Below are 100898 nucleotides of genomic sequence, written 5' to 3'. Positions count from 1 at the left end.
CTCATAACCCGAAGGTCGCAGGTTCAAATCCTGTCCCCGCAACCAAAATGGTCCGGTAGTTCAGTTGGTTAGAATGCCTGCCTGTCACGCAGGAGGTCGCGGGTTCGAGTCCCGTCCGGACCGCCATGATCTTTTAAAAGACAACGAAACGCGATGTTTCGTTTTTTTTGTGTCTAAAATTTGAGTATGTGAAGTTGAATCCGTGCACTTGGATAAACGAATGGAGTGCGCTAAACTGTTAATAATGATACAAGAACGAAAAACGTTAATTAATTGCGAAATATAGGTGATTAAAATGAATGGTTTTGACATCAGTTCTGAATCTGCTCAAGCTACACAAGCTCTTTCTGAAAAACTTGCCAGGTTGCTGAAGGGCGGCGAGGTGCTGACCCTTGAGGGGGATTTAGGTGCGGGGAAAACGACCTTTACGAAAGGTCTTGCCAAGGGCCTTGGTATTCAAAAAATCGTGAACAGCCCTACATTTACCATCATGAAAGAATACCACGGCGGACGGCTATCGCTTTATCATATGGATGTTTACCGTTTAGATGAAGAAAGCGAAGCATTAGGATTCGAAGAGTACTTTGAAGGGAATGGAGTAACAGTTGTCGAATGGGCTCATTTAATTCAGGACCAGCTGCCAATGGAAAGGCTTGAGATTGCCCTTTTCCGCAGCGGAGACGAAGCAAGATTGCTTCGCTTCCAGCCGCATGGTTCTAAATACATTGATTTATGCAGGGAGCTTTTTGAGAATGAATAAAGTATTAGCGATTGATACGTCCAATGATACGCTTGGTCTCGCCCTGCTCACGAACGGAAACGTGACAGGAGAATTTATTACGCATTTAAAAAAGAATCACTCTGTCCGAGCCATGCCCGCGGTCGAACAGCTTCTGAAGGATTGCGGCATCAAGCCCTCCGACTTGGACAGCATCGTGGCCGCAGTGGGTCCCGGCTCTTACACAGGAGTCAGAATCGGTGTAACCATTGCCAAAACTTTGGCCTGGTCCTTATCGATTCCTCTTTATACTGTTTCAAGCCTGGAGTGCCTCGCAGCCGGCGGCCGTTATTTTGACGGACTGATTTGTCCGCTGTTTGATGCAAGAAGAGGCAGGGTGTATACCGGACTATACACCTGGAACGATGGGGTCCTGCTCAGCAGTGCTGATGATCAGAACGTGCTTCTGGCGGATTGGCTTGAAGGGCTGAAAGAGACAAATAAAAAAGTGCTATTCATAGGGCACGATGTTCACATGCATTGGGAAATGATTGAGGAGAAGCTGGGCAGTCTTGCTGTTAGAGCCGATCTGGTTCAAAACAGTCCTAGGCCTTCAGAGCTTGCAAGAATCGGTCTTCAAAAGGAGCAAACCTCTGTGCACACCGCTGTGCCAAACTATACGAGGCTCGCCGAAGCAGAATCTAAGTGGCTTGAAGAGCAAAAATAAGTTGGTGGAGAACGTGGGGAAAAGCGAGTTGAAAATCAGGGCCATGAGGGTCGAGGATATCGATTCTGTATATGAAATTGAAACGAAGTCCTTTGCAACGCCCTGGAATAAAGAGTCCTTTTATAATGAAGTGGCCCATAACCTGTTTGCCACCTACCTTGTCGCTGAGCATGATCATAAGGTAATCGGCTATTGCGGAATCTGGCTCATTGTAGATGAGGCCCAAATCACCAATATCGCCATCCTTCCGGAGTATAGAGGAAACGGGTTTGGAGAAACTTTGCTTAAAAAGGCGATGAAAGAAGCAAAAAAGAGGGGAGCCCGCCAGCTCTCGCTTGAAGTAAGGCTGTCCAACTACCCAGCCCAGGAGCTGTATAAAAAGCTTGGGTTTAGGCCAGGCGGGATCAGGAAGCAGTATTATACAGATAATTTAGAAGATGCATTAGTGATGTGGGTGATGTTAAATGGAGTGTAAGGATCGGTATATTCTGGCCATTGAAACGAGCTGTGATGAAACAGCAGCGGCCATTATTAAAAATGGAACGGAAATTGTGTCCAATGTAGTCGCCTCTCAAATCGAATCGCATAAGCGTTTTGGCGGAGTTGTACCTGAGATTGCGTCCAGGCACCATGTAGAGCAAATTACGCTGGTTCTTGAAGAAGCGATGCAGCAGGCTAAGCTTGAGTTTAAGGATTTGACCGCGATTGCGGTAACAGAAGGACCTGGTTTAGTAGGAGCCCTGCTGATTGGGGTTAATGCAGCGAAGGCTCTCGCTTTTGCCCGCCAAATCCCCTTGGTCGGCGTTCACCATATCGCAGGCCATATTTACGCCAACCAGCTCATTTCCGAGCTGAAATTCCCATTGCTTGCGCTGGTTGTATCCGGGGGACATACCGAGCTTGTCTATATGAAAGAGCACGGCTCATTTGAAGTAATTGGCGAGACACTGGATGATGCAGCGGGGGAAGCCTATGACAAAGTTGCCCGGACTTTGCAGCTGCCATACCCGGGGGGGCCTCACATTGACCGGCTTGCCCAGGAAGGAGAACCGGTCATTGACCTGCCGCGTGCATGGCTTGAGGAAGGCTCCTATCATTTCAGCTTCAGCGGGCTTAAGTCTGCTGTCATTAATACGCTTCATAATGCCAGGCAAAAAGGCCAGATCATTGAAGCGAGAGATCTTGCGGCAAGCTTCCAGCAGAGCGTCATCGATGTTCTGGTGGAAAAAACCTTCCGCGCGGCTATCGAGTATGGAATCGGGCAGGTGGTGCTTGCAGGAGGAGTAGCTGCAAATAAAGGGCTGCGACAGGCATTGTCAGTCCGTTTTGAGGAGCGGTCAGACATAGAGCTTGTGATTCCTCCATTATCCTTATGTACAGATAATGCCGCGATGATTGGCGCTGCAGGGGATATGCTCTATCAAAAAGGAGTTCGAGGCCATATGGGTATGAATGCTAATCCGGGGCTGGAACTATAGAACGACAGAATCTTTGCTGTGTATAAATGGCGAAGGTTCTTTTTTTTACAGGTTATCAACAGGTTTATCCACAAACCTGTTGATAGAATTCCAAACCTTGCAAAATAAGGGGATATGGACTGTGGAAAATGTGGATAAAATGAAGGTTATTTGTGGATAGTGTGGATAATAGAGCTGGGAGCTTGAAAAATAAGTGCTGAAGCTGTGGATAAAAAAAGAACAGCTTGAACGCTGTCCTTTTTCCTTCTATTCCTGAAGCTGTTCCCACTCGTCCATCAAGTTGGCAACCGAAAGCCGGTATTCTTCATTTTGCCGGTTGATTTCCTGCAGCTTTTCGTGATCCTGATAATAATCGGGATCGGCGAGCAGCTGCTCGTTTACTTCGATTTTTTCCTCAAAGCTGAAAATCGCGGATTCAATTTCTTCAATTCTTCTTGAACGCTGCCGTTCAAGCTTTTTTAATTCTTTTTCCTGCTGGTACGAAAGCTTCGTTTCCTTTTGTTCCTTTGCTGGGGACAGCGCAGTTTTTTCCTGCTGTTCCAGAGCTGCGAGCTCCTCCTGTTCCTGTTTCTTGGAAAGGTAATAATCGTAATCACCGAGGAACAATTCCAGCCCATCCCGGGAGAGCTCACACACCTTTGTAGCTATGCGGTTGATGAAATACCGGTCATGTGAGACGAACAAAATGGTGCCGGGGTAATCCACAAGGGCATTTTCCAGCACTTCTTTGCTGTCCAGATCCAAATGATTTGTCGGCTCATCCAGGATAAGCAAATTGGCTTTTTCCATCATCAGTTTTGCAAGGGCAAGCCGTGCTTTTTCTCCCCCGCTTAAAGCAGACACCGGTTTAAGAACGTCGTCCCCGCTGAAGAGGAAGTTTCCGAGAACAGTCCGGATTTCTTTTTCAGGCTTTAGCGGATATTCATCCCAAAGCTCATTCAGGACCCGTTTATTCGAGGTCAGCTCGGCCTGCTCCTGGTCATAATAGCTGATTTTTAAACTGGAGCCGTAACGGATGTCGCCTTCCATCGCCTTTAGCTTGCCGACGATTGTTTTAAGCAGGGTGGATTTGCCGATCCCGTTCGGTCCGACAAGGGCTAAGCTGTCGCCGCGGTCTGCTGCGAATGTGATATTGGAGATAGCAGGTGCTTTGCCGTCATAGGAGACGGTCAGCCCATCCACTTTAAGGACATCGTTCCCGCTCTGCTTATCAATATCAAACCGGAATACGGCAGATTTTTCGTCGCCTTGGGGCCTGTCCATCATATCCATCTTTTCCAGCTGCTTGCGGCGGCTTTGAGCCCGTTTTGTTGTTGAAGCTCTTGCCAGGTTCCGCTGAACAAATTCCCTCAATTTTGCGGCTTCGTCCTGCTGTTTTTCATAGGCTTTCATATCCCGTTCATAGTTCTCGGCCTTTTGCTGAAGGTAGGCTGAGTAATTTCCGTGAAATTTGGCTGATTGATGCCTTGAAATTTCGTATACCTGATTGACAACCTTGTCCAGGAAGTACCGGTCATGCGAGACGATCAGCACGGCTCCCTTATAGCCCTGCAAGTATTGCTCAAGCCATGAGAGGGTAGCGATATCCAGATGGTTGGTCGGCTCATCGAGAATCAGCAGATCCGGACTCGTCAGAAGAAGCTTCCCGAGCGCGAGACGGGTCTTCTGGCCGCCGCTTAAAGTGGAGATGGAGATGGATTGGTCAAAATCCCCAAAACCGAGACCATGGAGAATGGATCGGATATCCGCTTCGTATTGGTAGCCGCCCTGTTCCTTAAAGTCGGTTTGAAGGCGGTCATATTCCTTCATTGTCTGGCCGAACTGGGGACTTGCGGGATCAATCTCTGCCATATCGGCTTCCATGCTGCGCATTTTCTTTTCCATCTTTTGAAATTCGCTGAACACTGTCAGCATTTCATCCCATATCGAACGGGAGGACTCAAGTCCTGTATTCTGGGCTAGATAGCCGATGGTCAGATCCTTCGGCTTAATCAGCTCCCCGGAATCATACGAAAGCTGGCCGGAAATGATTTTCAGGAGCGTCGATTTGCCTGCTCCGTTTCTTCCGACAAGCGCTATCCGGTCCCGTGTCTGAACTTCAAGCTTAATATTGGATAATATCGGTTCAGCTCCAAAAGATTTTGTGAGCTGCTGAACTTGCAGTAGAATCATACTTTTCACCTCATATATACTCCTTTCAGTGTAGCTCAACTGCCGAATGCGGGCAACCTTGCCGTCTCTTTTATGGCAAATTCCTGGTATCCGCCAAAAGACAATTTTAGAAAAATAGTGTATAGTTTGGGTAGGATGCCATCTATACCTTCTTCTTCGCATTTATGCAGGAAATGAAATTGGAAGCGCTAACGTAAAAATAGAAGATATAACTATATAATAAGAGGCGAATGCCTGAAGATTTGCATCAAGGAATGTGAGGGAACCAGACATGAACATTGACCAATCCAAAATACCGCAGGCAACCGCGAAACGTCTGCCGCTTTATTACCGTTTCTTAAAAAACCTTCATTCTTCCGGAAAGCAGAGAGTGTCATCAGCAGAATTGAGCGACGCTGTAAAGGTGGATTCCGCCACGATCCGCAGGGATTTCTCCTACTTCGGGGCTCTTGGAAAAAAAGGCTATGGATACAACGTGGACTATTTGCTTTCCTTTTTTCGGAAAACGCTGGATCAGGATGAGCTGACGAAGGTCATTTTGATTGGGGTCGGGAACCTCGGAACGGCATTTTTGCACTATAATTTTTCAAAAAACAACAACACAGAGATCTTCGCGGCTTTTGACGTGGATGAAGAGAAAATTGGGACTCAGGTCGGAGAAGTGCCGATCTTCCATCTGGATGATCTGGAGGAGCGTCTTCCTGAAGGAGCACCGGTAGCAATTCTTACCGTTCCAGCACCGGCTGCGCAGTCGATCACAGACAGGCTGATTTCAATAGGGGTCAAAGGGATTCTAAATTTTACACCAGCAAGACTGAACGTGCCGGACAATATTCGGATTCATCATATCGATTTGGCAGTGGAGCTGCAATCTCTTGTTTACTTCTTAAAGCATTATCCAAGCGAGACATCTGTGTAAAAGGATGGATGGTCCCATGAACGAACGGGAAATGACGGTTTATGAGCACATAGAAGAGCTCCGGAAACGGATCATCTTCTTAGTCATCTTCTTTATCATCGCGCTGGCCGCCGGCTTTTTTCTGGCTAAGCCCCTCATTTTATTTCTGCAGCAGACAGAAGAGGCGAAGAACCTGACCTTGAACGCGTTCAGGATTTCAGACCCGCTGCTGCTTTATATGAAATTTGCCTTTATTATTGCGTTTGTTCTCATCTCCCCGCTGATTTTGTTTCAGCTTTGGTCGTTTATCAGCCCTGGCTTATATGAAAGAGAGCGAAATGCGACATTAAGCTACATCCCGCTTAGCGTCCTCTTATTTTTAGCGGGACTGGCATTTTCCTATTTCGTTCTATTTCCGTTTGTCATCCGGTTTATGACTGAATTGTCGGCCGATATGGGCATCAATCAGGTCATCGGCATCAATGAGTACTTTCAATTCCTGCTGGAGCTGACCTTGCCTTTCGGACTGCTCTTCCAGCTGCCTGTCGTCATTATGTTCCTGACAAGGCTTGGCATCGTCACCCCGCTGTTTTTAAGGAAAGTCCGTAAATACGCGTACTTCCTTTTGCTTGTGGTCGCCGGGTTCATTACACCGCCTGAGATCCTGTCACAAATGATCGTGCTGCTGCCGCTTGTTCTTTTATATGAAATCAGCATCATCGTTTCACAGAGAGCGTATCGGAAGTCGCAGCTCATCCAGATGGAGGAAGAGGCGAAGGAACAGCTTTCGGAATAAAAAAATAACCTATCCGGACGGGATAGGTTATTTCCTTTGGATCTCTCTTTTCAGCTTACTGCCAAACAGAAACATCCGGATAGCTACCGCGAAATCAAAGGTCGCAATGATCATGAGGATCACGGTAGAAAAGGAATACAATCCGTTTGACGCACTATTAATCGCAAGGTACGTAAACAGAATGCCCATGGCTAAATAAAAGAGGGCAAGAGCCCAGGGACGTGCTTTCATAAGAAGGTTCCTCCAATAATGCTTTGCAATTGCTCTGCTTCCTTCAGCATTCTTTCAATATCATCACTATATACATACTGAATGATGACCACAAGTGTGTTCATAAATACGTGGGCGATAATCGGAACGATAATCCGCTTTGTCTTAACGTACAAAAACGCAAAGGTCAGACCCATTGCCGTATAAAGCAGAATGTGGGCAGGATCCTGGTGGACCACTGCAAAGATGACAGAGCTGATGACAGCTGCAAGGATAAAGTTGGTCCGTTTGTAAATGGTTCCGAAAATGATTTTTCGGAAAATGATTTCCTCGAGAATCGGCCCTGCAATGGAGACGACAAATACCATAAGGGGTGTCAGTCTCACAATCTCCATGATCTGCTGCGTATTCTCTGATCCCGGCTTAATGCCGAGCAGCTGGGATTCAATATTTGCTGCGATAACCTGGGCGAGAAACGCCAGAAAAATTCCTCCGACAGCCCAGGCTGCGGACGAAGAAGCAGAAGCGGGAGTTCCCCTTAAGTCCGTTTCTCCTTTATCCTTTCTCAAAAGGAAAAGAACAATGGCAAGACCGGCGGCAAAGCTGATGATGTTCCAGTAGCCGATCACCTGGTTCCGTTCAACGCCCAGGCTTAAGAGAAGCGGGGCACCGGCGAAAATGGAAAACTGCATAACGACATATGTAAGCAAAATGTACCAGTAATGTTTCTTCACGTCTAAGCTCCTTTAGGATCCGCACTTGCTTATAGCCTATTCCTGAGTGCGGCTAATGATACGCTAATAACAATTGTACCATATCCAGCTTCCCATCACTCCTGACAGGCCTGGCTGAGTGCGTTTTCAATTGTTGAATTTCGTCGAACAAAAATTAAATGGTTTTCACTTGAAATTCGGAAAAAGTTTATATAATATAGACTTGTGTGTTAGCACTCAACATAAACGAGTGCTAATAAATTAAATTTACATATGAAAATGAGGAGGGTGTTTCACTTGTTAAAGCCACTAGGTGATCGTGTAATTATTGAATTGGTTGAATCTGAGGAAAAAACAGCAAGCGGCATCGTATTGCCTGATTCTGCGAAGGAAAAACCGCAAGAAGGAAAAGTTGTAGCTGCTGGTACAGGACGCACGCTGGACAATGGCGAGAAGGTTGCTCTTGAAGTAGCTGCGGGCGATCGCATCATCTTCTCAAAGTATGCTGGAACTGAAGTTAAATATGAAGGTACAGAATACCTGATCCTTCGTGAAAGCGACATTTTAGCGGTTATCGGCTAATCGGCCCAACCGTATAACAAAAAATAAAACGATAAACAATTCCAAGGAGGTATTTTTCATGGCTAAAGAAATTAAATTCAGCGAAGAAGCTCGCCGTTCCATGCTTCGCGGTGTGGACGCGCTTGCGAATGCCGTAAAAGTAACATTGGGACCAAAAGGACGCAACGTCGTTCTTGAAAAGAAATTCGGTTCTCCGCTTATCACAAACGATGGTGTGACAATCGCGAAAGAAATCGAGCTTGAAGATGCTTTCGAAAACATGGGAGCAAAGCTTGTTGCTGAAGTAGCAAGCAAAACAAACGACGTAGCAGGTGACGGTACAACTACGGCAACGGTTCTTGCACAGGCAATGATCCGCGAAGGCCTGAAAAACGTAACAGCCGGCGCAAACCCTATGGGCGTCCGCAAAGGAATCGAAAAAGCAGTAAAATCTGCAATTCTTGAGCTTCAAGCGATTTCCAAGCCAATCGAAGGCAAAGAGTCCATCGCTCAAGTAGCATCCATCTCTTCTGCTGACGAAGAAGTTGGACAACTAATTGCTGAAGCAATGGAGCGCGTTGGAAACGACGGCGTTATCACAATCGAAGAATCCAAAGGGTTCACGACTGAGCTTGAAGTGGTAGAAGGTATGCAATTCGACCGCGGCTACGCTTCACCATACATGGTAACTGATTCAGATAAGATGGAAGCGGTTCTTGAGAATCCTTACATCCTGATCACAGATAAAAAGATCACAAACATCCAGGAAATCCTTCCTGTTCTTGAGCAAGTGGTTCAGCAAGGCAAATCTCTATTGCTTGTGGCAGAGGATGTTGAAGGGGAAGCACTTGCAACACTTGTTGTGAACAAGCTTCGCGGAACATTCAATGCAGTAGCGGTTAAAGCGCCTGGCTTCGGTGACCGCCGTAAAGCAATGCTTGAAGACCTTGCCATCCTGACTGGCGGAGAAGTGATCACAGAAGATCTTGGTCTTGACCTTAAATCTGCGAACATCACTCAGCTTGGACGCGCATCCAAAGTTGTCGTTACGAAAGAAAACACAACTGTGGTTGAAGGAGCAGGCGAAACAGACAAAATCGCAGGCCGTGTAAACCAAATCCGTGCTCAATTAGAAGAAACAACTTCTGAGTTCGACAAAGAAAAGCTTCAAGAGCGTCTTGCTAAACTTGCTGGCGGCGTAGCCGTGATCAAAGTTGGTGCCGCTACTGAAACAGAACTAAAAGAGCGCAAACTCCGCATCGAAGACGCCCTGAACTCTACGCGCGCAGCAGTAGAAGAAGGAATCGTATCCGGCGGTGGTACGGCCCTTGTGAACGTATACAACAAAGTAGCTTCTCTTGAAGCAGAAGGCGATGCAGCAACAGGAATCAACATCGTGCTTCGCGCTCTGGAAGAACCAGTACGCCAAATCGCTCACAACGCAGGCCTTGAAGGATCCGTCATCGTTGAGCGCCTGAAAAACGAAGAAATCGGAGTTGGATTTAACGCTGCAACAGGCCAATGGGTAAACATGGTCGAAGCAGGAATCGTTGACCCGACAAAAGTAACACGTTCCGCACTTCAAAACGCTGCATCTGTCGCAGCAATGTTCCTCACTACTGAAGCAGTAGTAGCCGACATGCCAGAAGAAGGCGGCGGCGCCGGCATGCCTGACATGGGCGGCATGGGCGGAATGGGTGGAATGGGCGGCATGATGTAATATCGCCCCCAAACCCTTGATATAAGTGGGTTTCTAAGTGAGATGAGAGTGGTTTGCTAACATTATGCTAACATTGAGGATATTAACGGAGGCTTCTCATGAGTTCGCTGAACTTTTGGGAAGCTTCTTTTTTCATTTCTTGGGTTACGTGGAGGTAAACATTTTTCGTTATCTGATCATCAGTATGACCAAGACGGTCCATGATTTGTTCAAGTGACACACGCGCTTCGGCGAGCAGTGATGTATGGGTGTGTCTTAAACTGTGCGGGGTTAAATCTTCATTCAAACCTGCGATTCTAAGCAGCCTTTTCATTCGGTCTCGAACGTTCTTTAGCACGATGGGATAACCGTAGTGCCGCCCAGTTTTGGCAAAAATAAAATCATGGTTATAGTAAGCATTTCCTAACCGCTCGATTACTTCGTCTTGAATTTTTATATGCTCCTTCAGTACCACGATGACATCTTCATCCACAATGATTTTCCTTCGTGATTTCCTTGTCTTTGGAGTGACTAGCTGAAAGTTAAGCGCATTGTAGCTTGGATTGTAATAGGTCTTTGTTATGCTGATGGTGTGGTTTACAAAATCAACATCTTTCCACTTGAGCGCCACCAATTCTCCCACTCGTATACCTGTGTACGAAAGAATCAGGAACACCAAGTAATCATGTTCCAATCCATGTTCCTTGGCTGTTTTCAAAAATAGGGCGAGTTCCTCTTTCTCAAGATATTTCGGAAGTTCTTCTTCTTCCAATTGTTCAATGGTTTTTTTGTCCTTTTTGAGATAGGCGAATTCCGTGGGATTCCTTTTAATGAGTTCGCACTCCAACGCTTTACGCAATATCATCCTCCCACAGCGATGAATTCCTTCTCTTGTGCTATCCGCAAGTCCTTTGTCTTTTAAATCATTTAAGCAGTCTTGATATCGTTTAGGAGTAATATCCTTCAGCTTTAACTGACCAAAGTACGGAAGCAACTTTCCAATCTCGTGAAGACGTACTCGAATAGTTCCGGGCTTTACATCTTTTGATTCGCTGTAAATTGGCAGCCATTCCTTCGCAAAATCAGCAAAAGTCTGACAGGATTCCTCGATGTAGGACCCTTGTTCGAGTTCGTGAATCATAGCGGCTGCAGCTACTTCTGCCTCCTTCTTGGTGGGGAAACCACTTTTGGTTTTTTGCTTACGTTTGCCGGTTACGGGATCTATTCCGATATCAACGACAAAAGCCCGCTTGGAACCACATGAGCAGTTTTTCTTCTTGCAGGTACAGCCTCGTTTGTAGAAATGTCCTTTCATTTCATTGAATAACCTCGCTTTCTTAAAAAATTTATTACAAATACACATTATGTCCGATAAGAAAGTGATTAATCCCTTATAGGGTTTAACAGATTGAAGTTACAAAATTTTTATTAATATAGAAGGACCATTCATTCTTTTAAATGAAATTGTATGATTGTGGGAATTATTACTATATAATAGTAAGAGAGTTTGCTTTATATAGAATAATGAGAAAAGAATCGAGGTTCATATATGGCAAGAAGTAATTTATTAAAAGATACGGTAAGTGGTCAATTTGATCTAGAAAATATTTTATTGCGCTTGAAAGTTATATTAAGTGATCTTGAGGATAGAGATATTTTAGGATGGATTGAAGGAGAACTAAGAGGTTACAGTGAGGAAGACATAGTTCCTGATTATAGAATAATTACAGGTCGAGCAATGGGAACCTATATCGTTAATGGGACAGCTAAATATTCAAATGCCTTAGTGCCTTTACATTTTACAGCAATGAATGAAGATATGATTAAAGAAATGCATATAACAAAGGTTAGAGATGGTATATCAATTATTGAAAAGAATCTTAAATCAAATAACAGGGATAGATTAGGTAGACAGGTTCCTACTGAACTATGTCATGCAATTTCTAGTTACGAACTTCAGATTGTAGGGATGGATATAATGTTTGCTGCAAATGATTTTGAAGCTATTTTATCCAATGTTAAAGATAAAATTGTAGATATTGTTATGGTGTTAGAAAAGAACTTTGGTACCAATGCTATCGATGAAATGGACATTTCTGAACAAGTGGTAGATGAACCAGAAAAAAGAAACAAAGCAATTACATATATACATCAAGTGGTTTATAATGACACTTCTACCTCTGTAGAAATAGGTGATAGGAATAAATTTAGAGACACTAAATTAGGAAGATTTTGGAGCAAAAATAAATGAAAATAAAAATTGGAAATAACAATAAATTTAAAAATTCTGTTATAGGAAGTCAAACTTTACACCAAGAGTCTAATAAAAAAACTTTTGGAGAAAGACACCCTATATTAATTTCAGTGATTATTACGTTTGTTTTTGGATTCTTATTTTTGTTTTCATTCTGGGATTCTATTGTTAAATATATAGAAACCATCTTTAAATGAAACGTTCTCCCTTTAAAGGAGTCACAAGAGGTAGATTATTAGAGTTCTATGTACTTTGAAAGCAACCACTGCTTTCAAGTTTTTTTATTTTCTATGACTACGCAACAAATTGCTAAATTGGTCACAGGCATTTCTTCTTCTATGCTTTGTTACATGAAGATAAATCCTTTTAGTTGTTGAATCTTTTTTTTTGGCCTAGCCGGTCCATAATCTCATCTATACTCACATCTGCCTGAGCAAGAAGAGAAGTATGAGTATGGCGTAAGGAATGGGGAGTAAGTTTGGCATTTAACCCACTCAGCTTCATTAACCTAGCCATTCTATTTTGGAACAAATTTTATCAAGACAGGATAGCCGGGATGACGGTTAAAATTTGTGAAAACGAATCCCTTATTGTAATAACCGTCTCCTAAACGTAAAATCATCTTTTCTTGTTCTTCTTTATGGTTCTCAAGCAATTCAATGAGTGCAGGGTCGACAGTAATGACACGCTTTGATTTTTTTGATTTTGGCCGAACTAAAGTGTAATTTACTGTACTGCTTTTCGGATTGTAATACGTTTTGTTAATACTTATGGTAAGCTTTTCAAAATCAATATTACTCCATTTGAGGACAACTAATTCTCCTACTCGTATACCTGTATAAGCTAATACATTGAAGATTACTTCATCCATGAATAGCCCTTTTTCTCCTGCACTATCTAGGAAACGTAGAAGTTCTTCCACTTCGAAAAACTTTGGAAGATCTTGAAGGTCTTCTTCGTCTTCGTTAATGATGTTGTCATCCTCCTTTAGAATATAAGCATTTGCGGTCGGATTATCATTTAGCAGCTTTTTCTTAACTGCTTTCCCGAAAAGGAGTCTCCCAGTGGTATGAATACTTTTAATTGTGCCTCTTGCAAAGCCTTGCTCTTTTAAATTATCCAATACAGCCTGATACATTTCTTCAGTGATTTTTTTTAGTTTGATTCCATTGAAGAATGATAGAAATTTATCAATGCTGTATTTTCTAATTCGGATAGTACCGGGTTTTGGAGCGGTAACTTTAATGTATTCCGCAAGCCATACATCAACGTACTCCTTGAAAAGCATATCAGTTTCGATATGAAATTTACCTTGTTTGATTTTCTCAATTAATACTGCTGCCGCGGCTTCTGCTTCATCTCTGGTGTCGAAGTTATCTCTCCAAATCTGCTTTCTTTTCCCTAGTTTTAGATATTTTCCTACATCAATAACAAAGGTCCACTTATTATCACAAGTGCATTCTTCACCACAAGTATGTCCTGCCATCTGCATCGATGAATAGGTGCTGAGGTGTACGATTTTTTAATAGCTCCTCATACTGTTATAAAAGAAAAAAACGCGAAACCTTAAAAGGTTTCCGATTTAGAAATGAAACAAGATATTACATAAAAGATCAATTATTGGCACTTATTAGAAGAGGGTACAGTTTTATCAAACAAGTGAGCGATACATATTTCCTCTTCAACCTTAAATACCCTAATATCTTTCCGCTCTACATCAGTGAAAATTTCTTCAATAATTTTCTTTGCTTCATCAATTGTATTGGCATAGTGAACTTCATAAGAGAAAGGTTGATTATAGGTAACAATATATTTCATACTGTATTACCCTTTGTTTGGTGTTATATCCATAGATACATAAGCGAGAAATAATGAAATAATAATGCACCTAATGTTGCTCCAATTACCAAATTTATAACACTAGAAAGCCAATTTTTTTGGATATTTAAGTGACCGTTAGCTCAAAAGATTTTATCACCATTTTATATCCAAATAAAAGCAATGGTCTAAATATAATTTAGTTCATACCTTATTTCTTCCTTAGATAAATAGTTAGCTTTATAATGTGAAAGTTGTAATTCGTACAGACTATCAACTAATCTATCTGACTTGTCATTTAAATAATTTTTATAAACTTTTTTTAACCTACTAGAAAATTTAAGTTTATACTTCTCTTTAAATACTATAGCTCGTAGTAAATTTAATTCAACTTGAGGATTTTCTTCAAGAGTTATGTCTAATTTACAATCCCTTACAGAAGTTCTAAAATCTTCATCATAAACCCAAGCCTTATTAAAATTGTATACAATACCATCAATATTTAAATATACAGACTTTGCTAAGTTTTCCTCACTAGGGGATAGATTAGTATATTTAAAAGCCCATGTATTTTCTAGATCCCATATATCAAACTCCACGTTTGATATATTAATCTTATATCCACCAAACCTATTCTTCTTATAACTATACTTTTTAATTATTGAATCAAAAAGATGTCTATTTTTAAAATTTATGGCTATGTCAAAATCTCTAGGCATTGGTGGGTTCTCTTGAAAAAAACATATATCTCTTATTGAACCTCCAAAAAACAGAAGGTCTCCTACATTTGTCAGCTCTTCAATAAAGCTTAGTGTATTTGGGTTTTTTCCAAGAAGAAAAATGAGTTGATTTCTAATTTTTTTCTCATGTCTACTCATCTTAATCGCCTTTCGTTAAATTTATGGCAGCTTTACTCCCAATAACTCTTGATGGAGATTAACAGCATAGCCATCCGTCATACCCGAGATAAAATCTGTTACCAACATTAATCTATGATACAAATTTAGATCTTTAAATGCAATGGATGGTTTACCCTCATCATCAATCTTTTGAATATGCTTAAAATTTTTTGAAATAAGGTGTATTAATTTTTCATTTTTAGTTTTTGATTTTTCTACTGATTTTACGTCAGTTACAGCATTTACAAAAAGGGTTAACAAATCCGTTATTACTCTATCTCCCACTAACTCTAAAGTTAAAACTTCTTTGTTAGAGAAAACCTCCCTTCTTGCGAGTTTTTTTAAGCACTCTGCTAAATCCATTGCTTTTGAGACATAAATTAACTCACCATTAAAGTTACCTTTCATTATTTCGTCATAATTTTCTTTAAATGCCTCAACAACTTCCATAAACATTATTCCCTGAACACTTACTTTAAAATTCTGTACATCTATTAAATTCTTATCCGGAACTTGATTGTTTCGTGCATCTTCTCTATAAGACTCGAGCTTTTCAAAAAGTTTAGGATATTTCTCGTTAAAAATAGCTTTTATTTCTTGATATTCTAATTCCCAATCAAGTACACCTTTTTTTACAGCATCTTCAATATCTGCAGTTAAATATGCCATATCATCAGCAGCTTCAACTAAGAATGTAGCTGGATGTCTACATCCATCAATTCCAACATTTTCTTTTATCTTTAAAAACAGATCTTTTTCAGACTGAAAGTAACCGAATTTTTTCTTTTCCTTTGCTTTTGCATCATTGGAAGCCCAAGGATATTTCATTAGAGTAGCTAATGTAGCATATGTAAAGTTAGCTCCATACTGATCGTTTAGAAATTGTAATCTAGATAAAATTCTTATCGCTTGAGCATTACCTTCGAATAATGAGAAATCACATTCTTGTTGTTCTGTTAACTTACCAAATTGAACTTCTGCTGTTCTATACTCAGGTTTATTAAACCAATTTTTAAACCAATTTCTTATTATATCTTCTCCGTAATGTCCGAACGGGGGATTTCCTAAATCATGAACAAGACAAGAAACTTCAACAAGAGATGCTAATTGTTTAACTTCCATAAATTCAGTAAACACTTTCTTTTCTCTAAGTAGCCATTCTCCTATACTCCATGCCAATGAACGACCTAGAGAAGCAACTTCTAATGAATGTGTCAATCTTGTTCTTGTAAAATCATTTCTCTGTAAAGGAAACACTTGAGCTTTATCTTGCAATCTTCTTAATGAAGAAGAATATATAATACGTTCGTAATCCTTATCAAATTCATTTCTATGTGGCAAATTATCCGTCGTGGTCCTTCTTTGTCTTTCTGAACATAACAACATATCCCAACTTAGCATATCCTCTGAACCCCTTGTTTGTTTTTTGTATAATATACTTCGACATATTTTTTGAAATTCCTTTATTAGTAAGAAAAGAAGGGCTACTCAAAATAAAATTTTTGAGAGAAATTACCTCGCCTACAAAATTAATCATACAAACTTAGTTAGTCATGATAGAGATAAAGTTCTGTCAACCAGTATATAGGGGACAATTATCGTCAGATTAGTTCTTTAATCACCAATGCTGAAAAACCAATACACCGTTTAGAAATAATTGTTTTTTATTACTCATTTTTGTTCCATTCCTAATAATTTATCCGTTAGGAATAACGAAAAAGGCAGTACTATTCTCTAGTAATGCCTCGGCCAATTAAGTTTCTAATCTTTAGTTATTTATACTTCATTTTTTAGCAACAACTCATAAATAAAAATCGAACTTCTCAAGTTTATCTTTAACCTCTTGATCATCATGCTTTAGTCGATGAGCATATTTAAAGTATCCCCTAGCTTTTTCATACTCTCTTTTTTGCTCATAAGCCAGACCCAACTTTTTAACTACTACCCAAACTCCCGGTGTTTCTTGATTTATATCCTCTAAAATTTTAATTGCCTTATCTTCCTGATTACAAAGACCATAGCATATTGCTAAACGGTAGCGATAATCTATAGATATAGGTTGCTGTTGTGCTAATTGTTGATAGATTTTCAGAGCTTCTTCAAATTTTTTAATTGAGAATAAGATTCTTGCCTTTAATTCTTTCAACGAGACAATAAAGTTCCCTCTTCTGGTCTCTTCAACGGCATTTACATTAATACTATCTATAGTTTTTAACGCTTCAAAACGACGTTCTGTTTTAAAGTAAACGAAGGATAACTGAAGAAGCAAGTCGGGATATACGTGATTATTTGCAATCTCCGTTTGAAGAATCTTTTCTGCAAGCTTATATTTCCCTAACTTACAATTAGTTATTGCTAATTCTAGAGCATCCCTTTTTTCAACAAGGGTGGCTTTTGGTACATACTTTTCTTGTGTTTCATGCTTGAGGTGCTTTTCTACGGCCGTTTAAAATCGTTCCTTAGCTCGGTGACTGTCTGATAACGTTCTTCTGGATTACGTGCTAAAGCTTTAAGGGTTACTTTCTCTATATTTTCATGTATGGATTTATTTAATTCTCTTGGACGTTGAAATGGCTTATTATGAATAACATCTAGAAAAGTATTATGTGGTGTTTGCCCTGTAAGGAATTGATATAGAACAGCTCCCAGTGAATAGATATCCGAGTTTAAATATCTTTCTTTTGAATTAGCTACTTCTGGTGCTATATATGCATAAGTTCCTGCACCATCAATTGTCTTAACAAAAATGTCTTCAACCAAACGACTTGTCCCAAAATCTGTAATCTTCACTTGCTCATCTTTAATTAATATGTTATCCGGTTTAATATCACCATGAGCTATCTTCAAGTTGTGCATGAATTCTAAGCCATATAAGATTCTCTCGAATATTTCATACACTGTTTGGAAAGTACGAAGAGTGGATATGCCAGTGCTTGTTAACTCATGGGATAAGGGATGGCCCTCGAAATATTCCATTTCAATAATGAAATATCCATCAATACGGCCCATATCATATATTTGAATAAGATTAGGATGAGAAAGACCCTTTAGCTTCAACCCCTCTGCTAATACCTTATCTCCCTTTTCTTGACTAGCTGCTGCTAAATTTGAAACGGATGAAAGTGGTGTTCTGCTGGTTGTAATATAGGGAAATACGCATGGTTTCTCCGTTATGGACGAGTGCAGAAGAATGCCGGTCTAAATAGGTGCAAGACCTGATTGATTGCTTTTGTAGTTAGTTTTATGTACGATTGAAAAAAATTAGCTACACGATGGAGGAAAAAATAATGAGCAAGCAATTAATGCAGTCAACAAATAGTGAAGCCGGTGGCTTAGAACTGAGCAGCGACAGTCCATCTGCCGGAAATCCAAATCATTGTATCCAGCCAATTTTATTAAGTAAGGCTATAGATTGCTTATGTTAGCAGCTGCGCTGACTTTACTTCTCGGCATCATCGTGATTCTCGCTATCATAGCTGCAAATGGTTATTTTGTCGCCCAAGAGTTTGCTTATATGTCTGTCGACCGTGCCAGGTTAAGCGCACTGGCCGATCAAGGCGATCGTGCAGCTAAACGGGCATTGGCGGTCACACAGCGGACATCATTTATGCTTTCTGGATCTCAGCTGGGTATCACGGTTACAGGACTGCTTGTTGGGTATGTTGCCGAGCCTCTTGTTGGAAAGAGTTTAGGCGTGCTGCTTGATGGAGCTGGAGTGCCTGCTGCGGTCAGTATCTCGGTTGGCACTGTGCTCGCTTTGGCGGTGTCGACAGTTGTGCAGATGATCTTTGGTGAGTTGTATCCTAAAAACCTCGCGATTGCCAATCCTGAACCGTTGGCCCGCAATCTTGCCCATTCAACGAATATTTACCTTATGGTTTTCGGATGGTTAATTAAGATTTTCGATCAGGCAGCCAATAAATTTCTAAAGCTTTTAAGAATCGAGCCAGTTCATGACATCGATAGCAGTGCCAACGCTCGTGACCTTGAGCACATTGTGGCCGATTCCCGTGAAAGCGGGGATTTGCCAAAGGACCTGTCCCTTGTACTGGATCGAATCCTGGACTTTCCGCAGCGCAACGCCGAGCACGCAATGACACCCCGTTCCCGCACAGAGTCTGTTGGTCCGGACATGACCATCGGGAAGATTAGATCCTTGATGGCTAAGGAACATACCCGTTATCCAGTTATTAATTCCGAGGATGAACCAATTGGCGTTGTAGATCTTTGCGATTTATTGGCTTCATCTTCGGCTCAAGATGAACCTGTCACTGCGATTATGAAACATCCGCTTGTAGTCCCGACTTTAATGTCACTCCCGGAGGCACTTAAAGCTATGAAGCAATCAAATAACGATCTTGCTTGTGTCATAGATGAGTATGGGGGGTTCACAGGAGTATTGACAGTGGAAGACTTGGCTGAAGAAGTGGTGGGTGAAATTTCAGATGAGCACGACAGTGACTCACCTGCGGTCGTCGAACCGCAAGGGGAAGCTTCATGGCAGATGAGTGGGGATGTTCACATCGATGAGGCCGAACGCGAAATCGGTTATCATCTGCCGCGAGGCGATTATGAAACAATCGCTGGAATGCTCATTGCACAGTGCGGGCATCTTCCGGCTGTCGATGAAACAATCACGGTTGAGCTGCCACATGACCCGGGTGATCTCGTTCAAGAGGAACCCGTTCGCCGTTACTTAGCAGCACGGATCATCGAAGTTGACAGATGGGTGCCGACCTTGGTCAACCTCACAATAGATGATTCAGAAATGGATAGTGATCCTGAATTGAAGCAGGTAAGGAGGGGGAATAATGACTAACCCCTTAGTGATAATACCAGTGACAATAATCATCATTCTCATAAGTGCATTCTTCGTCATCATGGAATTTGCGTTCCTTGGTGCCCGGCGCCATCGACTAGAGGAGGCAGCGGTTAACAGCCGCGGCGCCCGTGCTGCTTTAAAATCAGTGAATGAACTTACTATCATGCTGGCAGGTGCGCAGTTAGGGATTACAGTATGTACGTTTGCCCTTGGAGCAGTGACTAAACCGGCGGTGGATGCCTGGTTTTCAGCGGGTTTCGCTGAAACAGGGCTGCCATCCTGGCTGACGGATGGAACGTCTTTCTTCCTATCCTTGCTGGTTGTAACGTTTCTGCATCTGGTAATTGGTGAAATGGCGCCAAAATCCTGGGCGATCTCCCACCCTGAGGCCTCGGCCATTCTGGTTGGCTCCCCTGCCCGGATGTTTATCTGGCTGTTCCGCCCGCTGCTATTATGGGTAAATAGGATAGCGAATCGTCTAGTGAAGGCATCGGGCGTGGAACCTGTCGATTCCGCTGCGGTTGGCGGGCAGGATATTGAAACCATTCGCCACCTCGTGGATCACTCAGCTAATGTAGGCGCATTGGACGCGTCCATCCGCAAGCCCATTTCAGGCGCGCTTGATTTGGAAACCTTACGTGTAGCTGACTTGCTTCCGAAAAAAACATCTGCAACAGCGGTGGAATCAGATGCCACAGCACAGGATGTCCAGAAAGCCACTGAACGTACAGGTCATAAACGCATCCTTATTATGGCAGAGGATGAAGGTCCCCCTAAAGTCCTTCATGTTCGCGATACGCTGCTTGAGCCAGCGGACCGGCCGGCAAAAGAACTGGCACGCCCTTCGTTCGTTCTGCAGCCGGATACACTTTTATATGAAGCTCTTACAAACATGCGGCGGTCCAGCGAACAGCTGGCTGTGGTTATGGATGGTCCTAAGTTCATCGGTGTCATCACGATGAATGACGTCTTTCACATTGTGCTCCCGCGCACGAATGATTAAACAAAAATCTTGAACGTTAGTAAAAGCACGGGGACGGTCCTCGTGCTTCCAAAGCAGCAGAAGAACCCTGCTCATGCTTATAAGGCGGTCGTAATAAAAGAAAACAAAGCAATGGTTCCCTAACCCTTTCATGATAGGGTTTGAGAACATCGTTTATTAAATTGAAAAGCCTTTCAAGAGTTTATGAACTCTTGAAAGGCTTCTCTTTTGTGGTTTTCTGCGGAATCGGTTTTTCATCTAATTATTTCCTTTTTCTATATATAAGCGGACTGGTCTTTTAAAGTAGATGTTCAAATTAATGAAGTGGCAATTGATAACAGTACAAAAGTTATGTGAGTAGCCATATGCGCAACCATTGCAGCCTCCAGCCCCTTTTTCCAATATAGCCACCCATAGATGATCCCGACCAACCCATTTAAAAAAATCATTCGGGCAAATATAAGGGGTGTCATGTCTGCAGCTGAGGCCGTTGCTCCATAATGAGCTAATCCAAAAAGCAGAGCAGAAATGAAGATACCCATCCATACAATAATTGATGAGGGTTGATTTTTGCTCCGTTGAAAGATTTTCCAAAGGCTAAAGACGAGTAAAGTCATGACCCCCCAGCGAAGCATAAGTTCTTCAGCAATCCCTCCGTACAACAATCGTGTAGCGAGGTCAAATACTCCTAAAGAAGCTTCCGCATTTGATAAGTGCAGGGCTTCTGGAAGAAAAGGCTGTAGTATGGTGTCTACCGTTATTATGAGGACGCCGCCCATCACCCCTAAAAGAGCGGAAATCTTAAAGATACCTCTTACTCGTTGGAACAACGGCTTGCCATATCGATCTTTTTCATAGATAAAAGAATGGAATCCCGTTTTTTCAGCTAAAAAATGACCAATGAGAAGGCCGGCGATAATAAGCAGCAGAGGGTTAAGGAGAGTCAGGAGTGCCATTGTTTCAACTGGAAGTTCTAAGGGAACTCCGAGCTCCTCCAGCTGCCGGGGAAGAAGTTTTATCTGCATGGGCAGCAGGGAAAGGACTGCCAGTACACCAACTAATAGAAAAATGATAAAAGAGCGCCATGGGTTTCTGAATTCTTGCATGTGTTCACCTCATCTTGTAGAGTACAATCCTAACTGGCAAGCTTTTCTTTACAACATAAGAAGTATAGGGATACCAGCTGCTGTTGCAATAATTCCGATTACTAACAGCCATGCTGCCGGCCTCGCAAAATTAACTGTCCAGCCGATCCCAAAGCGTTTTTCCAAAAATAATGCTTGATCATTTGGATTATAGTAAATTTGACCAAGTTTCCAATGGATATCATCATCTCGATTAATGGAATCTGCTGATGGTCTTCCTCCACCCGTTTGAATGCGGCTTCCCCCTTGTCCTGTCGAAAATGACAGGGCAATCGCGGCTGACATAATGATCCCGCTGAATACTAAACTCACTATGGTAACCAAATGTTGATTTGCCGGCTGGAAATAGCTCCATTGGATAAATGAAAACATCATCGTTAAGAGGGTTGACGTAAAGAGGAGAAAGAGTGACCATCTTCTTCGGAACAAGGTAACCTGTTTATAAGATTTTTCTGGATCCTCTGCATTCAACTGCTGCTTTGCTTTTGCAATAATCGTGTTGATAAAGATGAACAGCAGGATGAGATACGACTGAATGATTGGTAGGATAAAGACAGTGCGATAGCTTTTCTCAACCGACTGGGTCACTTCTCCCGCAAAATTTACTTTCATCGGCAGGACATTTGGCAGCCGGTCATAAAACAGCGCAGTAAGCAAAGCAGTCACCAGCGTGATCACGAATGGAATGGCATACCAGGCGTTTGAGTAAATAAGCTGCTGTTCACGAAAATCTGTGCGCACTAGAACCTTCTGTGTCCTGTCATGCGTCCAATTGGACTCTTTTTTTATTCGCTTCATTTCGTTATGAAATTTCAAATAGACGCCAAATGAAATAATGATTAGAAGCAAAGTGAAGGCGGCAAATGTTATACTTAAGGATTCTTCATTTGCAGTCAGCATGGATCCAGTCCAAATGAATCCCCCAACTGAAATAACAGTGACAAAAAGCATAGAACGGACATACCGTTTCCTGATCATTTGTATGGACTCCATATCATAAACCATCTCAGGAATCGACACCCCGAAACTTTCCGTCTTCCGTGTTAAATGGGGAATACACGTTAAGATAAGCGCAATAGGCAACAAAACAACTGATAAAACAACACTGAGTGTATTGAGAGTCATTTTTTATCCTCCTCACTTTGAAATTCATCCAGTACTTCTTGATACAAGGCTGCAATGGACTCGTGTGATAGGTCCTTACACAGGCTCTCCGCTATTATTGGGCGCAGCGTTTGTTTTAGCGTTTCCTTATATTCGCTGTCTGCTTTCGGTACTCCCTCAGGATGAATCACAACACCCTTTTGCCTGTGAATCTGAATATACCCTTCCTGTTTCAACTGCTGGTACGCCTTATTCACTGTGTGTAAGTTGACCCCAATGTCTGAGGCTAAGGAGCGGACAGACGGCAGCGGATCATTAGGACGCAGCTCGTCTTTAGCAATGCCAATAATGATTTGTTTCACAATTTGTAAATAAATGGCGTCATTTGATTCGAAATTAAGTGAAAAGAGCAATTGAGACACCTTCTCTCTGTTCTATCTGTTATACACATAGTATAACAGATAGAACAGAGAGTCAACGCTTTTACTTGTGCACGGGCATTTTAAACCAACCCGGTACAAAGGGATAAAACCCGCAAGTACTGCTAATATGCCGGGATGGTTTTGAATTTCTTTATCAGCCGCCCTATAACTCTCCTTAGCAAAAAAAATCCAAATCCTTTCACGGCTGGAAGAGATACAGGAATCAAAAAGGTTTTAATCGTACGATTGAGGCTGGAAATCGTATACTTCAGCTTCATTAATATATATTTGAGCAGTATTGGTACAGTTCAGCGGATTTTTACGACTTTTCCTTATTCTCCTTTTACTATAGATACAAGGAAGCCAACTTTAAGGTTTTCGTGTAAGATTATTTTTAAGGAATAAGAAGGGAAATGGTAAAATGAGTTCGATTTCAATGAAGGATCGCATCCACACACTGGATATGATCAGAGGATTTGCGTTGTTTGGAATCTTAATAGCAAACATGATTTTTTTTAAGACCCCTGCTTTTAATAGTATGACCAGTTTAGTAGAAGGGGAGAGTCTGCCGGAGGGCGGTTTGAACAGTGTCCTGACCATTCTTACTGCGGTGCTTGTTGACGGTAAATTTTATCCGATGTTTTCGATGTTATTTGGACTGGGCTTTTATATTTTTTACACCCGCTTAATGCAGCGAAATCTGCCGGCAACAAAAATGTTTATGCGGCGTCTTGTATTTTTACTGTTTCTTGGAATTCTTCACCTTGTGTTTATATGGTCGGGAGATGTTCTTCATACCTATGCCATTACAGGGTTCTTGCTGCCGCTCTTTATTCACCGTTCGCCTAAGGTCATAAAAATCTGGGGAGTTGCCTTATTTATTGCTGGCAGTCTGCTTTTTACCCTTTTACTGATCGGCAGCGGCTGGGGTACGGAATATATGATTTCGGAAGGATTTGAAACCGTTGAATCCCTTAAGGCAGAAGAACTCGCAGGAGCATCTGTGATGGCAGCAGGCAGTTACGGAGAAATACTTGAGTATCGATTTTCTAACGAGGTTCTGTTTGTTTTCTTCCAGGTTTTTTTACTGGTCCCGACGATTTTGCCGCTGTTTTTAATCGGTCTTTATTTCGGTAAAACCGGGATGTTTACGGATATCGAGGGCAATATCAAGAGATGGAAGAAGATTTTTTGGCTCGGGCTTGGCATTGGGGCACCGCTCGTCGGTCTTTCTGAAGCAGTGAAATATAATTTATTTGACTGGCCGCTGTACGTAACTACTCCTGTAGCGGAAGGCTTAAATATGCTCGGCGGACCGCTTCTGATGCTGTTCTATGTGGCATTTATTGTTCTAGCGACTCGTAAAGCTTCTATTGAAAAGATGCTCATGCCTTTTGCATCAGTCGGCCGTATGGCGCTGACCAATTATTTCATGCAATCCATTATTGCGGTGATCATTTTTAACGGCTATGGCTTCGGACTTTTTGGCCGCGTATCAAAAACGCAGGGAGTCGGAATCGCCATTGTGATCTACACCGTGCAGGTTGTACTCAGCTACTCCATTCTTAAAAAGTTCAATCAAGGTCCGCTTGAATTTGTCTGGAGAAAGTGGACATATGGAGGGACTGAAAAGAAATCAAAAGCAGCTTGAAAGGAAAGACCCGGCATGATTTTCCGGGTTTTTTTAATAAATAAAGGTATTTATAATAGTTTCCTCTCTGTAAAATGATTTTCAATCTGCTTGTATTTACCACTGCTTAGTGGGGCGGACAATGATCTCGTTCACACCAACCGAAACCTCTTGGAATTTCATGTTTTTTAAGAATAGAAATAATGAATATTTTTTGTGGAGGAAAGGAATCATGAATTATTCCTAATGAAAATTATTCGTATGCTGATTACCTAACATGGATGAAGGAGAAAGGTTCGAGTTAGTTGATGGGAAATGTTTAATATGTCTCCTGCTCCTTCACGCCGGCATCAGCAGAATCTGCGGGAGCTCTTAACAGCTTTTTCTATTTTCCTGCGGGTAAAGAATTGAATTATTTTTCGCGCCATTCGATGTGCGCTTACTAGTAGAAAACAAAAGGGACGATGAGCTAATAAACGTTGTTCAGCCTGATTTATCGATTGTTTGTGATAGTGAAAAGTTCAATGACAAGGGGTGCAATAGAGCACTTGATATGGTTATCGAAATCCTCTCACCAGCTTCGATTAAGATGTATCGTTAGAAGAAATTACAGCTATATTAAAAAGCGGGAGTAAAAGAGTACTGGCTGCTTGATCCGGTTAACGAATCTGTAGAAATATATGCTTTAATTAGCGGGGAGTACGAATTTCCAGGAGTCCACACTTAATATTTACATAATGTAACAAAAGTGGTAATTTTATATTGAGACCCCTATTCTGGTTTCTTTAACAGAAGGTTCCTAATTGGAATGTGGCTAATTAACGGGGATGTACATATCCTTTAAAAGTTTTTTGTGTACTTTGGTCTTTTTTAAAGATGATAATGTAAATGAGTTAGGGGTCTCAATTACGCTAATTATGGAAGTGAACATTGTGAATGAAAAAATGATTGAAAATTTATCTAATAAAGTATGGATAACTCGAAAATGCAGAATCAATTCGTCTGAGAGACTTATTGTGACAAATCTATTAACTCAAATTTTAATAAACTATTTTACTTTAGTGATCTTAAGTATTTCAATATGGACATTGTTTTCTAGTAATGAAAGTGATTACTTTTCTTTTATAACAATAATTGCATCTTTATTTTTATTTGCAGGAACAATTGGGGTTAATTCATTGAATTATAAAGAACGAATTTCAAACTTGAAAACTTGTTACATAGAATTAGACGAATTATTAGGTGACTTGGAAATTCTGAAAAATGATTTATTAATTTTAGAAAAAGAAAATGCTAGAACTAGATTTGATAATATAAGAACTAACTACAAAAAAATTCTTGATGATGTTGAAAATCATAGCGCGTATGATTATCTTAAATTTCAGGTTAATACCAAAGAGTACAGACATTGGACTCATTTTGTGAAATATTATCTATTTAATATAGGTTATATTTTACTAATATTGTCTTTGGTTTTAATACCATTAATACCCTTTATTGGGGTAGTAACAAAATGAGTGCTTTTAAGATATTTAATCAATTATATAAACTAAAAAATATTAAGGCTTATTATGAAGAGAAAAATAAACTAAAGCCGTCTACAGGAATTGATGGTGTAAACGACGCATCCTTTGAAAAAAATATAGATATGTATTCTGCTATCATACATAGAAAAGTGAATAATAATACATATAGTTTTATCCCCTATAAGGAAAAGTTAATAAATAAAGGAAAAGGCAAATATCCAAGAATAATTTCAGTCCCCACGCTAAGAGATAAATTAACAATGTCCATTCTTCATTCTTTGTTATCAGAAGTTTACAGTCAAGAAATTAAGAATGAAATTGTACAAACAGTTATTTATAATATTAAATCATCATTAAATAATTCAAATTATAATTACTTTATTAAAATAGATATAGAGAAATTTTATGATAATATTTCGCATGAATTATTAATTAAAAAACTTAGAAAAAGAATCAGAAAAAAAGAAATAATTAATCTTGTTACCAAAGCTATCAAAACACCCACTATTAGTTCGAACACAAAAAAACCTTACGATCAGAATTATCTTGGTGTTCCACAAGGTTTGTCAATATCTAACATTTTAGCTAATATATATATGAATCAATTAGATTATGAATACTCAAATCAAAAAAAATGTGGTTATTTTAGGTATGTGGATGACATTTTAATTATTTGTAATGTTAAAGACAAAGAAGAAATAGAGAAGCAATTAAAATCCGAGATACAAGAATTACAATTAAGTATTAATACTGATAAAAATGTTTACGGTTATTTAACTGATGAATTTTCTTTTTTGGGTTATAGATTTAACAATAAAAAAATAGGTGTGAGGAAAGAGAATATTTATAAGCTAGAGAAATCCTTAATCGAAGTATTTACAAAATATAAATACTCCGACTTCACAAGATCTAGTGAGTTTGTCTGGAGCTTAAACTTAAAAATAACAGGCGGAATAATAGACGGTAAAAAGTATGGGTGGGTTTTTTTCTATTCTCAAATTGACGATATAGAAGTTTTGTATAAATTAGACAGATTTATAGAAAAACAATTTAAAAGGTTTAATATAAATCATATTAGCCCCAAAACAATTAAGAAGTTTGTAAAGACTTATCATGAAATAATTTACAAAAGATCATCAAGTAAATACATACCGAATTTTGATGAATATACAATTAATCAAAAGAAAGAGTTTTTGATTAATGTAGTAAATATAAAAAACATAAGTAAATTAGATGATGAAGCGATTGAAAAAAAATTTAAGGGTTATGTCTTTAAAACAATAAAAAAACTAGACAAGGATATACAACATATATCGTAAATTATATAGAATGCGTTCTTTCACTTATGAGAACGTTTTTTTGTTACCTGTAAAGGTCTCGGGCTGCCGTATCACAATGAACGAAGGGGCTCATGTTTGGTTCTTTTTTGAAAAGGCAATTAGTTCTTCGCTTGCTCGGGCTGATGCTATGGAACTATTTTGCTGTTCTCTATGACATTTTCAATGGATTTGCCAATTAAAAACTTGCATCGTCTTGTCCTGAAAGGCATTGATGATGAATATGCAGGTGTGTATAGAGATCAGCAGGTTTTTATTTCTGGTGCTCAACATATCCCCCCAGCACCTTTTCTCATAAAAGGGGAGATGGAGCAGCTGATGAGCTGGTACGAACAAGCACAAAAAGAAAGCTTGCATCCGATTGCCCGAGGAGCCATGCTGCATGCCCTCTTTGTTGGAATTCACCCGTTTATCGATGGAAATGGCAGGACATCAAGGCTGCTGTTAAATCTGGAACTGATGAAGGATGGCTTTCCTCCAATTGTAATCAAGATGGAAAATCGCTTGGCTTATTATGAAGCATTGGATAAAGCGCATACGAAGAAAGCATATGGTGATTTTGTTGAGTTGGTAGCTATTGAAGCGGAAGACTCGCTGAATCTTTATTTGAGTGCAATAAACAAATAAGCTCAACGAAGGAAAAGGGAAGTCCGATTAAGAATACGGACTTCCCTTTTTCCTAGAAAAAAGATTTTTCCTCCTTGTAAAATGGAACAGTCCTCAGTCGTACTCCGCTTGGAAAAATATCAAAAAAGAGCACTTTTCCCCTTAATAATCTTAAACCATCTTTGTAGAGAATCCCTTAAACTAAGGCTATAAATTAAGCATCATGAATCTTCTTCCTTACTCAATCTGTAAAGCTGAATTCCAACTTTACGTTCGCAGCTCACGTAAAAGATTTAACCGCATGATGATAAAGTTTTCTAAAATGGATGGTGAAAATATGGAAAAATATATTAGTTATTTAAAAGAAAACTTCTTAACCCCGGAGCAGTATATCCTAAGCAAGTTTGAGGAGCATGAGGTGATATTGTTAGGGGAAGACCATGCTGTAAAAAATACCCTTGATCTGGCAATTTCCCTTATTCCTCAATTATATCAGTCGGGCGTGTATACCTTTGGGATGGAGTTTGGGGCCAGCGAAGATCAGGCTGACTTAGACAGGCTGATTACCAGTGAAGAATATGATGAGACGGAAGCAAGACGCTTGTTGTTTAACTACAACGTTAGATGGGCTTATAAAGAATACGCTGACATCTATAAAGCTGCTTGGAAATTGAACAAGTCCCTGCCAAAGGGCGAAAGAAAATTTAGAATTTTAAACCTCAGCTATATGTATAACTGGGAAGGTTATTCTGGTATGAGAACCCCCACAAGCCTAAAGAAGGTCTTTCATAAAGGAAATATCCTGGCCTTCAGGGCAAACCTTGTTGAAAGAGAAATACTGTCCAAAGGGGAAAAGCTTTTAGTACTAACTGGGACACCACACGCCTACACAAAATTCAAATTTCCCGTCGTTGACAGTAATGCAGACGAGTTCTACTCTCTCCAGGGAGGCGGGTTCGGGAACAGATTACATGAAAAATTCGGTTCAAAGATATTTAATGTGCTCATCCATCAGCCTGCTATACATATTAACACGTTGCTTCCTCATGCCACAAAGGGAATAAAAACGATTGAAACGGTTATGGAGAGATTAGACTATCAACCCGTTGGCTTTGACTTAATGAACACGGTTATGGGCGAAATTCCCGATGATGGTTACAACTCTATTCCCTATGAAAATTTCACCCTCAAGGAAGTTTCCGATGGCTACATCTTTACAAAGCCATTAAGAAAACAGCAGGGCTGCACTGTAGATTATGAATACTTAAAGGGTAAAAACTTCGAGGACGTCCAAAATCATTGGCCGGATAAAGATTGGACTCCTATTCCTGAAAATGAGAAGGAGTACTGGAAGGAAATTGAGGGGTATGTGGATTTAAGGGAGAGGTACTGAGTAAGTACCTTAAAACCGTTAAGGAAATCGTGGAAAAAATAGCCGGCAAACATTCAGTGATGACGGCAAGGCGGAAATACGAACTAGCTGCTGCGTCTAGTAAAGTCACCTAATAGAACCTGAAAACGCGAAACCTTTGAGATTTCGCGTTTTTTACTATTGCAACAAAGCCTTCCTACAATAACTCATTGCCCTTTTTTAGCCGCAAATTCAACGCCCGGGGAATAATAGCTGAATTCTTTTCTTTGATTTTAAGGATTTGCCCTTCATAAATCTTGTCAGAAAGTAAACCGTTCATTTTCATCATTTCTAATAGGGGAATGTTATGCTTAATCGAAATTCCCAATAAGGTTTCACCCGGCATTACCCGATGAATACTGGAGGTTTCATAGTGAATCCACCTTCCGCCTTCTGGTGATTTTGGCGCGGCCTTCAGAATCCCCCTGCTTGTTGCATGCAGCAGCATTTCCTCCGCCCGCTGCTGGTACGAATTTAGTTTGACGGCGTTTCGGCCGTTTGCCCGGACTAGTTCCCTTCCTATCGGGTTCGCTAAATAGGATTCAACCTTTTGAATGGTTTCCATGGGGGAGGCTGAAACGATCAAGTCCTGTTCAGGTATAAATTTTCCCCTTACTGCAGGTGTATCATTGGTTAGCAGCACTCCTCCTGAACCAAGAATTTCATAGGTGCGCTGGGTAAGCTGATCTTCGCAGTTTTGCAGACCGATGACGATTTTTGCCGAGCTGTAGATTTTATGGGCATCCCGGTAATCCACATATCCATGAATCCATTCATCTGGAATCTTCTTTCCTACATAGTTCTCCATCTGCTCCCAGTCTTTTCCCCAGAAGTCAATGCGGATCCCTCTTTGCAGTAAAGGCGCAATCAGCGTCTGCAGGGAAGAAGCACGGTATCCGTTCGGCTCATTTTTAATGAACTTCGGATAGGCGTTTGCCACCACTGCAATGTCACTGCTGTATTCTGATAGAGGCGGAATCTGGTGATGGATGCTGTCATGGTAGCCAAAATCCAGGTGAGCCGCCTTTATCCCTTGCGCTTCATAGGTGCTTATTAAAGAAGGAGTAACCGTGAAAACAAGATCAGGCTTCATTCTGCTGATCAGCGGCAGGGTAAAATTCTTCGTATGAGGAGGATCCTCCGTTTCCCAATAGACAAGCGGGATATTCGCCTTCTTCACAGCACTTCGAATCCATAGCTGCTTTGCCGCCTAGTGGTCCTCTGTCCAGCCCTTCAATACAATAAGATCAGGTTTCACCTCTTCGATCATCGGTGAAATCCTTTCATTTCAATACTAATAGGCCCTGATATGATAGCCGTATGACCTGTGTCCCTGAATCCGTTCGGCAGGCCATAAATCCACATCGGGTGACTTTCAAGAAAGAGTATCTTTAAGTCTTGTCCCTCCATTCTAACGGTACCTACTATTCTTATGTACATGCAGGAGGGACTAGCACGGCTTGAAAGTATTTTTAGACTGTCTAGTTTCTCGCACTGCACACAGTATGCGGACAAATTGGAAGCACAGGGACGGTTCTCTTGTAACTACGACTGCCTCACACTAAGTACCGTAATCGTAACCAAAATAACCGCCATCCCAACAACCTGAACAGCTGCCAGCTGATCCCCTAGAAGCAGGACACCAAATAAAGAAGCGGTCACCGGTTCGACCATAGCGACCATCGAGGCGGTTGATGCCTCGGTTGATCGAATGCCGATTACGTACAATATGAATGAGATGCCGGCACCTACGAGTCCTAATAGCAGCAGCCATCCGATATCACTTGATGTCAGCGCGGCTGCTGCTTCTTTTTTATCCATGAATAGAAAAAGGATGAGACAAAGAGAAAAAAACGCGATGGGTAACGTTGTCTGCGGCTTGCCGATCGAAGAGGCATTTTTAAAACCGAAAATAAACAACGCATAGGAAAGGCCGGCAGCGAGTCCCGTTGCGGCTCCCAGAAAACTGACTGAAAGTGCTTCGGTGTTGTACGCCCCTGTAAGCAGGATGATCCCTGCGAGTACACCAGCAATACACCCCCATTTAAACCAAGTCGATCGTTCGATCCGTAATAAAAAGGAGATGACCAGAACGAAAACGGGTGCGGTGTACATTAATGTAGCGGCGACAGCAACGCTTGAAGCCTGGATGCTTAGAAAATAAAAAGCAAAGTTACCGGCCACACCGATACCGGCGAGCACCGACCATAAGTATAAGCGGGCAGAGGTCCCCCGGTTTTGTTTAAAGCGGAAGATCATCCACACGAAAAAGCATAGAAACCCAACAGCTCCCCGGTAAAAGGATATGACAATCGGGTCCCAGCCCTTGTTCATTAAGATATCTGCAATTCCTCCGCTTATGCCCCAGCATATAGCCGCCAGCATGACGAAACCTACTTCTGCGAATTTCATGGTGAGCCCCCTATAGATAAATCATTTCTGTAAACCGTATTTCCTTTATTTCCACATTTCTAATCATCGGGGCCTCTCACTGCCGGGTGTACTAAAGCACCGATCAGGGAAAGGAAAAAGTAAAGCAACTGATGAGGAGGAAACCGTAGTGTCAATCGATACATCAGAAAACGAAAAAACCCTTAAAAAGATTAAAGAACTGATCAAGGATGAGTAGGTAGCGATGCTGACGACCATTTCCCCGGAAGGCAGGCTGATGTCGCGGCCGATGCAGACGCAGGAAGTGAGGATGGAGCAGGAAGAGATTTGGTTTATCACCAAAAAAGTTACAGAGAAATACAGAGATATTCAAAACAATCCTGCTGTGAACCTCGCCTACGCAGGCAGTTCCTACGTCTCGATCAGCGGAACGGCTGAATGTGTCCAGGACGAAGAGAAGAAGAAGGAATACTTGAATTTTGTGGTGGAAAAAGTACTGAACACGTCTGCTGAAGACGAAGATGTCGTACTGATTAAAGTGACACCTGAAATCGCTGAATACTGGGAGTCCGGCTTCAACTTTAAAACCGTGAAGGAATTCGTGAAAAAGATGGCCAGTAAGAACTCGATGGAAGACGGGAATAAATTGAAGGATACGGTTACTTTTGGCGGGAATATGAAATAGCTGCTTCAAAATCATAGTAAAAAACGCGAAACCTTCGAGATTCGCGTTTTTTGCTATGTATTCATTTTTGCTTCTGTTTCGAACGGAATTACTTTTTAATAATAGAAAAATAGTATAATTTCAATCATGAATATACACTTTCAAAAGCTAAGTTTTTAGGGATAGAGGGGTAAAATGAAGAGATTACAAAACGCCGAAGATATTTCCCGGTTAAAGGATGCATTCCATAAAGTATTTATTAAATCAGACCCATTTGGTGATCCATTTCAAGAAACTCTTACCGAAAAAGTGCTGATCTTCCCAACTGACGGGTACTATCTGGCCAAAAATCAGTTTGCTGCCCTTATGAAAACAATTAAATCCTTTGGAGAGGGAACATTTTTCGGCTCTGAGTCGGAAGGTGATTGTTTTATTCTCTCGCACGACTTTAACTCCGAGCTGGCACCGCAGCATTGGGTGATCGAGAGTCATATTGACTACGAAGACTATCAATCCATTCCTTTTGTGGTCGAGAATTCTCTTTATTCTATACACGGAGAATGGGGATTACAGGTATCTCATGAAGATCACGCAATCCTTGCCGGGAATTCAGAATTCATTTCCAGATTTAAAGAAGCCTATCCGGAATGGGCAAAGGATAAAGAAAGATTCATTCACCACTGGGCTGAAGTAAACAAAAATGTTTGTGCAGATATAAGATGGATTGATGATTTCAAAAAACAATTATAGGCACCGTCCCTAATACTGTATCCACATCTTCATAGAAAAACTGCCATGTTTAAATGAAGGCACTGGAAAAGTGATAAAGACAGAAACTAAGGAAAACGTTCCTTCTTTTTTAATTTGGCTCTATAAACTGAGGATATTGCCAGTATAAAGTTGAAATCCGTCCAGTTTCTAAAAAAATGATCAGCAATATGCGGCTTGTTTTTTCCCATACAACGGCAAATCACTCTTCAAGCTGCCATTATCCGAATCATTCCTGATTGAAGAGAAACAGACTGGTTCTCTTACCGCCATTCACTACATGCAAATCTTCGGGATTCCATTCTTGCACATTGACTATACAAACAGCAGGAAGAATGGATAAAGAGAGTGATCGGCGTTTTCAAGGCCCCTTTACCTCTAAGTAAACAGGCTGGTGTTTTCCGCAGATTGTAACGACTTAATCACGATCACGGCTTCTGAAATTCATAAGGAATCTTCCGGCAATTATTACAAAAGCTACCACTAAAACTGGATAATATGGAACGGGCATAGATAGTCTATTAAGGATGAAAATCAATAAAAGACCAAGCATAAGGTTGATCAGGTGTACAGTTAACCGTGATTCAATGTGATCAGAAGTGAAACCTGCAAGGAAAACAAAAATCAGAAAAAGAGAAGAAAACCATACCCAGTCCTTAAATGGCAAGAAGGTAATAAAGAGAAGGCAAACGATCAGTCCGATCACGAGAGAATGCTTTGTTTTCAGAGTTAGACCTCCCTTAAAATGAGCTGTCTGGTGTAATCTGTATTGGGAAATATACCCTTTTTAAATGGCTTATAATCCAGATGAAAAAGAAAGGTAAAGGGCTCCTTTCATAGAAGTATAGATAGAGAAACATGGAGAGGGAGAGGATAAAAGTGGATGGATTAAAAAACCAATATGACTGGATCCGCAGGACAAGAGAAGTGTTGTTTACATACTGCGAATCGCTGGCGCCCTCTGATTATGTGAAAGAGCTTGAGAGCTTTGGCGGAGATTCTATCCGGAATCTGCATGCTCATGTAGCCGATTGCTACCGCACATGGCTTGGGATTATGACACTTGGAAAGCCGATTCCCCACGTTCAGCTGGAATCGGTTCAAACCGTTCAGGACATGCGGAAGATTTTTAAGGAAACAGATGAGGTGGTCTATGATTTTTTGGATGAGTTCAAAGGAAAATGGGATCAAGCCATTCATGTGGACTTTTCGGATGACAACAGCGCCAAGACGACCCCGCTTTGGCTGGTTACCCATACGATGACCCATGAGTTCCATCATAAAGGACAGATTGTGAAGATCGGCAGGCAGCTTGGATATGTGCCGCCTGATACGGATCTTCTTGATCCCAGGAGTGAAGGGGAAAACTTGTGAGTGCAGAGGGAAATGCTCTGTCCTGAAAGTCAGTATGAATGACTATCTGGCAGAATTCTTTCCTTGTTATTTCAAGAAAAAGGCCCCCATCATAAGTTCGTATAGGAGGCCTTTTTCATCTGACTTTTTCTTAACACTGAGCACGGCAGCTTCCCTCCTGGTATATTGTAGCAGGCACCGGGGAGCGCCAGGTTGGAGCGGGATTGGCGGCTTATTTTTATTATCAATCGCTTTGTACACGTCAACTTTATATTCTATTTACCGGGTTTTTGTACGGTTAATACGGTCACTCAGAATATAAAGAATGATCCATACACCCATGAGAAAAAAAGAAAAAGGGAGCATCCAGGATACGGTGCTTTTTTCAAATAAAAAATAGAATATGGCAGCTCCAACCATTCCAAGCAACAAATAGACGAACCAGAATGTGGTTTTGTTCATTCATATCCTCCATTCTTTGCAGCAGTAGTTATATTTATCATAACCTAGGAATTAACAATATGTGAGTCCAAAGTGAAAATATCGAATAGAAAAGGACGTGCATATGCAGGGGAAAAGCAGCTAAATCTTACCTGTTTGGTGAAAAATACACAAGAAAGCCGCACAGGCAAAATGGCAGCCTGCACGGCTTTTTGTGTTTAGAACACCAGGGATGAGACATAGAGTGCTTTATTTAGTTAAATGTTGACTTGGCTGTTAGCGGGTTCCGGATAATTTTCTGTCTGGCTCTTAACAACATACGAACGGGCCAGCATATCGTGAAGCGCTCTTTTACGATCCGTAAACCCGGCCATAATAAACCCGATATATAGGATGATTGCACTGATGATTTGACCGACGTAGCGCAAAATTGCCGCCCCGGGAGTTAACCGGCCTCCATTTTCGTTTACTATTTTTAATCCGAGCAATTTCTTCCCAATCGTCCCCTGCCATTTGGTAGTAGGCATGAAAATGACATAAAGAGCCAATAAACTTCCGATAACTACCCGAATTGCCGTATTGATTACCGGGTCTCCTCCAATTAGAAGGAAGCTGGGAACTCCAAAAATAATCGCTAAGATTAAGACATCAATCATGTATGCTCCAAACCTAATCCAAAACCCTGCATATTTAGTAGAATTATTCATGTTTGAACTCCTTTTTCTTTATTAATTTGAATGGTGCCCATACTAGAACCACTATTTCAGCCGGTACCCTTCCTATATCACAAACGAACGCATGACCATTACCCCCACTTTCTTCCCTAATTTGTAATTACTGGTTTTTATTACCCCTTAGGTAATGGAGGTAAACGGGCCTTTAGGAGGGTTGATGCTGTAACCTCGGGGAAAAGTGTGCACGGACGTTCTTTTTGTTAGCTGCCCCCGGGAATCTTAATTTTCCCTGCCTTATGAATCTCCTCTGTCCCAGCCTCCAGTGCTGTCTTGTAATAGGAGCATTTATGTTCAATAACTTCCATAGTTTTCCGTAAATCTTCCATTTGGGCTTCCACCGTCGCTTTTCGTTCGAGGAACATGTCATATCGCTGCTGCAGGGTGGCATCCCCCTCCGAACACCAATCTATGAAATGTTTAATTTCTTTAATAGGCATCCCGGTCAATTTAAGGCATTCAATCACTTTTAGCGCGCTGATATCAGATTCTTTAAACACTCGTGTCCCGCTTGCTGTCCGTTCTACAAAAGGGATTAAGCCTTCCTTGTCGTAATATCGCAATGTATATACCGTTAGATGTAATTCTTTTGCTGCTTCGCTGATCGAATAGGTTTTCATTCGTAATCTTCCCTTCTATGTAAATCTAGACTTGGAGTTAACTCTATGTTAAGAATGGTATCACGTTAGCGGCCACAATTACAGGTTGATAGAAGCTCATCACTTGACCTAGAGTTAACTGGAAGGATTAACATGATTCTGAAAGAGAAAAAACAGGTATAGTGATTCTGTACCACGCTTTCTCTGGACATACGAATCTATTCATACTGGAGGTTTTTCTATGGTAACTGCTAAAGCAAGAGCTGTTGACGGTCCGGACAAATCCTTTCGAGAAGCTGAAATAACACGGCGCGATTTAGATTCAAAAGATGTATTAATCGAAATTAAATTTGCGGGAATCTGCCATTCTGACATCCATACTGCTCATGGGGAATGGGGCGAGGTGAACTACCCGCTTGTTCCTGGACATGAGATTGCAGGAATTGTCACAGATGTAGGTTCTGAAGTTACAAAGTATAAGGTTGGTGACCGGGTGGGGGTCGGATGTATGGTGGACTCTTGCGGTGTATGTGAGAACTGCCATAAAGGTGATGAACAATACTGCCTGAAGGGAAACATTCCTACATATGCCGGTGTTGACCGATACGGGGAGCCGACTCAGGGTGGCTATTCTACACATATAGTGGTTGTTGAAGACTTTGTCTTACGCATTCCGGATAATATTGAACTGGATGCAGCAGCACCGCTTCTTTGTGCAGGAATTACTACATTCTCTCCACTGCATCATTGGAAAGCCGGCCCAGGCAAAAAAGTAGCGGTCGTTGGTCTTGGCGGTCTTGGCCACATGGCTGTTAAGATTGCGCATGCTATGGGCGCAGAAGTTACCGTACTTTCTCAATCCTTAAAGAAAAAAGAAGATGGAATGCGGTTCGGTGCTGCGGATTACCATGCTACCAGCGATCCGGAGACTTTTGAAAAGCTTGCCGGTACGTTTGACCTAATCATTAATACGGTAAGTGCCAAGCTTAACTTAGATGCCTATCTTTCTCTTCTCGCTCTTGACGGCAGTCTAGTAAACGTCGGTGCACCAGCAGAACCGCTGTCTTTAAATGTGTTTTCTCTTATTGCACACCGCCGTTCTTTTGCCGGTTCATTGATAGGCGGGATTCGTGAGACCCAGGAAATGCTGAATTTCTGTGCAGAGCATAACATTGCTCCTGAAATCGAAATCATCTCTGCCGATCAAATTGACGAAGCATACAAACGAGTTATGGCATCAGATGTGAAATATCGGTTTGTGATCGATATTAGCACAATGTGAGCTGGGTAATAGCACAGCTGATCTGATTATAGGAAGGGTGTCCAATACATGGGCACCCTTTTTGGGGTTTTATACGCAAGTTCTTAAACTTATTCGCTTCCAGACAGTAATCATGTAAAACCATCATTTCATCATTCAAATCTATCATGATCCTCTTTTCTGTTTTTTTGAAAATACCCCATATTATTTACCGCTTTTTACCTCCCCGTAACCTTTTTATAAACGCTCTGTAATAAGTCCTTATTACTCCCTTTAAATTGAGACCGTAGAATCATGGGTGAACATATCTTGAAGGAGGAATTGCCTTGGACAAGAATGATGAGCTGCACCAAACAGATAACGAGTATGATCAATCACGCAGAACGTTCCTGAAGTATTTTTTGGCAGGATCTGCGGTTATGGCATTAGAGACGTCCGGAATCTCCCGTTTGACGTCTATGGTTTCCCGTGCCCAAGCAGCAACAGCTATCGAGCCATATGCTGCAGCGCAAACGATTGGAAAGGGATTCCCGCAGTCTGTGGCATCTGGAGATCCTACGCCGACTGGTGCAATGCTTTGGACCAGGGTTGATTCTTCTATGGAGACTGGTTTAACGAACAAAGAATTCTCAAGCGAAGTAATTTATTGGCTTGAAAATAAAGATTCAAACGATGCTTCTTTAGAAGATGGCATTAATCAAGGTAAATTCATTATGTTTGAAATCAGCAAAAAGGCAGATTTCTCTGAAGTGGAATTGAGAGGCTTCTCTCCAATCTGGAAGGACCATGACCATGTGGTTCGTGTGGACCTGGATGGCAGGCTTGCTTCTCAAGCGACGTACTACTACCGGTTTATTACAAAAAGCGGACTTGTCAGTAAGACAGGCCGTTTCAAAACGCTGCCTCTAGAGGGGGCAGATGTTCAGTCTGCAACGATCGGGTATGTGTCGTGTCAGGATTACACAAACGGGTATTTTAACGCTTTAGGCTATATGGCAGATGAAGAGATGGACTTTTTCCTGCATCTTGGAGACTACATTTATGAGTCGGTCGGTGACGCTGCCTATCAGGGGAATCTCGATGACCGCCAAATCAAACTCCCGAGCGGGCAAAGTAAGGCGTTTACGATTGAGGACTATCGTAAGCTATATCAGACGTACCGTTCGGACAAGGACCTGCAAAAGCTGCACGAACACCATGCGATGGTTGGGATTTGGGATGACCATGAGTTTGCCAACGACACGTATTACCCGGCAGTCGCACCAGATGATAATCCGGAGTCAGATCCTGCCCGCCGCCTTGTCGCAAACCAGGTTTGGTTTGAGTACATTCCGGCGCGTGTCCCTTACAATCCTAATGGAACGTTTGAGGATTCCGTGAAAATTTACCGTTCTTTTGCGGTAGGAAATCTTGCTTCCATCATTATGACGGATGAACGGCTTTACAGAAGTTCACACCCTTGCGGCCAAGGTACGCTGGACCGTTACTTAGCGGGCGGGTGTGAGGATATTAACCTTTCCAGTCGAACGATGCTCGGGAAAACACAAAAAGACTGGTTCTTAAATGAACTGAAAAATGCCAAAGGAACATGGAAAATCTGGGGCAATGAAGTGCAAGTAACACAATTAAAGGTGCTGGGGAGATATTTAAATCTTGATGCTTGGGATGGCTATGCTTATGAAAGACAGCAGATTGCGAGAACGGTACTGGACAATGGAATTAAAAACTTCCTCGCGCTGACTGGCGATTTCCACACGTTTGAAGTGTCGTATATGCAAAATGAGTATAAGCGTTTCGGGGAAAAGTTCGGGGTGGAGCTGATGGTAGGTTCCGTCACATCGAGTAATTTAAGGGAATCACTCCGCAACTCCCTGAATTTGTTTCCTGATGTGTCCAGTCCGATCCCGATGCCCGCAGCTGAAGAGCTGGTTAAGATTTTGAAGGGGAAATTCAATGCAGGAACAACCTTTACGGCAGAGCTGCTGTTTAAAGAGCTTCAGAATATCGTCAAACTGGAAAATCCATGGATTGAATTGTTCGATAGTACGGCACATGGATATGCTGTACTGCAGCTTAGCAAGGCAAAAGCAACATGGACAGCCTATTCGGTTGATAATATTGAAAAACCGGAAGCGGCCAAAAAGCTGCTGTGGCAGTGTGAAGTGCCTAATGGTGAAGTGAAAATAAACGTTTTGGAAGGAAGCTTATTTTAAAAATCAGGAGGGTATAATCATGCTGCAAAATATCGGAGTTCCAGGGCTGATCTTAATTGTAATCATTGCACTAATTGTTTTCGGACCTTCAAAACTGCCGGAAATCGGCCGGTCCTTTGGTGTAACATTGCGTGAATTCAAGAAAGGTACAAAAGAAATGCTGTCGGAAGAGGAGCCGAAGAAAGCAAATAAAGAAGAGACTGCTGCTGTGAAAAGGGATTCGTAACAGCAGACCAGAGAGGGACTTGGCTGGTTGTCCGGCCGGTCTCTCTTTTCTAAGATGGGGGTATGAACATGATTCAACAGGAATTTATTCAAAGCCATTTAGCAGAATTGCGGCAGCGGATTGTAACCTTGGCTGTGGTCTATGCAGTTCTATTGATAGCCGCTTTCTTAAATGTGAAGCATATTTACCGCTGGGTCCTAAATGACGCTGAGCTTGAGCTCACAGTGCTTGGGCCTTCAGACATCCTATGGATCTATTTTACGCTTGCGAGTATTTGTGCGTTTGCCTGTATCATCCCGTTGCTGACGTACCAGGTGTGGGCATTTGTAAAGCCAGCGCTGAAAACAGAGGAACGCACAGCCGCCTTGCTGTTCATTCCATTGTTATTCTTTTTATTTTTGAGCGGAGTTGCATTTGGCTACTTTTTAGTTTTTCCGATGGTATTCGAGTTTATCGTCTCGCTGTCCGATGGGATGTTTGCAACAATGTTCACAGCCGAAAAGTACTTTCGTTTTTTATTTCAGATCATCTTTCCTCTTGGATTGCTTTTTGAATTGCCAGCTGTCGTATTATTTTTAACGGAAATCCGGATGTTAACTCCTGACTTTATGAAAAAGCACCGGAAATACGTCTATTTTGGACTCGCAGTCCTGTCGGCCGTCATTACGCCGCCCGATTTCGTATCCCAGGTGTTCGTACTCATTCCGATGTTCCTGCTTTACGAAATCAGCATTGGGCTCTGTGCATGGCGCTCGAAAAAAAAGGCAGGGAATTCTTTATCCCATAACCTGTGACGGAGATAGATGCTCCTCGCTACCTGGCACCCCCGCATCCCAGTAAAAGTAAGCTGTAAAAATAAAAAGGTGAAAGAAGGAGGCTTCTCATGAGTTGATTAGACTTGAGGGGAGCCTTTTTTCTATATACCTTTTGACTTGAAGTTCGAAAAATAGTTTAAAAAACGATTGACACATTAGCTACTCGGTAATACTATATACAGTAGTAAGCATTACTTATTAGCGGGAGGGTCTGGATATAGAAAACTTAACGGAAATGCTGAAGGGATCGCTGGAGGGCTGTGTGCTGGAAATCATCAGCCGCCATGAAACCTACGGCTACGAGATTACCCGGCGATTGAACGAGCTTGGATTTACTGAAGTGGTGGAGGGGACGGTTTATACCATCCTTGTCCGATTGGAAAAGAAAAAGCTGGTGAACATTGAAAAAAAACCTTCCGAAATGGGGCCGCCGCGTAAATTCTATACGCTGAATGAAGCTGGATTTAAGGAGCTTAAATCGTTCTGGGAAAAGTGGGATTTTGTATCATCCAAAATCAATGTTTTAAAGACGGTCTAGCTATATAGGCTGGTCCGTTAAAAAAGGAGGAATATAACATGTGGGAAATGTTCAGGAAAATGATTGGTGATAAAAAAGAGTACAAAATGATGATGGAACGGGTTGAAGCCCTGCCTGATGATTATCAGTATGTATTTAAAAAAATTCAAGGCTACATGTGGAATTTCTCAGCAGGAAACGGAATGGATATGCTGCACATGCAGTATGAACTAATCGAGCTGTTCGAAGCCAGTGCAGCGGAAGGAAGGAAAGTGCTGGAAATTACCGGTCCTGATGTGGCTTCCTTTGCTGACGAATTAGTTGGCAACGCTAAAACCTATGTCGACAAATACCGTCAGGATCTGAATGAAAGCATCATGGAGCGATTGGGAAAAAAGTAAATATAATCCAGTATTCCGGCCGGCTGGCCGATCATTTTTTGACTGGTAGTAAGTAATACTGATTACTGATGGGAAGTGGGGGATCTCTTGAAATTAAGAGAACCCTCTTCCTGCTTCTATAACATCGTATTAGTAAATATGCCATATTTCAACATGAATTGATAAGTTGTGTGTTCATAATCTTGACAAACTTATTGTGCAAACCTGTCTCCTCCTCTATAATGAAAAGAAGAAATTTTCAGATAAAAGGAGTGAGGATTTTGGCGGAGTTTGTTTCAGGTCTGAATGGTATACTGTGGAGCACACCGGTTATATACATATTGCTTGGCGTAGGTCTTTTATTCTCCATTTTAACCCGGTTTCTGCAGGTGCGGCACATAAAAGAAATGGTGAAGCTCATGTTTCAGGGCAAGAGCTCGGAGGCCGGGGTTTCTTCATTTCAGGCACTATCCATTGCACTTTCCGGCCGGGTCGGAACAGGGAACATTGCAGGGGTCGCGACGGCGATTGCGTTTGGAGGTCCCGGGGCAATCTTTTGGATGTGGGCCATTGCTTTTATCGGAGCCTCCAGCGCATTTATTGAATCAACACTTGCCCAGATTTACAAGGAGAAGCATGAGGGACAATACCGGGGAGGCCCGGCCTTTTACATAGAAAAAGGGATTGGCTGGAAATGGTTTGCTGTTCTGTTTGCCGTTGCAGCCATCATCGCGATGGCCGTTTTGATGCCGGGGGTTCAAGCCAACTCGATTGCATTAGGAATGGAAAATGCTTTTAAAATTCCTCCGGCTGTTACCGGGTTAGCGGTTGTGCTTTTCTTAGGCATTATTATTTTTGGAGGGACAAAGAGGATTGCCCGAACCGCCCAGCTGATTGTTCCTTTTATGGCGCTTGGGTACATTCTGTTGTCAGTTGTGATTATTCTGATGAACATTACCGAACTGCCGGGTGTAATCAGCCTGATTTTCAGAAGTGCCTTTGGTGTGGATTCAGCGTTCGGAGGACTGATTGGAATGGCTATTGCCTGGGGAGTAAAGCGGGGAATCTACTCGAATGAAGCAGGACAGGGTACGGGACCGCATCCAGCAGCAGCAGCGGAAGTATCCCATCCCGCTAAACAGGGACTGGTCCAGGCATTCTCGGTGTACATAGATACGCTGTTCGTCTGCTCGGCTACTGCCTTCATGATCTTGTTTACAGGCATGTATAATACACAGGCGGAAGACGAATCGTTTATTGTGAACAATTTAGAAGGAGTAGAAGCGGGACCAGGCTATACGCAGGCTGCTATCGACAGTGTTCTCCCAGGTTTTGGAGCCGGATTTGTCGCCATCGCTCTTTTCTTTTTCGCCTTCACGACGATCATGGCCTACTACTATATTGCGGAAACAAATGTTACCTATTTATTCCCGAAAAACAGCTACTGGATTTCAATCCTTTTAAAAGTCGTGATTATGGGGGCTTCCTTCTACGGTTCGGTTAGAACGGCAGAACTGGCCTGGGCGCTTGGAGATGCAGGACTCGGAATTATGGTCTGGCTCAATGTTATCGCTATTCTGATTCTGGCGAAGCCTGCCCTCATCGCTCTCAAGGATTATGAACGGCAAAAGAAGCAGGGGCTTGATCCGGTATTTGATCCAAAGACGCTCGGCATCAAGAATGCGGACTACTGGGAAACGGAGCGCAAGCTGGATGGCGATAAAGTGTAAAGATTGATCTGCCTATAGTTCAAATAGGGGTTGCTTGTAAAATCAGTTTTTGCTGATTTTATGGCAGCCTTTTTGCTGCCGGCAAAATATCTCGAATTCAAAACAAATAGTTGACAGAAAGACAGAGGTATAATATCTTTAATTCGAGATATTAAAAATGAAGATATTCAGGAGGAAGCAAAATGGATATTGCACTGCTAATTTTACGTCTTGTTATAGGATTAACTTTTCTGGGATACGGGAGTCAAAAGCTTCTTGGATGGTTTGGAGGATATGGTTTGAATGGAACCGGACAATGGATGGAGTCTCTTGGGTTAAAACCTGGAAAGCTTGCAGCTTTTGGAGCGGGTGCTTCTGAAATGCTTGGAGGCCTGCTGCTTGTATTGGGATTATGGATGGGTCTGGGAGCGGCGCTGATTATTTTAACAATGATCGTTGCCATCGCAGCCGTCCACGGAAAAAACGGGTATTGGAATGGAAAGGGAGGCTTTGAATACAATCTGCTGATCATTGCAGCTGTTCTTGTTCTTGCTTTCGCTGGACCTGGATCCATATCTTTATAAAAGGGTCAAACATGAATTTTAGACGATCTAATGTCTCGAATTCGAGATATTTTGTAAATGGAGAAAAAAGGTTACTCAAGGATTAGGATGTTTAGTTCGTATCTGCGGAAATGGTAGAATGGAGCCTAAAGGGCAGGCTGCTGTCAGCCGGCAAGAGGGAATTAGGCATCGATCGGTGAGATTTTTTCCACAGACTGGCCAAACCAATTGATTTGGGGAAAGTGAGTGAAAAGAGTGCTGAAAACAGCAGGGATCCATCATATTACGGCCATGGTTAACGATGCGCAAAGAACGATTGATTTTTATGCAGGGATTCTTGGATTAAGGCTTGTAAAAAAGACCATTAACTTTGACCGGCCCGAAGTGTATCACCTTTATTTCGGGGATGCTCACGGTCAGCCCGGCACGGTGATCACGTTTTTCCCGTGGCCTAAGCAGCTAAAAGGGCGAATTGGGCAGGGGCAGGCGGGGGTAACCAGTTATGCTGTTCCAGAGGGCTCGCTTCCATTTTGGAAGAATCGGCTGCAAATATTCGGGATCGAATTTGCCTCCGCTTCCCGTTTTGGTGAAACGTATTTGCAGTTCAGCGATCCTGACGGACTCCAGCTTGAACTGACGGAACGCAAAGAAGGCACGAACCATACCTGGAGCTTTGGCGGAATAGATGCTGCACATGCAATTAAAGGGTTCGGAGGCGTTACGTTAATCTCGGCAAAGCCTGATAGAACCGCCGACGTATTGGAGAATGTATTGGGTTTAGCCTGTATCGGTGATGAAGAGGGCTTCCTGCGCTTTAAATCTTCGGCACAGCTCGGCAACACCGTTGATATTAAGTTGACACCATCCGTCCGAGGACTAATGGGGGCTGGAACCATCCACCATATTGCATGGAGAGCCAAGGATGATGAAGAGCATGCGCGGTGGAAAGAGTGGATCCTGGAAAAGGGATACAACCCGACGGAAATCAAGGATCGCAACTATTTCAAAGCGCTCTATTTCCATGAAGGCGGAGGCATCCTATTTGAAATAGCAACAGACACGCCGGGATTTACCGCCGATGAACCGGTGGCTGAACTGGGCCAAAGCCTGATGCTGCCTGAGTGGCTGGAGCAAAAGCGCGAAGAATTAGAACAAACCCTGCCTAAGGCAGAGGCCAGAATTTTAAAGGAGGATTTGCGATGAAACATGTATTCAATCAGGGCCATAATCCTGAAAAACCAGTACTTCTGCTGCTTCATGGTACAGGCGGAAATGAACTGGACCTGCTGCCCCTTGCAGAAAAAATAGATGATGGCGCTTCTGTATTGAGTGTGCGGGGCAATGTATTGGAAAATGGAATGCCAAGATTCTTTCGAAGACTGGCAGAAGGGGTATTTGATGAGGAAGATCTTATTTTCCGTACAAACGAATTGAACACGTTTCTGGATGAAGCAGCAGTGAAATATGAGTTTGACCGGAACAGCATCGTCGCTGTCGGGTATTCAAACGGAGCGAACATAGCAGCGAGCCTGATGTTTCACTTTCAGCATGCGTTAAAAGGCGCGATCCTTCACCATCCGATGGTTCCAAGAAGGGGGATTGAACTCCCTGATTTATCAGGGAAATCCGTGTTTATCGGTGCGGGGACAAATGATCCGATCTGCTCATCAGCGGAATCCACTGAACTGTACTCCTTATTGGAAAAAGCTCATGCAAATGTAACACTTCATTGGGAGAAGAACGGTCACCAGTTAACCATGCAGGAAGCGGATGCTGCAGCAGATTGGTATAAAAAATTTGTCCTTAAACCGGAGTGAAATCAGACAAGGGAATGCCTTCAAAGCGTCCCCTTGTCTTTGATTTTAAGCATGAGCGGACAGTCAATCTGTTTGCTTCCCGTGTTATTCAGGTAGTTTCCGGGCTGTGACCGCGAGTCTGTTCCAGGAGTTAATCGTCACAATCTTCCTGATGATTTCGCGCATTTGCTTTCATCAAAATCCTGTGCAGCATCCTCACAAACATTGTCGGGAACATGCGATTCAGCAACGAGGGTGACCGATTCCGCCAATGCAAGAACGGCTCTTTCTTCAGGCGTAAAATAAGGAGCTTCACGCCAAGCATTCAAAGCATAAATCCGCTGCCCGGGTTCTCCTGACTGACGTGCCTCCTTCATATGCATTTTCAGGCAGAAGGCGCAGCTGTTAATCTGGGAAGTCCGGATTTTAATGAGTTCCTTGAGCGTGCCATCAGCTAAATAGTTCTCAAAATGCCTCAGCCAAATACTCTGATCTTTATCAGCTGCTGGAGGCTATGATGTGCTTCGCTGTTTCAATTGCAGGTGCAGCGCCATTTGGAGCCAGCCCCATAGAGTAGGCAACGGTTATTCCTTCATGTAATATGAACAGCTTTTCACCGGTTTGTATTGCATTTGTTAGCCCTAGTTCGTCAAGATATCGGATAAAGAGCTGTTTCAGCTGTTTTTTCTTTTCTATGATGTATGTTCTTCCAGGGTGAGACGGTTCGGTCAATTCAGCCAATGCGTTGACAAAGGCGCATCCCCGTTGACTATTCTTTGCAAGCCAGCTTTCCAGAGCCTCAAATATCATCATTATTTTCTGCACCGGTTCATGATCCGGTATCCGGTTCAAATAACTGTTTAAATGGTGCGTCCATAGGTCATCCCGTTTCTTTAAATACGCAACGATCAGCTGTTCCTTTGATCCAAAGCGATCATATAAGGTTTTTTTCGTTACCCCGGCCTCGCTGGCAATCGTTTCGACACCAACCGCATGGATTCCCCGCCCATAAAATAGGGCAGAAGCGGTTTCTAGAATTCTTTGAGCAGCAGGGGTCATTTTCACGGATTCATCCATTTTTTCACCACGCTTTCCTGCCTCTTATAAGAGGACCTTATTCTTTTCGAATAATCCAGACACCTATTAAACATATTATCATTCCTGCTAGTGTAAAGCTGCCGATCTTGTCTCCAAACATAAAGAAAGCCCAGAGCATGGTGAATGGAGGAGTCAAATACAGCAGACTGCTTACCCGTGTGACACTGCCTAATTTGAGATTGAGCCAGTAAAATCCATAGCCTCCAATAGTCGACAGAATGGCAAGCCATGCTGCGGCCATCCAGAAATCCGGATTAACAGGAGGAGCTGTATGACCGGTTGCTGCAGCAAGAATCGTGAAAAGGAAAGCGCTAATCAAGGTTTGAATTGGAAGGGCATCCATAATAGAAACGGCATCCTTCGTTTTTTTCTCATATAGTGTTGCACAAACGAGGCTGATAACTGCCATAAACGATAAAGCATAGCCCCACAGTGGAACACCAGCCGCTGATCCCAGATCCCCCAGCACAACGAGCAGTACACCTGAAATCCCCAGCAGCAGTCCAAACCACTGCCTGATCGTTGCAGATTCCTTTAAAACCGGGCCCGCAAGTGCGGCAGCCGCAATCGGCTGAAGGGTCGTGATTAAATTGGAAGTGCCTGCGGAAACTCCACTTTCAATCGATAGAAATACACAGAGTAAGTATCCCCCTTGGGCAAAGAGTCCGATCATCGCTTGGGAAAACAAAGTTTTGGCAGAAATTTTTTTCCGCTGTTTCCAAAGCCACCAGCCTCCTAATATGATGGCTGCCGCTATAAATCTCCACATCAGTAAGGTGAAGGTGTTTGCCTCTGCTGTACCCAGCCGCGCTCCAATAAAACCTGAACTCCACATAACAACAAATCCAGCCGCTGCAAAAAGTTTAGTCTGCTGTTTGGTGATCAACTTTATCGCCTCCTCTAAACTAAACCGATTGGTATAGTATAAGGTTATATAACCATACCGGTCAGTATACTGTCAAAGAAAAGAAACTGCAGGGAAATTCCAGCACGGATAAAAGACAATTTTATAAGTATGCCAGGTAGTACTGAATTTCACTTTTCGTCAGTCGTTTTCCCACCTGATAATTGGAGCAGAAGGCGATAGACTCCGAGCTAAGAGCAGCGGGATTAATACCTCGCAGACGCAAAGAGGCTAAGAGGCTTACCGCCCGCCTTTGGATAAGCGAACTCCGGCTGACTGCAATCAACAGCCAAATTTAACACAAAAAATAAATGCCTCCAACGCATTACCTGCAAAAATATTACTTTTTAGTACCTATGCTACTTTAAAGTGCGTACTGTTTCCTTTTGTAGAAACCATGCATAATGACTCATGTACCCGGTAATGAGTACATCAGGGAATGCATGATAGAGGAAATGAAAGGTACCTTCGTTTCCGCATTTACATCCAAGGAGGAATGAACAGTATGAGTACAAACTCAACCGCTATAGATCAGCCCAAAACAAAAGGAGGCACGCCGGCCCTGCTGGCTCTCGCAATTAGTGCCTTCGGTATTGGAACGACAGAGTTCGTTCCAGTAGGATTATTATCAACGATTGCCGATGACCTTTCTATTTCCATTACACTTGCAGGTTTGCTGATTTCAGGATATGCATTGGGAGTTGCTTTCGGGGCTCCCGTTCTCACGGCTTTAACAAGTAAAATGAGCCGAAAAACGCTGCTAATGTCTCTAATGGTCGTGTTTATTATCGGAAACTCTGTAGCAGCCATCTCAACAAGCTTTGGATTATTGCTTGTCGCCAGGTTTATTACAGCCTTTTCACATGGTATTTTCTTCTCGATCGGTTCAACGATTGCAGCCGATTTAGTGCCGGCTCATAAACGGGCCAGTGCGATTGCCTTTATGTTTACAGGACTGACCGTTGCTACTGTCACCGGGGTGCCGCTCGGAACCTTTATCGGACAGGCATTCGGATGGAGAGCAACCTTCTGGGGAGTAGCTTTGCTCGGTGTCATTGGAATCATTGCAAGTGCTATTCTCGTACCGAAAAACCTTAAGGAAGCACCGCCTTCCAAGTTCAGTGAACAAGTTAAAATCCTGGCCAATGGCCGCCTGCTTCTTGCATTTGCGATCACAGCGCTTGGTTATGGCGGAACGTTTGTAGCCTTTACCTATTTAACTCCGCTGCTTGAAGATGTAACTGGATTCAGCTCAAGCTGGGTAAGTATCATTCTTCTCGTATACGGAGTAGCCGTAGCCATTGGGAATGTGGCCGGCGGTAAGTTCTCAAATAAAAATCCGTTAAAAGCTTTATTCTGGATGTTTGTCCTGCAAGCCATTATTCTAGTGGCCTTAACATTTGCCGCTCCATTTAAAGTAGCGGGACTTATTGCGATCTTCCTCATGGGGTTATTCGCTTTCATGAATGTACCTGGCCTGCAGATTCTGGTTGTAGACCTTGCTGAGAAATATGTGCCTTCCGCAGTCAACGTGGCCTCAGCCTTGAATATTGCGGCATTCAATGTCGGAATTGCGATTGGTTCATTTGTCGGAGGTGTGATTGTGGATGGCATCGGTTTAATCCATACCCCATGGATTGGGGCAGTTATGGTAGCAGGTGCCGTTCTGCTGACTGCTTGGCTTCGAGGGATTGAACGCAAGTCAGAATCAGCATAAGGGAGATTCTGCTGCCGGGTTCAGCTATGGAAGGAATGAGCAAGAAAGCAAACTATTCTCACAGAGGCGGCACTAGTTGCCGTCTCTTTTCTAAAGAAGAAAGGGAGGGGAAAAGATGAATTCATTCTCACAGCATCATGCATATAACCGGACTTACAAAGAGGGAGAATTGACTCTTGGTCTTCATATCCCTTTAGAGAATTATCAGTTTGACACACCTTCAATGGAGAAACAGGTGGAATTGGCACAGCTTGCTGAACAACTCGGCTTCACAAGCTTATGGTTCCGTGATGTCCTGCTTGAAGATCCTAACTTTGGAGATCCAGCTGTTGGTCAAATCTACGACATGATGATCTACCTGGCGTATTTGGCAGGAAAAACAAAGGAGATCGGACTTGGCACGGCTGCCACTGTCTTGCCGCTCCGTCATCCGCTTCGCGTTGCAAAAGAAATCGCAACGATTGATCAATTGTTCCCGGGAAGATTATTCCTCGGGATATCATCAGGAGACCGCCGTGCGGATTTTGCTGCGCTTGGTGTTTCACATCCTGATCGTGGAGAAGCATTTGTTGAAGCGTATCACGATCTGCAGGAAGTGCTCTATCAAGACTATCCAATCATTCACTCCAAGCGGGGAAATATAAGAGGGGCAAATCTTGTTCCGAAACCGGCTGTCCGCATACCGGCATTGATCACTGGCTTTGCCCAGCAGGAAATGAAGTGGTTTGCCGAGCATGGAGATGGCTGGATGTATTATCCACGCAGTCCCCATGATCAGGAAGTGACGGTCAAGCGCTGGAGAAGTCTGGTGGAAGAATACCATCCTGGGGCTTTCAAGCCTTTCAGCCAGCCGATGCATCTCGATCTTGCGGAGGACCCGAATGAGATTCCAAGGCCAATCCGGCTCGGTTACAGGATTGGAAGAAACTATCTGATTGAACTGCTGAATAGTTATAAAGAGGCAGGCGTTAATCATCTATTCTTTGCCCTGTTCGACAGTCAAAGGCCTGCAGAAGAAGTCATTCAGGAGCTGGGGGAAGAAGTGGTTCCGCACTTCCCTTCCATTCAATAGCAATAATAAATAGGAAAGATGACTCCAGGACTATACCCGGGGTCATTTTTCGTTTGACAAGGAATAGGAATGGACGCTGAAATTATTTAAGGCTGGACAGTACAGCAGAAAAGAAGCAGGCAGGAACCTTGAGAGGATACAGTCGCAGATAAAAAGGGTATAGACTTATGTAGCTAAGGTTAGGAGGGAACAATCATGAGGAAAAAATCACCAATCAATTACGCTTTTTCAGCTCTTCTGCTGACAGGCAGCGCGATATGGGCAGCCGCATCCTATAAGAAAAAAAGGAAACAGCTAGAGAAAGAGCTTGAAAACCCAAACAGAAAGCTCCATCAAATCGAAAGTGCAGATGCCTCCAAAGAGCAGGAAGAAAAGGAACTAACTCAGCTTGATTCTGTGCAGAGATCGGAATGGGTCGCCAATGGATTCCCGCAAACACATCAGGAAATGAGAGAATTGGAAGAGGAAGAGAAGAAATAAAGCACGATTGGGTTAACAGAGTATAAATATCGCATGAAACAGGGCACCCATCCGTACACAGGGAACGTTTGGAAACCCTGTTTTTTTTTTTTTTTGATATTTTTCCGCAGTACATTCCAAGCTTGAAGGAACCATGTACAAAGGGAATGAAAGCTGTTCCCTTAAACCATAACTCTCATGGAGTGAAGAGGTGACAGTACATGTCATACAAAAAAGCCTGCTGATCAGCAGGCCGCTTGGCCAAAACAGCCCCTATTTCCGCACAGGCATCTGGATAGGATGGATTTCTTCATACTCCCTTTGCTTTGTTTCAGGGTGGAATGGATCAAGCTCATCAGAACGATGAAAATCCGATTGATTTTGCTTTCCGACGGACCTGTATTTAATATGAAATTCCTCTTCGTATTCCTCATGTGCGGATGAAGACTGCTTCATTCCGGCTATCCATGTCTCAAACTTGTAAGTTCCTCTATCTACGATGACACTCAAATCTTCAAGTGACTGGGTCAGTTCATTTAAGCAATCCAAACCGTTTCTTAACAGAATGCCTCTCTCTTTCGCTTTGTCAATCGAGTGCTCCAGCCTGTATTTTCCGTGGTGGTAGGAAAATTCAATATAACAGCTGTTGCGGTCCCAGTTGAAATTGAAATCTTCAATTTTCAAATGCTTAATGACCTTCACAAGTCTGACTTCGCAAATATCCTGCTCTTTGTGTGGCATCCCTTTAAATAGAACGTTCTTGAATAGACGATTCCTGAACATGCCATCAACCTTCCTTCGTTTTTTGTGCCTGATTTAGAATGGGTATAGTACCATTTCTACAAAAGGGGCTCATTCCCTGCATAAAAGGATTATGCTTTTACAAAAACCCTTAATGTCTTATCCAGCTCCAAATTTTGTGAGGGCTTTCACATCATGGCATGGAGTGAAGAGCGGTTTGGAAAATACATTCCGGCTGGATAGCCGGCCTCTTCCAGGAAAGGATATAGACATAGAAAAAAGCAAAAGGGGCCCATCCATTGAATAAAATCATCCTGATTCTACTAGCCGTTCTGCTTGCCCTCACCGCAGCAGGCATCAGCTCATCAGCTTCCAAAAAATTAACGGCACCGTCAGCTTCTTTGAAAGCAGGTAGCGATGGTCAGCCGCAGATCGTTCATTTGAATACAGCCGCCCGGGATCCAAAGATTTTTTTCACCCTGGACGGGAAAGATCCCACCACACACAGCCGTCAAATTATAAGAGGGATTCCACTCAATCAAAGCACAACCATAAGGACTTTGTCTTCCAGCAGCAGCGGTTCGATAGGTCAGGTCTCAGAATTCACTCATACAGTTGAAACGAGAAAATCCATTGCGCGAAAGTTCCTGTCTTTCACCGATCACTCCATTCCTTACCGACTGTTTATCCCCGAGGATTACACCCCTGAAAAAAGGTATCCCCTTGTTTTGTTTTTGCACGGAAGAGGTGACAGGGGATCAGATAATACGAGACAGCTTTTAGGCAGTGATGGAGCGGCAGTTTGGGCTTCCTTCGATGTGCAGCGTAAGCATCCCTGCTTTGTGCTGGCTCCGCAGGCACGAAGATCCTATGACGGAGGATTTTCAGTAACACGAGACAGGCACAATCGCCTTAATCCAAGCACGGCCTTTCAAGAATCGAAGGATGGAAGAGCTGCTTATGAGATTGTAATGAAGACAATACATTCATACAGCATAGACCGGACTCGGATTTATGCAACAGGCCTTTCCCAAGGTGGCTTCGGCACGTTCACAATAAATGCTGAGCATCCTGAATTATTCGCAGCAATGATTCCAATTTCCGGAGGGGGAGATCCGGGAACAGCAGCCATCATTAAGGATAAACCGATGTGGATTTTCCATGCGGCTGATGACCAAACCATTCCGGTTTCGTATTCAAGAAATATGGTTCATGCTTTAAAAAAAGCAGGGGCTCATCCAATTTATACGGAATATCCGCCCAGCATGAAAATCGGACATGGAGCATGGGTGCCGGCCTATAAAAATCATGAAGTAATTGAGTGGCTGTTTCAGCAGAGAATGAGGAAATAGGATCAAAAAATAGGACTCCTGCCAGGAAAGGATATAGAACGGAAACTTTTTCAATCCTTAATCGTATAGAAGAGGAGAGAAAAGGAGGAGAGGCCGAAATGCATGAAGTAACCATTGAACAGAAAAACAGCAATCTCGTTCTTAAGTGGCAGCTAAGCAAAATCGAAATTCCTCTGGCAGCGATTACTGAAATGACGAGCGACGATACGTATGGCGGAGCAGAGCGCACGGCGGTGAGAGTTGGCTTTCCTTCCGCCACGGCAGACCGGATTTTAATAAAAACCAGTGGTCAAAGCTATCTTATTTACTCAAATGCCGGATCTGTAATTGAGAATAAAATCAGAAGGATGCTGTGAATCGCTTCATTGGGAACAGAGGTGGCTTGGACCGGTTGGAAGCTGCTTCCTTGCTGGAAACGGATAAATGGCTCTGTTACAGGGGAAACGATTGAAACGTGATAAATAGACCGATGAATGAATAAGAGCTGAAGCTAAGCGGAAAGAAATATCCGCAAAGCTTCAGCTCCATTTTTTTTATTTTTGTTCCCAGTACACTAAGAACGGATAAGGGTTAACAGCTTTGTAGTTCTTGTCGTAAACACCGAGGTGCAAATGGGGTGCAAACATACCGGTTGTGCCGGTTTTGCCGTACCCGCTGTCGCCGACTGTACCGATGTATTGCCCGCGCTTGACAGTTTGTCCCACTTTAAGACCGGAAGCGTATTTGTCCATATGCGCATAATAGATACGGTATCCTTCATGATTGCGGATGGTCAGTCTCCAGCCGCCAAGTTCGTTCCAGCCGTATCGCTCAACGACACCATCTGTTATGGAGTAGAGAGGTGTTCCTTTTTTAGCCATAATGTCTGTACCTTCATGGGTTCTTGTTCCGCCGTACGCTCTGGAATTTCCCCATGAATCCGGGTAAGGCTGATACGTTCCCGGTTTCAGCGGGAAGATTCCGTCCGCAAGAACGGCTGGTGCAGGCAATTCGCCCTCTGTCATTTTCAGGATTTGACCGATGCGCAGAGTATCACTTTTTAAGTTGTTGATTCTTTTAATTTCCTGAACGGATGTCTTGTATTTGCTTGCAATGGCAGAGAGGGTATTTCCTGGCTGAACTGTATACGTAACGGCTGTTTTAACAGGTGCTGACGGTTTGCTCGTTTGAACAATCGTTCCGCCGGATGGAATCGTTAACGTTTGCCCAACATAAATAGTAGTTGTTTTCAGCTTGTTTGCTTCCATAATCTGGTTAGAGGAAACGCCGTATCTTTTCCCGATGACGTAAAGGCTGTCTCCTGATTTCACCGTATATTTATAGGAAGTAGGAGCTGGTTTTGGTGTGGTCGTACCTGAGTTAGAATTAGAACCTGATGAAGGCTTCTTTACAACCAAAGAGTCACCGATATAGATGATATTGCTCTTTAAGCTGTTCCATTGTTTGATCTCATTTACGGATACTTTATAAATGCCGGCAATCTTTGACAGACTGTCACCTGATTTCACCGTATGTTTAACGGTTGTGGATGAAGCCGGTTTTGTGGCAGTCGCAGGTTTAGTTGTTGATGTTCCGGTTTTGGATGATCCTGAGCCCGGGTTTTTTACATAGAGTGAGGTTCCTATATAAATGGTATTGCTCTTAAGCTTGTTCCATTGCTTAATATCATTGATGGAAACCTTGTATATATTGGCGATTTTGGAAAGACTGTCACCTGATTTTACCGTGTGCTTACTTGCAGAAGATGCTGCAGAACCCTTGGAAGCAGGTTTAGATGAAGCCGAAACAGTTTTGCCGGAGGAAGGACTTTTCACGTAAAGCGATTTACCGGCGTAAATCATATCGCTTTTCAAGTTATTCCATTGCTTTAATTGAGTGACGGATACTTTGTACTTGCTGGCGATCTTTGAGAGGCTGTCTCCAGATCTTACAGTATACTTGTCAGAGGAAGAAGGGGCAGATGATGGCGAAACGGACTTTGATCTGGAAGCAGGACTGCTTACAGTTAGAGATTTTCCCACATAAATAAGATCGCTTTTTAGCTTGTTCCATTCTTTTAACTGGCTGACAGAGACATTGTACACGTTGGCAATTTTCGACAGGCTGTCACCAGACTTGATTTTATACGTCTGGGACGCAGCTTCAGCATCATGGGCGGCGTATACGCTTAGGAAGCCGGCTAAAGCTACTCCTGTGAATAGGCTTTTTTTCATGGTGGAAAAATTCCCTCCTAGTATAATCTTACTTTATAACTGCTACTATAGTAACATTTCATTGGATTATATGGAACATATTAAAAATACCTAGCATTAAATAGGTATTTAGACTCTTAAAATAAGAAATATAGAAATTAATAGGGTGAATAACCCGATTTTTACGTTTTATTGTAAAATTTATGTAAATAAAGTTTCGGTACTAAGACAATTTTTAAAATGGCGGTATAAAGCTTTTACAACCAAGATAAGTAACTGTAATGTGCTTTATTCTTCCGACAATTTTTTCACCGAAAAAAAACAAACTTCGGGGACATTCCCGAAGTTTTGCATTAGGTTCTATTCTAAAAACTCTTTAAGGGCTGACTGATTTTCTTCCAGATCCAATCTCAAAACCGCGCCTGCTCCCGGAAGCTTTTGCGGTTCGTAAGCTCCTTCAGCTGGGATTCTTAACGTTTGAATCTCTTCATCGCGATTCCCCATATAAGAGGCTGCAAGGGAGAGAACCGTAGTATCCTCGAGATTTGTGTTAATGTATGGCTGGATGGTGCCAATCAGCTGTGGGGCTTTTGTCACGCCATTTAGACTGAATAGCTCCCGGGACACTGTTCCGAGGATTTCCTGCTGCCGTCCGACCCGCCCGAAATCACTTTGCGCATCCTGCCGGAAACGGACATACCCGAGGACTTCCTTTCCATCAAGCTTCTGCAGGCCGGGTTCAAGCGTGACACCTATTTTTTTGGACATCCGTTTTTCAACATTGACCTCTAGACCGTTTGGGAAGGCTTTATCAATAATCTGGGAAAACCCGTTAAAGTCAACAAGGGCGTAATATTGAACATCCACGCCGAAATTTTCTTTTATGGTTCTGCGAAGCAATTCTGCTCCCCCGATTGAATAGGCAGAGTTGATTTTTCCTTTGCCATGGTCCGGAATATCCACATAGGAATCTCTCATAATTGAGACGAGCTTGGCCGTATTGGCGTCAGTGTTATATTGGCCAATCATAATGGTATCGGTCCGCGATTTTGCTTCTCCACGGGAATCAATTCCGAGAAGAAGAACATTCACGGTTCCTTCCGCTCCCTTGACCCCATTAAACTCGACATTTTCTTTGTGGATGCTTGTGGCTTTCATTGATTCATCTAACGCTAATTTATACTGGATAAAAAAATAGAGGGCAAAGCTAACAAGAAGGAGGAGGAGGACGGTTAGAAAAACCCGGAACTTTCTAATTTTCCGTTTCTTTTTCTTGCCCCGGTTCATGCGGCTTGTTTCAATCATTTGAATTTCCTTTCATTACTTGGCATGTGCATATTATATCAGAAATTGTAAAAACGAGAGCGGAATTTAGCGGAAAATGAAAAAGCCGCCGGGCGCAACCCGGCGGCTATGATGCTATTTAAGACCTGACTGGGATTTGTTGGACAATCCGTTTTCATCAAATGAGAGAGTAGCGTAGCTGTATTTATCCCCGCCGTCACTCTGATACATATAGCTTGCAGAGTAGTAGTCTCCGCCAAGGGTGGTTTCTCTTTCAAGTGTTCCTGAGCCCCCGATGATTTTGTTAACTTCTTCAAGGGTCATGCCGTTCTTAATTTGATCGTATTCGTCTTTTGTCATTTTTCCATTAGCCTTTGGATCGATCAGTCCGTATTGAGATTTTGAAACGAGCTTTTCTTCCTGGAAACGAAGGTCTACAAATATGCTTCCGTTATCCGTATCTGTTTCCCAGCTGTAGCTCTCAGAATGGAATTCCGAACCTTTATCTCCTGATTCAGACTCCAATACTCCTTCGGCTCCGATGATTTCTTCAGCTTCCTTATACGAAATGCCGAACTTTAGTTTATTGAACTCTTCCATACTGACCTCTCCTGCAGGAGCAGGTGCAGCTTCGCTTTCCTCTTCAGCCGGTTCTTCGGCAGGCTCTTCAGCTGCTTCTGTATCCTCATCTTCCATCTCATCTATAAAGCCGTTTTCAGAACCTTCATTGGAGCTGTCTTCATCCGCTGACTCTTCATCCGTCCAGCTCTCATCTTCCTCCGAACTCGCGGATGCTAAATTAGAGGAAAGAGGCTCATTTTCAATAAATACTGATGCTGCTGCAACTGTTACAAGGACGACTGCTATGGAAATCCACTGCATAAGAACCCATTTCTTTTTCACTGCCTTCTCCCCTTATCAATAATAGAGTAATCCATTTCCCATAATCCCTTCCCTTTTTTAGGTCGTTTTTAACATAAAATTACAAAATAATTGAAAAAATGTTTACTGGCTAATAGCTGCGTCGATTTATGCAGGACAGAAGGTGTCAGTTAAGTTGAAGTGGATCCGCGCCTTTTGGCATTTTTGAACGTTTTTCGGCCGGACGGAATCATGCTGCAAGCTATTTGCTCCTTTAATTAGCCGGGCAGCCCCGTTTTGGAGCCAATTTTTAGCTGCTTTGCAAAGGATCAGCCGGGATATGAGCTGAAATCCAGTTTTATTGTCCGTACTCGGTCACTTATTGTCCGTATCCGCGGATTTATTGTCCGAAATCGAATTATATTGTCCGTACTTTTAATATAAAGACTTTTCGACAAAAAATGCGGAGCGAATCCTGCAGGGGTAATGCCAGAAGGCTCCACAGCTGTCGAGTACCTTCCTCCTAAAATTCGTTTCTGTGCAAGAAAAAAAAGGCCGGAGCTATGCTCCAGCCCCAATTGAATCAGGGTAACCTGATGGGGATTCTGCTGGTCCCCTGGAGACAGCCGTCCCGGCAAGCGGGCTGAATCCTGCCCCCGGACAGGTCCTCAGTTAAAATGCTTGATCTCCATGTTTTCAAAAACAGACGTGCCGCCCTCAGAGTAAAGCGTGATTCCCTGATCTTTTTTTTCAGGGAAGACGAGACTTGAGTGAACCGTCCGGCCATCCTCAAAAAAAACTTCGATGCTTGTGCGGTCCACGAGAATTTTGACATGGACTTTTTTCTTTCCGGCGTCAAAAGGAGCCTTGCTCTCAAGGGATTTTTTGCTCTTGTCGGGCTGTCTTGAAAAGCTTCTGTTGACATAGGAGTGTCCTTCTTCCGGCAGAAGTCCTGCATCAATGTGGCGAGTGCCGTCATCGGATTCACGCAGGCGAAGTCCGATGTTTTTAGCATCGGTCCAGCTGATATCTGCATCTAGCTGGTAGGCTTCTCCTTTTAGATCAAGGGTTGTTGAACCATTTACCTCTAACTTGCCGATGGAGTCCGCTGATTTTGCTGTTTGCTCCAGCGCTTTAACCGGCTGGGAAATTAGGGTGTAGCCCTGATCCTGTTGTTTTTTCAGTTTGATTTCTCTTACAATGGAATCCGTGCCGTTAAAATTCTCTTCCATTGTTGGTGTGTTATGGGGGTAATCCCAATTGTTCATCCACGCAAGAGCATAGCGCTTGTCTAAAGAGCTGCTGTCATCTTCAAATGTAACGCCGCCATACCAGTCAAACCCGTAATCGAGCCACTGAGGTTCCTTTGAATCCGAAATAAAGGTTTTTCCGTCGTAGGTACCCGTCCAATAGGCATAGGTGTTTGGTTTGCCGGATGCTTTTCCATTGGCGCTTGCACCGAGTATCCATTTAACTGTGCCGTCTTCTGCACGCATTTGATAAAGGTCCGGACATTCGATGAGACCGATGTTTTCAGTTTTAAAATCTCCTGTAAACGTCCATTCCTTCAGGTTATTGGATTCGTAAAAGCCGATTTTGTCTCCTTCAGCCATGGTCATCATCCATTTTTTATTCTTTTCGTCCCATATGATTTTCGGATCACGGAAAACCTCCGTTCCGGGATTAGATAAAACAGGCTTTTCACTGAACGAGGTGAAGGTTTTCCCACGGTCTGTGCTGTACCATAAATACTGCTCCTGTTTTCCGCCATCAGCAGAAGGCTGGGTTACGACAGCGATTATGGCGCCTTTTCCGAAGCCTGCCGTATTGTTTTTGTCCTCAACCGCAGAGCCTGACCAAATATCTCCGTTCTTGTTCGTGAACTTTGGGATGGCTGTGCCTTCATCTTTCCAGCTGACTAAATCCTTAGAAGTAGCAAGACGCCACTCCGTTCCGCCGCCATCTGGATAATTGCCGTTATACAGATAATAGTAATGATATTTTCCGTCAATATAAATTGGCTTTTGGGGATCGTTTTTCCATTTATCCGGTGTGCTGAAATGGAACACCGGCCGGAAGGATGAAGAAGGTTGGGGGGACTCTTTTTTCTTCGTTTGCTCTTTTGGAGATTGGAAAAAACCCAGAAAAAGTACAAGAATAATCAATAGGGCAAGGGCTGAACACCATACGATCCATTTCCAGTTCATAGGAATACTCCTTTCGGTTTTGACCTTTCATGAATAAAAGAAAATGGTGAGTGGAAGCTCACCATTTTCTCTGTTTAGGATGCTGAATTATCTGCGCTTTTTAGTCGGGATTTCAAGCTGTCCTTGTTCAAGGATGCTGTCTTTTACTACAGAAGTTCTTTTTCCTTTGATTTTAAGCAGGAAGCTTGGTGCAAAGGAAGACTTTTGTTCTTCAAAGAATCCGCGGTTTGTAATGTAGCTTGTTACAACAAATTTATCTCCGGATTTTTGAGGCACAACATAGTGTGCGTAGTTGAATGTTTTATCATTCGGGTCCAGGTCATGGTGAAGAACAATTCCAGTGCGGTTAAGCGGCTTGAACTTTCCATCAAGAGAGTTAGCAACATAACCAAGCATGAAGATGTCTTCGTTATCAATGCCGTCGATTGTCATTTTAGCACCGCGTGTATCAGTGAACAGGTACCATTTGCCTTTATGCTTGAAGATATTCGGACGCTCGATTTCATCGGTTACGGTGTTAGAAGTAAGCAATGGTTTTTTTACTTTTTTGAATGTAAAGTCGTCATTGATTTCAATGATTCCCATTGCCCCGTTTGCAAGCTCTGCTTTTTGCTTTTGATTGCTTTTCATCAGTCTTTCTTTTTCTGCTTTGAAGAAGGATTTGCTGCCGCCGTAGTATGCACGGTTAAATAGTGATTCTTCTCCTTGGTATCCTGTTTCAGTTCCGGTATTCGCTTCAAATACAAGATATTTTTTGCCTTTTTCTTCAATGTAATGAGGATCTCTTAGAGTGTGGTTGTCTCCAGTAGAGAATCCGCCTTGATCCACAAATTGTTTAACGGTTTGATATTGTTCTCCGTCGCCGTCAAAGATGGATTTATGGTCGGATACGCCAGCAACCGTTAATTCAGTATTATAGGAATGGTTAAGGTTTACTTGAGCAGTCGTGAGAGTCTGTTTTCCAAGCTCGCGATCTGAACGGTTTGTATAGAACAGGCGGACATCGCCTTCTTCAGTCATGACAGCAGATCCGGACCAATCCTGATCCTTGTTTTTAAGGTGAGGATCGTCAGGGTTTACTACATCATTTTCAAATACTTTACCAGCGTTCTTCCAGCTTTCAATGGATTCTTCCCCTTTTTTCTTATAGAAAAGGTAGATGGAAGTATCATTGGCATCTGCAGGATCTCCAGCAAGACCGAATACGAGGTCATAGCCCTTGTAATTTGCAACCGTTCCGTCTGGGTTCATAAGAGGCCAAGTATCCCACACATCAAGAAGAATCGGGTTGCCGTTTTTGTCAAAGCCTTTTGCAGATTCGATGTTTTTAAGTTTAGATGCATCAAATGCAGGAACGGTGTAACGGTCTTTATTTCTTTCGAGTTGAGCAGGAATCCGTTTCATGTCGTAGCGGGTGATCTCACCTTGACCGTATGTTTCCTTATGGTTCTTATACTCCTGTGCAAAAGCCTGAGTGCCTCCGCCTAATAGTAGAGCAGAAGTAAGAGTCAATGCAGTGGTGCGTTTAAGAATGGTTTGGATGTTCATACTCGTCCTCGTTTCTGAAATTTTTTTTCTTCTGTTAGATGCTGAGCTAAAACTATGAAAGATGATGGCTGCTGTCATTGACCAAGTTTCTGTCAGCAGTTAGTAGTTGCAGAACCGGTTCCGCATGCATCTACAGAATACGTGCAGAAAATAATTCCGTCAAACTGGACGAAAGTACTTGGGGAAGCTGATTTGCATGAGACCCATACTTAGTCCTATAACTATTGGGTTAGGTAACGTAAAGGTGATTCAAGTGGTTGAAAGGGCTTCATATTTATTCTGTATTCGCTTTCCCGATAACAAAGGGTAGAAAGGTATGTAGAACCGGTTCCATACTGAGTGCGGTTTCACAGCCTGGTATTCGTGAGTTTATCTCTGTATTCAGCTCTAAGTGAGACTTTAGATGCGGAAATGTTCCTTATTTTCAGCCTATTTATCAGGGTAAAAGCAAGAATGTTTTACTCTTTTACAGGCGTGTTACATTTGTGGATTCTATGTTAAAGAATGTGGTGCAAAAGAACGGATTATATAAATATCATAATTTCACATAAAAAGTTACATCGATACCTGAAACCGCTGAAGTAAGTAGAAGATTCAGAAAACATTTGACGCACCATATTGCCCGTTGTATGCTTAAATCACAAATATGACGTTTTATTGAAGTTCGAAAATAATACGTCATAAAATAATGAAAGCGGTTTCTTTGAGGGGGAGTATCTTTGATTTTACACAAAGCGGAGACGCTGGACAGGGAGACATTGGAAGCGGAGCAGCTGCAGGGGTTAAAAAAAACGGTCAGCTTAGCTTATGAGAAGAGCCCATTTTATAAAGAGGCCTTTCAGAATATTGGGTTTTCCCCAGATCAAATTCATAATTTGGCGGATATCCGCTTGCTGCCCTTTACGGAGAAGAAGCATTTGCGCGAGCATTACCCGTTCGGATTATTTGCAGCAGGCCGGGAAGAGCTTGTCCGGATTCATGCTTCATCGGGCACGTCCGGAAAACCGACAATCGTCGGTTACACCAAGCAGGATGTCGAAAATTGGGCCGAGCTTACAGCGAGAGCCATTGCGATTGGCGGAGGGACACCGGCTGGCATTTTGCATAATGCATATGGCTATGGTCTGTTTACAGGCGGTTTAGGCCTGCATGCCGGTGGAGAAAGGCTTGGGATGGCTGTTGTTCCTGTGTCCATTGGGAATACAGACCGGCAAATTACTCTCATTGAAGATTTGCAGCCCGAGGTGATTTGCTGCACCCCTTCCTACGCATTAAATATTGCTGAGCGCATGCTGGAAACCGGCAAAAATCCACGGGGAACTTCATTGAAGTTCGGGATATTCGGTGCAGAGCCATGGTCTGAAGAAATGAGAAAGGTGCTCGAGGACCGCCTGGGAATAAAAGCATGTGATATATACGGCCTGAGTGAAGTAATGGGACCGGGGGTAGCGATGGAATGCCATGAAGCGCAGGATGGCCTCCATATTGCAGAGGATCACTTTTATGCGGAGGTTATTGACCCGGATACATTAGAGCCGGTTCCAGATGGAGAGTCCGGGGAGCTTGTTTTCACGAGTTTGAGGAAAGAAGCAATTCCCATGATCCGCTACAGGACCGGAGATGTTGCTTCTCTTACTAAAAAACCGTGCAAATGCGGCAGAACAACGATGAGGATGTCCAGAATTAAAGGGCGGATAGATGACATGCTGATTATCAGAGGGGTAAATGTCTTTCCATCTGAAATTGAGCATCATCTAATTGCCGTGCCTGAAATCGGCCCCCATTACCAGCTTCATTTAGGCAGACGGGGACCGCTTGATGAAGTAACGCTTCATGTGGAAGTGAGCGAAGAGGTTTATGCAGATATTACGATGGATATGGAGCATGAGCGCATGATTGAACTAAGAACACGAATCCAGCATCTGTTGAAATCGTCCTGCCTGGTCTCTGTCAATGTACAGGTGAAGGCGCCTAAATCGATTCCGAGATCGGAAGGGAAAGCGGTAAGAATTGTGGATGCCCGCCTTAAGGCAAGTGAAGCGGAAGGTATTTCTTGAATATAGTATGATGTTAATATATAATAACGTTATAAAATCGTTATATAAAATGAAAGGGGTATTGCAGTGAGCGTGACTTCCTCGTTTTATCAGCGGACCGAGAAGGAAAAATACGAGCGGTTCATGGAAAGAATTGAAGCAGGCGAGAAAATTGAAGCGGATGACTGGATGCCGGATGATTACAGAATGACGCTGATCAAACTGATTTCTATGCATGGGATCAGCGAAATAATGGGAGCGCTTCCGGAGAAAGAATGGGTCCCGAAAGCTCCTTCTCTAAGAAGAAAGCTTGGAATTATGGCGAAGGTTCAGGATGAAATGGGACACGGCCAGATGCTTTTAAGGGTGACGGAGGATCTGATGGCTCCGCTCGGGAAAACGAGAGAAGACATTATGGAGGATCTTTTCACGGGAGATTTGAAGTTTCATAACGTTTTTCATATGGAGGCACCGACCTGGGCAGATGCGGGAGTAATCGGATGGCTTGTGGATGGAGCGGCGATTATTTCACAGACAAATATGCTCGGAGCCTCGTATGGGCCTTATGCGAAAGCTTTGCAGAGAATTTGTGCCGAAGAGGTTTTTCACGCGCAGCACGGCGAATCAATCATTTTAGCGATGACAGAGGGTACAGAGGATCAGAAAGCAATGATTCAGGATTCTTTAAACAGGTGGTGGGAAGCACTGCTTATGTTCTTCGGACCTGCCAGTGCAAAAACGACCGGTTCCTCTAAACAGGATACGACCATTAAATATAAGATCAGGACAAAAACGAATGAGCAGCTTCGCCAGGACTTTTTTTCAAAATACATTCCCCGGGTCCTTTCAATCGGCTTGAAGCTTCCAGACGAAACGATGCATTTTGATGAGGAAAAGCAGCTTTGGATATATAAACAGCCGGATTGGAATGAATTTAAAAACATTATTAAAAACAATGGGCCGAAGTCCAAAGACCGTCTTCGTCTCCGCAAGCTAGCTTACGAGAATAATAGATGGGTGCTGGACGCACTGAACATGAAAAGCCAGAACGCTGGGTAGCAAGGGGTGGAGCAGATGACGGAAAAATCAAAGGGAAGCACGGAATTTTTTGAGGTTTTTGAGGTGTTCAGCAAACGGACTGCATCTGCAGCCATGCAGTATCAGTTTAGCCTGCTCGCTCCAAACCATGAACTTGCCATTGTCATGGCACAGGAGAACTTCATGCGTCGCGAGCCGGTCACTGATATTTGGGTTGTAAAGCGGACGGATATCCGAAAGATGACCGAGGAAGAAAGGGAGTCTTTGGCCCGCCTGGACAATAAGGATTACCGGACAACGAAAGGGTACGGGTATTTAAAGAAAAAGTGGCGTGAATATGAACAAAACATGCTGGATGAAAAGGAAATTTTGTCGTGGGGTGAGAAGAGCAAATGAAGAATGTGAGAGAAGCGGCAGAAGCCATCCAAAATGAAGCTTATTTCAAAGCGCTGTCTGATCTTCTTTTTCAGCTTGCAGACGACGACTTTATCGTGTCATACAGGGGCTCGGAATGGCTCGGTCTTGCTCCGCATATTGAAGAGGATATCGCTTTTTCCTCCATCAGCCAGGATACGATGGGGCATGCAGCCATCTACTATCAGCTGCTGGAGCAGCTCGGAGCCGGGGAGGCTGATGAACTTGCCCACGGAAGGCCGGCTGAAAACCGGAAGAACGCCATCATTCTGGAGGAAGTCAACGGGCCGGGCACGTACCTTGAGGAACCCCGCTATGACTGGGCATTCGCTGTTGTCAGAAATTATTTTTACGATCTCTATAAAAAAATCAAATTAGAGTCCTTGAAAAATTCCTCCTATGAACCTCTTGCCCACGCAGCTGTAAAAATCAACATGGAGCAGTACTACCATCTCCTGCATTGGGAAACTTGGTTCAGGCAGCTGACCCTTTCAGGCGGGGACGCAAGAAGCAGGATGGAAGCGGCGATTGAGAAAGTATGGCTGGATTTTGAAGGGGTTTTAACATTGGGTGCCAATGGAGCGGCAATGTCCAGTTATGGCTTGATTGAAGGAGAGGACTTGCTGAAACAGCGCTTCTATTCCAAGGTAAAGCTTATATTTGAACAGGTGCAGCTTCCTGAGCCGAAGCCTTGCAGCATGAAGTCCGGAAACGGACGCCATGGAGAGCATACAGAGGACTTGGAAAAAGCGCTCGATGTATTATCCGAGGTTTACAGAAGTGATCCTAAAGCCGTATGGTAATCGGATTTCTGGAGGAATCACAGTGAATCAGCACATTACTGAAAAAATCACCAAGGTACTGGAAAATGTGAAGGATCCCGAGATATCTTCTGTCAGTGTGATGGACCTTGGCATGATCGAATCCATTCAATTCGAGGAGGGCAGAGCAGCAATCAAGGCGCTGCCGACCTTTATGGGCTGTCCGGCCCTCGAGATTATTCAAAAGAATATTGTGAGCGCTGTTATGGAGATCGAAGAGATTAATTCTGTCAGCGTGGATTTTATTTACGATCCGCCCTGGACCTCTGACCGGATTACGGCAGACGGACGGGAAAGACTAAAGGAATTCGGCATTGCCCCGCCCCCTGTTTTTTATGAAGAAACAGGGATGTGGAAGGTGAATTGCCCATATTGCGGTTCAGGTTATACAACCTTGGAAAATATATTCGGTCCGACAGCCTGCCGAAGCATTTTGTATTGCAAGTCCTGCAAAAATCCGTTTGAAGCCATGAAGCCAATCTCTACTTTAATGTAGAAAAAAAGGAGAAGATGAACATGTTCAAAATGGTCGCCCTATTTAAAAAGCCAGAGGATCCGCAAAGCTTTGACGAGTATTACTTCGGTACACACATTCCGCTTACCCGGAAAATTCCTGGTCTTCAGGATGTGAAAATCACTAAGATTACCGGCTCGCCGATGGGGGAGAGCGAGTACTACCTTATGTGTGAAATGTTTTATGAGAACAAGCAAGCCTTTAAAGAAGCATCGAAAACCGAAGAATCCAAAGCCTCTGGAAAGGATGTAATGAAATTTGCCGGAAGCCTCGTAACCTTCTTTTTCGGTGAAGAGCATAATGGATAATTTCATGATGATCGAGACCGGGGTGCAGGGGAAAATCGGTCTCATTACACTGAACCGGCCCAAGGTTCTAAACGCGCTAAACAGGCAAATGATCCATGAAATCGTTCAGGCGCTTGAAGAATTTGACCGCCGCGATGATGTCAGGGTAACGGTTCTCTCAGGAAAAGGCCGGGCGTTTGCGGCTGGAGCAGATATAGAAGAAATGGCAGATGAAGATGCCATCCATATGGAATGGATGAATCAATTCGCCGATTGGGACAGAATCAGCATGATCAAAAAACCGGTCATTGGCGCTGTACACGGTTTCGCCCTTGGCGGGGGATTTGAGCTGGCTCTTGCCTGTGATCTGCTTTTTGCAGCAGATCAGGCTCAATTCGGTTTTCCGGAAGTGAATCTCGGAGTGATGCCGGGAGCGGGGGGAACACAGAGACTGACCAAACTGATCGGAAAAACAAAAGCACTCGAATATATATGGACAGGGGAGACGATGACAGCTTCCAAGGCAGAGAAGCTCGGAATCGTCAGCCGCTTGGTTGCCCCGGAGCTATTAATAGAAGAAACGATGAGGTTTGCAGCCAGCCTTGCAGAAAAAGCACCGCTTTCCATTCGTTTCAGCAAGGAAGCGGTGTATAAGGCATTGGATTATTCCGTTTACGAAGGAATGCAATATGAACGGAAAAACTTCAGTCTGCTGTTTTCCTCAGAGGATCAGAAGGAAGGCATGCGCGCATTTAAGGAAAAACGCCTTCCTTTATTTAAAGGAAAGTAGGGGGTCGCATGTACGAAACGATTAAGCTGGAGCAAAAAAACGGCACGGCCTGGCTGACGCTGAACCGTCCGGATAAGCTGAATGCGTTTACTGGACAAATGAACAAAGAGATCGTCCAGGCACTAAAAGCTGCGTCCTCGAACGAGGAAATACGCTGCCTGGTTATAACAGGTGAAGGCAGGGCATTCAGTTCCGGAGAGGATTTAGGAAGCATAGGGGAGGAGACCGATCACGGAGAAATTGTCCGAACCCGCTATAACCCAATGGTGAAGGCGCTGGCTGCCTTTCCAAAGCCGGTAATTGCTGCCGTCAACGGGGTAGCGGCGGGGGCTGGATTCAGCCTTGCTCTTGCCTGTGATTTCCGCATCGCCTCCGAGAAAGCGAGCTTTATCCAATCCTTTATCCACGTCGGTCTTGTTCCGGATTCCGGGAATCATTTCTACCTTCCCCGGATTATCGGAACCGCGAAGGCACTGGAACTGGCCTTGTTAGGTGAAAAAATTGACAGCCGGCAGGCGAAAGAACTTGGACTCGTTACCCTCATTGTGGAACCGGACCTGCTTGAACAGGAAACGGCGGCATTTGCAGATCGTCTTGCTGCGATGCCGACTGCCGCAATCGGGCTCATTAAAAGGGCTATTCACGGAAGCTTTAACGCGACTCTTGATGAAATGCTTGAAAAAGAGGCGCAGTATCAAAGGATCGCCGGTCTGTCAGAGGACCACCGCGAAGGGACAGCCGCTTTTTTAGAAAAACGGAAACCGCAGTTTTCAGGAAAATAAAAAAGAAGGAGTGTTTGGGATGAGTACAGTAAAAGACAAGAAATTTGAGGCTTCACCGACAATCCGCGAAATGTATCAGCTTGTGATCAATGGGGAGCGGACAGACAGCCACTCAAATGAAACGTTTACTACATACAATCCGGCAACCGGTGATGCGGTAGCGGTTGTGGCAAAAGCCTCGATGGAAGATGCAGACCGGGCTGTAAAAGCGGCGAGGGCAGCTTTTGATGCCGGTAAATGGAAGCGTACACCGATCGGTAAACGCTCCCGTGTCCTGAACAAAATCGCGTCTATTATGAGATCCCGCTTTAATGAGCTGGTGGAGCTTGAGATTCTCGATACAGGAAAATCTCTTTCGGCAGCTCAGGGACAGGTCATGCAGGCCATTGAGGATTTTGAGTTTTATGCAGGAGCGATTGTCGGTCACCGGGGAGAAGTGAACAATGTGCCCGGCCAATTCTTTAACTACACCCAAAAGGAACCGGTAGGTGTCTGCGCGCAAATCATCCCTTGGAACTATCCGCTCATGATGGCTGCCTGGAAAGTAGCGCCTGCAATCGCGGCCGGCTGCTCTGTCGTTTTAAAACCGGCAAGCCTGACCCCGCTGACGGCTATCGTTCTGACTGAAATCTGCCACGAAGCCGGTATTCCTCCGGGAGTTGTCAATGTGGTTCCAGGCTCAGGTTCAACAATTGGAAATTATTTGGTGGAACACCCTGAAGTGGATAAGGTGGCGTTCACCGGCTCCACACCGATAGGAAAAGATATTATGGCGAAAGCGAGTCAAACGCTGAAGCGTGTCACTCTCGAGCTCGGCGGAAAATCCCCGAATATCGTATTTGCCGATGCCGACATTGAGGCAGCAGTTGCAGGTTCCCTATACGGCATTTTCTACAACACCGGCCAATCCTGTGAGGCACGGTCCCGCCTTTATGTAGAAGAAAGCATTTACGATGAGTTTATGGAGAAATTCATTGAGAAGGCCCACAAACTGAAGCTTGGCAATCCATTTAATGAAGAAACCCACATTGGAGCTGTGATCAGCAAGGATCAGCTTGAAACGATCGACAGCTACGTGCAGTCAGCCATTTCGGATGGTGCAGAGGTTGTGGCTGGCGGCAAACCGGCAGAGGTGGAAGGGTTCGAAGGCGGCTATTGGTATGAGCCGACCATTATCACGAACGTTACCCATGACATGAAAGCCGTCCAGGAGGAAATTTTCGGACCGGTTGTGGCCGTCATGAAGTTTAACGGCGAAAAAGAAGCGCTTGCTCTGGCCAATGACACCATTTTCGGACTTGGCTCCGCCATCTGGACAACCAATCAGGCCCGTGCGACACGTGTGGCCAACGAAATCAAAGCGGGGGTCGTCATGGTTAACAGCCCGATTTCCGCGTTCCCCGGCACACCGTTCGGGGGCTATAAGCAATCTGGGTTTGGCCGTGAGCTGTGTGTAGAAACTCTGGATCTTTATACAGAAACAAAGAGTGTTCTGTCCTACTTCGGCACCCGTCCGCTGAATTTCTTTAACGTGTAAAACCTTGAGCGAGCGTATTCCCCAGCGGAAGCCGCTCGCATTTTTTCTATAGGGGAAAAGGGGGAAGAAAAATGATCAAACATATCATGGTTGCCGGATCGGGCGTAATGGGAAGAGGGATCGCCTACGTGGCTGCAGCCGGAGGTTTCCGGGTTACGCTGGCTGATGTAAAAGAAGAAGCGCTCTTAAGCGCCAGGAACGAAATTGATGCTATTTTTCAAAAAGCAGTCGGTAGAGAGATTATGTTAAAGGATCAGGCCGAGCATGCGAAAGATAAGCTGGACTATTCTTCAAGCCTTGAAGAAGCATCAAAACAGGCAGACCTGATTATTGAGGCGGTTCCGGAAAAAAGGGAAATCAAGCAGGCGGTCTTTGAACTGTTTGATGCACATGCACCTGCCGGATGCCTTTTTGCCACGAATACGTCCACAATGAGTCCGACAGAAATCGGCTCCTTTACAAACAGACCGGCGCAGGTCATTGCCATGCATTTCTTCAATCCGGTACATAAAATGCCGCTCATTGAAATCATCCGCGGTCTGGAAACAAGCGATGAAACAGCAGAAGCCATTCAGCAGGTTTCCAGGCAGATGAAAAAAGAGACGGTTGTCATCAATGAGTTCCCAGGCTTTGTCACGAGCAGAATCAGCGCCCTTGTCGGGAATGAGGCGTTCTACATGCTTCAGGAGGGAGTAGGATCAGCAGAGGAAATCGATAAAGCGATCCGCCTCGGGCTGAATTATCCAATGGGTCCGTTTGAACTCGGGGACCTGGTAGGACTGGATACAAGACTTAACAATTTAACCTATCTCCATCAGACGCTTGGGGAAAAATACAGACCCGCACCGCTGCTCGTACAATATGTCAAGGCAGGCAGGCTTGGCCGCAAGTCGGGAAAGGGTGTTTACACGTATACAAATGAAGGGAAGGGTGATTGAATCGTGCGTGAAGCGGTAATCGTCGATGCTCTCAGAACACCTGTCGGCCGCTACAAAGGAGCCCTGAAATCCGTTCGCCCGGATGACTTGGGAGCGATCGTCCTGAAAGGGCTGCTGGAGCGGAATAAGGGCCTGGCTCAAATTGAAGAGGTCGTTTTCGGCTGCGCGAACCAGGCCGGAGAGGATAATAGAAACGTTGCACGCATGTCGGCCCTGCTTGCCGGCCTGCCTGTGGAAACAGGCGGTACGACCATTAACCGCCTGTGCGGCTCGGGCCTCGATGCAGTCAATTATGCTGCCAGAGCGATCATGGCAGGAGAAGGGGACATCTACATATCAGGGGGAACAGAAAGTATGACACGGGCCCCTTTTGTCATGGGAAAACCCGAATCCGATTATCCGAGAGGAACGATCGACCTGCTCGACACAACCATCGGCTGGCGCTTTATTAATGAAAGACTGCAGGAAAAATTCGGGACGGATTCCATGCCGGAAACAGCAGAAAATGTTGCAAGGCAGTTTGGCATTGCAAGAGAAGAGCAGGACCGGTTTGCCTATCACAGCCAGATGAAGGCAGCAGCAGCAATGGAAGCCGGAAAATTTGCAGAAGAAATCATTCCAGTCTCCATCCGCGACAGAAAAGGGAAGGAATTTATTGTAGGCCGGGATGAGCATCCGCGGCCTGAAACGACGAGGGAAAAACTAGCTTCTTTGCGGCCGCTGTTCTCAGGGGGAACGGTCACAGCCGGGAATGCGTCCGGAGTGAATGACGGAGCGGCGGCTCTATTGATCATGAGCCTTGAAAAAGCAAACGAGCTTGGACTAAAACCCCTCGCAAAATATAAGGTTTCTGCCGTTGCAGGACTGGAGCCTTCCATCATGGGAATGGGACCCGTGCATGCCTCCCAAAAAGCTCTCACCCGTGCCGGACTCTCGGCAGCTGACCTTGGGCTGATCGAATTGAACGAGGCCTTTGCCTCTCAATCTATCGCCTGCATTAACGAGCTGGGACTCGATCCCGAAAAGGTAAATGTTAACGGAGGGGCTATTGCATTTGGCCATCCTCTTGGAGCAAGCGGCGCCAGAATCCTGACGACTTTGATTTATGAAATGAAACGCAGACAGGTCCGGTTCGGTCTCGCCACGATGTGCGTCGGGGTAGGTCAGGGCATTGCGACCATTGTAGAAAATATAGAATAAGAGAGAAGGATGGCTATGGAAAATGTACTTGTGAAAAAGAAAGAGGGCCTGGCTTACGTTACATTGAACCGGCCGGAATCCCTGAACTGCTTCAATTTTGACATGCTGATGGAATTAGGGGAATTAACGGAAAAGCTCCGCCATGACAAGGAGACACGTGTCGTCATTTTCACAGGAGCGGGAGAGAAGGCCTTCAGTTCCGGAGCCGACTTAAAGGAAAGAAAAACACTCAGCGAGGAAGATGTGCGCAGAAATGTTCACAAAATCAGGACTGTTTTCCATGAAATCTCCAAGCTTCCGCAAGTAACGATCGCAGCTGTAAACGGCTATGCCTTTGGCGGAGGGTTTGAGCTTATGCTTGCCTGTGATTTCCGTCTGGCTGCAGACCATGCCCGGATGGGACTCACTGAGACGAGCTGGGCGATTATTCCCGGTGCCGGGGGAACCCAGAGGCTGCCACGGCTTATCGGGGAAGCGAAAGCAAAGGAACTGATTCTAACCGCCAGAAAACTGGATGCCGCTTCAGCATTTAACTTCGGCATTTTAACGGGAATCACTTCCTCAGACAGGCTCATGCAGGAGTGTGAAGACCTGGCAAGGGAAATTCTGAGCAATGGACCGGTAGCCGTAGAGCAGGCCAAATATGCCATCAGCTGCGGGATGGAAACAGACCTTGCTACGGGACTTGAAATTGAAGCGAAAGCCTACGAACTTACCATCCCGACGTATGACAGAAGAGAAGCGCTCAACGCCTTTTCCGAAAAACGCCCTCCGCAATTTACAGGAAAATAGGCGAAAAAAGTTGACAGAAGGGAACCATTCATTGTCAAATGGAGGATAATAGAGCGCTTAACTTTTCATAGAGAGTAGTGAAGGCAATGAACAGCACCATCAACACGAGATCCATGATCTTTACCCTATACGGGGATTACATCCGCCATTACGGCAACGAAATTTGGATCGGCAGCCTGATCCGCTTGCTGAAGGAGTTCGGCCACAACGAACAATCCGTCAGGGCCGCTATCTCCAGAATGAACAAACAGGGATGGGTAACCTCAAAAAAAATCGGCAACAAAAGCCATTATTTCCTGACAGAACGCGGAGCCGTACGCATGGAAGAAGCCGCCAAGCGGATCTTCAAGCTAAGTCCCGACAAATGGGACGGCAAGTGGCGGCTATTCATCTATTCCATTCCCGAAGAAAAGCGGGCCATCCGCGATGAGCTTCGCAAAGAACTCGTCTGGAGCGGCTTCGGGACGATGGCTAACAGCTGCTGGGTTTCGCCGAACGAATTGACCAAAGAAGTATACGCCCTCATGGATAAATACGAAATCCGTCCGTACGTGCACTTCTTCGCAGCCCAATACGACGGCCCCCACGAAAACAAAAAACTCGTAGAAGAATGCTGGGACCTAAACGAAATTAACCAGCGCTACGAAGAGTTTATTGGCGGCTACAGCCAAAAGTACATCATCGATAAAAACAAAATTCAAAAAGGGGAAATGACCGACGCCGAATGCTTCGTTGAGCGCACAAAGCTCGTACACGAATACCGGAAGTTCCTCTTCAGCGACCCCGGTCTGCCCGAAGAGCTGCTCCCGGAAAAATGGCTCGGCAGCCACGCCGCCTCCCTCTTCAGCAGCTACTACCGCGAACTTGCGGAACCGGCCAGCCGCTTCTTTGAAGAGGTATTCAAAGAAGGAAACGAACTAACGAACAAAGACTCTGAATACGATATTTATCAGCATCCGCTACTGGTGGAGGAGAAATAACCATGGCTGCTGGACCGGGGTTGGGCCGGTGCTGGGCCGGGGCATGTCCCCACATGCTTCACCGCAGCGGGGGACGGAGACCGGCGAGTGCAGCCTCATATACCCCAAGGGATTCGGGAAGCGGTGCCGGAGCTTTAGTATGGTAGAGAAGCAGGGGCCAGGCACCGTGCCTGTCCCCACATGCTTCACCGCAGCGGGGGACGGAGACCGGCGATTGCAGCCTCATATACCCCAAGGGATTCGGCAAACGGTGCCGGAGCTTTAGTATGCTAGAGAAGCAGGGGCCAGGCACCCCGTACCGGAGCTCGGCAGATGATTCCTGGAGTGGTGCCTGAGCTTTGTTTGGTCTGCTGGTACAGGCCGGGCCAAACCCTCTCCTCCCCATTATGTAAACGCTTACACAAAGGAAGGGAGCTTTTAGTTTGAACCGTTTATGCAGCATTCTCAATATTGAAGTGCCCATCCTTCAAGGGGGGATGGGGAACATTAGCAATGCCAAGCTTACGGCTGCCATTTCGGAGGCCGGGGCGCTTGGTACGATTGGTGCCGGGACGCGCACACCTGATGAGGTGGAGAGGATTATACTGGAGACGAAGGAAAGGACTGCCAGACCATTTGCTGTCAATGTGGCGCTTTCGGTTTCTACCCACGCGAAAGAGCTGGCTGAAATAATCGTAAAGCATGAGGTAAAAGCTGTTTCGTTATCAGCAGGAAATCCTGCCCCCTTTATCCCTTACTTTCAAGAGCATGGAGTAAAGGTGCTGGCTGTGACCGCTTCTGTCAGGCAGGCGGAAAAAGCCCAAGCAGGTGGGGCGGACATTATCGTTGGTGAAGGGTTTGAGGCAGCCGGGCTGAATTCTCCGCTGGAGACCACAACACTTGCGCTCATCCCTCAGCTTGTGGATGCGGTTCAAATTCCTGTAGCTGCAGCCGGAGGCATTGCGGATGGGCGGGGGCTTGCTGCCATGCTTGTGCTTGGTGCAGAAGGAGTTCAGATGGGGACAAGGTTTATTGCAACGAAAGAAGCCCCTTTTTCTCCGCTGTATAAGCAGCGCCTTTTAGAAGCGGATGATCATGGGACCATGGTGATCGGCCGTTCAGTGGGAAGAGTGAGAAGAGTCCTGAGAAATCCTTATGCCGGACGTGTGCTTGATAACGAAAGTAAGGGCATGTCACTTGAAGAATATAGCCGCCAAACCGATGAAGAGTTTCATATTGCCGGTGCAATTGATGGAAACGAGAATGCAGGTTATTGGAACAGCGGCCAGATAACAGGATTGATTCGGGAAATTCCTTCTGTAAAAGAAGTCATAAACGAGATGAAAACAGACTTTGATAAAGCGGCCGCCAGACTGAAAGAAATAAATTTTTAAATATTCTAAATATTTATTGACGTGCCAATTTCCTGATGATACCATTACGTTGAAATAACGCACTTGATATTTTCGACATACTTTTTGTAAGAGTTTTACAGTTCTTATATCAAAAGGGGGATTTTTGCTGATGAAAAAGGCGAAGGTATGGCTTGGAATGGCTGTAGCAGCAGGTCTGATTTTGAGCGGATGCGGAAATAAACAGAATGCTTCCGGCGGAGAAGGCGGCAGCGGGGAAGAAGCAGGAAAAACGTATAAAATCGGAGTCACCCAAATTGTGGAGCATGCCTCCCTTGACGATGCTTTTAAAGGATTTAAAAAAGCGCTGGAGGACAAAGGGATAAAAGCGGAATTTGATGTAAAGAACGCGCAGGGGGATTCAAGCACAAATACGACCATTGCCACGACCCTCGTGAGCCAAAAGCCTGATCTGATCTTCGCTAACTCTACCCCAAGCTCACAGGCAGCGCTGAGCGCAACAAAGGACATTCCGATTTTATTCAGCTCAGTGACCGATCCTGTTGGAGCGGAGCTGGTTGATTCATTAGAGAAACCCGGAGGAAATGTAACTGGCACTATCGATGCTCATCCTGATGCAATTCTAAACACGATGAAGTTTATTAAAGAAGAGCTTGGAGGGGAAAAAGTCGGCATGCTCTACAATGCGGGAGAGCAGAATTCCGTGTCCCAGGTGGAATCGGTGAAGAAAGTAATGGAAGAACTGGAACTCGAGCCGGTAACAGCTTCCGTCTCAACCAGTGCTGACGTCAAGCAGGCGGCTGAGTCCATGGCGGGAAAAGTGGATGCGTTTTACATCGTTACTGATAACACCGTCATTTCCGCTGTTGAATCTGTCGTTTCAGTAGCAAATGATAAGAAAATCCCGCTGCTTACCGCTGATTTGGACTCGCTGAACCGGGGTGCCTTTGCGGCTTACGGATTTAAATATTACGACATTGGCTACCAGGCAGGCGAAATGGCTGCGCAAGTACTGACTGGAGAGAAGAAGGCAGGGGACATTCCGGTGGAAGTGCCAGGAGATCTTAAGCTGATGATTAACAAACAGGCAGCTGAAGCAATGGGCATTGAAATCAAGCCGGAGTGGGATGAGCAGGCTGAATACACTGAATAACAGTTAGGGGCGATTCGCAATGTTTTCTGCATTATTCGGTTCTGTTGAATTGGGCATCATTTATGCCATCATGGCGCTTGGCGTCTATTTATCCTTCAGGGTGCTTGATTTTCCTGACCTGACCGTTGATGGGAGCTTCGTTACTGGAGCTTCCGTGGCGGCGGCAATGATCGTGCTCGGCTTTAATCCTTTAGCGGCGACTGCAGCAGCTGCAGCAGCAGGCTTTGCAGCGGGGTCGATAACAGGGGTCTTGAATACAAAGGGGAGGATCAACCCGCTGCTTTCAGGAATATTGATGATGATTGCTTTGTACTCCATCAATCTGCGCATCATGGGAACGACTTCAGAAACGTCGATTGGCGTTCCGAATATTCCTCTCCTAAATTCTGAAACCATCTTTACATGGGTATCTGATTTTTCAAAGAATCTTGGGATTGATGCTCCTTTAAATGGAATGCTCTCGGCTATTGGATTAGGCAGCAGCCTTCCGTCTGGCTGGGGCATCCTGATCTTTATGCTGCTCGTGACCTTTGCGATTAAGGGGCTGACGGACCTCTTTCTTAAGACCGAGACCGGGCTTGCCATCCGCGCTACCGGTGATAACCGGCGGATGATCCGCAGTTTTTCCGCCAACACAGATTCCCTGATAATTTTGGGTCTGGGGCTATCCAATGCGTTAGTTGCCTCATCCGGTGCATTGGTGGCACAATATGCCAAGTTCTCGGATATCGGAATGGGAATCGGGATGATCATAATCGGACTTGCTTCTGTCATTATTGGAGAAGCGATATTCGGCACGAAAACCATTGCCAGAACGACGCTTGCTGTCATCGGCGGGGCTGTTATCTACAGGATTGTCATTAGTCTTTCTCTGCAGGTTGAATGGCTGGATACCGGAGATTTAAAGCTGATCACCGCAGTGATTGTTATTTTCGCATTGATTGTTCCGATGATTCTCGAGCGGTACAGGCAGAAAAAGCGAAAAGAGAAGCGCTACCAGGAGCGGATGCGGGAGCTTCACGGTGTAAATGGAGAGGGGGAGGCCATTGCTGCATCTAAAGCAGATTAACAAGATTTTCAATGAAGGCACGCCGGATGAAAAAATTGCTTTGGACCGAATCAACCTTTCTTTAAAACAAGGGGATTTCGTGACCATTATCGGGAGCAACGGAGCTGGCAAATCAACGATGATGAATGTGATATCCGGCGTTCTTTCTCCGGATGTCGGGATCGTGGAAGTGGACGGGAAGGACGTTACAATGCTGCCTGAATACAAACGGTCAAAGCTGATCGGCAGGGTGTTTCAAGATCCCATGGCGGGAACCGCTCCTTCGATGACGATAGAGGAAAATCTGGCAATGGCCTACTCGCGGAATAAAAAACGCGGGTTTAAAGCAGCCGTAACAAAAAAACGGCATGATTTTTTTAAGGAATCCCTCGCATCCATTCATCTGGGGCTTGAAAACCGGATGAACGCAAAGGTGGGGATGCTTTCCGGAGGCGAAAGACAGGCGCTTTCCCTGCTTATGGCGACGTTCACCGAGCCGTCCATTCTGCTTCTGGACGAGCATACTGCCGCCCTCGATCCTTCCAGAGCCGAGCTGATCACCAATCTCACGAGAGAAATTGTAAGCAAATTTGGTTTAACAACCCTCATGGTGACCCATAATATGCAGCAGGCCCTTGATTTAGGAAACCGGCTGATTATGATGGATAAAGGACAGATCATTTTGTCTGTTGATGAAGAAAAGAAAAAAGAGCTCACCATTGAAAAGCTGATGAGCGAATTTCAGCGGATACGAGGCGAACAGATGGCGAGCGACCGCGCCCTGCTGAATGCTTAATAAACATCGCCAAGCAAGAAGGAAGGAAGTCTCCCGGTCCTCGGGTTCAGCAGACTTCTTTCTTTTTTTGACTCCCTAACGATGAATTGCCCAGTGCATGGCCCGGATTGCATCAGAAGCATGCATCCCCCAATGGATTTCAAACATGAACTTCCAATTCCAAAGGGCAGCCTGGTGGAATCCTTTTTCATAAAGAAAAATCCCGCTCTTTACATCTTTGTAAATATCCAAAATGTCATCTGATAGCGCCACCTGTACAGGTTCATCCCTTTCGTATGGATCAAACACCTCCCAATATTCGCCCCCGAGCTGAAAGTCTATTGAAGGAATCTCATAATCAAGCTCACCTTCCTTATTCGCATGCTCAGCAATTTCCGTTTCGGGAAGAGACAAAGCCTTTGCATACAGATCAATTAAAACACTCAACAGGTCTTTCATTTTCGCCCGCTCTTCTTCCTGATTTGAACCGTATTGCTCTGCAGTCCGGCAAAACCTGGACGCTGAATGAAAAAACTCGAAAGCATGATCCTTCATAGTCACCCTCCGCTTCAAAATATATGTAGAGGAATTCGGTACAGCACGATCAAATTCCTTTTTTGCCGGCCGCAGGTGGAGAGGCTAAACTTGTACGCTAGGTTTTGCGACAAGGTTTTGCGGCGGGGACATAGGGAGCTGTTTTGGTTGTTGTGGCTGTAGAGGTTGTGGTGGTGGCAGTGGTGGCAGTGGCAGTGGCAGTGGCTGCACCGGTTGCGCTTATTTCACTGACTGTCGCAACCCTTCCTCCGTCCCCCGTTACGGTAAAGCATCGGGGGCCAGAGGCAGAAATCTCCTCTTCCATCTCCACCAACGCTTTTAAGGAGCAGGGGACAGAGGAAAACTAGTAGACATAATTGGGGTCGGAGGATGCCTCCGCCCCCTCTTATTGGATTATTCGGGGTCGGAGCTCCAACCTTTCAATCCCTTGTGCAGCAAAGTGTCACCGTAATGGTGCCGGAGGTTTAGTGCTTTAGCACAGCGGGGGTCAGAGGCAAGAGCAGTCCAGCTTCCTTAGAGCTGGGGTACGGGTGGTGATTCCGGAAGGTTAGTGCTTTAGCACAGCGGGGGTCAGAGGCAAGAGCAGTCCAGCTTCCTTAGAGCTGGGGTACGGGTGGTGATTCCGGAAGGTTAGTGCATTAGCACAGCGGGGGTCGGAGGCAAGAGCAGTCCAGCTTCCTTAGAGCTGGGAGACGGGTGGTGATTCCGGAAGGTTAGCGCTTTAGCACAGCGGGGGTCGGAGGCAAGAGCAGTCCAGCTTCCTTAGAGCTGGGAGACGGGTGGTGATTCCGAAAGGTTAGTGCTTTAGCACAGCAGTGGTCGGAGGCAAGAGCAGTCCAGCTTCCTTAGAGCTGGGGGACGGGTGGTGATTCCGGAGATTTAGCGCTTTAGCACAGCGGGGGTCGGAGGCAAGAGCAGTCCAGCTTCCTTAGAGCTGGGAGACGGGTGGTGCCGGAGGTTTAGTGCTTTATTAAAGTAAGAGCCCGCTCCCAGCAGATGAACCCTCTTTCACTCTGTAAAATTTAACAGAAATAGCTAAGTGTGTATTGAAAAAAATATAACGTAATGATAAGATTGCGTTAAATAAACGTTATTAAACATAATTGTAACATTATGTCGAAATTGGTCTGCAAAGGCGGAGATGGGATGAAAATAGGGATGGAGATTGGCTGTCAGGCTGATTGTGAAGTGACAGTAACACCGGATTTATTTGCTCAATTTGAAGGGAAGGTTGTTCATCCCGTCTATTCTACTGTTTCAATGGTGCACAGTATGGAATGGGCTTCGCGGAAGATCATTCTTCCTTTTTTAGAAGAGGAAGAAGAAGGAATGGGGGCTTCGGTTAAGGTTAAGCATATCGCTCCGGCTGGGGAAGGCGCCGTTGTTAAGACAACCGCAACGCTCGTGAAGGTGGAGAAAAATCTCATATATACAGAGGTAGAAGCCTTTAGCGATAACCGGCTGGTCGGAAAGGGAGAGGTTGTGCAGATCATTTTGCCGAAGGGTGAAATACGGTCAAAAATAGAACAGGTTCAAACGGGAGGGAATTTATGAAAGCGGTTACTTTTCTTGAAGAACGGGGGTCCGCAGAGATGGATGTATTTTCTGAAATCAGCGGTCATGAACAAGTGGTTTTCTGCAATGACCCTCATACCGGCCTTAAAGCAATTATTGCGATACATAATACAACTCTTGGTCCGGCGCTCGGCGGCTGCCGAATGCGTCCATATGCAACGGTAAATGAAGCACTGAATGATGTACTGAGGCTTTCGAAAGGCATGACTTATAAGTGCGCTGCCGCTGATGTTGATTTTGGAGGGGGAAAATCCGTTATTATCGGCGATCCGCTGGGAGAAAAATCACCAGAGCTGTTCAGGGCTTTCGGCCAGTTTGTAGAATCGCTTAAAGGACGTTTTTACACCGGGACGGATATGGGGACCACTCCTGAGGATTTTGTTCACGCCTCTAAGGAGACACAATGCATTGTCGGCATTCCGGAGGAGTATGGCGGAAGCGGGGATTCATCGATTCCTACCGCTCTGGGAGTAATTTATGGGATTAAGGCAACGAATAAAGCGGTCTGGGGAGACGATGCTCTTCAAGGAAGAACCTATGCGATTCAGGGCCTTGGAAAAGTAGGGTTTAAGGTGGCGGAACGTCTGCTTGAGGAAGGGGCTGACTTGTTTGTTTCAGATATCAATGAGGCAGCTTGTGAGCTTCTTGTTCAAAAAGCGAAGGATCTTCCCGGTTCTGTTAAATCTGTAAGGGGAGAGGACATTTACGGAGTGAGTGCTGACGTTTTTGTCCCATGCGCTCTGGGCGGAATCATTAATGACTGGACCATTGAAGAGCTGAAAGTGAAAGCGGTTGCGGGTTCGGCTAACAATCAGCTGGAGCGGGAAGAGCACGGTCAGGACCTATGGAGAAGAGGCATCCTGTATGCACCTGACTACATCGTGAATGCAGGAGGACTCATTCAAGTGGCAGACGAGCTGTATGAGCCGAATAAGCAGCGGGTGCTTACGAAAACAAAAGCGATTTACACTTCGCTGTTAGAGGTTTACAAGCATTCTGAGGACCGGGGAATTTGTACGGCAGAAGCAGCCGATCTGTTCTGCGAGCAGCGAATTGAAGCGAGAAAGCACCGCAGCAGCTTCTTTACAGCAGACCGGAAGCCGAAATGGAACATAAAGCGATAACGCGGGAGGGATAGGAATGGAGAACGGGTTTGCAATGATTCAAATCATGGATGAAAACGGTAATCTCGTAAACGGGGAATTTCAATCAGTGATCTCTGAATCTCTTACAAAAGAAATGTATGAAAAAATGATTCTCGTCCGCACGTTTGACCGAAAAGCGATTTCACTTCAAAGGCAGGGGCGGCTTGGAACGTATGCTCCTTTTGAAGGTCAGGAAGCGGCTCAGGTAGGAAGCGCTTCAGCGTTGAATGAGCGCGACTGGCTTTTCCCGACGTACCGGGATCATGCAGCGACGATTACCTTTGGGCATTCCCTTCCGCACGTGCTGCTGTATTGGAATGGTAGGAGTGAGGGCTGTCTGGTTCCCGGCGGCAAACGAATTTTTCCTCCCGCAGTGCCGATCGCAACACAGCTTCCGCATGCTGCCGGGGCGGCACTCGCTGAAAAGCGCAGGGGAACAGACCATGCAGCCATCGTTTATTTTGGTGATGGGGCAACGTCAGAGGGAGATTTCCATGAAGGGCTCAATTTTGCAAGCGTATTCAAATCTCCTGTCGTCTTTTTTAACCAAAATAATCACTTTGCCATCTCGGTTCCGATAGAAAAGCAGATGAATTCGGAAACGATTGCCCAGAAATCTGTAGCTTATGGCATACCGGGCTACAGGATCGACGGGAATGATGTATTTGCTGTTTATTTTTATACAAAGCAAGCGCTGGACCGGGCAAGAAAAGGGGATGGGCCGACCTTGCTGGAGGCGGTTACATGGAGATATGGCGCCCATACGACAGCCGATGACCCGAAGAAATACCGAAATCAGGAAGAGAGTCTGAATAAAAAGAGAACGATTGACCCCCTTCTCAGGCTTGAGCGGTTTATGAAAAATGAAGGCATTTGGGAAGAAGACTGGGCGGCTGACGTTCAAAAGAACGCCGAGGAGAAGATAGAAGAAGCAGTGGCTGAAATGGAAGCCTTCCCTCCTCCTGATGTTAAGGACTTGTTCGATCATGTTTTTGAAGAGAAAACGTGGACCATTAAAGAGCAGGAAGAAGACTACATGAACCATATAAGAGGTGCTGGCCGATGAGTATGGAAATGAAGGTGAAAACCAATAAGCTGACGATGGTTCAAGCTGTAACCGATGCGCTCAGAACGATGCTGCGGAAAAATGAGGAGGTCGTCCTTCTCGGAGAAGACATCGGAAGCAACGGAGGCGTTTTCCGCGCAACCGAGGGGCTTATCGAAGAATTCGGCGAGGACCGGGTAATGGACACTCCATTAAGCGAAGCGGGGCTGATGGGTGCCGCGATTGGAATGGCAGTTAACGGAATGAAGCCGGTGGCGGAAATTCAGTTTCTTGGTTTTATTTACCCTGCATACGAACAGATTGCGACCCATGCGACCCGGATCCGGATGAGGACGCTGGGTAAGTACACAGTCCCGCTTGTCATCAGAGCACCGTATGGAGCCGGGATCCGTGCTCCGGAAATTCACTCTGACAGTGCGGAAGCGCTTTTTACCCATATGCCGGGAATAAAAGTGGTTTGTCCCTCAACCCCTTACGATGCAAAAGGGCTTCTCATTTCAAGCATTAAAGATCCGGATCCTGTTCTGTTCCTGGAGCCGCTGAGATTATACCGTGCGGGTAAGGGCGAGGTGCCGGATGAGGAGTATCAGGTTGAAATCGGCAAGGCGGCTGTCAGAAAGCAGGGAAGCGACGTAACCCTCCTGTCCTGGGGAGCGATGGCGCTGCAAACGCTGAAGGCTGCCGAGGAGCTGGAAAAATCAGGTGTCAGCTGCGAGGTCATTGATTTGCGGACCTTGTATCCTCTCGATAAAGAAACGATTGCCGCTTCGGTTCAGAAGACAGGGAGAGCGGTTATTGTACAGGAAGCGCATGCAACAGGCGGTGCGGCGAACGATGTCATGGCTGTGATTAACGATACCTCCTTCCTTTACCTGCGGGCCCCGATTGCCCGGGTGAGCGGCTTCGATGTGCCCGTTCCGTTTTTTGCGCTGGAAGAGCATTATTTGCCGGGCCCGGATCGGATTATGAAGGCAGTGGAGAAAACGGTTCAATTTTAATGGAAGCGGGTGAAACGATGCTGGAAGTGAAACTGCATGATATTGGAGAAGGGATGACCGAAGGGGACATTCTTCACTATTTCGTTAAGCAGGGGGAAAAGGTTGAACGGGATCAGCCCCTTATTGAAGTCCAAACGGATAAGATGACAGCGGAGCTCCCCTCGCCGGGAGCGGGAGTTGTCAAAGAAATACTGATTGATCCGGGATCCACAGTGACCGTAGGGACTACACTCTTAATCATTGAGTCAGAGGATACAGGCGCTGTTTTTGCAGAAAAAAGCAGTTCAGCGCGAGTGCTTGCAACTCCGTATACGAGAAAGCTTGCAAGGGAACGCCGGATTGATATTGAACAGATTAAGGGATCCGGTCCTGCCGGAAGAGTAACCGATGAGGATGTACTGGGAACAGCCCGAAAACCGGAGCCGGAAGCGGAAGTGGGGATCCAATCGGGGGCGGATATGCCGGAGCCCCATCCGATTCAGCAGGTTTCAGATGCTGCAGAACGGTTGACGATTCCCTTTAAAGGAAGAAGAAGGCAAATTGCAAAGAAAATGGTGCACTCTTTAAAAACCATTCCGCATGTAACCCATTTTGAGGAAGTGGACATGACGGAGCTGCTTCTTTTCAGAAAAGAACTGAAGGAAGCCGGCCGCCCGTTATCGGCAGCAGCATTTTTCATAAAGGCTGCGGCAATCGTTTTGAAAGACTTCCCGGTCTTTAATGCGAAGCTGGATGAAGAAAATGAAGTGATTGTGGTAGAGCCGGAGTACAATATCGGATTGGCTGCAGATTCACCTGAAGGGCTGATTGTGCCGGTTATAAAGCAGGTAGAATCCAAATCGATCATTCAGGTGAATAGGGAAATGAAGGAGTTAAATGAAAAGGCAAGGGAGAACCGCCTGAGCCGCCATGAGCTTACAGGAGGAACCTTTACGATCAGCAATGTCGGACCGCTCGGAAGCATGGGTGCAACGCCGGTCATTAACCATCCGGAGACAGGTCTGATGGCGCTGCATGCAACGAAGGAGAAGCCAGTCGTACGCAATGGCGAAATTGTGATTGGCTGGATGATGAACATTTCCATGTCTTTTGACCACAGAGTTGCAGACGGTGCCACCGCTGTAGCATTTACAAACCGTTTCAAAGAATTAATTGAACATCCTAAAATGCTGATTGTGGAGCTGGTTTAATGGTAGTAGGAGAACTTGCGCAGGAGAGAGACGTTCTGATCATTGGAGGTGGACCGGGGGGGTATACGGCTGCAATCAGGGCCGCCCAGCTCGGCAGGGAAGTGACCTTAATTGAAAAAGCGGAGCTTGGCGGAATCTGTCTTAACCAAGGGTGTATCCCGTCAAAAGTACTCGCTCATGTATCTTCACAATACCGGGAGCTTTCAAATCTTGACCGGTTTGGAATCGGCATTTCAGAGCCATCCTTTGATCTGCCGCAGACGATGGAGTTTAAACGTTCCATAACAGCTGACTTAAGAAAAGGCGTTGAGGCGCTGTGCCGTCAAAATAAAATAGAGCTTGTAGAAGGAAAGGCCTCGTTTTTATCCGCTGACCGGATTGGTGTGGAAAATGGAGATGATTTTCAGGTATTCTCCTTCCGCTCAGCGGTTATCGCAGCTGGAAGCTCCCCTGCCCGTCACCGGGCTGCCGGACCGGATCATGCGCAGATACTTGATTCAAGGTCGCTCTATACGCTGGAAACGCTGCCGGAGCACTTGATTATATACGGAAACGATTATATAGCCATCGAAGCGGCTTTCAGCTACAGGTCGCTGGGCTGTGAAGTCACCCTTCTGCACGAGAAGGAGTTCGCAGGCCTGGATGCCTCCATAGAAAAAGAGCTTACAAGAGTGATGAAAAAAGCCAAAATCAAACGGCTCAAAAATAGGCTCCTTGTCCAGGCTGAAAACCGAAACGGAAAACTGGGCGCAGCCTTTAAATCCGAAGACGGAGCTATACAGGAAATAGAAGGCACACACCTTTATATGCAGACTGAAATGCAGGGGAATTCCAAGGAGCTTGGCCTGGACCGCCTTGGTATGGATATAGATGCAGACGGTTTTATTAAGGTGGACCATGAATGCCGTACATCTGTAGAGGGAATCTGGGCGGTTGGCGATATTACCGGCGGAGACCAGCTGGCTGTCAAAGCCATCACCCAGGCAAAAGCGGCCGCCTCTTCCATCGCAGGTCTACCGGCTGAGTGGAATGCCGGATTCATGCCGCGGGTAATCCGAAGCCAGCCGCCTGTCGCCTGCAGCGGCATGACGGAAGAGGAAGCGAAAGCGGCCGGATATCGTGTCCAAACGGGGATTTTTCCGTTCGCAGGAAATGGGTTCGCTGCGATCAGCGGGCAAAAGGACGGCATTGTAAAAGTAATAGCGGATGCAGATCATGAAGTAATTCTGGGCATTCATCTGATGGGAAGCGGAGCGTCAGAACTGATCAGCACCGGAATGACCGCCTTGGAAATGGCGGGGAGAATAGAAGATTTAACGTTCCCGCTATATCCCCACCCAAGTTTGAACGAAGGGCTGCTGGAAGCAGTGGAGGATGTTTTGGGTCATGCAATTCACAAAGCTCCCTCCAAAGTACCTGTCAGACAAAACTAACTTCAGCTTGTAAGACGGACGATGCGAACGCGCGTCCGTCTTTTTGATGGCAAAAAATCCCCGCTCATGCGAAAATAGGAGATAGATTAAAAGAGCACAATGAAGGGATGAGCAGGTGTGATTGTCATTTTGGCAGAAAAGCCGGATCAGGGAAAGTTGCTCGCTTCTCCTTTTCCATCCGTTAAAAGAGAGGGCTATATTGAGATTCAGCCCTGCAGCCAGTTTCCGCATGGGGCAAAGGTTACGTGGGCGATCGGCCATTTAGTAGAGCTGAAGAACCCTGATGAGTATGACCCGTCATGGAAAAAGTGGTCGCTCGCCAGCCTGCCGATCATTCCGGAGCGGTTTGAATACAAGGTAACTAAGGACAAAGCAAAGCAGTTCAGAGTGGTGAAATCCCTGCTGAAGGAAGCCTCTCAAATCATTATCGGGACGGATGCAGCCAGAGAGGGAGAAAATATTGCCCGTTTGCTGATTATGATGGCAGGAGCCTCCCGCAAGCCGACAAAGAGGCTTTGGCTTTCATCCTATACGGATCATGCGGTCCGGAAGGGATTTGCAGCTCTTAAAGAAGGAAAAGAAAGCGAACCGCTATTCTATGAAGCCCAGGCGAGGCAAATAGGCGACTGGCTCGTTGGGATTAATGCAAGCAGACTCTATACGCTGCTCCTCCAGCAAAAAGGGATCAGAGAGAATTTCAGTGTCGGACGTGTTCAGACTCCAGTTCTAAAATTAATCTATGACCGTCAAAAGGAAATTGAACAGTTCAAACCTGAGCCATTCTTTGAGCTGGAGGGTGAATTTACGGTGAAGAATGGAAAATACAATGGGAAAATTCAAAAGAAATTTAAAACAGAAGAGGAAATGCGCAGGGCGGTAAGTCCGGAGATAACCTCTGAAACAAATCAATATGATGCTAAGGTTAAAGACAGAAAGGTTCAGGAAAAACGGCTGAAGCCTCCGCAGCTGCATAGTCTTTCCACCCTTCAGTCCAATTTGAACAGAAGGACGAAAATGAGCCCGACGACTGTGCTGAAAACAGTGCAAAAGCTTTATGAGAAAGGGTATGTTTCTTATCCGAGGACGGACAGCCAGTATATTACAGAAGAGGAATTTACTTATTTAAAATCCAACATTAAAGGCTATCAAACTACCTTTTCCATCGACTTTACTCCTAAATCCCTTTATCCTTCCAAACGATTTGTAGATGCCGGGAAAGTAAAGGATCACTATGCGATTGTCCCGACAGAAAAACTGGTGACCCCCGCAAAGTTTGCGTCTTTTTCCCCGCAGGAAAAAACCGTTTATGAGGAAATCGTCAAAACTGCCTTAAAGATGTTTATGGAAGACCATGTATATGATGAGACCGTCATTACAACATCGATTGGAAAAAACGATTTTTTATCTAAAGGAAGAACGGTTAAGGTGACTGGCTGGAAGGCTCTGGAGGGAAAAGGGGAGAAGAAAGAAGGGGAGCAGCCTCTGCCGGAGGTAACGGCAGGGGAAGCAGCCCGGGCTGTACTAAACGTAAAAGAAGGCATGACCCAGCCGCCGAAACCTTATACGCTTGGCCAGCTTATCACGTTAATGAAAACGGCAGGAAAATATATTGAGGACAAAGAAATGAAGGATGCGTTAAATGCGGCCGAGGGTCTCGGAACGGAGGCAACAAGAGCGGGCATCATTGACACCCTGCTTCTGAGAGAGTTTATAGAAGTGAATAAAAACAGTGTGTCTGTCACTCAAAAAGGCAGCATTCTCTGCGAAGCAGTGGATGGAACCCTTCTTTCCAAACCGGAGATGACGGCCAAGTGGGAAACCTTCCTAAAAGGAATCGGGACGGGAGAGAAATCAAAAGATGTGTTCATCGAAAATGCCGGCAAGCTTTGCTTTGCGCTTATGGAGCAGGCAAAGACGGATGTAGGACGGGTGAATACAGAAGGCCTGGCCGCAGCTGTACAGCATGAAGGGGCAATCTGCCTTTGTCCTGTCTGTAAAGAAGGGAACATTCTTGACCGGAAATCGTATTACGGCTGCTCCGGCTACATGAAGGGCTGCAAGCAGTCTTTTCAAAAGAAAATTCTCAATAAAACAATCAGTCCGGCCCAGATTAAGCTGCTGTGCGAAAAAGGGAAGACCAGGAAAATTAAGGGCTTCAAAGGAAAGAAAACGTTTGATGCTTATCTCGTTCTAAAGAACGGGAAGATTGAATTTTCTTTCAGCTAGTTCTGCTCTTATTAAGGGGGGACGGACGATGCTCCGGCACGTCCGTCTTTCTATTGGTAAAAAGGTCCGTAACGTGCGAAAATATAAAAGAATATAAAACTGCTGTTAATAGACGGAATATTTTGAGATAATAACAGGACTAAAGAACGGATAATATGGTTGTAATTCCCACTGCCCGCATAGAGTTTTTTAGACAAATTTTGCAGGGTTTTGCAAGTAAGCTTCGAATATAGTAGCTAGTTAAGCCGCATCTCTTATTAGGAGGAAAATATGGATTATTTGGAGACAATTCACCCTCAGCTTGGAAGAGTCGTAGAAAACATTGAAAAAGTGATGGCAGGGAAGCGGGAAGCGGCTGTTTTATGTTTGACGGCCCTGTTGGCAAAAGGCCATGTGCTTCTTGAGGACGTGCCTGGGGTCGGAAAAACGATGATGGTCCGATCTCTGGCAAAGTCTGTTGGAGCGGATTTTAAACGCATTCAGTTTACGCCGGATTTACTGCCTTCAGATGTAACGGGCATCTCTATATATAATCCTCAAAAGATGGAATTTGAATACCGCCCCGGTCCGATTATGGGCAACATTGTTCTTGCGGACGAAATCAACCGCACCTCGCCAAAAACGCAATCTTCGCTGCTGGAAGGAATGGAGGAAGGGAACGTTACGATTGACGGGGAAACGATGCCCCTTGGAAGACCTTTCTTCGTTCTGGCTACCCAGAATCCGATTGAGTATGAAGGGACCTATCCGCTCCCGGAGGCGCAGCTGGACCGTTTCCTGTTCAAAATTAAAATGGGCTATCCTACTCAGGCGGAGGAACTGCTTGTCTTGAACCGGGCTGACGGAGATGTGCCAATTTCCACGATTGAGCCGGTGATTTCAAGAGAGGAGCTCTTAAGCCTTCAGGATGAGATGGAAAGCGTGTATATTGATGAGACTGTGAAGCGCTACATTATCGATTTAGTGACGAAAACCCGCAAGCATCCATCCGTCTATCTCGGTGCAAGCCCGAGGGGATCAGTAGCCCTCATGAAAGCGTCCAAGGCATTTGCGTTCCTCTCCGGACGTGACTACGTTATTCCGGATGATGTTCAGTATCTGGCTCCGTTTGCGCTTCCGCACCGTATGATCTTAAAGTCGGAAGCCCGCTATGATGGGCACACGGCTGCTGACCTTGTAGAGGAAATCATCAGCCGGACACCTGTGCCTGTGAAGAGGTCCATGACCCCTTGATGGAGATGCTGAGAAATCTAAAGTTGATCTGGAAATTAATCCTTTTGCTTTTATTAACGGCTTTAGCCTTCTGCTATGCAATGTTCCAAGGAGGATTCGTCAGCTGGTTTCTCTTTTTTTCATTCCTTCCGTTCGCTGTTTACTCCATCCTGCTGGCAATCTATCCGCTGCAAACGTTTGAGGCATCAAGAGAGATCAGTCAGGATCAGTTTTCAGCCGGCGATGTTCTCAAAGCGAGAGTGACACTGCAAAGATCCTTTCCATTTCCATTTATCTATTTAATTGCAGAAGAATGCCTGCCTCCCGGACTTAAGCAGACTCAGGATGACATTCCGGCGAGAAAATGGTTCTATCTGGGCTTAAGCCGGAAAGCTGTATTCTCTTACACCGTGCAGTCGATGAAGCGGGGGGAGCATGAGTTTTCCCAGATCCGGATTAAAACCGGGGACCTTCTCGGTCTGTTTGAGAAAGAAGCCAGAATTGAGACGAAAGAGACGATTATCGTGTATCCTTCCACGTTCTCTATGTCCTACAAGCATTCGAGGCCGCAGTACGAGCAGGGGGCAAGCGCCGTTACCCAGCGCTACATGAAAGATACTTCCATGGCATCGGGAATACGTGACTATCAGCCTGGCGACCGGATGGCATGGATTGACTGGAAAGCGACAGCGAAGAGAGATTCGTTTATGACGAAAGAATTTGAACAGACGCGCACCCATGATGCGGTGATTATCATGGACCAGCAGGATTCAGAAGCATTTGAGGCGATGATAACCTTCACTGCTTCACTTTCCAAAGCGATTATTAAAGAAGGGTCTCCTCTTGGTTTTATTCTGCTTGGCTCTACTTTGGACACTACGGCCGCATTGCCTGGGGGAAGGCAGCTTCAGACTATTTTCAGTAAGCTTGCACGGGTGAAGCCCGAGCCCAGCCAAAGCGCTTTTTCTTTATGGGAGGAGAGGATGGCGAGCCGCGGAGGCTACAGTTCGTCCAATTTGTTCATTGTATCCGTGCTTTCTCTTGAACTTGTCAGGAAGCTTGAGTACCGGGCCGGATATAGTGACTTAAAGCTCTATTTTGTCCGCAAGGACCGCGATCGCCCGACTCAAGAGGAAGAGGTATTGCTCGACCGCCTGAACAAGAGAGGGATTGTTTCTGAATTCGTATCAGAGGGGAGCTTTACCCGGACTTTAAAAGAGGTGAAAATCCTGTGAAAATTTTTGATGCTCCAAAAGGGGATTTCCTATCCAATGCGGCAGCTCTTCTTTATTATGTGTTTGCTTTCTTTTTGCTTTGGGAATGGCTTGCTCCGCTGAATGTCTACACAGATACCGCTTCCACCGGAATTTTTGTCTCGTTTATCGCACTTAACTTCATTTTGACTTACTTGCGAGTAAACTGGCTGATCTCCTTGGTGCTCCAGCTTGTTTTCGTCTTCATTGCACTGGGGCGTCTCTTTTACGAAGGGCAGCCGATGCTGGAGGGATTCCGCAGCTTCGCAGAGGAGTTTGTTTACAACATCAGCCTTATTCCGGCATCCTCTTGGATGGAAATGACTTCAGCATTCAGGACGTTTTTATTTTTTGTTCTGCTCTCCCTTCTTGTTTACCTGCTGCATTACTGGATCATTGTCCAAAAACGCATCCTATTCTTTTTTGTAATGACGCTTGTGTATGTCACCATCCTGGATACGTTTACAGAGTATGATGCCGCTCTCCCGGTTATCCGCATCGTCATTGCAGGGTTTTTCCTGCTCGGCATGCTCAATTTTGACCGGCTCACGGGGGTGGAAAAACTTAAGGTAAAAAGGTATACCCGTCTGAAGTGGACAGTCACACTTCTCGTGTTTGTGGCAGCATCGATTTTCGCCGGAGTGGCGGCTCCGAAAGCAGCGCCGCAATGGGAGGATCCGGTGCCGTTTCTGACAGCTTATGGACCGCTTGAAGGGCTGAACGGTTCAGGAATGAAGAAAATCGGCTATGGCACGAATGATCAGAGCCTTGGCGGAGCTTTTGTGCAGGATGATACACCGGTTTTTACTGCTGAAGCTATGAAGCGCCATTATTGGAGAGTCGAAACGAAGGATGTTTATACCGGGAAAGGCTGGGAGACTTCCCAGCAGGAAAATGAGCTGGAAATGACAGAGAAAAATGATATTGGCATCAGCTGGTACGAGGACGGGACGGAAACAGAATTTCTTTCGGCTGCAGTGAAAATCGAAGGGGATTACAAATACAATCATGTCATCTATCCGCTTGGATTCAGCGAATACTTTTCCGAAGAAGCTGAAGGCCTTCTTATTAATATGAACAATGAACGAATCACGCCTTCCGGAATTCCCCAAGGGGAAAAAGTAACTGAGTATGAAATGAATTATGAGTATCCGAGCTATGACATTGATTCTCTCTCCTCAATCAAAGGAACGGAAGAGGTCTCTCCGGACATGCTTGCAAGGTATACGCAGCTGCCTGAGATTCCTGACCGGGTCCGTGAGTTATCCAGAAGTCTGACCGAAGATTATGACAATCTGTATGATAAGACAAAAGCCATTGAAGAATACCTGACCGGTCCTGATTTCACATATAATACTCAGGATGTCGGAGTGCCGGGTGAGAATCAGGACTATGTCGACCAGTTTTTATTTGAAACGATGCAGGGATACTGCGATAACTTTTCAACCTCTATGACCGTTCTTCTGAGAGCCTCCGGCATACCTGCCAGATGGGTAAAGGGATATACGGAAGGGGAATACCAAAACACCAGCTCGGAAACCTCAGCAAGAACGTATCAAGTAACCAACAACAACGCCCATTCATGGGTTGAGGTATACTTTCCGGGTGCTGGATGGGTCACCTTTGAGCCGACACAGGGCTTTACGAACCCATACAGCTTTACAAGGAACACTGAAACGGAAACTCCGGAAGAGCCTGCTCCTGAGACGCCGGAAGAGCAGCCCGAGCAGCCGGAAAGACCGGATCAGCAGCCTGAACAAGAGGAAGCAGCCTCTTCCAAACAAACGTTTAATTGGAATTTCTCTATCGGCAGTCCGGGCTTTTACACAGTAGTCGCCCTAACCCTTTTTATTGCTGCCGTGATTTATTTTACGAGAAGAAAATGGATGATGCTTCTCGTCCTGGCAAAGTATAAAAACCGCAGGGACGAGGAGGCCTTTTTCTCCGCCTACCCAGCTTTATTGAAGCAGCTTCACCGCATCGGCTATGAGCGGAAGGAAGGCCAGACCTTAAGGGAATTTGCAAAAACGGTAGATTATACCTTCAGCTCACGGGATATGCTTCACCTTACAAACAGCTATGAGAAAGCCTTGTACAAAAGAGATGATGCAAAGGCTGAGTGGAACAAAGTGGCGGAATTATGGGAAAATTTAATAAAAAGAACATCATCTTGACCATACGGGGTCTGATTGTTAGAATGGTGAAAATTAAACGAATAGTTCCTTCATATATCCTCGATAATATGGTTCGAGAGTCTCTACCGGATTACCTTAAATGATCTGACTATGAAGGCAGGATACAGAGCAAGCAAAGCTGGAATTCTGCCTTCTTATATTTTTATATGAAGGCTGTTCCGGCTTTTTTATTTTCCGCAATCTATTCAACTATTTGAAAGAAGAGGTGCCGCAATGACAAAGTCCATCCAGGATCAGGAAATGATTTTAGTATTGGATTTCGGAAGCCAGTACAACCAGCTTATCACAAGAAGAATCCGTGAAATTGGAGTATATAGCGAGCTTCATCCTCATACGCTGACAGCAGATATGATCAAGAAGATTAATCCGAAAGGAATCATTCTTTCCGGAGGCCCGAACAGTGTATACGGAGAGAACGCATTCCGATGTGATGAGCGTATTTTTGATCTCGGCATCCCGGTACTTGGAATCTGCTACGGAATGCAGCTGATGACTCACTACCTTGGCGGGCGTGTGGAAGCGGCCGGTCATAGAGAATATGGAAAAGCAAACATTAAGGTTCAGGAAAACTCGCTCCTTTTTGACCGTCTTCCGGAAGAACAGCCGGTATGGATGAGCCATGGCGATCTTGTAGCTGAAATTCCGCCGGGCTTCAAAGTGGATGCCATCAGTGCTTCCTGCCCATATGCTGCCATGAGCGACGAGGACCGCAGGCTTTATGGTGTGCAATTCCATCCGGAGGTGCGCCACTCCCAGTTCGGGAATGACCTGCTGAAGAATTTTGTTCATAACATTTGCCAATGCCATGACGAATGGACAATGGAAAATTTCATTGAAATTGAGCTTCAGAAAATCCGGGAGTCCGTTGGAGACAAAAAAGTACTGTGTGCCCTTAGCGGAGGAGTTGACTCTTCTGTTGTTGCCGTTCTGATCCATAAAGCGATCGGCGATCAGCTTACCTGTATATTTGTAGACCATGGACTGCTGCGCAAAGATGAAGCAGAAGGGGTCATGAAAACCTTCAGCGAAGGGTTTAATATGAACGTCATTAAAGTGGATGCGAAGGAGCGCTTCATGGCAAAGCTTCAAGGTGTATCCGATCCTGAGAAAAAACGTAAGATTATCGGAAACGAATTTATCTATGTTTTTGACGATGAAGCGACGAAGCTTGAAGGGATTGAATTCCTGGCCCAAGGTACGCTTTATACCGATATTATCGAAAGCGGAACTGCGACGGCTCAGACAATTAAATCTCATCATAACGTTGGCGGGCTTCCAGAGGATATGCAGTTCAAGCTGATCGAGCCGCTCAATACTCTGTTTAAAGATGAAGTCCGCGCTCTAGGATCTGAAATGGGCATTCCCGATGAAATCGTATGGCGTCAGCCGTTCCCGGGACCAGGTCTTGGAATCCGTGTATTAGGAGAAATTACAGAGGAAAAGCTGGAAATTGTCCGCGAGTCCGACGCGATTCTCCGTGAAGAAGTGGCGAAAGCAGACTTAGAGCGTGAAATCTGGCAATACTTCACGGTGCTGCCGGATATCCGCAGTGTCGGCGTAATGGGAGATGCGAGAACGTATGACTATACAATCGGGATCCGTGCCGTAACATCCATTGACGGCATGACGTCCGACTGGGCAAGGGTTCCTTGGGATGTCCTGGAAGTCATCTCGACCAGAATCGTCAACGAAGTCAGCCATGTAAACCGGGTCGTATATGATATTACGAGCAAGCCGCCGGCAACAATTGAGTGGGAATAACAGGAACACGAATGAAAACGAACATTTTTTATTAAATGTTCGTTTTTTGTATTGATTCTTTAGGGATGACCTGCTAGAATGTTCATATAAGTAAATAGGAAATACGTCGTATAATATTGGGGATATGGCCCGAAAGTTTCTACCAAGCTACCTTAAATGGCTTGACTACGGCGATAGGACGGATGCGTAGTTTGCGCATTCCTTGTATCGTAAACGGTCAGGCGCTCTCTGTTTTTTTTCAGAGGCGCTTTTTATTTGGACTTATACCTCTATTAACCTCCCGATCTATACGGCGCGTTTCATATCTAGGAGGAGACATAAGATGAAAAAATACTTTCAGTTCGAAGAGCTCGGAACGAATTACAGGAAAGAGACCATTGGCGGACTTACCACCTTCCTTTCGATGGCCTACATCCTGTTTGTTAATCCAATGACTCTTTCTCTCAGCACAGTTCCAGATCTTCCTGACAGCATGAGAATGGATCAGGGAGCTGTATTCACCGCCACCGCACTGGCAGCAGCCGTTGGTACCCTGCTAATGGGACTGCTCGCCCGTTATCCGGTAGCCCTGGCGCCGGGAATGGGATTAAACGCCTTTTTTGCCTTTACAGTTGTTTTGACGATGGGGATCCCCTGGCAGACTGCTTTATCCGGTGTATTGGTCTCCGGTATCTTTTTTACCCTTTTAACCCTGTCAGGTCTCCGGGAAAAAATTATTAACTCGATTCCTTCAGAGCTGAAATTTGCGGTTGGAGCAGGAATTGGATTGTTCATCACATTTGTCGGCTTTCAAAATGCCGGAATCATTGTGAACAACGATGCGGTTCTTGTAGGTCTTGGCGATTTAAAGAACGGCTCTACCCTGCTTGCCGTTTTCGGTGTCATTATTACAGTCATTATGCTCGTAAAAAAAATCAACGGCGGAATATTCTTCGGAATGCTGATTACCGCAGCAGTCGGGATGGCAACAGGCCAAATTCCCTTGCCGGAGCAGATTATAGGGGCGGTCCCGAGTCTGGAGCCTACATTTGGCGCGGCAATCACTCACTTTGATCAAATATTTACACTTGAAATGCTTGTCGTAATCCTTACCTTTTTGTTTGTGGACTTCTTTGATACTGCAGGTACACTTGTAGCGGTGTCCAATCAGGCAGGCCTGACTAAGGACAATAAACTGCCCCGGGCAGGGAAAGCATTATTAGCAGACTCCGGAGCAACCGTGGTTGGAGCAATCCTAGGTACATCAACGACCACTTCGTACATCGAGTCGTCTGCCGGAGTAGCAGCGGGTGCCAGAACCGGATTTGCCTCCGTTGTAACAGCCGTGCTATTCCTGCTCGCGCTATTCTTCTCACCGCTGCTCGGTGTCATTACGGCCGCTGTTACAGCCCCGGCCTTGATCATTGTGGGTGTGCTGATGGTCTCTTCCCTGGGTAAAATCAACTGGGAGCGTTTTGAAATTGCCGTTCCTGCATTTTTGACCATTATTGCCATGCCTCTCAGCTACAGCATCGCAACGGGGATCGCCATGGGCTTTGTTTTTTATCCGATTACCATGATTATGAGCGGTAAGAGAAAAGAAATTCACCCGGTTATGTATGGACTGTTTGTCATCTTCGTCCTTTACTTCATCTTCCTGTCCAGTAAGGGATAATAGAAAAAACCAGAGCCGAGGCTCTGGTTTTTATTTTCTAATCGTAAGGTCTTCTTTATTGAGCGGGACTTTAAGTTCCAATTCCTCCACAACTATAGGGGGAGCGGAGGCCTGGAAGACAAGCTTTTCACTGTAGACTGTTTTAAACTTGGCAATATGAGAACGGCTGTCATCTGCTGATTGGTAATTGTAATCTTCTAAATAACCATCAGCGTTCGGATTCCCTTTATCGTACACATTGAAGAAATACTTTCTCGTTTTAGGGTCATTTCCTTTAACTGTGTAATGAACCCATACTTCGTTCCCTTTGTCTTCAAGCTTCGTAACGGTGATTCCGCCCTCTTTGTTCTGTGGCAGGTAAAGGGGAAGGGATGCGGTTATTTCTTTCTCCGCAGGCATACTGCCGTCCCGCAGATAGCGCTTTGATTGAATAACTAAGTAGTCAGGGATCTCCTTGAGCGGCTTGTATGATTGAATGTTGTGGGACAGCACCTTTCCATCCTTGCGTTCATAATCGGTATGGCCGTAATGATTTCGGATTTCTAATTCATTGCCTGTATCATCATAGACCTTATAACTAACTTGTTCTTCTCTGTTGTGCTTCCCGGTAAATTCTTCTGCTCTAGTGCGGATCTGGATGCCGGTAGGGGAAAATACCGCCTCTTCAATGAATAATTCCGCTTCTTTTTTAACGGATGCCGTCGGGCTGTAGCGGTATTCGGTCCCTTGTTTTTCGACTGGGAAAGTAAAATGCCATTTTCCTTTTATTTGTTCTTTAGATGCTGCAGGGTCCAAAGAATAGAGTGAATGGATGTTGATATCAAGCTTGAATTCTTCAGGCAGCTCCTTTTTTAACTCGATAACCTCCATTCGCAGGTTCTCAGGTGCATCTTCCGGCAAACCGTTCATATGGCCTGATACAAATTCATGTCTTAGCCGTTCTCCATCTGCTGCAAATTCCATGACTGTGTTGAGTGATTTGTATTTGTCCTTGTCATAATCCATCTCGTAAAAGATGGTGATGCGAGGTCCTTCATAAAAGACTTCTTTAATGGTGATTTTTACCCCTTTATCCTCTGCTGTCTGATTGATTATCTGCTGTTCATTCTCCTTTATAGCCGTCTTCAGCTCTTGATCACCATATTGGGAGGTGAGAGTGCCTGAAGAAGGTGGGGGAGATGATAAAATCTGCTCTTTAATCGGTGTCTGGACAAAAACCAGCGTTGCCAATGCGGCAACAGCCACTGGAGTCAGCACATACACCAATCCCTTTTTAAACCGCATGGAAGGTTCTTTAGCAGGTTCCTCATCGAGGCGTATTTTCTCAAACACCTTATTTCGGTCATGGCTGGTGAACTTCAGCTGCTCTTTTTCTTGATTAGAAAGAAAATCTCCCATTTTATATGGGTCACTCATAACGTAAAACCTCCTTTTGCAGCAAAGGACTCAATTTACTCTTCGCCCGCCGAAGCCTCGTCCGGACTGAGGCTTCCGGTATTTTCAGCACTTCTGCTATTTCTTTCGAGTTCAGATCCTGAAAATACATCATTATAAGCACTTCCCTGTATTTGACTGGAAGCTTCTCGAGAGATTGTCTGACTGCTGTGGCCTGCTCCTTTTGCTCAAAACTGCGGGATGGATTTGCTTTAGTATCTTCACTTTCACTGGTTTCCTTTGTCAGAAGCGTTTTTCTAAAAGGGGCACTCTTTAAGTAATCCTTGCATTTATTGATCGTAATTCGGTAAAGCCACGTTCGGATGCTTGAGTTTCCTTCAAAATGATCAAACTTGGTATATACAGAGACAAATGTATTCTGTACTAAATCTTTGGCTGTCTCAGCATTCTTTACATAAGAATAAGCGAGCCTGACCAGCTCATCCCCGTATTCAATCATTAACTCATTCAGATAATCTTCTTTAATAGAAGAATGGGTTTCATTTAATTCGCCGGCGTTCAATTGTTTTCCCCCTTTCACAACCTTAGACGAGGACCGGAAACAATAGTGTTCAAGTTTTTAAAATAAACCTCTGTAAACTTGGCTGTGGCTTGCGTTTCGCTTATCTAAGGGCTGGCGGTGAGTCTCCTCCCGGCCTTCGAAGGTGCAGGGGCAGGGTGTCACTTGTCCCGCATCCCCCCTCAGGTATCCCAAGCCTCGATGCTTTAACAAAGCCTGAAATAAAAAAGCTGCCGGATAATGCGGCAGCATCTCTCGTTACTCTTTATAGGAAAAATTCTCTTTCCTCATCAAAAGTCCTGCTAGATTAAAAGCAAAACGCTCTGTGTTTTTTATTCCGTCTGCCAAGGCCTGTTCAAGCGAGAGTGCTCCAGGAGAGATGGAAAAAAGGGAAGTAAATCCGTTTTGAAGAAGAATTTCTGCGTCCTCTCCTATTGTGCCAGCCATCCCGATTACCGGAATGCCTTGCTTGAGTGCGCGTTGAGCGGCGCCGAACGGTGTTTTCCCGTGCATCGTTTGGCTGTCCAATTTTCCCTCGCCGGTAACCAGCCAGTCCGCCTCTTGAATCAGACGGTCAAAGTGGATGCTGTCCAGTACTAAATCAATTCCTTTCTCAAGCTTTGCACCTAGGAATGCCATAAGTCCGGCGCCAAGTCCGCCTGCTGCTCCGGAGCCGGGAGAATCGGTGATCTCTTTCCCCAGATCCCGTTTTATAATTGAAGAAAGATGTTGCAGATGGTGATCCAGCTGCTTCACCATGTCTGAGTCCGCCCCTTTTTGAGGACCGAATACAGCGGATGCTCCTTTATCTCCGAGCAGAGGATTATCAACGTCGCAGGCAGCAATGACTTCGATGTTATGGAACGCAGAAGAAAACCCGGCGGACTCAATTGCATAAAGGTCTCGCAGTCCTCCTCCGCCAGGCTGTATAGGGTTGCCCTCTGAATTGACCAGCCTGTAACCCAATGCCTCTGCCATTCCGGCACCGCCATCGTTTGTGGCACTGCCCCCGATTCCAAGAATGATTTTATCCACTCCCCTTGAAGCAGCGTCCACCAATAGCTCCCCCGTCCCTTTTGTAGTGGTAACAAAAGGATTCCGGTCAGCAGGGGAAATGAGGTGCAGCCCTGATGCTTCTGCCATTTCAATAACAGCTGTCCGTCCATTATCGATAAGGCCGTACACGGCTTGTACCGGCTGTGACAGCGGACCGGTCACAGTTTTTTTTACGAGAGAACCGGAGGATGCACCAACCATCGCTTGAACCATTCCTTCTCCTCCGTCAGCTATGGGAATCTGGATGACTTCGGAATCAGGAAGTCTCCTTTTAAAGCCTTTCGAAAACGCAGCGGCTGCTTCTGCTGCTGTCATGCTTTCCTTAAATGAATCTGGAGCAATCACGATTTTCAAGTAGAGTCATCCTTTCTGGAAAAGCTTAATTTCAAGTTGAACGGTTATTTCTTTTTTAAAAGAAAGATAAGCAACTCATTCTCCCGGAGGAAATGCTTCGACATTCTTTTCGCACGGGCAAGCAGATTTTGTTCCCATTGAGGGAATCCCCGGCGCATGCAGGCTGATTTTAAATCCTTTCCCACATTTGGTCACCGCATTTGCCAATCTTCCCCGGCGTGTCGTTCTTTCTCTTGGAATAGGTTGATTAAGGGCCCTCAAGTCTTATTCATCTGTACTAACCAGCAGGTTTTATAAAGATAAAACAAATTCAAAAAAAGATTGACGGAGTACGGCAATCATGATAAAGTTTAATTCTTGCCTCAACAAAGGAAGAACAACAGCATATGAAACTCTTAAAAAACTTTCAAAAAGTTGTTGACGAATTCCTTGTAGTGTGGTAAATTAATAAAGTCGCTTCTGAACGAGGCGAACGAAACAAAATGATCTTTGAAAACTAAACAAATCGAAGTGCCAACGTTAATTCTAAAGTTTTAAACAAGAGCTAGTCAAACTACTTTTTGGAGAGTTTGATCCTGGCTCAGGACGAACGCTGGCGGCGTGCCTAATACATGCAAGTCGAGCGGACCTCTTCGGAGGTCAGCGGCGGACGGGTGAGTAACACGTGGGCAACCTGCCTGTAAGACTGGGATAACTCCGGGAAACCGGAGCTAATACCGGATAACCTTTTGAACCGCATGGTTCAAAATTGAAAGACGGTTATGCTGTCACTTACAGATGGGCCCGCGGCGCATTAGCTAGTTGGTGAGGTAATGGCTCACCAAGGCGACGATGCGTAGCCGACCTGAGAGGGTGATCGGCCACACTGGGACTGAGACACGGCCCAGACTCCTACGGGAGGCAGCAGTAGGGAATCTTCCGCAATGGACGAAAGTCTGACGGAGCAACGCCGCGTGAGTGATGAAGGTTTTCGGATCGTAAAGCTCTGTTGTCAGGGAAGAACAAGTGCGGGAGTCACTGCCCG

The 100898-nt window shown here is 44.8% G+C and carries 96 protein-coding genes, 1 tRNA gene, 1 rRNA gene, 2 pseudogenes and 2 riboswitches; of the genes and pseudogenes, 68 read left to right on the top strand and 32 right to left on the bottom strand.

What is annotated here, in order from left to right; genetic code table 11:
* Positions 1 to 49: 49 nt before the first annotated feature.
* The 5 genes from ACQCVE_RS14780 to tsaD all read left to right on the top strand — a co-directional run bounded on the left by ACQCVE_RS14780 (position 50) and on the right by tsaD (position 2923).
* Positions 50 to 126: transfer RNA gene (locus tag ACQCVE_RS14780), tRNA-Asp, on the top strand.
* A 169-nt stretch (positions 127 to 295) separates the two neighbouring features.
* The gene (gene tsaE, locus ACQCVE_RS14775) at positions 296 to 760 is read left to right on the top strand and encodes a tRNA (adenosine(37)-N6)-threonylcarbamoyltransferase complex ATPase subunit type 1 TsaE (RefSeq protein ID WP_426863273.1); all 465 of its coding nucleotides are present in this window, start codon (positions 296 to 298) and stop codon (positions 758 to 760) included.
* Entirely contained in the window at positions 753 to 1445 is a 693-nt protein-coding gene (gene tsaB / locus ACQCVE_RS14770) for a tRNA (adenosine(37)-N6)-threonylcarbamoyltransferase complex dimerization subunit type 1 TsaB (RefSeq protein WP_426845821.1), read from the top strand. Before tsaE ends, tsaB begins: the two co-directional genes overlap by 8 nt.
* A 13-nt stretch (positions 1446 to 1458) precedes the next feature.
* Entirely contained in the window at positions 1459 to 1920 is a 462-nt protein-coding gene (rimI, locus tag ACQCVE_RS14765) for a ribosomal protein S18-alanine N-acetyltransferase (RefSeq protein ID WP_426845823.1), read from the top strand.
* Positions 1910 to 2923 carry a tRNA (adenosine(37)-N6)-threonylcarbamoyltransferase complex transferase subunit TsaD gene (gene tsaD / locus ACQCVE_RS14760; protein ID WP_426863272.1) on the top strand — a complete coding sequence of 338 codons (1014 nt, stop codon included), beginning with the start codon at positions 1910 to 1912 and terminating at the stop codon, positions 2921 to 2923. Before rimI ends, tsaD begins: the two co-directional genes overlap by 11 nt.
* 246 nt (positions 2924 to 3169) lie before the next feature.
* Here the strand turns inward: tsaD and ACQCVE_RS14755 are convergent, their stop codons facing one another.
* Entirely contained in the window at positions 3170 to 5095 is a 1926-nt protein-coding gene (locus tag ACQCVE_RS14755; protein ID WP_426863271.1) for an ABC-F family ATP-binding cassette domain-containing protein, read from the bottom strand.
* Between the two features lie 271 nt (positions 5096 to 5366).
* Here ACQCVE_RS14755 and ACQCVE_RS14750 point away from each other — a divergent pair, with 271 nt between their 5' ends.
* Both ACQCVE_RS14750 and tatC (ACQCVE_RS14745) read left to right on the top strand, forming a co-directional pair.
* Positions 5367 to 6014, top strand: coding sequence for a redox-sensing transcriptional repressor Rex (locus ACQCVE_RS14750; RefSeq protein WP_426845829.1), 648 nt, complete (start codon positions 5367 to 5369; stop codon positions 6012 to 6014).
* Positions 6015 to 6030: 16 nt separating this feature from the next.
* Positions 6031 to 6789 carry a twin-arginine translocase subunit TatC gene (gene tatC, locus ACQCVE_RS14745; protein WP_426863270.1) on the top strand — a complete coding sequence of 253 codons (759 nt, stop codon included), beginning with the start codon at positions 6031 to 6033 and terminating at the stop codon, positions 6787 to 6789.
* Positions 6790 to 6816: 27 nt separating this feature from the next.
* Here tatC (ACQCVE_RS14745) and ACQCVE_RS14740 read toward each other — a convergent pair whose 3' ends face one another.
* Together ACQCVE_RS14740 and ACQCVE_RS14735 are read right to left on the bottom strand one after the other, a co-directional pair.
* Positions 6817 to 7020, bottom strand: a complete 204-nt coding sequence (locus tag ACQCVE_RS14740) for a YdiK family protein (RefSeq protein ID WP_426845833.1) — start codon at positions 7018 to 7020, stop codon at positions 6817 to 6819.
* A complete protein-coding gene (locus ACQCVE_RS14735; protein ID WP_426845835.1) occupies positions 7017 to 7733 on the bottom strand; it encodes a CPBP family intramembrane glutamic endopeptidase in 717 nt (238 codons plus the stop codon). The genes ACQCVE_RS14740 and ACQCVE_RS14735 overlap by 4 nt, the downstream gene beginning before the upstream one ends.
* 276 nt (positions 7734 to 8009) lie before the next feature.
* On the opposite strand from ACQCVE_RS14735, the gene groES reads away from it, so the two are divergent.
* Both groES and groL read left to right on the top strand, forming a co-directional pair.
* Complete coding sequence (groES, locus tag ACQCVE_RS14730) at positions 8010 to 8294, top strand: co-chaperone GroES (protein ID WP_426845837.1); 285 nt, start codon at positions 8010 to 8012, stop codon at positions 8292 to 8294.
* A 58-nt stretch (positions 8295 to 8352) separates the two neighbouring features.
* Complete coding sequence (gene groL, locus ACQCVE_RS14725) at positions 8353 to 9993, top strand: chaperonin GroEL (RefSeq protein WP_426845839.1); 1641 nt, start codon at positions 8353 to 8355, stop codon at positions 9991 to 9993.
* Positions 9994 to 10075: 82 nt separating this feature from the next.
* On the opposite strand, the gene ACQCVE_RS14720 is transcribed toward groL, so the two are convergent.
* Positions 10076 to 11287, bottom strand: coding sequence for a tyrosine-type recombinase/integrase (locus tag ACQCVE_RS14720; RefSeq protein WP_426863269.1), 1212 nt, complete (start codon positions 11285 to 11287; stop codon positions 10076 to 10078).
* Positions 11288 to 11521: 234 nt separating this feature from the next.
* On the opposite strand from ACQCVE_RS14720, the gene ACQCVE_RS14715 reads away from it, so the two are divergent.
* Positions 11522 to 12223, top strand: coding sequence for a hypothetical protein (locus tag ACQCVE_RS14715; protein WP_426863268.1), 702 nt, complete (start codon positions 11522 to 11524; stop codon positions 12221 to 12223).
* Positions 12220 to 12423: a hypothetical protein gene (locus ACQCVE_RS14710; protein WP_426863267.1), complete on the top strand. Its 204-nt coding sequence runs from the start codon at positions 12220 to 12222 to the stop codon at positions 12421 to 12423. The genes ACQCVE_RS14715 and ACQCVE_RS14710 overlap by 4 nt, the downstream gene beginning before the upstream one ends.
* A gap of 169 nt (positions 12424 to 12592) precedes the next feature.
* Here the strand turns inward: ACQCVE_RS14710 and ACQCVE_RS14705 are convergent, their stop codons facing one another.
* The 7 genes from ACQCVE_RS14705 to ACQCVE_RS14675 all read right to left on the bottom strand — a co-directional run bounded on the left by ACQCVE_RS14705 (position 12593) and on the right by ACQCVE_RS14675 (position 18087).
* A complete protein-coding gene (locus ACQCVE_RS14705; protein ID WP_426863266.1) occupies positions 12593 to 12730 on the bottom strand; it encodes a hypothetical protein in 138 nt (45 codons plus the stop codon).
* 13 nt (positions 12731 to 12743) lie between these two features.
* Positions 12744 to 13718, bottom strand: a complete 975-nt coding sequence (locus tag ACQCVE_RS14700) for an Arm DNA-binding domain-containing protein (protein WP_426863265.1) — start codon at positions 13716 to 13718, stop codon at positions 12744 to 12746.
* Positions 13719 to 13843: 125 nt separating this feature from the next.
* The gene (locus ACQCVE_RS14695; RefSeq protein WP_426863264.1) at positions 13844 to 14044 is read right to left on the bottom strand and encodes a hypothetical protein; all 201 of its coding nucleotides are present in this window, start codon (positions 14042 to 14044) and stop codon (positions 13844 to 13846) included.
* 188 nt (positions 14045 to 14232) lie between these two features.
* The gene (locus tag ACQCVE_RS14690; RefSeq protein ID WP_426863263.1) at positions 14233 to 14922 is read right to left on the bottom strand and encodes a hypothetical protein; all 690 of its coding nucleotides are present in this window, start codon (positions 14920 to 14922) and stop codon (positions 14233 to 14235) included.
* Between the two features lie 21 nt (positions 14923 to 14943).
* The gene (locus tag ACQCVE_RS14685) at positions 14944 to 16344 is read right to left on the bottom strand and encodes a deoxyguanosinetriphosphate triphosphohydrolase (protein WP_426863262.1); all 1401 of its coding nucleotides are present in this window, start codon (positions 16342 to 16344) and stop codon (positions 14944 to 14946) included.
* Between the two features lie 400 nt (positions 16345 to 16744).
* Positions 16745 to 17212, bottom strand: a complete 468-nt coding sequence (locus ACQCVE_RS14680; RefSeq protein WP_426863261.1) for a tetratricopeptide repeat protein — start codon at positions 17210 to 17212, stop codon at positions 16745 to 16747.
* Positions 17213 to 17379: 167 nt separating this feature from the next.
* Positions 17380 to 18087 carry a serine/threonine protein kinase gene (locus ACQCVE_RS14675; protein ID WP_426863281.1) on the bottom strand — a complete coding sequence of 236 codons (708 nt, stop codon included), beginning with the start codon at positions 18085 to 18087 and terminating at the stop codon, positions 17380 to 17382.
* A gap of 143 nt (positions 18088 to 18230) precedes the next feature.
* On the opposite strand from ACQCVE_RS14675, the gene ACQCVE_RS14670 reads away from it, so the two are divergent.
* Genes ACQCVE_RS14670 through ACQCVE_RS14660 form a run of 3 tightly spaced genes read left to right on the top strand, consistent with a single transcriptional unit; the run spans position 18231 to position 20768 of the window.
* The gene (locus ACQCVE_RS14670; protein WP_426863260.1) at positions 18231 to 18368 is read left to right on the top strand and encodes a hypothetical protein; all 138 of its coding nucleotides are present in this window, start codon (positions 18231 to 18233) and stop codon (positions 18366 to 18368) included.
* Positions 18362 to 19762 carry a hemolysin family protein gene (locus tag ACQCVE_RS14665; protein ID WP_426863280.1) on the top strand — a complete coding sequence of 467 codons (1401 nt, stop codon included), beginning with the start codon at positions 18362 to 18364 and terminating at the stop codon, positions 19760 to 19762. Before ACQCVE_RS14670 ends, ACQCVE_RS14665 begins: the two co-directional genes overlap by 7 nt.
* Positions 19755 to 20768 (top strand): CNNM domain-containing protein, encoded by a 1014-nt coding sequence (locus ACQCVE_RS14660; RefSeq protein WP_426863259.1) that lies wholly within the window; start codon positions 19755 to 19757, stop codon positions 20766 to 20768. Before ACQCVE_RS14665 ends, ACQCVE_RS14660 begins: the two co-directional genes overlap by 8 nt.
* A gap of 290 nt (positions 20769 to 21058) precedes the next feature.
* Here ACQCVE_RS14660 and ACQCVE_RS14655 read toward each other — a convergent pair whose 3' ends face one another.
* The 3 genes from ACQCVE_RS14655 to ACQCVE_RS14645 are packed head-to-tail and all read right to left on the bottom strand — an operon-like array spanning position 21059 to position 23409.
* Positions 21059 to 21853: a CPBP family intramembrane glutamic endopeptidase gene (locus ACQCVE_RS14655; protein WP_426863258.1), complete on the bottom strand. Its 795-nt coding sequence runs from the start codon at positions 21851 to 21853 to the stop codon at positions 21059 to 21061.
* 48 nt (positions 21854 to 21901) lie between these two features.
* Positions 21902 to 23017, bottom strand: coding sequence for a DUF1648 domain-containing protein (locus tag ACQCVE_RS14650; RefSeq protein WP_426863257.1), 1116 nt, complete (start codon positions 23015 to 23017; stop codon positions 21902 to 21904).
* Positions 23014 to 23409 (bottom strand): GntR family transcriptional regulator, encoded by a 396-nt coding sequence (locus ACQCVE_RS14645; protein ID WP_426863256.1) that lies wholly within the window; start codon positions 23407 to 23409, stop codon positions 23014 to 23016. The genes ACQCVE_RS14650 and ACQCVE_RS14645 overlap by 4 nt, the downstream gene beginning before the upstream one ends.
* Positions 23410 to 23854: 445 nt before the next feature.
* On the opposite strand from ACQCVE_RS14645, the gene ACQCVE_RS14640 reads away from it, so the two are divergent.
* From ACQCVE_RS14640 to ACQCVE_RS14620, 5 genes are all read left to right on the top strand, one after another.
* On the top strand, positions 23855 to 25069 hold the full coding sequence (locus ACQCVE_RS14640) for a DUF418 domain-containing protein (RefSeq protein WP_426863255.1): 1215 nt from the start codon (positions 23855 to 23857) through the stop codon (positions 25067 to 25069).
* 911 nt (positions 25070 to 25980) lie between these two features.
* On the top strand, positions 25981 to 26565 hold the full coding sequence (locus ACQCVE_RS14635) for an SLATT domain-containing protein (protein ID WP_426863254.1): 585 nt from the start codon (positions 25981 to 25983) through the stop codon (positions 26563 to 26565).
* Positions 26562 to 27893, top strand: coding sequence for a reverse transcriptase domain-containing protein (locus tag ACQCVE_RS14630; protein ID WP_426863253.1), 1332 nt, complete (start codon positions 26562 to 26564; stop codon positions 27891 to 27893). The genes ACQCVE_RS14635 and ACQCVE_RS14630 overlap by 4 nt, the downstream gene beginning before the upstream one ends.
* Before the next feature lie 183 nt (positions 27894 to 28076).
* The gene (locus ACQCVE_RS14625; protein WP_426863252.1) at positions 28077 to 28538 is read left to right on the top strand and encodes a Fic family protein; all 462 of its coding nucleotides are present in this window, start codon (positions 28077 to 28079) and stop codon (positions 28536 to 28538) included.
* 316 nt (positions 28539 to 28854) lie between these two features.
* Positions 28855 to 29910: a ChaN family lipoprotein gene (locus ACQCVE_RS14620; protein ID WP_426863251.1), complete on the top strand. Its 1056-nt coding sequence runs from the start codon at positions 28855 to 28857 to the stop codon at positions 29908 to 29910.
* 175 nt (positions 29911 to 30085) lie between these two features.
* On the opposite strand, the pseudogene ACQCVE_RS14615 reads toward ACQCVE_RS14620, so the two are convergent.
* Both ACQCVE_RS14615 and ACQCVE_RS14610 read right to left on the bottom strand, forming a co-directional pair.
* Positions 30086 to 31338, bottom strand: a pseudogene (locus ACQCVE_RS14615) (glycosyltransferase family protein).
* 135 nt (positions 31339 to 31473) lie between these two features.
* Positions 31474 to 32340, bottom strand: coding sequence for a DMT family transporter (locus ACQCVE_RS14610; protein WP_426863250.1), 867 nt, complete (start codon positions 32338 to 32340; stop codon positions 31474 to 31476).
* Positions 32341 to 32563: 223 nt separating this feature from the next.
* Between ACQCVE_RS14610 and ACQCVE_RS14605 the strand changes: the two genes are divergently transcribed.
* From ACQCVE_RS14605 to ACQCVE_RS14595, 3 genes are all read left to right on the top strand, one after another.
* Positions 32564 to 33004 carry a pyridoxamine 5'-phosphate oxidase family protein gene (locus ACQCVE_RS14605; RefSeq protein WP_426863249.1) on the top strand — a complete coding sequence of 147 codons (441 nt, stop codon included), beginning with the start codon at positions 32564 to 32566 and terminating at the stop codon, positions 33002 to 33004.
* Between the two features lie 174 nt (positions 33005 to 33178).
* Positions 33179 to 33733: a hypothetical protein gene (locus tag ACQCVE_RS14600; RefSeq protein ID WP_426863248.1), complete on the top strand. Its 555-nt coding sequence runs from the start codon at positions 33179 to 33181 to the stop codon at positions 33731 to 33733.
* A gap of 897 nt (positions 33734 to 34630) precedes the next feature.
* On the top strand, positions 34631 to 35125 hold the full coding sequence (locus ACQCVE_RS14595) for a DinB family protein (protein ID WP_426863247.1): 495 nt from the start codon (positions 34631 to 34633) through the stop codon (positions 35123 to 35125).
* A 258-nt stretch (positions 35126 to 35383) separates the two neighbouring features.
* Here ACQCVE_RS14595 and ACQCVE_RS14590 read toward each other — a convergent pair whose 3' ends face one another.
* From ACQCVE_RS14590 to ACQCVE_RS14580, 3 genes are all read right to left on the bottom strand, one after another.
* A complete protein-coding gene (locus ACQCVE_RS14590) occupies positions 35384 to 35566 on the bottom strand; it encodes a hypothetical protein (RefSeq protein WP_426863246.1) in 183 nt (60 codons plus the stop codon).
* Between the two features lie 236 nt (positions 35567 to 35802).
* Complete coding sequence (locus ACQCVE_RS14585) at positions 35803 to 36252, bottom strand: RDD family protein (RefSeq protein WP_426863245.1); 450 nt, start codon at positions 36250 to 36252, stop codon at positions 35803 to 35805.
* 227 nt (positions 36253 to 36479) lie between these two features.
* Positions 36480 to 36896 (bottom strand): MerR family transcriptional regulator, encoded by a 417-nt coding sequence (locus ACQCVE_RS14580; protein WP_426863244.1) that lies wholly within the window; start codon positions 36894 to 36896, stop codon positions 36480 to 36482.
* A gap of 220 nt (positions 36897 to 37116) precedes the next feature.
* Here ACQCVE_RS14580 and ACQCVE_RS14575 point away from each other — a divergent pair, with 220 nt between their 5' ends.
* The 10 genes from ACQCVE_RS14575 to ACQCVE_RS14530 all read left to right on the top strand — a co-directional run bounded on the left by ACQCVE_RS14575 (position 37117) and on the right by ACQCVE_RS14530 (position 46376).
* Positions 37117 to 38157, top strand: a complete 1041-nt coding sequence (locus ACQCVE_RS14575; RefSeq protein WP_426863243.1) for an NAD(P)-dependent alcohol dehydrogenase — start codon at positions 37117 to 37119, stop codon at positions 38155 to 38157.
* A gap of 305 nt (positions 38158 to 38462) precedes the next feature.
* The gene (locus ACQCVE_RS14570; RefSeq protein WP_426863242.1) at positions 38463 to 40349 is read left to right on the top strand and encodes an alkaline phosphatase D family protein; all 1887 of its coding nucleotides are present in this window, start codon (positions 38463 to 38465) and stop codon (positions 40347 to 40349) included.
* A 19-nt stretch (positions 40350 to 40368) separates the two neighbouring features.
* Positions 40369 to 40575: a twin-arginine translocase TatA/TatE family subunit gene (gene tatA / locus ACQCVE_RS14565; RefSeq protein WP_426845921.1), complete on the top strand. Its 207-nt coding sequence runs from the start codon at positions 40369 to 40371 to the stop codon at positions 40573 to 40575.
* 68 nt (positions 40576 to 40643) lie between these two features.
* Complete coding sequence (gene tatC / locus ACQCVE_RS14560; RefSeq protein ID WP_426845923.1) at positions 40644 to 41369, top strand: twin-arginine translocase subunit TatC; 726 nt, start codon at positions 40644 to 40646, stop codon at positions 41367 to 41369.
* Positions 41370 to 41607: 238 nt separating this feature from the next.
* A complete protein-coding gene (locus tag ACQCVE_RS14555) occupies positions 41608 to 41928 on the top strand; it encodes a PadR family transcriptional regulator (RefSeq protein WP_426863279.1) in 321 nt (106 codons plus the stop codon).
* 38 nt (positions 41929 to 41966) lie between these two features.
* Positions 41967 to 42308, top strand: a complete 342-nt coding sequence (locus tag ACQCVE_RS14550) for a DUF1048 domain-containing protein (RefSeq protein WP_426863241.1) — start codon at positions 41967 to 41969, stop codon at positions 42306 to 42308.
* A gap of 260 nt (positions 42309 to 42568) precedes the next feature.
* Positions 42569 to 44017, top strand: a complete 1449-nt coding sequence (locus ACQCVE_RS14545; protein ID WP_426845927.1) for an alanine/glycine:cation symporter family protein — start codon at positions 42569 to 42571, stop codon at positions 44015 to 44017.
* 182 nt (positions 44018 to 44199) lie between these two features.
* Positions 44200 to 44580 (top strand): DoxX family protein, encoded by a 381-nt coding sequence (locus tag ACQCVE_RS14540; RefSeq protein ID WP_426863240.1) that lies wholly within the window; start codon positions 44200 to 44202, stop codon positions 44578 to 44580.
* Between the two features lie 234 nt (positions 44581 to 44814).
* The gene (locus tag ACQCVE_RS14535; RefSeq protein ID WP_426863278.1) at positions 44815 to 45762 is read left to right on the top strand and encodes a ring-cleaving dioxygenase; all 948 of its coding nucleotides are present in this window, start codon (positions 44815 to 44817) and stop codon (positions 45760 to 45762) included.
* Complete coding sequence (locus ACQCVE_RS14530; RefSeq protein ID WP_426863239.1) at positions 45759 to 46376, top strand: alpha/beta hydrolase; 618 nt, start codon at positions 45759 to 45761, stop codon at positions 46374 to 46376. Before ACQCVE_RS14535 ends, ACQCVE_RS14530 begins: the two co-directional genes overlap by 4 nt.
* Positions 46377 to 46460: 84 nt before the next feature.
* Here the strand turns inward: ACQCVE_RS14530 and ACQCVE_RS14525 are convergent.
* The 3 genes and pseudogenes from ACQCVE_RS14525 to ACQCVE_RS14515 form a co-directional block, all read right to left on the bottom strand.
* Positions 46461 to 46807 (bottom strand): annotated as a pseudogene (locus ACQCVE_RS14525) (carboxymuconolactone decarboxylase family protein); the annotation flags it as partial.
* A gap of 46 nt (positions 46808 to 46853) precedes the next feature.
* Positions 46854 to 47432 (bottom strand): TetR/AcrR family transcriptional regulator, encoded by a 579-nt coding sequence (locus tag ACQCVE_RS14520; protein ID WP_426863238.1) that lies wholly within the window; start codon positions 47430 to 47432, stop codon positions 46854 to 46856.
* Positions 47433 to 47469: 37 nt separating this feature from the next.
* A complete protein-coding gene (locus tag ACQCVE_RS14515; RefSeq protein WP_426863237.1) occupies positions 47470 to 48339 on the bottom strand; it encodes a DMT family transporter in 870 nt (289 codons plus the stop codon).
* Between the two features lie 514 nt (positions 48340 to 48853).
* On the opposite strand from ACQCVE_RS14515, the gene ACQCVE_RS14510 reads away from it, so the two are divergent.
* The 3 genes from ACQCVE_RS14510 (at position 48854) to ACQCVE_RS14500 (ending at position 51626) form a co-directional block, all read left to right on the top strand.
* On the top strand, positions 48854 to 50074 hold the full coding sequence (locus ACQCVE_RS14510) for an MFS transporter (RefSeq protein ID WP_426863236.1): 1221 nt from the start codon (positions 48854 to 48856) through the stop codon (positions 50072 to 50074).
* A gap of 115 nt (positions 50075 to 50189) precedes the next feature.
* Positions 50190 to 51146, top strand: coding sequence for an LLM class oxidoreductase (locus ACQCVE_RS14505; RefSeq protein WP_426863235.1), 957 nt, complete (start codon positions 50190 to 50192; stop codon positions 51144 to 51146).
* Between the two features lie 195 nt (positions 51147 to 51341).
* A complete protein-coding gene (locus ACQCVE_RS14500; RefSeq protein ID WP_426845941.1) occupies positions 51342 to 51626 on the top strand; it encodes a hypothetical protein in 285 nt (94 codons plus the stop codon).
* A 252-nt stretch (positions 51627 to 51878) separates the two neighbouring features.
* Here the strand turns inward: ACQCVE_RS14500 and ACQCVE_RS14495 are convergent, their stop codons facing one another.
* Entirely contained in the window at positions 51879 to 52388 is a 510-nt protein-coding gene (locus tag ACQCVE_RS14495) for a hypothetical protein (protein WP_426863234.1), read from the bottom strand.
* A 257-nt stretch (positions 52389 to 52645) separates the two neighbouring features.
* On the opposite strand from ACQCVE_RS14495, the gene ACQCVE_RS14490 reads away from it, so the two are divergent.
* Together ACQCVE_RS14490 and ACQCVE_RS14485 are read left to right on the top strand one after the other, a co-directional pair.
* Complete coding sequence (locus ACQCVE_RS14490) at positions 52646 to 53698, top strand: chitobiase/beta-hexosaminidase C-terminal domain-containing protein (protein ID WP_426863233.1); 1053 nt, start codon at positions 52646 to 52648, stop codon at positions 53696 to 53698.
* Positions 53699 to 53796: 98 nt separating this feature from the next.
* Positions 53797 to 54054, top strand: a complete 258-nt coding sequence (locus ACQCVE_RS14485) for a hypothetical protein (RefSeq protein WP_426863232.1) — start codon at positions 53797 to 53799, stop codon at positions 54052 to 54054.
* A gap of 177 nt (positions 54055 to 54231) precedes the next feature.
* Here the strand turns inward: ACQCVE_RS14485 and ACQCVE_RS14480 are convergent, their stop codons facing one another.
* The 5 genes from ACQCVE_RS14480 to ACQCVE_RS14460 form a co-directional block, all read right to left on the bottom strand.
* Positions 54232 to 55911: a LysM peptidoglycan-binding domain-containing protein gene (locus ACQCVE_RS14480; RefSeq protein ID WP_426863231.1), complete on the bottom strand. Its 1680-nt coding sequence runs from the start codon at positions 55909 to 55911 to the stop codon at positions 54232 to 54234.
* A 339-nt stretch (positions 55912 to 56250) separates the two neighbouring features.
* Entirely contained in the window at positions 56251 to 57195 is a 945-nt protein-coding gene (locus tag ACQCVE_RS14475; protein WP_426863230.1) for an LCP family protein, read from the bottom strand.
* Between the two features lie 114 nt (positions 57196 to 57309).
* A complete protein-coding gene (locus ACQCVE_RS14470) occupies positions 57310 to 58077 on the bottom strand; it encodes a DUF3862 domain-containing protein (protein ID WP_426863229.1) in 768 nt (255 codons plus the stop codon).
* A gap of 626 nt (positions 58078 to 58703) precedes the next feature.
* On the bottom strand, positions 58704 to 60242 hold the full coding sequence (locus tag ACQCVE_RS14465) for a glycoside hydrolase family 32 protein (protein ID WP_426863228.1): 1539 nt from the start codon (positions 60240 to 60242) through the stop codon (positions 58704 to 58706).
* A gap of 87 nt (positions 60243 to 60329) precedes the next feature.
* On the bottom strand, positions 60330 to 61790 hold the full coding sequence (locus tag ACQCVE_RS14460) for a glycoside hydrolase family 68 protein (protein WP_426863227.1): 1461 nt from the start codon (positions 61788 to 61790) through the stop codon (positions 60330 to 60332).
* A 719-nt stretch (positions 61791 to 62509) separates the two neighbouring features.
* On the opposite strand from ACQCVE_RS14460, the gene ACQCVE_RS14455 reads away from it, so the two are divergent.
* The 17 genes from ACQCVE_RS14455 (at position 62510) to ACQCVE_RS14375 (ending at position 78268) form a co-directional block, all read left to right on the top strand.
* Entirely contained in the window at positions 62510 to 63847 is a 1338-nt protein-coding gene (locus tag ACQCVE_RS14455; RefSeq protein WP_426863226.1) for a phenylacetate--CoA ligase family protein, read from the top strand.
* 123 nt (positions 63848 to 63970) lie between these two features.
* Entirely contained in the window at positions 63971 to 64885 is a 915-nt protein-coding gene (gene paaA / locus ACQCVE_RS14450; RefSeq protein WP_426863277.1) for a 1,2-phenylacetyl-CoA epoxidase subunit PaaA, read from the top strand.
* A 15-nt stretch (positions 64886 to 64900) separates the two neighbouring features.
* Positions 64901 to 65260, top strand: coding sequence for a 1,2-phenylacetyl-CoA epoxidase subunit PaaB (paaB, locus tag ACQCVE_RS14445; protein ID WP_426863225.1), 360 nt, complete (start codon positions 64901 to 64903; stop codon positions 65258 to 65260).
* Entirely contained in the window at positions 65257 to 66081 is an 825-nt protein-coding gene (paaC, locus tag ACQCVE_RS14440) for a 1,2-phenylacetyl-CoA epoxidase subunit PaaC (RefSeq protein ID WP_426863224.1), read from the top strand. Before paaB ends, paaC begins: the two co-directional genes overlap by 4 nt.
* Positions 66082 to 66097: 16 nt before the next feature.
* The gene (paaD, locus tag ACQCVE_RS14435) at positions 66098 to 66595 is read left to right on the top strand and encodes a 1,2-phenylacetyl-CoA epoxidase subunit PaaD (RefSeq protein ID WP_426863276.1); all 498 of its coding nucleotides are present in this window, start codon (positions 66098 to 66100) and stop codon (positions 66593 to 66595) included.
* Positions 66596 to 66615: 20 nt separating this feature from the next.
* The gene (locus ACQCVE_RS14430; RefSeq protein WP_426845964.1) at positions 66616 to 66921 is read left to right on the top strand and encodes an EthD family reductase; all 306 of its coding nucleotides are present in this window, start codon (positions 66616 to 66618) and stop codon (positions 66919 to 66921) included.
* Positions 66914 to 67690: an enoyl-CoA hydratase/isomerase family protein gene (locus ACQCVE_RS14425; protein ID WP_426863223.1), complete on the top strand. Its 777-nt coding sequence runs from the start codon at positions 66914 to 66916 to the stop codon at positions 67688 to 67690. Before ACQCVE_RS14430 ends, ACQCVE_RS14425 begins: the two co-directional genes overlap by 8 nt.
* Positions 67691 to 67698: 8 nt before the next feature.
* The gene (locus tag ACQCVE_RS14420) at positions 67699 to 68472 is read left to right on the top strand and encodes an enoyl-CoA hydratase-related protein (RefSeq protein WP_426845968.1); all 774 of its coding nucleotides are present in this window, start codon (positions 67699 to 67701) and stop codon (positions 68470 to 68472) included.
* A 19-nt stretch (positions 68473 to 68491) separates the two neighbouring features.
* Complete coding sequence (locus ACQCVE_RS14415; protein WP_426863222.1) at positions 68492 to 70009, top strand: aldehyde dehydrogenase family protein; 1518 nt, start codon at positions 68492 to 68494, stop codon at positions 70007 to 70009.
* A 71-nt stretch (positions 70010 to 70080) separates the two neighbouring features.
* Positions 70081 to 70947 carry a 3-hydroxyacyl-CoA dehydrogenase gene (locus ACQCVE_RS14410; RefSeq protein WP_426845972.1) on the top strand — a complete coding sequence of 289 codons (867 nt, stop codon included), beginning with the start codon at positions 70081 to 70083 and terminating at the stop codon, positions 70945 to 70947.
* 3 nt (positions 70948 to 70950) lie between these two features.
* Positions 70951 to 72147 (top strand): thiolase family protein, encoded by a 1197-nt coding sequence (locus tag ACQCVE_RS14405; RefSeq protein WP_426863221.1) that lies wholly within the window; start codon positions 70951 to 70953, stop codon positions 72145 to 72147.
* A 15-nt stretch (positions 72148 to 72162) separates the two neighbouring features.
* Positions 72163 to 72939: an enoyl-CoA hydratase-related protein gene (locus ACQCVE_RS14400; RefSeq protein ID WP_426863220.1), complete on the top strand. Its 777-nt coding sequence runs from the start codon at positions 72163 to 72165 to the stop codon at positions 72937 to 72939.
* A 98-nt stretch (positions 72940 to 73037) separates the two neighbouring features.
* Positions 73038 to 73919 carry a phenylacetic acid degradation operon negative regulatory protein PaaX gene (paaX, locus tag ACQCVE_RS14395; RefSeq protein ID WP_426846020.1) on the top strand — a complete coding sequence of 294 codons (882 nt, stop codon included), beginning with the start codon at positions 73038 to 73040 and terminating at the stop codon, positions 73917 to 73919.
* 422 nt (positions 73920 to 74341) lie between these two features.
* Positions 74342 to 75292: an NAD(P)H-dependent flavin oxidoreductase gene (locus tag ACQCVE_RS14390; RefSeq protein WP_426863219.1), complete on the top strand. Its 951-nt coding sequence runs from the start codon at positions 74342 to 74344 to the stop codon at positions 75290 to 75292.
* Between the two features lie 130 nt (positions 75293 to 75422).
* Complete coding sequence (locus ACQCVE_RS14385; RefSeq protein ID WP_426845979.1) at positions 75423 to 76424, top strand: ABC transporter substrate-binding protein; 1002 nt, start codon at positions 75423 to 75425, stop codon at positions 76422 to 76424.
* 19 nt (positions 76425 to 76443) lie between these two features.
* Positions 76444 to 77493, top strand: coding sequence for an ABC transporter permease (locus ACQCVE_RS14380; protein ID WP_426845981.1), 1050 nt, complete (start codon positions 76444 to 76446; stop codon positions 77491 to 77493).
* On the top strand, positions 77471 to 78268 hold the full coding sequence (locus tag ACQCVE_RS14375) for an ABC transporter ATP-binding protein (protein WP_426863218.1): 798 nt from the start codon (positions 77471 to 77473) through the stop codon (positions 78266 to 78268). The genes ACQCVE_RS14380 and ACQCVE_RS14375 overlap by 23 nt, the downstream gene beginning before the upstream one ends.
* 75 nt (positions 78269 to 78343) lie before the next feature.
* On the opposite strand, the gene ACQCVE_RS14370 is transcribed toward ACQCVE_RS14375, so the two are convergent.
* On the bottom strand, positions 78344 to 78802 hold the full coding sequence (locus tag ACQCVE_RS14370; RefSeq protein ID WP_426845985.1) for a DUF5063 domain-containing protein: 459 nt from the start codon (positions 78800 to 78802) through the stop codon (positions 78344 to 78346).
* Positions 78803 to 78945: 143 nt separating this feature from the next.
* Here ACQCVE_RS14370 and ACQCVE_RS14365 point away from each other — a divergent pair, with 143 nt between their 5' ends.
* From ACQCVE_RS14365 to ACQCVE_RS14305, 13 genes are all read left to right on the top strand, one after another.
* Positions 78946 to 79149 (top strand): hypothetical protein, encoded by a 204-nt coding sequence (locus ACQCVE_RS14365; protein WP_426863217.1) that lies wholly within the window; start codon positions 78946 to 78948, stop codon positions 79147 to 79149.
* A gap of 799 nt (positions 79150 to 79948) precedes the next feature.
* The gene (locus ACQCVE_RS14360) at positions 79949 to 80356 is read left to right on the top strand and encodes a thioesterase family protein (protein ID WP_426863216.1); all 408 of its coding nucleotides are present in this window, start codon (positions 79949 to 79951) and stop codon (positions 80354 to 80356) included.
* A 38-nt stretch (positions 80357 to 80394) separates the two neighbouring features.
* On the top strand, positions 80395 to 81501 hold the full coding sequence (locus tag ACQCVE_RS14355; RefSeq protein ID WP_426863275.1) for a Leu/Phe/Val dehydrogenase: 1107 nt from the start codon (positions 80395 to 80397) through the stop codon (positions 81499 to 81501).
* A 16-nt stretch (positions 81502 to 81517) separates the two neighbouring features.
* Positions 81518 to 82588: a pyruvate dehydrogenase (acetyl-transferring) E1 component subunit alpha gene (gene pdhA, locus ACQCVE_RS14350; RefSeq protein ID WP_426845991.1), complete on the top strand. Its 1071-nt coding sequence runs from the start codon at positions 81518 to 81520 to the stop codon at positions 82586 to 82588.
* Positions 82589 to 82590: 2 nt separating this feature from the next.
* Positions 82591 to 83586 carry an alpha-ketoacid dehydrogenase subunit beta gene (locus ACQCVE_RS14345; RefSeq protein WP_426863274.1) on the top strand — a complete coding sequence of 332 codons (996 nt, stop codon included), beginning with the start codon at positions 82591 to 82593 and terminating at the stop codon, positions 83584 to 83586.
* Between the two features lie 17 nt (positions 83587 to 83603).
* On the top strand, positions 83604 to 84776 hold the full coding sequence (locus tag ACQCVE_RS14340) for a dihydrolipoamide acetyltransferase family protein (protein ID WP_426863215.1): 1173 nt from the start codon (positions 83604 to 83606) through the stop codon (positions 84774 to 84776).
* Positions 84776 to 86209: a dihydrolipoyl dehydrogenase family protein gene (locus ACQCVE_RS14335; RefSeq protein ID WP_426863214.1), complete on the top strand. Its 1434-nt coding sequence runs from the start codon at positions 84776 to 84778 to the stop codon at positions 86207 to 86209. Before ACQCVE_RS14340 ends, ACQCVE_RS14335 begins: the two co-directional genes overlap by 1 nt.
* A gap of 117 nt (positions 86210 to 86326) precedes the next feature.
* A complete protein-coding gene (locus ACQCVE_RS14330) occupies positions 86327 to 88435 on the top strand; it encodes a DNA topoisomerase 3 (RefSeq protein WP_426863213.1) in 2109 nt (702 codons plus the stop codon).
* A gap of 270 nt (positions 88436 to 88705) precedes the next feature.
* Entirely contained in the window at positions 88706 to 89668 is a 963-nt protein-coding gene (locus ACQCVE_RS14325) for an AAA family ATPase (RefSeq protein WP_426845999.1), read from the top strand.
* Positions 89669 to 89691: 23 nt separating this feature from the next.
* On the top strand, positions 89692 to 90882 hold the full coding sequence (locus tag ACQCVE_RS14320; protein ID WP_426863212.1) for a DUF58 domain-containing protein: 1191 nt from the start codon (positions 89692 to 89694) through the stop codon (positions 90880 to 90882).
* Positions 90879 to 93074, top strand: a complete 2196-nt coding sequence (locus tag ACQCVE_RS14315) for a transglutaminase TgpA family protein (protein ID WP_426863211.1) — start codon at positions 90879 to 90881, stop codon at positions 93072 to 93074. Before ACQCVE_RS14320 ends, ACQCVE_RS14315 begins: the two co-directional genes overlap by 4 nt.
* Positions 93075 to 93104: 30 nt before the next feature.
* Positions 93105 to 93206, top strand: a riboswitch (purine riboswitch).
* A 102-nt stretch (positions 93207 to 93308) separates the two neighbouring features.
* Complete coding sequence (gene guaA, locus ACQCVE_RS14310; protein ID WP_426863210.1) at positions 93309 to 94856, top strand: glutamine-hydrolyzing GMP synthase; 1548 nt, start codon at positions 93309 to 93311, stop codon at positions 94854 to 94856.
* An 86-nt stretch (positions 94857 to 94942) separates the two neighbouring features.
* Positions 94943 to 95044: riboswitch (purine riboswitch) on the top strand.
* Positions 95045 to 95178: 134 nt separating this feature from the next.
* Entirely contained in the window at positions 95179 to 96510 is a 1332-nt protein-coding gene (locus tag ACQCVE_RS14305) for an NCS2 family permease (RefSeq protein WP_426846004.1), read from the top strand.
* 30 nt (positions 96511 to 96540) lie between these two features.
* Here the strand turns inward: ACQCVE_RS14305 and ACQCVE_RS14300 are convergent, their stop codons facing one another.
* From ACQCVE_RS14300 to ACQCVE_RS14290, 3 genes are all read right to left on the bottom strand, one after another.
* On the bottom strand, positions 96541 to 97926 hold the full coding sequence (locus ACQCVE_RS14300; protein ID WP_426846006.1) for a DUF4179 domain-containing protein: 1386 nt from the start codon (positions 97924 to 97926) through the stop codon (positions 96541 to 96543).
* Positions 97919 to 98467: a sigma-70 family RNA polymerase sigma factor gene (locus tag ACQCVE_RS14295; RefSeq protein WP_426846008.1), complete on the bottom strand. Its 549-nt coding sequence runs from the start codon at positions 98465 to 98467 to the stop codon at positions 97919 to 97921. The genes ACQCVE_RS14300 and ACQCVE_RS14295 overlap by 8 nt, the downstream gene beginning before the upstream one ends.
* A 255-nt stretch (positions 98468 to 98722) precedes the next feature.
* Positions 98723 to 99874, bottom strand: coding sequence for a glycerate kinase (locus tag ACQCVE_RS14290; protein WP_426846010.1), 1152 nt, complete (start codon positions 99872 to 99874; stop codon positions 98723 to 98725).
* Positions 99875 to 100431: 557 nt separating this feature from the next.
* Here ACQCVE_RS14290 and ACQCVE_RS14285 point away from each other — a divergent pair.
* Positions 100432 to 100898, top strand: a 16S ribosomal RNA gene (locus ACQCVE_RS14285); the annotation flags it as partial.

Source organism: Metabacillus sp. 113a, assembly GCF_050107635.1.
GTDB lineage: Bacteria > Bacillota > Bacilli > Bacillales > Bacillaceae > Metabacillus_B.
The sequence above is the reverse complement of the archived record's forward strand: the minus strand, read 5'-3'. Positions and strand labels throughout refer to the sequence as shown.

Coding starts and splice junctions, on each gene's coding strand:
- ACQCVE_RS14690 (WP_426863263.1), bottom strand. CDS start 14,922: ATGAGTAGACATGAGAAAAAAATTAGAAATCAACTCATTTTTCTTCTT.
- ACQCVE_RS14355 (WP_426863275.1), top strand. CDS start 80,395: ATGGATGTATTTTCTGAAATCAGCGGTCATGAACAAGTGGTTTTCTGC.
- ACQCVE_RS14670 (WP_426863260.1), top strand. CDS start 18,231: ATGAGCAAGCAATTAATGCAGTCAACAAATAGTGAAGCCGGTGGCTTA.
- ACQCVE_RS14475 (WP_426863230.1), bottom strand. CDS start 57,195: ATGATTGAAACAAGCCGCATGAACCGGGGCAAGAAAAAGAAACGGAAA.
- ACQCVE_RS14505 (WP_426863235.1), top strand. CDS start 50,190: ATGAATTCATTCTCACAGCATCATGCATATAACCGGACTTACAAAGAG.
- ACQCVE_RS14430 (WP_426845964.1), top strand. CDS start 66,616: ATGTTCAAAATGGTCGCCCTATTTAAAAAGCCAGAGGATCCGCAAAGC.
- ACQCVE_RS14420 (WP_426845968.1), top strand. CDS start 67,699: ATGTACGAAACGATTAAGCTGGAGCAAAAAAACGGCACGGCCTGGCTG.
- ACQCVE_RS14740 (WP_426845833.1), bottom strand. CDS start 7,020: ATGAAAGCACGTCCCTGGGCTCTTGCCCTCTTTTATTTAGCCATGGGC.
- tsaD (WP_426863272.1), top strand. CDS start 1,910: ATGGAGTGTAAGGATCGGTATATTCTGGCCATTGAAACGAGCTGTGAT.
- paaA (WP_426863277.1), top strand. CDS start 63,971: ATGGAAAGAATTGAAGCAGGCGAGAAAATTGAAGCGGATGACTGGATG.
- ACQCVE_RS14415 (WP_426863222.1), top strand. CDS start 68,492: ATGAGTACAGTAAAAGACAAGAAATTTGAGGCTTCACCGACAATCCGC.
- ACQCVE_RS14660 (WP_426863259.1), top strand. CDS start 19,755: ATGACTAACCCCTTAGTGATAATACCAGTGACAATAATCATCATTCTC.
- ACQCVE_RS14425 (WP_426863223.1), top strand. CDS start 66,914: ATGGATAATTTCATGATGATCGAGACCGGGGTGCAGGGGAAAATCGGT.
- ACQCVE_RS14630 (WP_426863253.1), top strand. CDS start 26,562: ATGAGTGCTTTTAAGATATTTAATCAATTATATAAACTAAAAAATATT.
- ACQCVE_RS14750 (WP_426845829.1), top strand. CDS start 5,367: ATGAACATTGACCAATCCAAAATACCGCAGGCAACCGCGAAACGTCTG.
- ACQCVE_RS14335 (WP_426863214.1), top strand. CDS start 84,776: ATGGTAGTAGGAGAACTTGCGCAGGAGAGAGACGTTCTGATCATTGGA.
- ACQCVE_RS14685 (WP_426863262.1), bottom strand. CDS start 16,344: ATGCTAAGTTGGGATATGTTGTTATGTTCAGAAAGACAAAGAAGGACC.
- ACQCVE_RS14585 (WP_426863245.1), bottom strand. CDS start 36,252: ATGAATAATTCTACTAAATATGCAGGGTTTTGGATTAGGTTTGGAGCA.
- pdhA (WP_426845991.1), top strand. CDS start 81,518: ATGGAGAACGGGTTTGCAATGATTCAAATCATGGATGAAAACGGTAAT.
- tsaE (WP_426863273.1), top strand. CDS start 296: ATGAATGGTTTTGACATCAGTTCTGAATCTGCTCAAGCTACACAAGCT.
- ACQCVE_RS14495 (WP_426863234.1), bottom strand. CDS start 52,388: ATGTTCAGGAATCGTCTATTCAAGAACGTTCTATTTAAAGGGATGCCA.
- ACQCVE_RS14300 (WP_426846006.1), bottom strand. CDS start 97,926: ATGAGTGACCCATATAAAATGGGAGATTTTCTTTCTAATCAAGAAAAA.
- ACQCVE_RS14500 (WP_426845941.1), top strand. CDS start 51,342: ATGAGGAAAAAATCACCAATCAATTACGCTTTTTCAGCTCTTCTGCTG.
- ACQCVE_RS14640 (WP_426863255.1), top strand. CDS start 23,855: ATGAAGGATCGCATCCACACACTGGATATGATCAGAGGATTTGCGTTG.
- tatC (WP_426845923.1), top strand. CDS start 40,644: ATGATTCAACAGGAATTTATTCAAAGCCATTTAGCAGAATTGCGGCAG.
- ACQCVE_RS14695 (WP_426863264.1), bottom strand. CDS start 14,044: ATGAAATATATTGTTACCTATAATCAACCTTTCTCTTATGAAGTTCAC.
- ACQCVE_RS14540 (WP_426863240.1), top strand. CDS start 44,200: ATGGATATTGCACTGCTAATTTTACGTCTTGTTATAGGATTAACTTTT.
- ACQCVE_RS14345 (WP_426863274.1), top strand. CDS start 82,591: ATGGAAATGAAGGTGAAAACCAATAAGCTGACGATGGTTCAAGCTGTA.
- ACQCVE_RS14600 (WP_426863248.1), top strand. CDS start 33,179: ATGAAGAGATTACAAAACGCCGAAGATATTTCCCGGTTAAAGGATGCA.
- ACQCVE_RS14520 (WP_426863238.1), bottom strand. CDS start 47,432: ATGGATGAATCCGTGAAAATGACCCCTGCTGCTCAAAGAATTCTAGAA.
- ACQCVE_RS14400 (WP_426863220.1), top strand. CDS start 72,163: ATGGAAAATGTACTTGTGAAAAAGAAAGAGGGCCTGGCTTACGTTACA.
- ACQCVE_RS14575 (WP_426863243.1), top strand. CDS start 37,117: ATGGTAACTGCTAAAGCAAGAGCTGTTGACGGTCCGGACAAATCCTTT.
- ACQCVE_RS14655 (WP_426863258.1), bottom strand. CDS start 21,853: ATGCAAGAATTCAGAAACCCATGGCGCTCTTTTATCATTTTTCTATTA.
- ACQCVE_RS14705 (WP_426863266.1), bottom strand. CDS start 12,730: ATGAAGCTGAGTGGGTTAAATGCCAAACTTACTCCCCATTCCTTACGC.
- ACQCVE_RS14325 (WP_426845999.1), top strand. CDS start 88,706: ATGGATTATTTGGAGACAATTCACCCTCAGCTTGGAAGAGTCGTAGAA.
- ACQCVE_RS14715 (WP_426863268.1), top strand. CDS start 11,522: ATGGCAAGAAGTAATTTATTAAAAGATACGGTAAGTGGTCAATTTGAT.
- ACQCVE_RS14360 (WP_426863216.1), top strand. CDS start 79,949: ATGAAAATAGGGATGGAGATTGGCTGTCAGGCTGATTGTGAAGTGACA.
- ACQCVE_RS14385 (WP_426845979.1), top strand. CDS start 75,423: ATGAAAAAGGCGAAGGTATGGCTTGGAATGGCTGTAGCAGCAGGTCTG.
- tsaB (WP_426845821.1), top strand. CDS start 753: ATGAATAAAGTATTAGCGATTGATACGTCCAATGATACGCTTGGTCTC.
- ACQCVE_RS14590 (WP_426863246.1), bottom strand. CDS start 35,566: ATGAACAAAACCACATTCTGGTTCGTCTATTTGTTGCTTGGAATGGTT.
- ACQCVE_RS14410 (WP_426845972.1), top strand. CDS start 70,081: ATGATCAAACATATCATGGTTGCCGGATCGGGCGTAATGGGAAGAGGG.
- groL (WP_426845839.1), top strand. CDS start 8,353: ATGGCTAAAGAAATTAAATTCAGCGAAGAAGCTCGCCGTTCCATGCTT.
- ACQCVE_RS14710 (WP_426863267.1), top strand. CDS start 12,220: ATGAAAATAAAAATTGGAAATAACAATAAATTTAAAAATTCTGTTATA.
- paaB (WP_426863225.1), top strand. CDS start 64,901: ATGACGGAAAAATCAAAGGGAAGCACGGAATTTTTTGAGGTTTTTGAG.
- ACQCVE_RS14370 (WP_426845985.1), bottom strand. CDS start 78,802: ATGAAGGATCATGCTTTCGAGTTTTTTCATTCAGCGTCCAGGTTTTGC.
- ACQCVE_RS14720 (WP_426863269.1), bottom strand. CDS start 11,287: ATGAAAGGACATTTCTACAAACGAGGCTGTACCTGCAAGAAGAAAAAC.
- ACQCVE_RS14580 (WP_426863244.1), bottom strand. CDS start 36,896: ATGAAAACCTATTCGATCAGCGAAGCAGCAAAAGAATTACATCTAACG.
- ACQCVE_RS14620 (WP_426863251.1), top strand. CDS start 28,855: ATGGAAAAATATATTAGTTATTTAAAAGAAAACTTCTTAACCCCGGAG.
- ACQCVE_RS14605 (WP_426863249.1), top strand. CDS start 32,564: ATGCTGACGACCATTTCCCCGGAAGGCAGGCTGATGTCGCGGCCGATG.
- ACQCVE_RS14650 (WP_426863257.1), bottom strand. CDS start 23,017: ATGACTCTCAATACACTCAGTGTTGTTTTATCAGTTGTTTTGTTGCCT.
- ACQCVE_RS14530 (WP_426863239.1), top strand. CDS start 45,759: ATGAAACATGTATTCAATCAGGGCCATAATCCTGAAAAACCAGTACTT.
- ACQCVE_RS14485 (WP_426863232.1), top strand. CDS start 53,797: ATGCATGAAGTAACCATTGAACAGAAAAACAGCAATCTCGTTCTTAAG.
- ACQCVE_RS14625 (WP_426863252.1), top strand. CDS start 28,077: ATGGATTTGCCAATTAAAAACTTGCATCGTCTTGTCCTGAAAGGCATT.
- ACQCVE_RS14305 (WP_426846004.1), top strand. CDS start 95,179: ATGAAAAAATACTTTCAGTTCGAAGAGCTCGGAACGAATTACAGGAAA.
- ACQCVE_RS14665 (WP_426863280.1), top strand. CDS start 18,362: ATGTTAGCAGCTGCGCTGACTTTACTTCTCGGCATCATCGTGATTCTC.
- ACQCVE_RS14465 (WP_426863228.1), bottom strand. CDS start 60,242: ATGAACTGGAAATGGATCGTATGGTGTTCAGCCCTTGCCCTATTGATT.
- paaC (WP_426863224.1), top strand. CDS start 65,257: ATGAAGAATGTGAGAGAAGCGGCAGAAGCCATCCAAAATGAAGCTTAT.
- ACQCVE_RS14610 (WP_426863250.1), bottom strand. CDS start 32,340: ATGAAATTCGCAGAAGTAGGTTTCGTCATGCTGGCGGCTATATGCTGG.
- ACQCVE_RS14340 (WP_426863215.1), top strand. CDS start 83,604: ATGCTGGAAGTGAAACTGCATGATATTGGAGAAGGGATGACCGAAGGG.
- guaA (WP_426863210.1), top strand. CDS start 93,309: ATGACAAAGTCCATCCAGGATCAGGAAATGATTTTAGTATTGGATTTC.
- ACQCVE_RS14550 (WP_426863241.1), top strand. CDS start 41,967: ATGTGGGAAATGTTCAGGAAAATGATTGGTGATAAAAAAGAGTACAAA.
- tatA (WP_426845921.1), top strand. CDS start 40,369: ATGCTGCAAAATATCGGAGTTCCAGGGCTGATCTTAATTGTAATCATT.
- ACQCVE_RS14755 (WP_426863271.1), bottom strand. CDS start 5,095: ATGATTCTACTGCAAGTTCAGCAGCTCACAAAATCTTTTGGAGCTGAA.
- ACQCVE_RS14510 (WP_426863236.1), top strand. CDS start 48,854: ATGAACAGTATGAGTACAAACTCAACCGCTATAGATCAGCCCAAAACA.
- ACQCVE_RS14380 (WP_426845981.1), top strand. CDS start 76,444: ATGTTTTCTGCATTATTCGGTTCTGTTGAATTGGGCATCATTTATGCC.
- ACQCVE_RS14480 (WP_426863231.1), bottom strand. CDS start 55,911: ATGAAAAAAAGCCTATTCACAGGAGTAGCTTTAGCCGGCTTCCTAAGC.
- tatC (WP_426863270.1), top strand. CDS start 6,031: ATGAACGAACGGGAAATGACGGTTTATGAGCACATAGAAGAGCTCCGG.
- ACQCVE_RS14460 (WP_426863227.1), bottom strand. CDS start 61,790: ATGAACATCCAAACCATTCTTAAACGCACCACTGCATTGACTCTTACT.
- ACQCVE_RS14700 (WP_426863265.1), bottom strand. CDS start 13,718: ATGCAGATGGCAGGACATACTTGTGGTGAAGAATGCACTTGTGATAAT.